An 83,862-nucleotide genomic window follows, 5' to 3' on the forward strand; every position below is an offset into this window, starting at 1 on the left:
CATTCTTTGATTATACAAAAATATCCGTTGCCAGTAATCAAATTCATTTGATTACCAACAACAGATATTTTAGAACCTTAATTGTGTCATTCAGTTAATCGTGACGACGGTGCGTCAACCACCAGCCGCCCGTCAGGCCTAAGAGCGTCACTAGGCTAACGAGTACGCCGGCGTTTAACAGCGGTGGCCAGTACGACAGGGTCACCGTGCTCTTGCCCTTAGGGAGCTTAAGCGCGGTAAACATGCCGACGGTCTTATAAGTCTTCACCGTTTTGCCATTGACGGTTGCGCGCCAACCCGTGGAGTATGGAATGGACGTGTTGAGCACTTGGCCGGACTTCTTCGTGGTAATCGTGCCACTGAAGTAGCGACTGCTGTGCTTCGTCAGGTGCCATGGCTGGGTCTTTAACTGGCTAACAGCTTGCTGGAAGGTCGCCGTCTTCAGTTGGTACAACGTGAAGTTGTCCAGCCACAGGGAGCCCTTCTTCAGTTGGATCGTCAGTGTCTGCTTATGACCCTTGGCATTGGCGGCAGCACTCACCATAATCGTATTCCGGTAGGTCTTGTACTGATCCAACGTCTTACCGTTCAAGATGAAGGTGGCGTTGTCGGAGTTGACCGTTGAACCAAACGTCAAGTAGTAGGCATCGTTCGTTTGCGGCGTGAAGGTCAGGGTGATCTTCGCGGGCTTCAACAGGTCCTTTCGTTGCAAGACGGCACCGGTAATCTTAGATTGCTGGGCAATGTTTTGGAACGTGACCTGGTCAAAGTTCTGCGCCGTGTAGAGCTTCTTGTCCGCTGAATTTCCGGTCAAAGCAGCCAGCCAATTTGCCTGGTATTGAGCGGGATCAGCAGTTTTGTCTTTCAACGTGAGTATTTGCTTGCTAGCGGCGTAACCCATTGGCAGGGCATAGGGATTCTTATAAGTCGTTGCCCATTGGTCTTGCCCGACTTTCTGGTAGTCGGCTAGGTCGGCCTTATTGCTGGACGCCGGTAACATGCTACTGCCACTGAGCGCACCAGCGAGCTGTTTCTGCTGGAAGTAGTATTTCATGTTTAGCAGGGAGTCGGTTACCAGGGTCCCGTTGCTGTATTCCACGAAGCCATCACCGTCAGGACTCCCAATGTTGCCGTAGAAGGTGGGTGTCGCCTTGGGCAGGACGGAGGAGAAGACACCGCCACCGTTGAAACCGGTTTGGAAGGCATCCCCCTTAGTCCGCAGGAACGTCTTACCAATACGGTAGAAACCTGTATCCTTCTTCTGCACACGGTTGACCAGGCGTTGAAGCTCATTGGTGTAGTTGCCGTATTCGCCCTGAGAGACGTAGCTAATGTTGTTTAACGACATGAAGGCGTTGGCAGACACCTCGGTAATCCCGATGACGAAGAAGGCCAACGGATAAATCCAGTGGTGTTTGATTGGGAGCGTCGTTAACGCCAAAGCCAAAATGACGAAGAACAATCCCAGCAAGACTTGGTTCATCTGTAAAAATTTAAACGTTTTGAGGTTGAGCGCCACGTATGCCGTTCCAACCGCCATGATGAGGGTAACCACGGCGATGGCCAACCAGCCAGGCTCGAAATCAAGCGTCAACGTTTGTGCGGCCAACCAGATCAGCCAGAAACTGACGATGAAGGAGAACCGGTAAGGATACCACACGGGAAATTGACCCGCGTGCCACAACAGATCGAGTGGCTGAACGCAGAGTGAAAGTGCCAGAAATAACGTCACGAGACCCGCTGTAATACGACTTCGCAGTTTGATGCGGTGGTCAGCGAAGAAGAACAGGCTCCCCAACAAGGCAATCGCCCCGATGAACAGGTTGGCTGTCCCACTAGGCATTTGATCGAAGTTGAAGGACCCCATGAAGAATTTGGCAATCATTTTTGGCGGGTAGAACTCAAATTTCCATTTAAAGGTGGTGACGGTGTACTGTGCCTTACTCTGGGACAATGACCACCAGGTGGGGAGCAGAACAAACGCTGCCAACAGGCCACTGACAGCTGAGGTTAATCCGAATTTAAGGGTTTGCCCCCAGAAGTGTCGCCAGGTGGTAAACCGGTCGACCGCCAACCAAATGAACCCCAAAATCAAGAACAAGCAGATCATGTAGGCCATATAGTAGTTGACGACGAGCATGATGGTTAGCCAGACGACGTACGTGCGCCATTTGCCGGTATGCATCATGAGGTAGAGACCGTAGAAAATCAATGGCAACAGGTAGGCGGCATCTAACCACATCACGTTCAATTGGTTCGCAATCGACCACCCCATTAAGGCGTAAGCAGTGGCAAAGGTCACCGTCAACATCCCGCGTTGCTTGGTCGTCTTCTCGAGTAACCAGCCAAACGTCAGACCAGCCAGACCGTATTTGAAAACGGTCAGCAGGAAAACGCCGGTGGTGAGGGTGGTGCCCGGACACAGGAGCAGGAGCCAATTCAGCGGGCTCAGCAGATAGTAGGACCAGGTCCCCAGCATTTCGCCCCCTAAGCCGTTGGCGAAGGAGTAGAAGATGCTACTAGGATCGTGCAGGAGGGCCCGTCTAAGGTATGCGAAGAAGTCGATGTACTGTTGTCCCAAATCGACCGTTAACAGGCTACTCGAGCCAAATGGTGCCATCTGACGGTAGATGAAGTACGCCGTCATTAACAGGAAAGGCGTTAGAAACGCCCCTAAAAGTGTGGATTGACGTCGGGAAAGGGACCAACGCCGTTTTTTGTCTTGCAAGGAAGCCACCTCAATCTTTCAAAAATTTAAAATAATTTCAGAGTGCGTTGTTCGTGAGTTGTGCACGAGGCTGGGACAAAAACCCAGAAGCTCGTTAAAGATGAACTAATTCTTATCATACTATACTGGCGCGAGAGTGGGTGTCGTTTATCCTATTTTAATGGAGAATTCAGAATTCACTTAAAATACTCTGGTGAATCGCAGAAATAATTGGGTTCAGGACAGAAATCCCCCCACAATTTATTTATTTTTGTTAAAATGGGGGACAGGTCACTTTGAGAAGAATCACAGTATGCTAGAATACCAGTTGAGCGTCATTCTATCCGACTTCTAGAATAGCATAGTTTCGTTAAATTTCGGAAGTGGGATAGTGACCGGCAACGAAGTTTGGTAAAATAGTAGCTGTACAATAAGGAGCAGAACTGTTGTGAAGAATTTTTATAATCGCGTTAGCAACCGAAATCAACGGTCTAGTGGCGGTCCCGTGAAGTCCGAGATCCCGTTTCGGTTGAACTTTCTTTTCATTATTGTTGCCCTGCTATTTGCGGCGCTGATTGGTCAGTTAGCGTATTTGCAGGTAATTTATGGGTCACAATTTAAGGCCGAGGTCAATTCGACCGACACCACGATTGAAACCACCAACGTTCAACGGGGGATGGTTTATGACTCCAACGGTAAGGTGTTGGTTGGCAACAAGGCGCACCAAGCGATTTCGTATACCAAAGGTGTGAGCGTGCTCTCATCCAGCATGTACGACATCGCCAATAAGTTGGGGAATTACCTGACCGTCTCCACTAGCGCCTTGACCCCACGTCAGGCCATCGACTACTATTTAACGGATACGAATCGGTTGGCTGCCGTGGAAAAGAAACTTTCTGGGACCAGTGGCATGTCCACCACCCAGAAATACAACAAGGCGTTGTCTTACCTTGAAAATGACTCCTCGTTTAAGCTGACGAAAAAGCAGAAAAACGCGGCAGAAATTTTTGCCAAAATGAGTGGTGCCTACTCACTGTCAACCACCTACATCAAGGATTCCGGTGTCTCCAGCAAGGAAATTGCGGAAATCGGTGAACATTTATCCGAAATGCCTGGGGTTCAGGTGGGAACGAGTTGGTCACGGAACTATCCGAACGGGTCGTCAATCAAGTCGATCATTGGGACGGTTTCCTCTGAAAAGACGGGGTTACCTAGTGACAAGGTCAACGAGTTGCTTGCCCAAGGGTATTCCCGGAATGATAGTGTGGGTCAGTCATATTTGGAACAAGAATATGAATCCGTTCTTCGCGGAACCAAGTCTGAAAAGCAGGTTGAGGTTTCTGGGTCGACGGTGACTAAGGAAGTCAAGAAGTACGGTGGTTCTAAGGGGGATAACCTCCAACTGACCATCAATTCAACCTTCCAGAAGCAACTGCAAACGCTGGTTCATTCCGCTGAATCCGGTGCTGGTGGTGACTCGACCGGGACCTATGCCGTCGTCATGAACCCCAATACCGGGGGCATCATTGGGATGGCCGGTGTCGACCGAAATCCATCAACTGGCAAGATCACCACGAACGCGCTGGGAACCATGAACAGCGACATCGTTATGGGGTCCGTTGTTAAGGGTGCCATGGTTTCAGGGGCACTGATGGATGGTGCTATTACCACATCGAACAACACCTTGACCGATAAACCAATCACAGTTGGTGGGGTCAAGAAGGCTTCCTGGTTTAACAAATCTGGGGGTCAAGACATTGCCGTTAATGCGTCCGGCGCGCTGGAAGTTTCCTCTAACTCCTACATGATGCAATTAGCTATGAAGGAAGCTGGTTTTAACTACACGTCTGGTGCTGCTTTGACCATGAACACGAGTATCTTTGCCAAGGAACGGGGTTACTTCAACCAATTTGGGTTGGGTGTTTCTACCGGGATTGACCTCCCTGGCGAAAGTACTGGTTTGCAAGGTTCCAGCAGTTACGCTCACATTGGGAATGCGTTAGACTTGTCATTCGGGAACTACGATGCCTACACGGTCTTGCAAGTCGCCCAATACATGTCCACGATTGCCAACGGTGGGACGCGGATTGCGCCGCACGTGGTGAGTGCCATTCGGGGAACTTCTTCGGACGGGTCACTGGGAGCCGTTAAGGATACCGTGACGCCGAAGGTTCTGAACCGAATCGACATGACCGCTGCCCAGAAGAAACTAGTCACTGAAGGTTTGTATGATGTGGTTCACGGGAGTAACACTTACAAGACCGGTGGCGAGCTTTCCTCGATTAAACCAGAGATCTCTGCTAAGACTGGGACAGCCCAAACGTACTACAAGGGGACTGAAACGGTCACGTTGAGTTTAGCTTCTTACGCGCCTTCAACGAACCCACAAGTGGTTGTGGCGTTAGCGATGCCTAACCTGGGTGTCAACGCTGAAGATAACAACATGAAGCTGGCTAAACAGATCTATTCGGCTTATTGGAAGACGGTACAATCAACGTCAACCATTAAGTAGTCGCCAGCCGTGAAAAAAGTTTCAAAAGGCAGGTAACGGGAACAAAGCGCGCGGTAGGGGCGATTTTTCAGCTGTTAAGTATTTTTGCTTAACATATTTGGGATTATCACTGGTAATTGACGCCGATTAATGGTAATATATTACGAGTTAAGGGCTCTAGCCTGTAATTCTAAACAAGTTGGGAGGTTACCCACAATGCGTGTACACATCACTTTAGAATGTACGGAATGCCACGAACGCAACTACTTATCCAGCAAGAACCGGCGTAATAACCCGGACCGGGTTGAATTTAAGAAGTACTGCCCTCGGGACCGGAAAGTAACTTTGCATCGTGAAACTAAGTAAGGGGTACGGGCGAGAGTCCGCACCTTTTTTTGTTGAAAAATAATTCAAAAGGGGTAAACCAATGTTGGCCAAAGCAGAGATTCGGCAACAAACGATTCAGGCCTTAACGGCAATGCCGGCTGATCAGCGCCAAAGCGCATCGACGGATTTGTATCGGCAACTACTGGCGTTACCGGCGTGGCAGTCTGCTAAAACGGTGGCGACCACCATCAGCAGTGGCTTTGAACTGGCAACACAGCCGATTATTGCGGCTGCCCGCGCTGCTGGCAAGACGATTGCGGTGCCGGCGACGTTGCCGCAACGGCAGATGGCTTTTCACGTCGTGGATGACCAAACGACCTTTGTGACTAGTTCGTTTGGCTTGCAGGAACCGGTCAACGGTGCCATTATCGAACCAGCTACGTTTGATTTGCTGATTGTGCCCGGGCTGAAGTTTGCCACGACACGTGAGCGGCTAGGCTTTGGTGGCGGTTATTATGACCGTTTTTTACCCCAGACAACTGGTTTTAAGGTGGCCTTGGCTTTGCCAGCACAACAAGTTACGCGGCCAACCTGGCCAGTTGATGACTTCGATGTCTTATTGGACGCTGTTTTGGCGGCGCCCGTCCAGTAGAAAGGAAGCCTTGCGGTGACGAATTTTAAATACCGGTTACGCCGACTGGACCAGACGCCTTACATGACAATTGGTTTGATCGTCATTAACGCGTTGGTCTTTGGGGCCATGACGTTAGCCGGGGGCAGTACCAGTGTGAACGTCCTGATTACCTTTGGGGCCAAGCTCAACACCTTGATTCAACAGGGGGAATGGTGGCGGCTGTTCACGCCGATGTTTCTGCACATTGGGTTCACCCATATCTTAATGAACATGATCACCCTGTACTTCGTGGGGATGCAGATTGAGGCCGCTTTTGGCCACACCCGCTTCCTGTTGATGTACCTGATTGCTGGGGTTGGTGGGAACGTTGCGTCGTTCTGTTTCTCTGACAGCCTGTCGGCGGGTGCTAGCACGGCTATTTTCGGGTTGTTTGGGGCTTTCCTGATGCTGGGAGAATCCTTCTGGCAAAATCAGGTGATCCGACAGCTTGCCCGGACGTTCTTAGCGTTTGTCGTCATGAACATTGCGTTTGACCTGTTCACGCCAGGCATTGATTTGGCTGGCCATATTGGTGGACTTGCGGCCGGCTTCCTGGTAGCGTATACATTGGGTGTTCCCAGAATTGGTAAGGTTAGCACCTTTAAGCGAATTGTAGCAACCATCGTCTTAATTGTTGGATTGGTCTGGCTGTATTTGCACGGTATGGCACAGTAATTATCGAAAAGTCTCGTGCAATTTCATGGAGGTTGTGGCACAATGAAAACGTTATATGATGTTCAGCAGCTACTTAAAAAATTTGGTATTTATGTGTACGTCGGTAAGCGGCTTTGGGATATCGAGGTTATGGCTTTGGAATTGGACCACCTCCGCCGAGCACGGGTGGTGGACGACCCAACCTTTGTCCAGGCCAAGATTGTTCTCACGCATGAGCACCGTTTAGAGGAACAACGAGCAAAAATCAATCACCAATCCATTGGAGGGATTTAGCGTTATGGCACGGAATTTAATTGGAATCGATTTAGGTGGGACGACCACAAAAATGGCTTTTCTCTCACTCGCAGGGGAAATCCTGACAAAGTGGAGCATTCCAACTGATATCTCTGATGAGGGGAGCCACATCGTTCCGAACATCATTGATTCAATCAGCCAACATATTATTAACTCAGAATTCAGTAAAACCGATTTTCTCGGTATTGGGATGGGAACGCCAGGTTCTGTCGATATTGAAAATGGGACCGTTATTGGTGCCTTCAACCTGAACTGGAAGAAGCGGCAACAAGTGCGCGACCAGATTCAAGATGCCTTAGGCCTGCAATTCATCCTCGATAATGATGCCAATGTGGCTTCATTGGGTGAATACTGGAAGGGTGCCGGCGAAAAGGACAGCGATGTCGTCTTCGTTACCCTGGGAACAGGTGTCGGCGGTGGGGTTATCGCTGGTGGCCACCTCTTGCACGGTGTTAACGGCGGGGCCGGTGAACTCGGTCACGTGACAGTTCAACCAAATGGCTACCTGTGTACTTGTGGCAAGCGCGGTTGCTTGGAACAATACGCTTCCGCAACCGGCGTGGTCCACGTGGCCGCTGACATGGCCAAGGACTTCATGGGCACGTCTCGTTTAAAGGAAATGGAAGACAACCAAGAGAGCGTCACGTCCAAGATGATCTTCTACTTGGCTGACAACGGTGACATTTTAGCCAACCAAGTTGTTGACCGGGTAACCTTCTACTTGGGCTTGGCCTTGGCCAACGTCGCAAACATTTTGAATCCAGCCAACATCATTATTGGTGGTGGGGTTTCCAACGCTGGTAACACGTTGTTACAACCAACGACGCGGTATTTCCAAGAAAATGCCTTTCCAGCTGTTCGAGACTCAACGAAGTTACGCTTAGCCCAATTGGGGAACGATGCCGGTGTGATCGGTGCCGCTTCATTGGCTTTGCGGTTCCAAAAGAGCAACTAGAACAAGCGGTTTAGGAAGGACGATTTAGTTTGGTAATTGCAGCAATTTCAGGAATGATGGTCTACACCATCATTTTGTTAGTCTTAATCATTGGCTGGGCAGGCTGGCAAATGATCACCATCGTGCGCCGGAACCAAGTGGCCACCGTCATTGACGAGGACAAGTTCCAGGACGGTATGCGCAAGGCCCAGGTCATTGACCTGCGGGAAAAGAAGGACTTTGATGCTGGCCATATTTTAGGGGCCCGCAACATCCCTTACTCCACGTTCAAGGCTTATCATACCGGTATCCGGGCTGACTTACCCGTCTACCTGTACGATCAAGGTAAGGCGTTAAGCACCCGGGCTGCTTTGCTGTTGGGCAAAGAGGGCTATAAGGATATTTCTATCCTGAAGACGGGATATGCCCGTTGGCAAGGCAAGACTAAGAAAACCAATTAATACAGAAAAGCGTGTCGCAAATTTTTGCGACACGCTTTTTAAAATTCTAGCCTGAATGGTTCAAAGTGAATGTCCTGTGTTTAACCGTGATGAGCAGCGTGGCTCTTGCGATTAGCCAATTTCCGGTTTTCTTCAAACCGTGATTCTTGATCCTCAATTGGTTGAACGACCTTTTTCTTGAAGGAAAAGACTGCGCCGGCAACGGCACTAGCAGTGGCCACAACGCCAAATAAGAACCCTTTTGTGAAGTGCTTCATAGCATTCGACTCCCATCATTTAAGATTTTAAGTTATCCGCTTCCATTATGCTTGTTTTCCCAACGAATTGCTAGTGATTTACACGCAGCCAAGATTGAAAATGACAAAGTACTTGGGGAAGTCCAGCTGACAATGATTGTCAATGCTAAATTGGTTGAAAAGTGCGCCAGAGATTCCGGCGCCTATGGGGACCGCCTGCGGCCTGAGAAGCGGTCCTCCGGCTCGGTTTGAAGCCTGACCAAGAGCGTCAGTCTTCAAACGCGTCCCACGCTGTAAGCTGGTTCCCAGCTAACACCGTTGTCACAGCTACCTCCATCTCTGGCCTCCTCCGGTTAGGGAGTTCTTCAATATGACATTGATGCGATCATCGCTGGACCGGCGACGTTTGCTCACCACAATTGGCCAAAGTCTATGTAGGCGTGAGTGAGCCAAATTTAGGCTCAGCCGTGGAATTTCCCAAGTGAATTATCTTGGGAAATGGCGACTTTGAAACGCGGGTTGGGCGGTTCAAAGCGAGCAGGTAGACCGTTTCTCAGGCTACCCGCGTCCTACCCACAGCGTTCCGGCCTAAATTTGGCGAACGGTAAGCCGGCAGGTTTAGACAGTGTTACAGCAATTTTGAGTCGGCAGTCCCACTAGGCTGAGAGCATTGAAGGACGGTAGCAACGTTGAAATCGATTAACAATTTAGGATGAAACCGTCACATTCTGTGGTACCCTTACAAGTAGAATTAATGCGAAGGGAATGGGGATAGTGTTTAAGAGACAACCCACACAAGTTATTGCGCACCGGGGGAGTAAGGGTACCCGGCCGGAAAATACGTTGTTGGCGTTTCAAGCCGCGTTGGATGCTGGCGCGGATGGCATCGAAACGGACGTCCAGTTTTCCAGTGACCATCAGTTAGTGATTATGCACGATGAAAAAGTTGATCGGACCACGAATGGTACAGGGCTGGTTCAGGACCACAGCTTGGCCGAGCTCAAACGGTTAGATGCTGGGAGTTACTTCGGCAGTGAATTCGCTGGGACCAAGATTCCGACGTTGGATGAGGTGATTCAACTATTGATCCACGATAAGTTCACGGGCGTCTTTAATCTGGAATTGAAGACGAATAAGATTCATTACGACGGCATTGAACAGGCGCTGGCTGATTACTTTACCCAACAGCCGGTGCCATTTCGCCTGGTCTTTTCAAGCTTTCGGGCGCAATCGATCATTACCCTTCGTAGCTTATATCCGCAAGCCGAATACGCGAAACTATTTAAAACAGCTGGGCGGCAAGCTAGACGGATGCAGCGTGCCCACCAGGTGGGTGTCTTGCATCCCGACATTCGTTGGGTCAAGGCGCACCGATTCTGGTTACCGCACGTGCAATTGCGCCCCTGGACCGTTAATAGTCCGGCTGACATGGCGTACTGCTTGCGACACCACTTTGCCGGGTTGATTACCGATTATCCCGCACGTGCTGTGGCGTTACGGGCCAAGGTTCAGGGAGGTAAATTGTGATGGCTAAAGTATTAGCAATTGTGGGTCCCACGGCGGTCGGTAAAACGTCACTGGCTATTCGACTCGCCCAAGAATTCAACGGTGAAATCATTTCCGGGGATTCGATGCAGGTGTATCGGCACCTGAATATTGGTACGGCAAAGGCCACCCCGGCAGAGCAGGCCGCGGCGACGCATCATCTGATTGACGTGCGAGACGTTGACCAGCAATTTACCGTGGCGCAGTTTGTCAGGGCGGCGCAACAGCTGATCCAAGAAATTACGGATCGGGGCCATTTGCCAATAATCGCCGGGGGCACGGGTTTTTACTTACAAGCCTTATTTGACGGCTTGAAATTAGGAGCGGATGCGCCGGGTGATCCGACGATCCGTGAGGCCTTGCGCACGGAGGCACAAGAGAAGGGCGCTCAAGCTCTCTGGCAACGCCTACAGACGCTTGATCCGGTGGCGGCAGGGAAGATACCGCCAACGAACGTGCGACGAACTGTGCGGGCACTAGAGGTGATTCAGGTTACGGGCCAATTATTTTCGCACCAGGCCAACGGCGGTCCGCAGTATGACGAACTTTATGTAGCGTTAAATACCGACCGGCCGCTGCTCTATAGCCGCATCAATCAGCGGGTTGAGTTGATGATGCAGGCAGGCCTGCTCGACGAGGTTCGCTGGCTGGCGGTGCAAGGGGGCACGGCGTTACCGCCCGCGACGGGGATTGGGTATCGTGAACTGCTGCCGGTTCTGGATCAGCCGAAAAAGATTCCAGCGGCCGTTGATCTGATCAAGCAGGATTCGCGCCACTATGCCAAACGACAACTCACTTGGTTTCGCAATCAGACCGCGGCGACTTGGTATGATTTGGTCCAACATCCTGACTCCTATGACCAAATTAGGGGCCAAATTATAAATTGGTTAAGGGGTTAGTTCTTGCGATTAATTAAAGAATGAACGTTTTTTGCCGTACATGTCACATTTTCTGACATAAGCCCTTGACGCGCGCTTTCAGCGTGGTATGATAGCATCATAGTTGAAGGGGGCCAGTAGTGATGAAGGAAAAAGAGTTACGGCGTTCCTTGGCAGTTTTGCCAATTGGTACGGTCATGAAATTAACCAGCTTAACGGCACGCCAGATTCGCTACTATGAGGCCCAGCAGTTGGTCTTTCCTGAACGCAATGAAGGTAATCGGCGGATGTATTCGTTGAATGACGTCGACCGGTTGCTGGAGATTAAAGACTACCTGGCTGATGGGGTCAACGTGGCAGGCATCAAAGCCATTTATGATCAGCAGCATCAGGCAGCCCAGGCAAGGGAAACGGCCCAGCAACAACCCTTAACGGATGAAGACGTGCGGCGAATCTTGCAGGATGAATTTATTCGCCAGGGTGGGTTGGGTCACCCGGCACCAGGGATGTCTCAGCAACGACCCCTTTAGACCACGGTAATGGATTTAAAAAATTAGCAGGGAGCGATTTTTAATGGCAAAACCGGAATATTCCAAAGATGATATTCGTCAGATGGCGAAGGACGAAAACGTTAAGTTCTTGCGGTTAATGTTCACCGATTTATTTGGTACAATCAAAAACGTTGAGGTACCAATCAGTCAACTCGGTAAGTTGCTCGATAACAAGTTAATGTTTGATGGCTCTTCAATCGATGGCTTCGTCCGGATTGAAGAAAGTGACATGTACCTGTACCCCGACCTATCCACTTGGATGATTTTCCCTTGGAGCACGGAACGGGGCAAGATTGCGCGGGTCATTTGTGAAGTCTATACGACCGACGGCGAACCCTTCGAGGGCGATCCGCGGAACAACTTGATTCGTGTGCTTGGTGACATGCGTAAAGCTGGTTTCACGGACTTTAACATTGGACCAGAACCCGAATTCTTCCTGTTCAAGATGGATGAAAACGGCAAGCCAACCACTGAGTTGAACGATAAGGGGAGCTACTTTGACATGGCACCCATGGATCTTGGCGAAAACTGTCGCCGGGAAATTGTTTTGACACTTGAGGAGATGGGCTTTGATGTTGAAGCCGCTCACCATGAAGTGGCACCGGGTCAACATGAAATTGACTTCAAGTACGCGGATGCCTTAACGGCCGCTGATAACATTCAAACGTTTAAGCTGGTTGTGAAGACGGTTGCCCGGAAGTATGGGCTGTACGCGACGTTCATGCCAAAACCTCTGGCTGGTATCAACGGTTCGGGGATGCATTTGAACATGTCCTTGTTCCACGACAAAGGGAACGCCTTCTTTGATAAGGACGGCAAGATGGAATTGTCCGAGGATGCTTTCCACTTCTTGGGCGGTCTCTTGAAGCATGCCCGGAGCTTTACCGCTATCTGCAACCCAATCGTGAACAGTTACAAGCGTTTAGTTCCTGGTTACGAAGCCCCTGTATACGTGGCTTGGTCTGGTTCTAACCGGTCACCCTTGATCCGAGTGCCAAATTCTCGTGGCCTGTCCACCCGTTTGGAATTACGGAGTGTTGACCCTGCAGCTAACCCATACCTGGCCATTGCCGCCGTATTGGAAGCTGGCTTAGATGGGTTGCGTAATGGCTTGGCCCCACGTGAAGCCATCGACCGGAACATCTACCGGATGGATGCCGAAGAACGCCAAGAAAATCACATTACCAACCTGCCTGACACGTTGCACAACGCCTTGAAGGATTTGGCAGCGGATGACGTGATGCGTAACGCGATGGGCCATCACTTGTATCAAAGTTTCATTGAAGCTAAAAACTTGGAGTACAATTCCTACCGGACGCAAGTTTCTGAATGGGAACGCGATCAGTACCTGGAACTGTACTAATACTAAAAAATAAATTGTGTCGCAAGGAAAGCTCAGGCCGTTACGGGTCTTGAGCTTTTTTATTGTCATCTGTGATTGCCCCCTAATGATGATTGGTTTTCATTAGCGGTTTCCAAACTTTACGCACAGTAAAAAGTACCGGCAAATTTTGCAGAGCAAGAAAAAATTAATGGTTTTCCCATAAAACTTCGGGCAAACTGCTTTTTTCTGTGCCGATTTTTGGTAACATGAACGTATAACCAAATGTTTTCGGCGAGTGCTAGGGAACATCAGAATGAGGGATAAATTCATGGAAAATCAAGAACAACAAGCTAGTGCAGCCGACACCTTAACACAGGCGATTGCCAGCAAGCTCGATTACTTAAGCACGTTGCAGGCGGCGGTTCAGCACGGTGATGACCGAAATGTTTACGAATTATTGGACCAAGTGCGTTACTATCAAGAAGTTAAGAAGACTCGTGCGACCCGGACGGTGAACCATTTAGCCGAATTGGTCGACAATATTCATCCCCAAATCAGTCACTATTTGAGCGACAATTTGATCGATTACTTAGGTCACATCTACCCATTTTTCTATTACGAAGAATACACGACTGGTTTATTCCACATTTACTTTGGTAACTGGTGGGATCGGCGGTTGTTCGGTGACTTAGACGTTATCAACGTGAAGTTTGAATTTGACCAGAAGGAATATCAGAAGTTAAAGGATTCCTTTGCGTTGGAGGCACATGGTCAACGGTTGAACACGGCACAGATTGAATCTATTTCTGGGCAGAGTGAACAGCTACAAAGCTTGGTCGACGCCCAAACGACGCGGGATAACCAAAAGGCAGATCTGCGGGAACAGCTCAAAGAGAACAGTTCTAAGAGCAGCATGCCTTGGGACTCTGGCAAGTTAAAGGACGAACGACAAGACATTATCGATGAATTGACGAAGCTGGCGGACGAGGACGAGAAGGCCCTGAACGCGCATAAAGCCATCAAGGAAAACGATGATAAGATTCTTGTGTTGTCTAAAGAGGACACCATTTTAAACTACGAAAAGCAAAGTATTCGCGACGCGTTTGATGATTTCGAACACTTCGAGGCCCATAACACCAGTCTTTACGCAGATTACTTGAACAGCCTCTTAGGCAAGAGTGAGGGCGAGGTGACAGTTGATGATTAATGAAAATGATCCATCGACGTTGACCACCAGCGGTCGCTTATTAAATTACAACGAAGCCATTAAGGATGGCCTGGAAACGGGATTGCGCTTCACCAAATTGATGGAACAGTTGATCAAAACGACTGATCCCGATCAATTGGTGGCGGCCGCGACGGAATTGGCCGACTTTACGTTGGATTCCGATTACGTGACCTTCCCCCATCAATACAGCAATGCGGATTACTACCTGCTGTTCATGTCCCGGATGCTAGAACTGCATGATCAGGGAAAAAATGTGATCTTGCAGTCGCGGGATCACCACGAAGAATTGACGCAACAGTTAACACCGCTGGGCGACCGGGGAACTTTTAATTTCCGCGTGGAAACGTCTGAAAATGGCGGCGTTTACTACCGCGAACGGGCCACGGGCCAATCCCTGTTCTACTTGAACCTGGAACGGAAGATGTTCCGTTTCAACAGTCACGCACTGACCCAGCTCTTCATCATTGATTTGCATGACACGGTTCCGGCTGAGACGGTCAAAACGTCCGTTCAAATTCTCGTCGACTTTGCCCGCTATCTGAAAGAAGATTACGGTTATTCCGTGGACTTCAACATTTTGGATGCCGCTAACCGGCAGAACTATACGGTTCGTTCGTCAGACCTGCCAGCAGGGATTGTCGATCGCCTGTTTGTGATGGCGGCGAAGGAAGATTACATGCTGACCAACGGCGTCAACGGTAACGGGGCCGAGATTGCGCTCGAGCATGGCGTAGTGGTTGATATTTTCAATAACCAACTCGAGGGCCAGCCGGAATGGGTCTTGACCGTCCACGATGACGAGCAGAAGATTTCCTGGTTCGACGTTCTCTTGAAGTACCCATTCATGCGTGATTGGTACCTAGAAAACCTGACGGATCTAGAAATTTCATCTGATCCTTTGATTTTCGGTTAGGAGGCCAGCGCGACGTGTTAGAACTTGCAAAATTGGTACAACAATCGATTGCGTTAGACGAACAGATTACGCGTGACCGTGATATTGAAATGACCCGCAAGTCTCAAATTGAAAATGCTTACGTGGCATTAGACGTTGAGTTAGCGGAAGTTGCCAACACCTCGGAATGGTTCAAAGTTTGGAAGACACACCGGGGGAAGGCTGATGATGGCCAGACGCCGGCTGAGACGCTGTTAACGGAATATACGGATGCCATGGATTTCTTCTTCCTGGTTGCGGCTAAGAAGACCTGGACGCATCTGATTATGTTGACGAAAGAGGATCTCACGACACTGGAGAATAGCCGCCCTGCTAAGGATCAAGATCAACAATACTTGATTCTGAAGCGGATGGTCTTTAACAGTCATTTTGCACACCGGCAGGAAGACTTCCGGCATGCTTGGCGCTTGTTCTTGAAGTGGGGATTCGTTGATTTTGGCTTTAGTCAGGATCAGATTCAACAAGCTTACGAGGCAAAACGTCAGGTGAACCTCGACCGCCAAGCTAACGATTATTAGTAGATTTATGAAAAGCTAGTTCTTAATCGGACTAGCTTTTTGACCAAGGGAAGGGAGCGAGACGTTATCAGTCAGACAGACCCACGCGTTGTTCGGACGAATGAACGGCTGCGTCAAGCATTAAGCACGTTGTTGCAGCAGCAATCCTTGAAGCAGATCTCTGTCCAGAAATTGACGCAAACGGCGCAGATTACCCGGGGAACCTTTTACTTGCATTATAAGGATAAAGTGGATTTCCTAGAGCAGACGGAACAGCAAGTAATTGATGAATGGTTTGCGGCAGCTAAGACGACGCTGGCACCAGAAGGGGAGCCCACAACTGGGTTTGCCTTAGGACCAGCTTTACGTTACGTGGACACCCATCACAGCATCTTACTGGTCTTGTTGCACCCACAATTCACGCAATTTCAACCGCGGCTCTTACAACGATTCGAACGGGAGTTGGCTGGCTATGCGCAACACCTGCCAACGCCCAGCAATGCGCAACCTCCTTGGGATGTGCAGACGGCTTTTTTGGCGACGGCGTTTACCGGGTTGGTTCATCATTGGCTCAATGATAATCGCCGTTACCGCCCAGAATATTTAGGGCAATCTTTTTGCCAATTACTAAAGCCAGAAGCCACGCCAGTCGCGGCCTGGTTCGCACCGATTGGCATCGACATGCCGGCTGTGACAGAAAAAGCTTGACGCAGCAAATCCTATCAAGTATAATTTTCATGTTGTATTTGTGGACTTCCACAGCTGCAACCGCTCGGGACGAGTCATTAAGTTTTCCGCTTGCGGAGCACTTGTTTTCGGCGAGTCTAAGTCTAACTATTTAAGGAGGTGCACACACATGTACGCAATTATCGTAACTGGCGGCAAGCAGTACAAGGTCGAAGCAGGCCAAGCTGTTTACGTCGAAAAGTTGAACGTTGAAGCTGGTGAAAAGGTTACTTTTGACCAAGTTGTCTTTGTCGGCGGCGACACGCCTAAGATCGGGACACCAACTGTTGCTGGTGCAACCGTAACTGGGACTGTTGAAAAGCAGGGCCTGGAAAAGAAGGTTGTTACTTTCAAGTATAAGGCCAAAAAGGGTACTCATACGAAGAAGGGTCACCGTCAGCCATACACTAAGGTTGTCGTTGACGCAATCAACGCTTAAGCCTAAAGATTAAAGAGAGGCGATCTCGATGATTCACGCGACGTTCCATCATGGAACTAACCGAATCGATTCATTCCAAATCACTGGCCACGCTGACTCAGGTGAGTATGGTCAAGACATTGTTTGTGCTGCGGTATCGGTGCTTGCGATTACGACGGTCAATGCTCTACAACGAATCGCTGAGATTCCAATAGAGGTTGAGAATCGTGATCAGGAGGGTGGTTATCTGGAAGTCCACCTTCCACCAAAGCTGGAAGCAACGGCCGAATTAAAGGGACAAACGCTCCTCCAGAGTTTTGCGGATGGGTTAAGAGATGTCGCCACAAATTACGCGGATTATATTCAATTCGCTGAAACCAAAGATTGAAACGCGGAGGTGAAACTTATGCTGATGAACATGAACTTACAATTCTTCTCTCACCATAAAGGTGGTGGGTCTACTGCTAACGGTCGTGACTCTGCTGGTCGTCGTCTTGGGACGAAGGCTGCTGATGGCTCTACTGTTACCGGTGGTTCTATCCTTTACCGTCAACGTGGGACACACATCTACCCTGGCTTGAACGTAGGCCGCGGTGGTGACGATACTTTGTTTGCCAAGGTTGCTGGCGTCGTTAAATTCGAACGTCTTGGCCGTGACAAGCGTCAAGTATCCGTATACCCAGTTGCAGAAGAAGCAGCTAAATAACACGAGGTTTTCCTCGTAACGACTGAAGAGCTTGAGGCGAGACCAATTTCGCTTTGAGTTCTTCTTTTTTCTGCCATCCATCAAGGAGGTTGGGGTTATGACGACTAGAATCGAACGGTTACAAGCCAAATTTTCAGCGTTAAGTATTGATAGTTTTTTGGTTTCGTCTCCCAGTAATCAGCGTTATCTGGTTGGGACCAGTGTCGAGCCCGGAGACGGGTATCTGCTGGTGACTGAACAGGGCGCGGTGTTCGTAACGGATGCCCGGTACGAGGCCGAATTGGCCACAACGATGCCGGACGTGCCCAAAACCATCACCCGTGACTACCTGCAGGCTGTTGACGATGCCTTAGAGGCCGCTGGAGCGACGGTACTGGGAATCGAGGATAGTTTAACCTTAGCCGAGTTTGAATGGTTAGACGAGCATTTAATGACGGACATCGTTCCGCTGGCAAATGTCGTCGACGGACTCCGCCAAATCAAGGAGCCGGCCGAACTGGCAGCCATCAAACGGGCCACTGCACTGACGAGTGAGGGAGTCCTTGCCTTGCTAGAGCAGTTGCGGCCCGGGATGACTGAACGTCAGGCTGCTCAATGGTTGGAACGCTGGATGCAAGATCACGGGTCAACCGGTCCGAGTTTTGGAACGATTGTGGCCAGTGGCGTCCGGTCTGCTTGGCCCCACGGACAGGCGAGTGACAAGGTGTTGGCTAACGGCGAACTGGTCACGATTGATTGTGGCTTTTACGTTGATGGCTACACCTCTGACCTGACGCGGACCGTGGCCTTGGGTGATCCTGGTCAGGACTTAACGGCGGCCTACCATGCTGTCCAGACCGCCCAAGAGAAAATCATGGCGGCGGTTCGTCCCGGCGTTACGGGGGACGAACTGGATCGCACCGGTCGGCAGTATTTGACCGACCAGGGATACGGCGCTGCCTTTATTCACGGCACCGGCCATGGCATTGGTCTGGATATTCACGAAGGTCCCAATATTGGCCGCGGTTGGCCGGATGTGATGACGGCGAATGAAGTCATCACGGTTGAACCGGGCGTTTATTTTACGGGCAAGGGTGGTATCCGGATTGAGGATGATTTGTTAGTCACCCCAACGGGTCATGACACCTTAACTAGTGTGCCGCGGAATTTAATTATTCTGTAAGTGACACACCTATCTTGCTTTTTATGGGTAAGAATTGATATTATAAAGAGGACATATTTTAGGAGGCTGACACATTATGGCAATTTCTACTGCTGATTTTAAAAACGGTTTAACGATCGAAGTCGATCACGCAATCTGGCGCATCATTGAGTTCCAACACGTTAAGCCTGGTAAGGGTGGCGCTTTCGTTCGTTCAAAGCTTAAGAATTTACGGACGGGTGCCGTTCAAGAAAAGACTTTCCGTGCCGGTGCTAAGATGGAACAAGCTGACATCCAAACGCGTTCAATGCAATACCTGTACGAAGATGGCTCTAACCGGGTCTTCATGGATACGGATAACTTTGAACAAATCGAAGTGCCTGACGAACAAATCAAGGCCCAATTGAACTACTTACAAGAAAACATGAATGTTGACTTGGTTCAATACGGTTCCGAAGTTTTGGGTGTTGAAGTGCCTAACACCGTTGTTTTGGAAGTTAAGGCTACTGAACCTGGTATTAAAGGGAACACCGCTTCTGGTGGTTCCAAGCCTGCTACCATGAACACTGGCTTAGTCGTTCAAGTGCCATTCTTCGTTAACGAAGGCGACAAGCTCTCCATCAACACCACTGACGGTACGTACATTTCCCGTGCCTAAGTTTTCACACACGTTTAATCAGTAAGGGAGGGTCAACGAATGGCGGAAGATACTAATATTATTTTAGAATCAAAGGAACCCGCTTTGGGCAAAATCGAAGTGGCACCGCAAGTCCTCGAAATTATCGTCGGTATTGCGGCTAGTCAAACCGAAGGCGTCGCACGGATGCGGGGTTCTTTAGCAAATAGCGTCACGGAACTGTTGGGTCGTAAAGAACAACACGGTAAGGGCGTTAAGCTGGTCTTTGATGGCGATGAATTAGCTGTTGACGTTTACGTTTACTTGGATTACGGGGTAGCGGTGCCAAAGGTTGCCTTGGCCATTCAAGATAACGTGAAGCAACAATTGTTGTTCATGACAGACCTTGACTTGCGTGAAGTTAACGTTCACGTGGAAGGCGTCATTCCCGAAAAGACGGCGCAACAGGTTGATCCAGATAACCTGTTTAACCAGAGCGATGAAGGAGACAGTGACCAATAGTGACACTTACACGACATCAAATTCGGGAACGGGCGTTTCAAATGCTTTTTGCCTTGAACGCCAATCCCGATGCCGATCATGATGCGTTGTACCAACGTGTCTTGACGGATGACCCGGACCAAACCGTTCCCGTGCCTGACTACCTCCAGCAATTGGTAACTGGCGTCTTAGCAAACCAAGCTGACTTGGATGCGAAGATTGACCAATACCTGAGCACTGGTTGGCAGCTCAAGCGGATTGCCAAGACAGACTTGGTAATCATGCGGATCGCCTTTTATGAAATTGACTACGTGGAAGAAGTGCCGAACCGAGTAGCCGTCAACGAAGCCTTGGAATTAGCCAAGAACTTTAGTGACGACCAGTCTCGGCGGTTTATCAACGGTGTGCTTGCACATACGTTGGACGAACCTTTGGATTCACAATCTTAGTCACAAACTGACTGACTGCTACTTTAGCGGTTGGTCTTTTTTGTTTTAGTGATGATTACTGTAGAACCCTTAATAGGTGAAACCAGCCACCTGCGGCTGCCAGAGTTTCCGGCTGCTGTGGGGACCGCCTGCGGCCTGAAAAGCGCTCCTCCGGCTCGGTTTGAAGCCTGTCAAAATTCGCCAGTCTCCAAACGCGTCCCACGGCGTAACCTGAGAAAAACGCTCAGCTAACGTCGTCGACACAGCTGCCTGCATCTCTGTCCTCCTCCGGTTATGATTGGTTTTCACCATGACATGTGACCATCGCTGGACTGGCAACGTGTGTCCATATTTGTTGGACACCGTCTATGTAGGCGTGAGTGAGCCAATGGGTTTAGACAACGTTGCTGCTATTTCTGGGGTACGCGCGCTGAAACTTTCACCAGGTAAACATCAGCGCGTGACGACCAATTGCGCAACGAGTAGTCAATCTTTTTAACGGGTAGCTCACGGGTCATTTTGCACAGCGATGCAGTCCCGTTTTCAGGTCAACTATGCTAAAATGGAAGTTAACTTGAAATTTACGGGAGGAAGTACTTCATGACGACCATTATCGACGGCAAACAACTGGCGAAGGACCTCAACGCGCAAACTAAGAACCGGGTGGCAGAGCTTACCCAACGCGGTGTGGTTCCTGGCCTGGTAGTGATTATTGTGGGCGAAGACCCCGCCAGTGCCATTTACGTTCGGAACAAGCATAAAAAGGCCGGTCAACTCGGCATTAACTCCGTGGTTCGACGACTTCCCGCAACGATTTCACAAACGGAACTCTTACAAATTGTGCAAGAATATAACGAAGATCCTAAGATTCATGGTATTTTGGTGCAATCACCGTTACCGGCTGGACTGGATGAACAGGCGGTTGTTGCTAAAATTGATCCAGCTAAAGACGTGGATGGGTTCCACCCGTTAAACGTGGGACGTTTATTTGCGAACTTACCAGGTAACTATCCCGTTTCCTGCACACCACGGGGAATCATGACCATGTTAGAGTCCCTGCACACGCATTTACGCGGGAAACAGGCGGTTGTGGTGGGACGGAGCATGATTGTCGGTCGGCCAATGGCTGCGATGCTGTTGAATGCCGATATGACCGTTAGTACGGCACACGTCTATACCAAAGACTTGAGCGACCTAACCTGCACGGCGGACGTCTTGGTCGTCGCTACCGGAGTAACGCACCTTATCAAGGAGACCGACGTGAAGCCGGGCGCCATTGTGATTGACGTTGGGATGGATCGTGACGAAAACGGTAAGCTGACCGGGGATGTTGATTTTGACGGCGTGGTTAAACGTGCCGGTGCGATCACCCCAGTGCCTGGTGGCGTGGGTCCCATGACGATTGCGACATTAATGCAACAGACAGTTGACCTTTGCGAGTGGAGTGAGGAACTTGGCACAAACTGATTATTTAACGGTCACAGCGTTGACCCAATATTTAAAACGAAAATTCGACGTGGACCCGTATCTAGGAAAAGTTTACCTGACCGGTGAAATTTCTAATTTTCGGTTACGGCCACATGCTCACCAATACTTTAGCCTGAAGGACGATAACGCAAAAATTAGCGCGATTATGTTCAAATCGGCCTTTGAGAAGCTGAAGTTTACCCCGGAGACGGGGATGAAGGTTCTGGTCACCGGCCGGATTTCACTTTACGAACCCACGGGGAGTTACCAAATCTACGTGGAACGGATGGAGCCGGATGGCGTTGGGCAGTTGTATCAAGCCTATGAACAATTAAAGAAAAAATTAGCCGATGAAGGCCTATTTACGGCGCCTAAGCGGCCATTACCTCGCTTTCCCAAACGGATTGCGGTGGTAACCAGTCCGAGTGGTGCCGTGATTCGCGATATCATTACGACCACGCGGCGCCGTTTTCCCATTGCCCAAATCGTGTTATTCCCAGCGGTGGTTCAGGGGGATGCGGCGGCTGCTGACATTGTGCGCCAGATTCAACGGGCGAACGCCAATGGATCCTTTGATACCCTGATTATCGGTCGGGGCGGGGGCTCAATTGAAGACCTGTGGCCATTCAACGAAGAAATTGTGGCCCGGGCTATTGCGGCCAGTGAGCTGCCAATTATTTCATCAGTCGGTCACGAAACGGATACCACGATTGCGGATCTGGTGGCCGACGTCCGGGCAGCGACACCAACTGCCGCAGCAGAATTGGCCGTGCCGGTCCTCAGCGATGAACTGGTCAAGCTGGGACAGCAGCGGACGCGGTTGAATAACGCCATGAGTAATCGGATTAATTTTCAACAGGAACGCTTAAACAAGTTGATGACGGCGTACGTGTTCCGTCAACCACAGCGGTTGTACGAGACCTACGTCGAACGTTTGGACCGGGCCCAACAAGGCTTGACTCGCAACATGCAGACGCAGGTGCAACAACGACGCCAGCGTTTTGCCTTGGCCCAACAGGGGCTGCTGAGTCAGTCACCATTGGAACGGGTGCACAGAGACCAACTAACGGTCAGTCAAACGGCGGCACGGCTAAATCTTGAAGCCAAGCGATACTTGGAAACCCAACAAAAGCAGGTTGCCCAGCTAATCAACGGACTGGATTATTTGAGTCCCCTCAAGATTATGGGACGCGGTTACAGTTACGTGACCCAAAATGATCACGTCGTTCGTAGCGTGAGTGACTTGAAGCCTGCCCTCGCGACGATTCATTTAAGTGATGGGACAGCTGAAGCAGAAATCAAAACCATTAAACCAGCATCGGAGGACAAACATGAGTGATGAAAAACAACCAACCTTTGAAGAGAATTTAACGACATTAGAAACGATTGTTTCCCAGTTGGAACAGGGCGATATTCCTTTGGAACAGGCATTGGATCAATTTCAAAAGGGCGTTGCATTGAGTAAGAGTCTGCAATCAACTCTACAGGACGCTGAAAAGACGTTGACGACCATGATGAACGATTCCGACCAAGAGGTAGCCTTTGAAACGCCACAAGGGGGCAACGGTGATGCCGATTGATGAACGGCTTCAACAATTTGAAACAACATGGGTTCCGCGGCTAAATGCACCATTATCCGCGGCAATTGCGACGGACAGTGGGGATGAGCGTTTGGCGGATGCCATGCGTTATTCGGTATTAGCTGGCGGGAAGCGACTTCGCCCCCTTTTGACGGTCGCAACGATGACAACAGTCGGTGCAACCTTTGATGACGACCGTGATTGGCGACCGGTCATGGCCTTGGAGCTACTGCATACCTACTCGTTGATTCATGATGATTTACCTGCGATGGATAACGATGCACTGCGCCGAGGAGAACCCACGAATCACATGAAGTTTGGGGCGGGCATGGCGACGCTTGCCGGTGACGGCCTGTTAACGCTGGCCTTTCAATGGCTGACAGCGACGGACTTACCGGCCACAACTCAGGTGGCATTGACCCAGGCACTAGCCATCGCCGCTGGGCCAAGTGGGATGGTGGCTGGACAGGCCAAGGACGTGCAAAATGAACACGTTGATTTGCCAATGGCCAAGCTGCGGGTCCTGCACCGCGAAAAAACCGGGGCACTGCTCCACTACGCCGTGCAGGCCGGCTTGATTTTAGGCCACGCACCGGAAGAAGACTGGCAACCGTACTTAGCATTTGCGGATGCCTTTGGCTTAGCTTTCCAAATTTACGATGATATTTTAGATGTGGTCAGCACACCGGCTGAATTGGGAAAGGCAACGCAAAAAGATGCGGGTGAAGCCAAGAACACCTATCCTGGCAAATTAGGCTTGGAAGGTGCCAATCAGGCGCTGATTGCGACGATTCAGAGTGGTCAGGCGGCGCTGGCACAAGTGCCGGCGTCAACGGATACGGCGTTATTGGCCGCATTCTTCAGTTACTTTGATACGAAACGGGTGAACTAAGTGAAAAAGAAACGGGTTGCTGATTTATTAGTTGAACAGGGGCTGTACACGTCTTTGGACGATGCTAAGCGAGCCGTCATGGCTGGTGAAATTCTGGGAAAGAATGAAGAACGGTTGGATAAACCGGGTTCGCTGATTCCGGCAGATACGGAACTTCATTTAAAGGGCCATCCGCTACCTTACGTGTCACGGGGCGGGTTTAAACTGGCCAAAGCGCTGAAGTCCTTTGACATTGACGTTACTGATCGAGTCGTCCTCGACATTGGCTCCTCCACGGGCGGCTTCACGGACGTTATGCTCCAAAATGGCGCCCAGTTAAGCTATGCCTTGGATGTCGGCAGTAACCAACTGGTTTGGAAGCTACGGCAGGATCCACGAGTAATCGTGATGGAGCACACCAACTTTCGGTACAGTAAGTTAAGTGACTTCACCAAGGGTCAGCCAACGTTTGCATCAATCGACGTGTCCTTCATTTCATTAAAGATGATTTTACCGCCGCTGAAAGGAATTTTAGCGACCGAAGGGGATGTGGTTGCCCTAATCAAACCCCAGTTTGAAGCGGATAGAGATGACGTTGGCGACCACGGTATTGTCCGTGACCGCGGCGTACACACCCGCGTGGTGCAAATGATTATTGATTTTGCCGTGGCCACGGGTTACAGTGTGCTGGGCCTGGATTTTTCACCCATTCGGGGTGGCGAAGGCAACATTGAATTTCTGGTTCACTTACAGTCTGTTGATAAACATGCAGTTTGTGCAAATACTGTATCGGTTGAACAAACGATTAATGCTGCTTATGAGAGCCTACAACAATAGATTATGAGAAATTTATGAGAATTTGCTTTCCAAATACTTAGGTCTGGTATATGATAAGATTATGCATTTTTATCACATAAGGGGGGCTAGGTATGAAGAAGCAGGAACGCCAGCAATTACTCAAGCGATTACTGACATCACGAGAAATTGAACGGCAAGAAGATTTCGTCCGATTATTAGATGAGGATGGGATTCACGTGACCCAGGCAACCATTTCACGGGATATCAAAGAGATGCAACTGGTGAAATTACCGGCCGAGTCCGGTGGTTACCGCTACAGTCTGCCTGTCCAAAAGAAAATTGACACGCAGAAGAAGTTGCAACGGACGTTACAAAACGCCTACATATCCTTCGCTGTGCAGGACCAATTCACCATTTTGAAGGTCCTACCGGGAAACGGTCCAGTGATTGCGTCACTTTTGGATCAGATGCGCTATGAATTTGTCTTTGGCACGGTTGGTGACGACAGTGCCGTCTTAACCGTTTGTGTTTCGCATCAGGGTGCTTTACAATTGGAAAAGACGATTGACCGCATGATTGCGGATTAGAAACGACGGACCACGACTGACGACCAGCAAGAGCTGACGAGCAGCAGTGGTCTTTTCTTTAGGAGGCCACAACGTGTTACAAGAGCTGTCAATTAAAAATTTTGCTATCATCGACCAGTTAGACGTCGCTTTTAAGAACGGCATGACGGTCTTAACCGGTGAGACTGGGGCCGGTAAATCAATTATTATTGATGCCGTTGGTCTCTTAGCTGGTGGCCGGGGATCGGCTAATTTCGTGCGGACCGGAACGGATAAGGCCGTCATTCAAGGAAGCTTTGTCTTTCCCACGGGCGGCACCACGTATCAGGTGTTGGATGAACTCGGAATTGACCACGATGATGGCAGCGTCATTTTACAACGCGAAATCCACCAAAATGGGCGGAATACCTGTCGCGTCAACGGGATGTTGGTGAACACCAACACCCTCAAGCGAATTGGGGAAACGGCCGTTGACATTCACGGTCAAAATGAGCATCAAGAGTTGATGCAACCGGAAAAACACTTGGGGATGCTGGATGAATTTGCCGGCAGTCCCGTTGCCAAGTTGCGCCAGCGTTATCAGGCTGTTTATCAGCAGTACACCCAATTACAAGCAACCTTAGAAAATAAGCGGGCCAATGAAAAAGAGTGGGCCCAACATTTAGACATGTTAAAGTTTCAGGTCAAGGAAATCGAGTCCGCACAACTCCAACCGGGTGAAGAAGACGACTTGGTGGCTGAACGTGACCGCTTGGACAATTTCCAACGCATTAACGATGCGCTCCAGTTGGTACAAATCACGCTAACGGGTGAGGACACGGCACCTGGCGCTAATGATCAAATTAGTGGCGCCATGCAGGCCATGCAAGGGATTGCGGACTTTGATCCGGCGTTTAAACAAATCGCTGCTAGTCTAGAATCCGCGTATTATGCGTTGAGCGATGCCGTGGGCGACGTTTCGTCTCAGTTGGACTTACTTGAATGGGATGAGGGTCGTTTAGATGAAATTGAACGGCGACTCGACGTAATTAACCAGTTGAAGCGCAAATACGGTGATTCTGAGGGACAAGTCTTGAAGTATTTTGACAAGATTGCCGCAGAACTCAAGCAGATGCAGTCAACGGATGAAACGGCCGACGACTTGGAAACCCAAGTGGCTACCCAGCGGACGACGCTACTGAAGCTGGGCGAGCAACTCAGTAAAGCTCGTAAGCAATCTGCCGAAAAATTGGAAACCGCTATTCACGGCGAGCTGGCGGATCTTTACATGGATAAAACGGTGTTCGCTGTACATTTCACCCGGTCGAAGAACCAGCCCGTTCTCAGTACGGGGCTGGATCACGTGGAATTTTATCTCCGCACGAATCCGGGAGAAGCCATGCGGCCACTTGCGAAGATTGCGTCCGGTGGGGAACTTTCCCGAATCATGCTGGCTTTGAAGACTATTTTCTCTGAGTCGCAAGGGATTACCTCGATTATTTTTGATGAAGTGGACACCGGGGTCAGTGGTCGGGTGGCGCAAGCAATCGCTGAGAAGATCAGCGGGATTGCCCGGGCCTCACAAGTGCTGTGTATTACCCATTTGCCCCAAGTGGCCGCGATGGCCGATCACCATTATTTCATTGCCAAAGAAATCAAGGGTGATCGGACGGAAACCCAGCTGACCCGTTTGAGTGAGCAGGACCGGGTGAGTGAAATTGCCCGGATGTCTGCCGGGACGCAGGTCACGAAGCTGGCGTTGGAACACGCGAGTGAATTGTTGGGCTTGGCCGACGAGGTTAAAGAAAAACACACGAAAAAGAAAAAGTAACTTTAAAATGCGGTGACCCGAAAGTAAGCGGGTCACCGTATTGTTTTGCATTTAAATTAGTTTAAGCTGTCGATAAGTTTTGACTTAATATATTTCCCACTTTGCGCTATACTTAGGTCAGTAAAGTAACAAACTGAACGAGGTGTGGGATATGTTTAAGCGAATTGGGATAGTTGGGTTAAGTCTGGTTGCGATGGTTTTGATTCTACTAGGATTTCAAAGTCAGGCGCAAGCCAGCAGTATCGATAGTAGTGTGTCAGGGTTGGGTGCCCCTAGTAAGATTGAGGAAGAAACTGGGGATAATACTTATACCGAAGTGACCGATAAGACCGCGCCACTCCTCTCCGGGCAGAATTATAAATTGACCTACAGTTGGACAGTGGCGGATGGGACGAGCATTAGTGACGGAGATACCGCTACGGTGACGTTGCCGGACTCGGCTGGTCATGGAAGAGTCGGCTTTTCGGTGACCACCGGAGATCAGACGGCGACTAAGGTCGGTGACTTCTTGTTGGCGGCTGGTGACGGCCATACGGGAACGATTACGTTTAACGACGCCTTGGCCAATGCCAATACGTATCATCAGGGATCGCTGACTTTTAACGTAACGGGGACCAGTGGTGAGGCGACTTCCGGTGGTAATGACTACGTGGTTGCGAAAAACGGCTGGATTCAAACCAATGATTACGACTCGGCAGGAATTCCGACACAAGCCGTTTGGCAGATTGTGTTTAATCCGGATGCCAAGGATATGGGGACGGTAACCCTCACTGATACATTGGGTGCCTATCAATCATACGTTGCTGACTCGCTAGTGGCGACTGATGAAACAACTGGTGAAAAGGTGACCCCAACGGTTGTCGTCAGCGGGTCTAAAGTGACCATCACCTTCACCAATGTCACGCATAAAATTTCGTTGTATTATTATGCGAAGGTGGATACCACTGCTTTTAGCGGGCAGACTACGGGCTACCTCAGCAACAACGTCGATTTGGCCGCGGATGACGGTGAAACGGGCAGTGCTGGCACGGGTTCGGGATCTGGCTCAACACCGGGAACGCCAACCACGACCGCTGAAGCATACAAAAACGTGCAATGGGGTGGTACTGCGACCATGGGCGGTGACTACATTGGCAGTGTGACGCTGACCAAGACGGCGGCCGATAAGACGACGACCTTGGCAGGTGCCGAATATACCTTGCAGAAGCTCGATCCAGATACCGGTATGTACGAAGATATTCAAGAGAACCTGACCACGACTTCCGCTGGGACGATTAGTGATTATGGCCTGGTAGCTGGCGATTATCAGTTTATCGAGACCAAGGCACCGGCTGGGTATCAACTGAATAAGAAGCCCGTTGCCTTTACCATCAGTTCGAGCAACGCTACCAGTCATCAGACGGTGACACAGGCGGATACGCAGGGCGCAGTCACGTTAACCAAGACCGATGCTGCGTCTAAAGACAAGTTAGCGAATGCGCAGTATGAACTCGCTTATGGGGATGGCTGGGGGACCGACCATGCCGCTGGTGCGCCCGTTTCGGATGCTGTTTACACAACCGGTGACGATGGCACATTTACGGTCACTGGATTAGCGCCAGGCAACTATGAATTCATTGAGGAACAGGCGCCGGATGGGTACATTTTGGATCAAACGCCGGTGACGTTTACGATTGGCGACACTGAAACGGCTGAGAACGTCTCAGTTGGACAGACTGATGTCTTCGGATCCGAGTCGAGTAGCTCCTCTAGTACCACGACTTCTAGCTTAACGTCATCGAGCACAAGTTCGTCAGAACCAAGTAGTGAACCGAGTTCAGAAACAACCAGTTCAAGTTCATCAGAGCCAAGCAGTGAACCGAGTTCTGAATCGACCAGTTCAAGTTCGTCAGAACCAAGTAGTGAACCCAGTAGTGAACCCAGTAGTGAACCCAGCTCTGAAACAACTAGCTCTAGTTCGTCTTCTTCAGAGACAAGCAGTGAACCAAGTTCCGAAATAACTAGTTCGAGTCCATCGATTAGCAGTAGCAGTTCTACGCCGATAGACAGTAGCTCGCAATCTGACTCAAGTAGTTCTCAGTCGACGAGTTCTAGTAGTTCAGGAAAGCCGTCGAATTCGGTTAGTACCAGTTCCAGCTCATCCAGCAGTCATTCCAGTTCAAGCAGTAGTGACAGCCTGAGCTCAGGGAGCGATGGCGACCGGGTGAATACGTCTAGTGACTCTAGTTCCACAATCAGCAAGGGAACTACAGTCACGACGACACCAAGTCAATCTTCCTCGACCAGTGGTACGGCGACTGTAAGTTCAGGCGCGCCGGCAACGGTTAGTGAGAAAAATACGATTTTGCCACAGACCAATGAAGGCCGTGGCGTCCTGGCCATGGTGGTTGGCTTAGTCTTACTGGGAATTGGCGCGAGTGTTTGGCAATGGCGTCGTTCACGGGAAAATTAAATTGATATGAGTTTTGGAATCCAGTGATGCGTAGGTGATCACTGGATTTTTTTGGCAACGTTTCGAAGACTATTTACTTTAAGAAGTGATTTAGCCGCTTCACATATTTTGTACGACTTTATTCGTTCACTTGCGTTATACTTATTTACAGAAGAAAGTAATTGAAGGTATGGGGTGTTTCTAATGTGGAAAAAGATTGGGTTGTGGATTTTAGGGGTATTCTTATTACTGATGGGCAGTTGGGGTATGCCGCAAACTGCCCTTGCCGACGCTATTCCAGCTGACGCGATAACCGGGCTTGATAGTCCTAGTGCCATTTATCTAGTTACGCAAGCTAGTTCAGATGACTTAGGAGAAAAGGTGGACACTGATGATCCACAGAACTATCAATTTAAATCTGGCCAATCTTATAATATTGTCTATGATTGGCAAGTGGCACCGGGAACTGACATTAGCCAGGGGAAAACCATTAGTTTTACCTTACCCAGTAACATTTCATCTGAGCCATTAGGATTTAATTTGTATCGGAATAATGATCATTCAACGAATCCAATTGGTAGCTTATATAAAGCGGCTAATTCAGACACCGCCACGATTACGTTTACCGATGAGCTGAAGGGTGACACGTCATTTGCAAATGGAAAATTGGTTATTCAGGCCAAGGGGAGCGTTAGCGACGCAGGTACCGGAACCGGTGGTAGCAGTGCAATTATTAGTAAGGGTGGTTGGTTCAGTAGTAATGATTCAGACTGGGAGAAGCATGAGGGGACACTGTACCCCAAAATTGCAATCTGGGACGCTATTTTTAACTCGGATGCTAAAAATATGGGTGATGTCAGTGTGGTTGACGACTTGGGACCGTACTTAAGCTATGTTCTGGGATCGTTTTCGGCGACGAATGAAACAACTGGCGACAAAATTCCAGTGAGCGATTACACCTTGGATGCACCCAGTGGTAGTTCGGAATTTAAAATTCTATTCAAAAACGTAACCGGAAAAGTGCATTTGTCATACACGACGACGGTTGATTATCAGCAAATGATTTCTGACAAATTAGTCGGCGGTTATTTAAGCAACTATATTCGCTTGTCTGCTGAAGATGGAGAAAGTGGGGGTGCGGGGTCTGTTCCGGGTTCAGGTTCAGACACTGGAACGCCGACAGTAGTGGGCAATTCCCACAAAGATCAGCCTTGGGGTGCAAGTGGGACTGGTACTCTGGATGGTAGTAATATCTTAGGAAATGCCGTTTTAACCAAGGTAGGTACCAATAATCTAACTCAAGGTTTAGCCGGAGCTGTTTATAATTTGCAAAAGAAAGATTCATCCGGAGAATTTAGCAATGTCCAACAGAATCTCTCAACAGATTCTAATGGTCAAATTGTGAATTCAAGTTTACCGGCCGGCGTCTATCGTTATCAAGAAATTCAAGCTCCAATTGGGTTTCGGTTAGCGACAGGGTATGCAGCCTATTCGACAGAATTTGAAGTTACGGCGACGGATGACACCAGTACTGCACATCAAGTGACGCAGAGTGATGTTCCCTTTAAAGTTACGCTGACCAAGCAAGATGAAAAAACTGGAAAATTATTGCCAGGTGCTAGTTATAAACTTTTTCTGAGTACTGATCTGACTAAACCAGTGAATACCTTAACCTATAAAACCGATGAGAATGGTCAACTAATTGTCAGTCCAATCGCAAAGGGCAGCTACGACTTCATCGAGCAAACGCCACCAGCTGGATATAAACTTGATCAAACGCCAATCCCATTTACGATTAGTGAGATGCCGGCAATTGAGCCCAATGAGGGCCCTGATGCGGCCGTTTCCCAGGAAGACGAAAGCAGCGTAACGCCAACGCCTACGCCAGGGGGCAATAATGGGTCTTCCAGTTCATCAAGCTCTAGCTCGTCTAGTTCCAGTTCCTCCAGCTCAACCTCGGGTGCCAATCCTGGGACGCCGACGAAGACGTCTAAGTCATCCGTATCTAGTACAACGCGGAGCAGTCACGGAGATAAGGTGGGTTCAACACCGATTACACCTGCATCATCTTCAAACCGTGGCGGTGGTGCGGGAACCATCACAGCTAACCAGACTTCGGCCAAGCAACACCATACCCCAGCCAATACGCTTTTACCTAAGACCAGCGAGGCCAAGTCCCTCTTCGCCGCAATTGTGGGCTTATTAGTAATTGGTGGGAGTCTCAGCGTTTGGCAGTACCGTCGGACACGGCAACACTAAAATTAATTCAAAACGACCACGGTAGAAAAATCTATCGTGGTCGTTTGCTTACTTACTTCACGCGTTGAACCGAACGTAAGAGCCCGGGCGTCACAATGCTGGTAAGTTGTTTATTTTGTTTTAGGATGAGGTGACCAGCCGAGTCTTCTTTCAACTGGCCAATCACGGTGGCAGGAGCAACATCGGGAACTGCCTTGAATTGTAGCCGGACTAAGTAATGGCGGGTCAATGCCTGCTGTAGGAATAAGTCTACTTGAAATGCTGGCATTTGGGCGTAGACGACCTGGCCGTTAATGACGGGTAAGGGACTGAAGAGTTCTTGCGATAGATTGGCTACCCGATCAGACAGGGTAACACGAGTTGCGATTGAATTTTGCATGCTGATCACCTCGAACGTTTGTTTGTATTTTTATTATACGAACGTTTGTTTGGAATTGCAAGCTTTTTTGTTCGCTACTTTTTCAATCGCCGAAGATTTCAGGACGAATTCCTTACTGTACGCGCATTGATTCTCACCAATCTTTTTTCAGTGACACCATGTTTACAGTACGTGGTGTGGCCAATGTTTGTCCAGCACAATTGGGCCATTCCTGCTTTCAAAAAACGTTGGCAGCTTAACCAGCACGAAATAACAGCTTTTTAACAGAAATCGTGGCGATATGCAGTAATTATCCCTGAATAGTGGTAATATAGTATCCTATAGATTAATATAGTTCACGCCAATCAATTCTGGCGACAAGCGGGTCGGTAACCCCTGGTTGATGACTGGAGGTTACGGTCCCATAATTAAATTTGTGATGAAGGGATTTTTAAACGATGGCTAAACGTGGAATGCTCATTGTGCTCTCAGGTCCTTCCGGAGTTGGTAAGGGAACGGTTCGTAAGGCGTTATTTGAAACCGGTGCGACCGACTTTTCGTACTCAATTTCGATGACCACCCGGAAACCGCGGGAAGGCGAAGTGAATGGTGTCGACTATTACTTCGTTTCCAAAGAAGAGTTTGAAGAAAATATTCGTAACGGAGAAATGTTGGAGTATGCCAAGTATGTTGACAACTACTACGGTACCCCGTTAAAATATGTTAATGAGACCCTGGATGAGGGTAAGGATGTTTTCTTGGAGATCGAAGTCAATGGGGCAATGCAGGTTCGCGCCAATTGTCCTGATGCTGTCTTTGTCTTCTTGACGCCACCTGATTTGATGGAGTTGAAGCATCGCCTGATTGGGCGGGGCACTGACGCCATGGATGTCATTAACAAACGTATCAAGAAGGCCGTGGGTGAAATCCGAATGATGCGTAACTATGATTACGCGGTGGTCAATGACGAGGTTAATAACGCCGTCGACCGCATTCAGATGATCATCCGCAGTGAACGTTTACGGGTAACCCGGGTGATGCCGGATTACGAACAAATGATTGGAGACGAATAAAAAATGTTACTCTATCCCTCAGTTGATGATTTATTAGCACAAGTTGATTCACGTTATTCCTTGATTATGTTGGCTAGCAAACGGGCCCACGAGCTGGACGCCGGCGCTAAGCCACTTCTGACCGACTACAAGTCGCCTAAGACGATTGGTCGCGCACTGGAAGAAATCGCTGCCGGTGCTTTAATGATTGATCCGGACGAAAAGGATCTGGACGCCTAACTTTGGCAGTTCAGGAAAGACCAGGTTGCCGTTGGGTAATCTGGCTTTTTTTATCAAGATTGGAGGGAATGCAATGTTTGAAGACAAACACATCACGTTAACGGTCAGTGGGAGTGTGGCTGCGTACAAGGCGGCTTTGCTCGCTCGTGATTTACAACGCGCCGGTGCCGAGGTTCGCGTTGCCTTAACGGCTGGCGCTGCGCAGTTCGTGACCGCTGAGACGTTTGCCGCCCTGACCAAGGCTCCCGTGTTAACGGATGAGACTTGGTGGCGGGCTAATGGGCAAATTGACCACATTGAATTAGCCGACTGGACTGATCTTGCAATTGCAGCGCCGGCGTCTGCCAACCTGATGGCACAGCTGGCAAACGGCCTCGCAGATGACGCCGCCAGTGCGACCTGGCTGGCCACCGCTGCACCAAAAGTGGTGGTCCCCGCAATGAACACCCACATGTGGCAAGCCCCAGCAACTCAGCGTAACCGCCAGCAACTAGTCAGCGATGGCGTTCACGTCTTGACGCCGGCGACTGGCCAACTGGCCGAAGGGTACGCCGGCCAGGGACGTTTTCTCGAGCCTGCTGAAATTGTTGCGCAAATCGGCCAACTAGGTCTGTTCGTGCCCCAAACGCTGGCCGGTAAGCACGTAATCGTGACAGCTGGGGGGACCCGTGAACGCCTAGATCCCGTGCGTTTTCTCACAAATGATTCTTCTGGTAAAATGGGGTATGCGGTCGCGACTGCTGCCCGCCAAGCCGGGGCGGACGTGACGCTAATTACGGCGCCTACCAAATTGTCGAGTCCTGCTGGCGTGACGGTTGTGCCAATTGAAAGCACCACCGACCTGGCACAGGCCGTTTTAAGTCGTTTTCCCCAGGCCGACGCGTTAGTTATGGCCGCTGCTGTGGCTGATTTTCAACCAGAAGTGGTCGCTGATCAAAAAATTAAGAAAACAACCGATAATGATGAATTTATTTTGAAACTTAAAAAGACACCGGATATTTTAAAAGAGGTTGCCACAATTAAGCGACCCAAGCAAGTGACGGTCGGCTTTGCCGCTGAGACGCAAAATTTGCTGGTCAATGGCGCCAAGAAGCTCCACGATAAGTCCTTAGACCTACTAGCGGCAAACGACGTCTCTCGTAGCGATATTGGCTTTAACGGGGATGACAATCAGGTCACCTTCATCATGGCCGATGGCGTGACGGATCAGACGCCTAAAACCAGTAAAACGTTGATTGCCCAGGCCTTAATTGACCGGGTAGCCCAGTTATTAGCCACAAAGTGAGGTGACAAACCATGGCCCAAATTGGCCAAATTATTGTTGATGTGCCAACCATGCAGACGAACGAACCTTATTCCTATGCCATTCCAGTCGAGTTAGAAAATCAAGTTCAGGTGGGGATGCGGGTCACAGTGCCATTTGGCCGCGGTCACCGCGTTGTGTCGGGGGTTGTGGTTGGTCTGAGCGACGTGACGACCTATGATGGCAAACTCAAGCCCATCCAGTCCGTCCTCGATCTTGCCCCCGTTTTAAACGATGAACTCCAACAGTTGGCGGCATGGTTGGCCGACACGACCTATGCGTTTCGCATCACGTGCATTCAAACCATGCTACCAAACCTGCTCAAGGCCCAGACTGAACGGCAAATTCAGCCAACGGAAGCACTAACGGATCAGGAAATGGCGATCTACTTTCCAGAAGGGGCGCCTCGTGCTTTTGACGCCAGCAAGCTGGATGACACGACCTTAGCCGGGCTCCTGCGCCTGCAACGCGCTGGTAAGGTTGAGGTTACGTATCAAGTCACCAGCAAGGCCGCTGCCAAGACGACAACCGGGATCAAACCCGCGTTGCCCGTTGCTAAGTTGCAAGAAATTCAGGTGGAAGTTGCCCAGCGTGCGCCGAAGCAGGCCGACTTATTAGCTTACCTGCAGACGATGACGCCCGATAAACTGGTTGCCCAGAGTCAGGTCAGCCATGCCGCGGATGTCAGTACGGCGGTGATCTCGACCGCAGCCGAGAAGGGATGGCTCACGAAACAGTCTCTCGAAGTCTATCGCGATCCGTTCCATCAACCGGTCAAGCCAACGCAACCGCTCCAGTTAAATCCGGAGCAGCAAACGGCCGTAACCGCCATTACCCAGGCCGTCGACGCGCAGAAGACTGAGAATTTTTTAGTCGAAGGCGTGACGGGGAGTGGGAAGACGGAGGTCTACCTGCAAAGCATTGCCATTGCGCTGCAACAGGGGCGCACGGCTTTGATGCTGGTCCCTGAAATTGCACTGACGCCTCAGATGGTTAACCGCGTTAAAGGCCGGTTTGGCCAACGGGTGGCTGTTCTGCACAGTGGCCTGTCTAAGGGCGAGCAGTACGATGAGTGGCGTCGAATCGATCGCGGTGAAGCCACCGTGGTCGTCGGTGCCCGTTCGGCCGTCTTTGCGCCCGTTAAGAACTTGGGCATCATCATTATGGATGAGGAACATGAAAGTAGTTATAAGCAGGATGAAAATCCTCGTTACCATGCGCGCGACGTGGCTATTTGGCGGGGACAGTACAACGATTGTCCCGTTGTTTTGGGTAGTGCAACGCCATCGCTGGAGACGCGTGCCCGGGCGGCCAAAGGGGTGTATACCCGCTTAGTTCTGACTAAGCGGGTGAACGACCATCCGCTACCAACTGTCCACATTGTTGATATGCGAGAAGAGGTCAAACAGCGAGCGGATGGCGACTTCTCGGAGCCCTTACTGACGGCCATCCAAGCACGTCTCGACCGGCAGGAACAGATGGTCTTGATGCTGAACCGGCGGGGATACTCGTCCTTCGTGATGTGTCGTGACTGTGGGTTCGTTTTAAAGTGTCCCAACTGTGATATTTCACTGACACTCCACATGGATACCCACACCATGAAGTGCCACTACTGCGGGCATGAGGAAGCCATTCCGCATGTTTGCCCCAACTGTCATAGCCGGAAAATCCGCTACTACGGTACGGGGACTCAAAAGGTTGAAACGGCGCTGCAAAAGGAATTTCCAACGGCTCGTATTTTACGGATGGATGTTGATTCGACTCGGCGGAAGGGTGCGCATGAAAAAATCTTACGGCAGTTCGGCCAGCACCAAGCCGACATTCTCCTGGGTACGCAGATGATTGCCAAGGGGTTGGACTTTCCTAACGTGACGCTAGTTGGCGTTTTGAACGCTGATACTGCCCTGGGACTGCCTGATTTTCGGGCCAGTGAACGGACCTTTCAGCTGTTGACGCAGGTCAGCGGTCGTGCTGGACGGGCAGAAAAGCCGGGGGAAGTCTTTATCCAGACGTTCAACCCGGATCATTATGCCATCGAACTGGCTCAGCAACAAGATTACGAGCGCTTCTTCGTCACCGAAATGCATATGCGCCATCAGGGCAATTACCCGCCGTACTATTTTGCCGTCCAATTGACTGCTAGTCACGAGGACGAGGCGACTGCGGCCAAAGCCATGTATCAGATTGTTGGCGCCCTGAAAAAAGGTCTGAGTCCGGATGCAATTATTCTCGGGCCTACGCCCAAGGCGATTGCGCGGGTCAAGCGGAAGTATTATTATCAAGTTGTGATTAAATACAAGCGGGAGCCGCAATTGAAGCCAGTTCTGGAACAGATTCGGCAGGCGGCACAAATTCCCGCACGCCACGGACTGGCAGTAACCATTGATTCGGAACCGATGAACTTTATGTAGATTTCCAATTAGCTGAAGCCGACCACCTGTGGCTGCCAGAGATTCCGGCTGCTATGGGGACCGCCTGCGGCCTGAGGGGCGGTCCTCCGGCTCGGTTTGGAGACTGACAAGTACCGTCAGTCCCCAAACGCGTCCCACGCTGCAAACTGAGAAAATCGCTCAGTTAACGCCGTCGACACAGCTGCCTCCATCTCTGACCTCCTCCGGTTACGATTGTTTTTTCACCATGACATTGGTATGCGCATCGCTGGATTGACGGCGTTCGTTCGCGATAATTGACCACAGTCTATGTAGGCGTGAGTGAGCCAAATTTAGGCTCAGCCGTGGGATTTGGTCCGCCCATTTTACATTGTCGAAACGTGTGGCAGATGGCAGCTGACTCCGCTTAACACTGATAACCAAACAATCCAAGCCCAGGATTATTCGGTTATCACCGTTAATGCTCGCCAGCTAACCGCCTCTGCCACACTCTTGCCACAGCGTTCCGGCCTGAATTTTGCGAACGGTAAGCCGGCAGGTTTAGACAGTATTGCCGCTATCCCTGTTATACTGAGAACAGAAGTATTCGTGAAAGTCTCTTTTCCAAGCCTAAGTTTAATTGATGTTAAAAATAGAAAGTATGGTGCATTGCATGACTTCAGTAATTTTCATGGGCACGCCGCAATTCTCGGCGCCCATCCTCAGTAGTTTAATTAAGACTGGCTATGACGTCTTAGCCGTCGTGACCCAACCCGACCGGCGCGTAGGTCGCAAGCACGTGTTGACGGCTTCACCAGTCAAGCAGGTGGCCGTTGAAAATGGGATCGAAGTCCTCCAACCACAAAAGATTTCCGGGAGCGATGAAATGGCCCGGGCCATTGAGTTGGCGCCTGATCTGATTGTGACGGCGGCATTTGGCCAATTTTTACCAACCAAACTGCTCAAGGCAGCCAAGGTTGCGGCGGTCAACGTTCACGCGTCCTTACTTCCTAAATATCGGGGTGGGGCGCCGGTTCATTATGCCATCATGAATGGTGATAAGGAAACAGGGGTCTCCATCATGTTCATGGAAAAGAAGATGGATGCCGGAGCCGTGCTTGCGCAACAAGCTATGCCGATTACGGATCAAGACGATGTCGGCAGTATGTTTGATAAGCTGAGTATTTTGGGTCGAGATCTTTTGTTAGACACGTTGCCCAAGCTGTTGGCCGGTGAGATTACGCCGGTTCCACAAGACGAAGACCAAGTGAGCTTCTCGCCCACGATTAAATCGGATGAGGAACGGATTGATTTGAGCTTGAGTGCCCATCTAATTGATTGCAAGGTCCGGGCCTTACGCCCAGCACCCATTGCCCACATTTATTTAAACGGCGTACGGACCAAGCTCTGGCAGGTCACGGTGCTTGACGAGACGACTGACTTGAAGCCAGGTTCTTTGGTGAGTCATGACAAGCACCACTTGGCGATTGCCACGGGTGAACACGGGGTCTTGGCCCTAAACGAGATTCAACCGGCCGGGAAGCCCAAATTAAGTATTACGGACTTCTTGAACGGGACTAGCGACGCACTGACAATTGGCGAACAGGTGGCTGAATAATGACAAAAAATAATACTCCCCGAGCTTTAGCGGTTGAAGCCTTAACCCGCGTATCTAATGGGGCCTACTCAAATTTACAACTGGAACAAACTTTAGAAAATAACAACCTCAGCGACGTTGATCGCCGGTTTGTGACCAACTTGGTTTATGGGACCATCCAACATCAATTAACGTTGGAATACTACTTGGAAGGCTTTATCAAGCCGAACCAAAAGGTCTTGCCTTGGGTCAAAATGACCCTGTTGGTTGCGTTATATCAGGAATTATATTTGGACCGGGTACCGAAGCGGGCCATCTTTAACGAAGCTATTCAATTGGCTAAGGACCGGGGCCACGAAGGCATTCGGCGCTTCGTCACGGGTGTTTTGCACGCCATCGATCGGCAAGGTTTGCCCGATATCAGTAAAATTGAAGACCCGACACAACGGTTGAGCCTGCAGTATTCCGTACCCGAATGGTTGGTAACGGCGATTCAAAAACAAGTTGGCGACGACAAGGCCGTCAGCATTTTAGAGACCATCAACCAGCCAGCTGCGCAATCCGTACGGGTGAACAAGGCCATCGCGACGACGGAAGAGGTTGAACAATCCCTCGTCGCCCAAGGTTACACGGTCACGCCCAGCGTGGTCGCTGCGGATGCCTTTCGTTTGGATGACAAGGCCGCTAATCAGAGCAACGTCTTTGAAACTGGCGAGTTGACGATCCAAGATGAGAGTGCCATGTTGCCCGTGGAAGCCTTAGAAGTCCGGCCTGGCGATCAGGTGTTGGATGCTTGTGCGGCGCCTGGTGGGAAGACCACGCAGATTGCGGCGCTCCTAGACGCCCACTCTGGCGGGAAGGTCACGGCCTTGGATTTACATCCTAAGAAAGTCGCATTGATCGAGAAAAATGCGGCTCGGATGCACGTTGCTGACCGGGTAGACGCTGTGGCGTTGGACGCCCGGAACATTGACGACCGGTTCCCCAACAAGCAATTTGACCGGGTCTTGGTCGATGCGCCCTGTTCTGGTCTGGGACTTATTCGCCGGAAACCAGAAATTCGTTACGAAAAGACACCACAAGATATCCAACAACTGCAAAAGGTTCAACTGGGAATTTTGGACGTCGTCAGTCAAAAGTTAAAGCCAAATGGGATTTTGGTCTACAGTACCTGCACCATTTTGGACACGGAAAATGCGGACGTTGCGGCAAAATTCTTAGCTGCTCATCCCGAATTCGAGTCCATGCGGGTAGAGACAAAATTAAACGTGAAGGGCGAGCGGACCACGGATACCTTGAACATCTATCCGGACGATTTCGACTCAGACGGCTTCTTCGTCAGCGCCTTTCGGAAGAAAAAGTAGAGGTGACTGGTCATGGAAGTGGCATACCGCACGTCAATTGGAAAACAACGCAATGATAATGAAGACTATGTAGACGTCTTCACGAATCAGGCCGGGAAACATCTGGCTATTATTGCTGACGGCATCGGCGGCCACCAGGGAGGCGACGTTGCCAGTGCAATGGCCGTTTCGCACCTGGGCCATGAGTTTGAACAGACAACGCTTGCCACCCCCGAGGCGGCACAAAAATGGATTGCCACAGAAATTACCGCGGAAAATCAATCCATCATTGACAAGTCGAATCAATTTGCTGATTTAAACGGGATGGGCACCACTTTGGTGGCGGCACTCTACTTTACTGAAGAAGTGATCATTGCCAATATTGGGGACTCGCGGGCCTATTTAATGCGTGACGGTGAGTTGCGTCAATTGACCGAAGACCATTCATTGGTCAACGAGTTGGTTAAGCGTGGCGAAATCAGTCGGCAGGCAGCCCGGCATCATCCCCAGAAGAACGTGATCATCCGGTCACTCGGTATTTCTGACGATGCGCGGTTTGACCTGAACACGTACCCGTTGGTCTTGGGCGATCAGTTGCTGATGTGTACGGATGGCTTGACGAACATGGTCGATGACCAACAGATTCAAACCGTTCTGACCAGTGAACAGACGCCGAAGGAAAAATGTGACCAACTGATTGACATGGCCAACGCAGCTGGTGGCCTGGACAACATTACGGTGTTACTCCTCGCAAATGGGTCACGGGAGGTGGCGGACTAATGCGGACAGGTTATACGCTTAGCGGTCGGTACCGCATCGTCCGCGCGTTGGGCGAAGGTGGCATGGCCAACGTTTATTTAGCACATGATTTGATTCTCGACCGGGATGTGTCAGTGAAACTGTTGCGGCTTGACTTGCGGGATGATCCCAGTACCATCCGGCGTTTTCAACGGGAAGCGTTAGCGGCAACGGAACTGGTCAATCCCAACATCGTCCAAGTCTATGACGTGGGCGAGGAAAATGGCATGCAGTATCTGGTCATGGAGTACGTCGAAGGGACCGACCTGAAGGCGTACATCAAAGATCATTTTCCAATTGCCTATCAAGAAGTTATTCAAATCATGGAGCAGATCCTCAGTGCGGTCGAGACGGCCCACGAGCACAACATCATTCACCGGGATCTGAAGCCCCAAAATATTCTAATTGACCAGAATCGCGTTGCAAAAATTACTGACTTTGGGATTGCAGTCGCTCTCTCGGAGCACAGTTTGACACAAACCAATACGGTGCTGGGATCTGTGCACTATCTGTCGCCAGAACAGGCGCGGGGGGGCATGGCAACCAAGAAGTCCGACATCTATTCGTTGGGGATCATTCTCTATGAATTGCTCACGGGAACGGTGCCCTTTGAAGGTGAAACGGCGGTTTCCATTGCGCTAAAGCACTTCCAGTCTGAGATTCCGTCGGTGAGAGAGATTGATCCGCGAATCCCGCAAGCGCTGGAAAATGTGGTGCTTCAGGCAACGTCTAAACGGCCCGAAGACCGCTACGAAAGCGCTGCTAGTATGGCGGATGATTTAAAAACGTCGCTGTCACCGAAACGGGCGGGTGAGGTTAAATTCACGCCCGAACAGGATGACAACGGCGAGACCAAGGTATTGCCTCTGAGTGCGTTGAGTTCCGCGGCACCCGTTTCGGCTGAGGCAGCTACCCAGTCGGATTCGGCACCAGAAACCGCAGCGGACACGGCCATCAAGACCAAGGCGACTGGTAAAAAGGGCCGCAAGAAAACGCGGCACCCGCGGCGTCGAAAATTTCTTTTGGCCGGATTAGTTGTGTTGTTGTTAGTAGCCGGTATCCTGATTGGCATGGCACTTTTCCGGCCGCACATGACCAGCGTGCCGAGCGTTGCGGGTCGTACGGAGGCCGTGGCAAAATCACGTTTAACGGATGCCTATTTAACCGTGGGTGAGGTTCACAAGACGTCCAGCTCTAAAGTAAAGGTTCATCGCGCCGTGCGGACGGAGCCGCGTTCTGGTACGCAGTTGAAACGTAATACTGTTGTTGATCTTTGGATCAGTACTGGACCTAAACGCTACAAGTTGGCGAATTATCAGGGTGATGCTTACGCGAGCACTGCCGCCAAGTTGGAGGCCCTCGGGTTTACCGTTCATCGTGAATCGGTCCACTCAACCAGCGTGCCAGCGGGTAAAATCATGCAACAGAGCGTGCTTGCTGGGAAGAACGTGGTGCCGTCCCGGACGGACATTACGTTTACCGTGTCGACGGGTTCGGCAACCGTGACGTTGGCGGATCTGACGAACAAGACGAAGGCCCAGGCCCAAAGATATGCGACTGATCACAACCTAAATTTGGCGTATGACTATGCTTATTCTAGTGATGTGTCTAAGGGTCGGGTCATTAAGCAGTCGCCAGGTGAAGGTGCCATTGTGCAAGAGGGAGACGAGGTCACACTGACCCTGTCTCGTGGAACAGAGAGTGAAAGCAGCTCGAGCGTGGATCAGTTTAGTGTGAACGTCAAGATTCCATTTGACGATGGCAGTAGTGATAGCGAGAGCAGTTCTGACGATGCGGATAGCAGCAGTAGCAGTAGTAGCTCGGCGTCGTCGAATCTGGTTCAGATTTATTTGAAGGATCAGGACCACTCACTGAGTAGCATCTATAAACAAATGACAATTACTGCCGACACCAACGTGACGTTACCGTTTACAGTGGCGTCCGGTAAGGCCGGTGCGTATAAGGTGGTCCGTGATGGCCACGTGATTGCTTCGGATAGTCACGTTACCAAGGACTAAGTTTTTATGAACCGTATTATGGAAGAGACCTCAGAGCCGGCCGTGGAAGCTGGTTGTGAGGCCTTTTTTTTCGATGGGGATGAAAGTCAAAGACGTTTCGTAAGGTGTGCTGGTCCCTTAACAAGGCGTCATTTTAATCCGATGATTGCTAGAATAATTGAGTGGCGTCTATGTACGCGTGAGTTTGCCAAATTTAGGCTCAGCCGTGGGATTTTCTAAGTGGTTTTCATAGAGATGGCGACTTTGAAACGTGGCCTGGGTGGTTCAAAGCGAGCTGGCAGACCGTTTCTCAGGCTGCCGGTGGCCTATCCACAGTGTTTCAGCCTAAGTTTGGCGAACGGTAAGCCGGTGGGACGCCACCTAAAATTGACTTAACACAATCTGCCCTAAAACTAGTGCCCAACGCCAAATTAGTGTAAACTGGAAAGAAAGAGTTTAAAGGAGGTGCTGCATGTCAGAAGGACAGATTCGCCAGTCGCTCAGTGGCTTTTATGATATCTACAGTGACGGTAAAACGTACCGAACGCGTGCGCGGGGGAATTTTCGTAAACGCAAGATTACGCCTTTAGTGGGCGACCGGGTGACCTTTGAAAGTACATCGCCCAAAGAGGGCTACGTGCTGGAAATTTTGCCGCGGGACAATGAATTGACGCGGCCACCCGTTGCCAACGTGGATCAGGGTGTCGTGGTCACCGCTGTGGCGTCCCCTGAGTTTTCGACCGGCCTACTGGACCGCCAATTAATCGCGCTGGAAGTTAGTGATATTACTCCCGTGATTTATTTCACGAAGACCGATTTAATTGACGATGCGCGTTATCGGGAATTTGAAAAACTGGCCGCTGGCTACCGGCAGATTGGTTATTCGGTCTGCTTGACCCGTGAGCCGTTTGCGGAAATTGGACTTGATCAGTTGAAACAAGAGCTTGCCGGCAAAGAAACGGTGATTATGGGCCAGACGGGGGCGGGTAAATCCACCCTGTTAAATCATATTTCACCCGACCTGGCCTTAGCCACCGGTGAGATTTCAACGGCGCTCAATCGGGGAAAACATACCACGCGAAAGGTTAGTCTGATGCCGATTGCTGGCGGGTTAGTCGCTGATACGCCCGGGTTTTCATCCTACGAAACCTTGACGATTGATTATCGCGACCTGTGCCACTACTTCCCTGAATTCTTGAATGTAGCCCAGAATTGTCGGTTCCGGGGTTGTGTGCACGTCAATGAGCCGGGCTGTGCTGTCAAGGATGGCTTAGCTAACGGCGACTTCATGCAGAGTCGGTACGACAATTATCTTCAATTACTAACGTTGTTAAAGAATCAAAAACCAATTTATAACAAGAAGAAATGAGGAAGAGATTTTATGATTAAAGTAGCCCCATCAATTTTAAGTGCAGATTACGTGAACTTACAACCCGATATCGAAATGGTCGACAAGGCCGGCGCTGAAGTCTTACACATCGACATCATGGACGGCAACTTTGTTCCGGCATTGTCTTACGGTCCCGGTTGGGTTAAAGCAATTCGGCCAATTACCAAGATGGTTTTGGACGTGCACATGATGGTTCAAAACCCAGAACGTTACGTCGAAGACTTTGCCAAGGCTGGTGCTGACATCATCGGTGTGCACGTTGAAGCAACGCCACACATTCACCGGGCCTTACAAATGATTCAAAACGCCGGTGTGACCCCAGAAGTTGTCATCAACCCCGGGACTCCCGTTGCCATGATCGAACCCGTCTTAGACATGGTTGGCCAAGTGCTGGTCATGACGGTCAACCCTGGTTTTGGTGGTCAGAAGTTCTTACACAGCACGGTCGCCAAGATTGCTGAACTGGATGCCATCAAGAAGGCCAAGGGCTACGACTTTGATATCGAAGTCGATGGTGGTGTCAACAATGAAACCGTTATTGAATGCGCCAACGCCGGTGCAACGGTTGCTGTAGCTGGTTCATACGTCTTTAATGCCGCTGACCCAGTTGCCCAAATTCAAGCCCTGAAGGACGCAACTAAATAATGCCCCGGGGCGGAACGTTTAATTTATTGGTGGGGGGACCCAAGGCTAATTGGCCGGCGGACCTCACTGAGACAATTGTTGGCCCCTGGATTGGCGTTGATCGGGGGACTTTACGGTTGATCGAACACAACGTGCAACCAGTGGCCGCCATTGGGGATTTCGATTCCTTGGCAGCCCCGGAATTGCAACGGGTTCGGCGCAATGTGAAAGACATTCGCCAATCACAACCCGAAAAAGATTTTACAGATACCCAGATGGCGGTTTCCGTGGCCTTTAGTGACTACGGTGCTGATCAGGTGGACATTTATGGTGCCACGGGTGGTCGGTTAGACCACTTTTTGGCGAACCTCTTTATCGTGTTGGAGCCACAGTACAAACGGTATGCCAGTCGTATTCGCTTGATTGACAAGCAAAATACGATTACGTACTATTTACCAGGGCACTACACGCTGAAGAAGGAACCGGACAAGAATTATCTGGCCTTCGTACCACTGACGCCCATCGATCATCTGAGTTTGATTGATGAGAAATATACGCTCCATGACGAACCAATTCCGTACCCGATTTCCTTTGCTAGCAACGAATTTGTTGGCGACACGGGCGAGTTTCAGTTCGACACGGGCGTGCTCTGTGTGATTCAAAGCTGTGACACGTACGAGGCGCGGCATGAGTAGCGTTCCGTGCACTAACTCATAAATATACCAATAGGCCTAACCCTGCAAGCTTGCTGGGGTAGGCCTATTTTGTGCTAAAAAACTGGCAGTCTGGCAACGTTGTTTAAAGCTGCCGGCTTACCGTTCGCCAAATTTAGGTCGGAACGCTGTGGGGAGGACGGCCCAAGCCAAAGAGCGGTCTTGGAGCTCGCTTTGAACCGCCCACCCCGCGTTTCAAAGTCGCCATTTTCCAAGAAGACGACATGGAAAATCCCACGGCTGAGCCTAAATTTGGCTCACTCACGCCTACATAGACGATGACCAATTATTCTGGACAAATGTCGCCAGTCCAGCGATTGTCAGATCAATATCATGTTGAAGTACCAACTTTAACCGGAGGAGGACAGAGATGGAGGCAGCTGTGTCGACGGTGTTAGCTGAGATTTCTCAGCTTACAGCGTGGGACGAGTTTGGAGACTGACGGTTTTTGTCAGGCTTCAAACCGAGCCGGAGGACCGTTCCTCAGACCGCAGGCGTTCCCCACAGCAGACGGAATCTCTGGCAGCCGCAGGTGGCAATTTTTAATTAATCTTGTGGCTTATATCTCTGGTTAGCTGGGGCGTTCAACTGTATCTCAAATTAATTATGGGATAGGGGCGGCCGTCACTGTCAGTGGCCGACCGTGAGACGATTTCAAATCCCTCATGCCGGTAAAAGGCTAGTGCACCGGGATTCTGAGCGTTGACCGTGACTGCTTGAATGTGATCTGTGGTTAGCAACTGTTGCACAATGTCATGACCGTATCCGCAGCGAAAATAAGTGGGGTCCAGAAATAGCATCACCAAGTCGTTATCTGCCGTGCCGGAGAAGCCAACAAGGGTATCGCCTACTTGCCACTTCAGGAGCTTTACCTGCGCAAAATAGCCGGGGAGCGCCTGCTCGATGGCGGCGTGGTCGGTGGCGGTTAGGAAATGATGGGTGGCCCTGACGGAACGGTCCCAGAGCGCTACTAGGTGGGGATAGTCTGTGCTGGTCGCAATTTGTGGGTTGAGCATAGGGGAATGACCTCCTCGTCGTTGAATGGGTGTGTAAGGGGCGTAAAATCTTAAATCCGGTAAAGTTGCCAATTGTCTGGTAAACTATTCTTATAGAAGAGATTGTCCTTGCAGTTAACCAGTAAGTGGCTAGATACGAAAAAATTTAGGAAAATAAAAAAGCACCAACCAGCGAATGCTGATCCGTGCTTTCAAGATTACCGTGTCTAAAACTAGACGCGAGTGACCTTACCTGATTTCAGAGTCCGGGTAGAAATCCAGACCTTCTTCGGCTTACCGTCCACTAAGATGCGAACCTTTTGTAAGTTCGGCTTCCAAGAGCGACGACTGGAGTTCAAGGCGTGGGAACGCTTGTTACCGAAGCGTGTCCGCTTGCCGTTGATAAAATCTTTTGCCATGGCGTAAACCCTCCTTTATGGATTCATTACTTTTAAAAAGCAGTGCTTTTTACTCACCTGAATAATTTACCATACAATTTTGTGGAAAGCAATGTTTTCTTTCAAGGAAATTTACTTGACACTTATTTACCGTAAGGACACGCATTTCGGAGTTCCTATTTCTATTTTTGCGTTGGTTGTGGTAAGATTAATTTCTGTTAAAGATTCTATATCCAGACAAGGAGGCTATTTCCATGGCCGTAAAGATTAAAACGCAGTACGGAACAATTGATATTACCAATGAAGTGATTGCGACCGTTGTTGGGGGTGCCGCGACTGATAACTATGGTGTCGTGGGCATGGCAAGTAAGAATCAGATTCGTGACAACGTTAACGATATCTTACGGCGGGAGAATTATGCCCGCGGAGTCGTCGTTCGCCAAGAAGAGAACGGCGTTGCCATTGACGTTTACGTGATTGCCAGCTACGGAACCAAGATTTCCGAAGTCTCACGCAGCGTCCAATCTAAAGTTAAATATAACCTAGAAACAATGCTGGGGGTTACCGCAAACTCAGTGAACGTGATTGTACAAGGGGTGCGGGTGTTGGCTGATTAGCCAATCGTACTGAAATCAAGGAGGAAACTTAGTTGAAAGTAACAGAAATTACTAATCTTGAGTTTGGTAAGATGGTCCAAGCCGCCTCGCAAAAGCTAAACCAAAACGCTGATTTTATTAATTCATTAAATGTCTTCCCGGTTCCTGATGGGGATACGGGGACTAACATGAGCCTGTCACTGCAAAGTGGGGCCAAGTACGAACGCGATGCTGACAGCACGGCGGTCGGCACCTTAGCCACGGCTTTAGCTAAGGGCTTATTGATGGGCGCACGGGGCAACTCCGGCGTAATCCTGTCACAAATTTTCCGGGGCTTTTCCAAGAAAATTGCGGATAACGAAACGCTGACAGCCCAAGATTTAGCGGATGGCTTCGCAGCCGGCGCAGAAACCGCCTATAAGGCCGTTATGAAGCCGACGGAAGGAACTATCCTCACCGTTGTCCGCGAAGGCGCTCAGGCCGGCTTAAACACGGCTAAGGAGTCCGATGACGTTTTAGCTGTCATGGACGCTATTTTTGAGGCCGCCAAGGATGCTTTGGCTACGACGCCAGACCTTTTGCCTGTTTTGAAGCAGGTGGGGGTTGTGGATTCTGGTGGTCAAGGGCTGACCTTTGTGTTGGAAGCCTTTAACGACTCATTGAATGGCCGCGTTGCCGAAGAGGGCGACTACAAGCCAGACGATGCCGAAATGGACGAAATGATCGACGCCGCCCATCACCAGAGTGTGCAAGGTAAGTTGGATCCTGACAGCATTAAGTACGGTTACTGTACCGAAATTATGGTGCGAATCGGTCGCGGGAAACAAGTTGACCACGACTTTGATTACGATACCTTCTACAAGTACCTGGCCGATTTAGGGGATTCCCTGTTGGTAGTTAACGATGAAGAAATCGTGAAAGTTCACGTCCACACGGAACATCCAGGCAAGGTTATCGCCTGGGGCCAAGAATTTGGTGATTTAGCCAAGGTCAAGGTTGATAACATGCGGATGCAACAAGAAACCATCATGGAACACGACGAAGAGGCCGGCGTGGCACCCGTTGCCACCGAGGAAGAACCTGCTGATACGGCAATCATTGCGATTGCTGCAGGTGAAGGCCTCGGAACGCTCTTTAAGAGCCTCGGCGTCACCCACGTGGTGAATGGTGGTCAGACCATGAATCCAAGCACCCAGGACATCGTGGACGCCATCAATCAGAGCCAAGCGAAGCGAGCAATCGTCTTGCCGAACAACAAGAATATTTTCTTAGCCGCTGAGCAAGCCGCTAAGGTTGCTGATATTCCGGCAGTAATCGTGCATTCAAAGACCGTTTCACAAGGCATGACGGCCATGCTCGGGTACAATCCAGATGCTGAATTGGACGAAAACCAAGAGGCCATGGAAGATAATTTGAGCGCCGTGAAGAGTGGTCAAGTGACCCACGCCATTCGCGATACCCAACTTGATGGTTTTGACATCAAGGAAGGGAACTTCATGGGCATCGTCGACGGGACCATCAAAGTGACCGATGCCGATTTGCTAGAGACGGCCGTAGACACCGTGAAAGCAATGCTCGATGATGATAGTGAAATTATTACGATTATTTATGGCGCCGACACGACGGCTGAAGTTGCCGATGACTTGCAACAACAGATCGAAGCGCTGGACGATGATTTAGAAACAGAAGTTCATGAAGGGGACCAACCGGTTTACCCATTCTTGATTTCGGTTGAATAACTGGCAAACGAAAAAAGATTGGGCTAACCGTCCAGTCTTTTTTTCGCTATCTCTAGCGACGGGAGGGAAATAAATGACAAGTTTAAGCGACAGTGTGGCTGCGCTAGCGGGCGTTGGTCCCAAGCGGGTTCAGGCACTCAAAGGATTAGAGATTGAAAATATTAATGATCTATTGACCTACTTTCCCTTCCGTTACGAAGATTTGCAGGCGAAAGATCCTGAAGAACTGACGGATCAGGCCAAGGTCACGTTGAAGGGGACTGTTGCTGGTGCGCCCGTTCTGACCCGTTTTGGGCGGAAAAAGAATCGGTTAAATTTTCGCTTGTTATTGGATGAACACACCGTGATTCCGGTCACCTTCTTCAACCAGCCTTGGTTGAAGGATAAGTTGGAAGTTGGCAACGAGATTGTGGTTTACGGCCGGTTTGATGCCAAGCGGCAGAGCCTGGCGGGTATGAAGATCTTGGCTAGTGCCGACAGTGGCATGGGCTCCATCTATCCGGCCAACAAGGAAATTCGCCAGGCAACGATTCAGAAATTGGTCGAGGCGGCGTTTGAGATTTACGAGCCGGTGATTGTGGACTTGATTCCGGAACCTCTACGTGAACAATACCGGCTATTGCACCGGAAAGAAATGCTCCATGACATGCATTTCCCGGCCGACGCGAACGCCGCACAGGCTGCCCGCCGCACGGCCAAGTTCGAGGAATTTTATTTATTTGAATTACGCTTACAGATTGTTCGGCAACAGGACCACACGTTGCACGGCCAGGCCTTTCATTACGATTTGGCTAAGTTGAAGGCCTTTATTGATTCGCTACCTTACGAGTTGACCCACGCACAGAAAAAAGTGGTCAACGAAATTTGTTTTGATTTAAAACGGCCCATTCACATGAATCGGCTCCTCCAAGGGGATGTCGGGAGTGGGAAAACGGTGGTGGCCGCCATCGCCATGTATGCGACGATTACCGCCGGAGCACAGGCCGCGTTGATGGCGCCGACCGAAATCTTGGCTGAGCAACACGCCAATAATTTTGCCAAACTGTTTGCGGACTTCCCGGTCAACGTCGCATTACTGACCGGTGCCACCAAGCCGGCCGCACGGAAGACACTGTTGCCCCAAATCAAGAGCGGCGGTGTTGACCTGTTAATCGGAACCCATGCCCTGATTCAGCCGGAAGTGGCCTATCACCATCTCGGATTAGCCGTGATTGATGAGCAACACCGGTTCGGGGTCAATCAACGTCAAGCGTTACGAGAAAAGGGCCAACAGCCCGACGTGTTAGCTATGACGGCCACCCCGATTCCCCGCACGCTGGCGATTACAGCTTACGGTGAAATGGATGTTTCGGTGATCAACGAGCTACCAGCGGGCCGGCAACCGATTAAGACCAGTTGGATTCGCAGTAATCAAGTGGACGCCACGTTGCGCCAGGTGATGGCCGAGCTCAGCACGGGCTCTCAGGCCTACGTGGTGACGCCGTTGATTGAAGAGTCTGAGGCCGTCGATATGAAAAATGCCGAGGCCATTTACGCCCGGTTCAAGGAGCAATTTGAACCGAAGTACAAGGTCGGTCTCCTGCATGGTCGCATGAAGGATGAAGAAAAGAACGCCATCATGGCCGCCTTTAAGGCCAACGAATTTCAAGTGCTGGTGGCGACGACCGTGATTGAGGTGGGGGTCGACGTCCCCAATGCCACCCTCATGTTGATCTACGATGCCGACCACTTTGGTCTCGCCCAACTGCATCAATTGCGGGGCCGAGTCGGCCGGGGGACGCGGGCTTCGGCGTGCATTTTGATTGCCGATCCGAAAAATCAATTGGCCGTGGAACGCATGACCACGATGACCAGTACGAATGACGGCTTCGTGTTGTCACAAAAAGACTTGGAATTGCGGGGCCCGGGTGATATTCTGGGAAGAAAGCAGTCCGGGGTTCCCGACTTCAAAGTGGGTGACCCGGTCGCTGACCTCAATATTTTGAGTGCTGCACAACAAGCGGCTAAAGAAACGGTGGCTTCGCCAAACTGGGCGGATAAGGATACTAACTTAGCGTTGGCGGCCTTCCTGAGCACTACTGCGCACCAGAATACCACCATGGATTAACGGAGACTAAATTTGATTGAACGAGGAGATTACTCATGAAAATTGCTGTAGATGCAATGGGTGGTGACTATGCACCCGCTGAAATCGTCAAGGGCATTGAACTCGCTCGGGACGCTTATCCGGACATTGAATTCTTGTTGTATGGCCAGGAAGAAAAGGTGCAACCACTCCTCCAAGACACCACGCGCATCACCCTGGTGCCCGCACCAGAAGTGATTGCAATGGAAGACGAACCCGTTCGCGCTGTGCGCCGGAAAAAGAATTCCAGCATCGTGTTGGCCGCTACAGCCGTCCGCGAGGGGGAGGCCGATGCTTTCTTCTCCGCTGGGAACACCGGTGCCGTCCTGGCCGCTGGCCTACTCATCGTGGGTCGGATCAAGGGTATCGACCGTCCCGGGTTAACCACGACGCTGCCCGTTTTGCAGAAGCCGGACCAATCCAGCTTTGTGATGCTGGATGTGGGGGCCAATGCCGATACCAAACCATTTAACGTGGTCCAGTACGCCATCATGGGCCAGTACTACGCCCAATCCGTGATGCACGTTGAAAAGCCCCGCGTCGGTCTGCTAAATAACGGGACCGAAGCTGACAAGGGTGACAAGAATCACCGGGCGATTCACGAAGCCCTGTCTGCCATGGACGAAATTAATTTCGTCGGCAACGTGGAATCTCGTGAATTATTAAACGGTGCGGCCGACGTTGTGGTGACCGATGGCTTCACGGGTAACGCGACGTTAAAAGCTATCGAAGGCACGGCCCTGTCCATGCTGAAGCTCATCAAGGGTGAGATCATGGGCGGCGGCTTAGGCGGTAAGATTGGCGCTAGCATGTTGCGCCCGGTCTTTCGTAACGTCCAGAGTGCCATGGATTACTCCCAATACGGGGGGGCGGTTCTCCTGGGGTTGAAGGCGCCCGTCGTTAAGACCCACGGCTCAACTAAGGCACCAACCGTTAAGAATACGATTGGCCAAATCCACGAGTTATTAGCCAGCAAGAGTGCGGATCAGTTAGTCACGTACTTTGCCGAACACGCTGAAGAAATGAGTGCACTGAAGGATTCTCTGAAGTAGCTGCTTATAATAGGGAATTGGCTAGACAAGGACCGGCAAAACGGTTAGACTACTATTTGAATACTGTGAGCGAGGGATTATTAATGACAAAAGCAGAAATTTATGACAAAATTGCCGACATTATCGCCGACCGATTTGAAACCGACCGGGATGCCATCAACGAACAACTAAACTTCAAGCAGGACCTAGACGCTGACTCCATTGATTTTGTGGAGTTTGTCTTGGAACTGGAAGATACGTTTGGCGCTGAGATTTCGGATGAAGATGCTGAAAAGCTAAACACGATTGGTGAAGTGGTCGACTATATCGACGCCCACCAGAGTCAACAAGATAAGTAAATTGAGCGAGTCCGGGCCGCGGGTTAAGTCGTCCCGGGCTTTTTCAATCTAACAGAAAATTTTGCTTGATTTTCAGTGAAAAGGGCTCGTTTCAGGTATAATAGTTATTGTGAGTACATTATTGTGATGGCCTGATGAGGTTCAGTGTGCCGGAAGCACGACCACGGTTTTGCCCCCATCAAGTGACTGGCGTGACTATTTAGACTGGTAGCCTAGATAATTTAAGAAATGAGGGAATTAGCGCGTGATTGCAGGATTAAATCAAGAATTGGCTGATAATTTTGATATTCATTTTAAAGATCAATCGTTACTGGACGAAGCATTTACCCAGGCCTCGTACGTCAACGAACATCCCAACCAGGGATTGAAATTTTACGAACGGATTGAATTTTTAGGTGACGCGGTGATGCAGTTGGTTGTCTCGAACTACATTTTCCGGCGTTACCCCAAGATGCCGCAAGGGCGGTTAACCCGGCTGCGGGCAGCGATGGTCAATGAACAAAGTTTTGCTAGTTTTGCCCGTGAATGTCACTTTGACCAGTACATTCGTTTGGGTAAGGGTGAGGAAAAGGCGCAGGCACGGCAACGGGACTCCCTGTTGTGTGACATTTTTGAGTCCTTTATCGGGGCACTGTATATGGACCAAGGTTTGGATAAGGTTGTGCCGTTCGTTACTACGGTGGTCTTCCCTAAGCTAGACGAGGGGCGCTTTGACGAGTTCTTCGATCACAAGACGGAGCTTCAAGAACTGGTTCAGCAAAATGGACCGGTGAATATTGACTACCGGCTACTGGATGAAGAGGGACCGGATAATGATCGGGCCTTCAAAGTCGCCGTTTACGTCAACGATAAGTTACTGGGCGAGGGCAACGGCCACTCGAAGAAGCATGCGGAACAAAATGCGGCGCGTCATGCGCTGGAGAATCTGAAAGTAGAGTAAGGATGACTAACGATGCGGTTAAAGACATTAGAGATTAGTGGGTTCAAATCCTTTGCGGATAAAACCCGAATTGACTTTTTGCCGGGAATGACTGGCATCGTCGGCCCTAATGGGAGCGGTAAGAGTAACATTTCTGAAGCCGTCCGGTGGGTCTTGGGGGAGCAATCTGCTAAAAGTTTACGGGGAAGTAAGATGCCCGACGTTATTTTTGCGGGCTCAGCTGACCGGCACCCGTTGAATCGGGCGGCCGTGTCCATTACGTTGGACAACAGCGACCATTATTTAAAAAGTGATTACACGGAGCTCACCATCAGTCGGATCCTCTATCGGTCTGGCGATTCGGATTACCAACTGAACGGGCAGAGCTGTCGGTTGAAGGACATCACGGAACTCTTGATGGACTCGGGGATGGGACAAGACTCCTTCTCCATCATCTCTCAAGGGCGCGTTGAGGCCATTTTCAACAGCAAGCCGGAGGATCGCCGCAACATCATTGAAGAGGTTGCTGGCGTTTATAAATACCGGAAGCACAAGGAAAAGGCCCAGCGTGAACTGGACGACACGATGACGTATTTACACCGGGTGGAGGACATCATTGCCGAGCTTGAAGGCCGCGTACAGCCGCTGGAAGAGCAGAGTAACTTGGCGCAAGACTATTTGGATCAGCAGCAGAAATTTGCGCTGCTGGACCGCACCCAGTTGGTACGCCAACTCCATACGGAATCTGCCCAGAAGCAGAGTGCCGATGCCCTGGTAACCGAGAAACAGGACCAAGTCACCACCCATCAAGCGGCGGAGAAGACACAGACCGAGACCGTGAATACGCTGAAACAGCGACAGTCAAAGTTGCTAGCCGCCAAGGATGATCTTCAGGCCAAACTGGTTGCGGCGACGCAATTGGTTGAGCAGAGCCAAGGCCGGGTGAACCTTTCTGGTGAGCAACAAAAGCATCAGAATGAGCAACGGCAACGTTTAGCGGAGCAACTGGCCACCTTGAAACAAGAATTGACGACCAATCAGGACGCGTTAAGCAAGGCTGAGGCGTCGGTTCAAGAGTTGACGGGTGCCATGAAAACGGCCAATCAAGAAGCGAAGGAACTGACCCAGGCCACGGATCCCAAGGTGATTGCGGGACTCCGAAAAGACTTGGAAAATTTCCGAACGACTTATTTTGACCAGAAACAAGATGTGGCTAATTGGCGGAATCAGCGTCAATACCTCCAGCAGAATCAAGAACGCCTACAACAACAGGGTCAACGGGTAGCCAAACAGCTGACCGAATTGCAAGAGCACGCAAAAGCGGCCCAAGTGGCCGTTAGTACGTTAAGCACGCAAGCGACCACCCAGAAGTCGGCGCTCAACGTTGCTGAGCAGTCCTTGGATGCTGAGGCGGGGCAATACCAACAGCATCAGAAACAGTACCAAACCCTGCAACACAACTGGCAGGCGGCACTCGAAGTCTACCAACGCGCACAAACCAAAGTCGCCAATCAACAGGCTTCGTCGGCCGAGTATGGCGGCTTCTATCAGGGTGTGCGGGCAATCCTAAAACAACGGGAACATTTTCGCGGGTTATTAGGCGCAGTGTCTGAGCTTTTACAGGTTCCAGACCACTACACCAGTGCCGTGGAATACGCCTTGGGTGGGCAACTGCAACAGGTCGTCGTGGATGATGAAACGACGGCGAAAGCGGCGGTTGGCTACCTGCGTGAGCACAAGGCTGGCCGGGCCACTTTTCTGCCCCTAAGCACCGTTCGTGGTCGGCAGATCGATCACAGTACGTTGCAGCTACTGCACAGTATGACGGGATTCCTGGGTGTCGGGAGCGACCTGATCACAATCGATGAATCAGCCGCGAACATCCTGGCCTACCTCCTGGGGACGACGATTTTTGCCGCCAACCTGGATACGGCTGTTGCCATCAGTCAACGCATCCATCACCGGTACCGCGTGGTCAGCCTAGCTGGCGACGTGGTGAGTGCCAGTGGGGCGATTACTGGGGGCCAAACGCGGCAGAGTCACAGCAGTGTTCTGCGGCAACAACAGGAGTTGCAAGAATTACAGAAAAATATTTCACAAATGCAGCAGTCCCTGGCTGAACAAGAAGCGAAAATCAAGGCCCAGCGCGCGGCACTAACGACGAGTGAACAGCGAAGCCAAGACCTGCAAAGCACCATTAATGAGCTCCAGCCAAAGTGTCGGCAATTAGACGACCAACTGGCTGGTGCCCAGACCACTTTGGAACAGGCCAATCGGCAGGTCAAAGCGGCGGAGTTGGAAATTCAACAGGCTCAAGACAGTGATGCGGATGATCAGGGCAGTCAGTTGGCCGCCCAGATTACCACCGGTGAACAACAGGTCACAGCCACGGAACAGACCATTGCGAACATGCAAAAGAAAATTTCCATGGTCACGGCTGAACAATCACAGAAGCAAGCGGCATTGACCGCTAAGCAGACATGGTTGGCGGGCGCTAAAGAACGCCATCAACAGCAACGGGAGGCCGTTAAAGCGCTCCAGGCGGACATTACGGCGGCCCAAGAACAAATTGCGACGGTGACGACGAATCTGGAACATCTGACGCAACAAGAAACCTTGACGCCAGCCGATGCCAAGGCCCAATTGACCCAGGCAAAACACGACCGGGAGACAATCGAGAGGGCGTTGGCTCAGGCGAACGACGAGCTGACCACCGTTAACGATGAGTTGGAAGCCGCCGAGACTGCTAACCAGCGGACCAGTGGGCTCCTCCAGCTGGCCAACGATGACTTGCAAGCCGCTCAGGTGAAGCAAACGCGGTTAGCGGCCCTAATCGACCAACAACAGAATCAGTTGTCTGAAAAGTACCATTTGAGTTTGGCAGCGGCGGAACAGGACGTCAGTGACTTACCGGCTGATGAATTGGCCGTTCAGTTGAAACTTTTGAAGCGGGGACTGGATGAGATTGGTTCCGTCAACCTAAACGCCATTGATGAGTACAAAGAGGTCAAGGAACGTTATGACTTTTTGACTCAGCAACGTGACGATCTGGTGACGGCCAAGGAACAGCTGACCACCACCATGACCGAACTGGATGGCCAGGTGAAACGCCGGTTTAAGGCCAGCTTCGATCAAATTGCTGAGAAGTTTACGGCGACGTTTAAGCAGATGTTTGGCGGTGGCAAGGCGGAACTGGTCTTGACGGATCCGGATAATCTGCTGACAACTGGGGTTGATATCATGGCCCAGCCACCTGGCAAGAAGTTCCAGAACATGGGACTGCTTTCCGGTGGGGAACGTGCGCTGACAGCAATTACGCTATTATTTGCGATTTTACAAGTACAACCCGTGCCATTTTGTATTCTGGATGAGGTGGAGGCAGCGCTCGATCCGGCCAACGTGACCCGATTTGCCCGCTACATTCACCAGTTCCAGGATCAGACACAATTTATCGTTATCACCCACCGTAAGGAAACCATGGTGCAAGCCGACATCCTTTACGGGGTAACGATGCAGGACTCCGGCGTCTCTAAAATGGTCGCCGTAGACCTTGACCAAGAAACCACTCAGGAAGGGAAGCAATCCTAATGGGATTATTTGATATTTTTCGTCGGCGAGCCAAGCCAGAACCAAAGAGTGAGGCCCCGGCCAGTAGCGAAGCGGCCGTTGCGTCCTCTGAAGCTGCTGCACCGGTTAGCGCGGCAACGACGCCAGAATCAGTAGCGTCTGCTGCGCCAGTAGCCAGTGAGGCTACTGAGAGCACGGCAACCAGTGCCGCGGATGATAGCGTTGAAACTGACGCCAGTTCGGCTGCGGAGGTTACCCCTGCCGCAGAAACGACGGCTGAGCCGGTGACGGATAACTCAGCTGCGCCAGAGTCGACGGAACCCGTAACACCAGTGCCAGCAGAATCAGTGGCCCCTGAAGAAGCGGTTCCAGCAGATTCTGCTGCCGCCGAGTCGGTGGTCACCAGTGCTGCAGAGAGCGAAGTAGCACAGGCTTCGACCGAGGCTGAACCGGAAGCAACTACGGTTGAAGCAGAAGCCTCACAGGCAACTACGCCGGTTGAAACGTCACCAGAACAGGCTGACGGTGCCGAATCCGTGACACCAGCTGCAGAGGTTACGAAGGACACCAGTGAGCCAGCTGCTACAACAGCGGCAGATACCACCGAACCAGCACCACAGACCGATGAGCAGCTCTACGACAAAGGGTTAGAGAAGACCCGGACGACCTTTGGCCAACGTTTGAACGCTTTGCTGGCTAACTTCCGGCACGTGGATGAAAGTTTCTTTGATGATCTTGAAGAAACCTTGATTGGCGCCGACGTCGGCTTTGACATGGCCGTGAAACTCAGTGAGGAGTTGCGCGACGAGGTCAAGCTGCAGAACGCCAAGAAGTCGTCGGACGTGCAAGAAGTCGTGGTTGAAAAGCTGGTTGAAATTTATGATGCGGCCGGCAACAACGAAAGCACGGCCATCAACATGGCACCCACGGGCCCAACGGTGATTCTCTTCGTTGGGGTCAACGGTGTCGGTAAGACGACGACCATCGGGAAAATGGCCAACCGCTACCACCAGGCAGGTAAGAAAGTTCTGTTGGCAGCGGCTGACACGTTCCGGGCCGGTGCCACCGAACAACTCAACGTTTGGGCTGAACGGGCCGACGTGGACATTGTGAAGGGCAAACCGCAATCCGATCCGGCAGCCGTGGTGTTTGATGCCGTCAAGAAGGCCAAGGATGAAGACTATGACATTCTCTTCGTCGACACCGCTGGCCGGCTGCAGAACAAGGTCAACTTGATGAACGAATTGGAAAAGATGAAGCGGATCATTACCCGTGAAATCCCCGATGCACCACACGAAGTTCTCTTGGTTCTGGATGCCACGACCGGGCAAAATGCCTTGACCCAAGCCAAGCTGTTTAAGGAATCAACTGCCGTGACGGGCATCGTCTTGACAAAGCTAGACGGAACCGCTCGTGGGGGGATTGTGTTGGCCATCCGCAATGAGCTCCACGTGCCCGTGAAGTTTATCGGGCTGGGTGAACAAATCTCTGATTTACGACCATTCGATCCAAACGAATTCGTCTACGGTCTGTTTAAGGGCTTGATTGACGTGAAAGCATTGGATAAGAAAGCTTAGACCAAAAACGACCCAACCGCGATGCTTGCGGCAGGGTCGTTTTCATTTATAATCTTTGAGATCCTTTGTCAATCAGTGCTCCAAGTGGGGTGTTTGAAGAATGGTGACTTTGAACCGCGTTTCGTGTACTTCAAAGCGAGACCCAAGACCGTTTGGGGGCTTGTACCGTCCTGCCCGCAGCGTCTTAACTTAAAATTTATGACCGGCAAGCCGGACAACAAACACCGTTTCGCCCAGAATCAGCGAAAAAAATTGACGAAACCGCTAAAAATCGGTATTCTGGTAGAGTGTGACACGAACTGGAGGACCAAGCATGGAGATTGAAAAAAATTACCGAATTAATTCCTTATTTGCGTTCTACCAGCCGCTGCTGACCGCAAAGCAAAACAATTATATGCAGCTATACTATGGCGATGATTATTCTTTGGGCGAAATCGCCGAGGAGTTTAACGTCAGTCGGCAAGCGGTTTACGATAATCTGCGACGGACGGAAAAGATCCTCGAAGATTATGAGGCCAAGTTGCATCTCTACCAAGAATTCACGGCGCGCAACGAACAGGCTGACGAGATTCAGTCGTACGTGGCAACCAATTACCCGCACGATGCCAAATTAAACCGGCTAGTGGCGGGACTCGAAAATCTAGAAGAACAATGAAAGTTAGGTGGCAAAACGAATGGCGTTTGAAGGATTAACTGATCGATTACAAAACGCAATGCGAAAACTCCGGGGTAAGGGGAAAGTCTCCGAAAGTGACCTCCGAGAAACGATGCGGGAAATCCGTCTGGCCTTGCTTGAGGCCGACGTTAACTTTACCGTGGTCAAGGACTTTGTGAAGAAGGTTCGCGACCGGGCAATGGGGGCTGACGTCCTCGAAGGCTTGAATCCGGCACAACAAATCGTCAAGATCGTTGATGAAGAGCTGACCAAGACCATGGGGGAAGAAGCCGTTCCCCTGAACAAGTCCGATAAGATTCCAACGATCATCATGATGGTTGGGCTACAAGGGGCCGGGAAGACGACCACTGCCGGGAAACTGGCGTTGAAGTTAAAAAATGAAGAAAATGCCCGCCCCTTAATGATTGCAGGAGACGTTTACCGGCCAGCCGCCATTGACCAATTGGTTCAAGTGGCTGCCGGCATTGACGTGCCCGTCTTTGAAATGGGAACCGATGTGGATCCCGTGGAAATTGTTCGCCAAGGGTTAGCCCAAGCGGAAAAGGACCACAACGATTACGTCATCATTGATACGGCTGGTCGTTTACAAATCGATGAACAGCTGATGGATGAATTGGCCAACATCAAGGACCTCGCCCACCCGGACGAAATCCTGTTGACGGTCGATGCCATGACTGGGCAAAATGCCGTGGCCACTGCCGAAGGATTTAACGGCAAGCTCGACGTGACCGGGGTTGTTTTAACCAAGTTAGACGGCGATACCCGTGGTGGGGCCGCACTGTCGATTCGCGCCGTGACTGGGAAGCCAATCAAGTTCATTGGGCAAGGCGAAAAGATGACCGACTTGGACGTCTTCCATCCAGATCGAATGGCGTCACGGATTTTGGGCATGGGCGACATGCTCTCCCTGATCGAAAAGACCCAGAAGGAATACGACGAGAAGCAAGCTCAAGAGTTGACCGAAAAGATCCAGGAGAATTCGTTTGACTTCAACGACTTCCTCGACCAGATCGAGCAGATTCAAAAGATGGGGCCGATGGATGAATTGATGAAAATGATTCCGGGGATGGCCAACAATCCGGCGATGAAGAACGCGCAGGTGGATCCCAAGGATATGAATCACCTGAAGGCCGTCGTATACTCCATGACGCCTCAGGAACGGACCAACCCGGATGTTTTGAACCCTTCACGGCGACGACGCATCGCTGCTGGTGCTGGGCGGCCAATTCATGAAGTGAACCGCATGATCAAGCAGTTCAACCAAATGAAGAAAATGATGAACCAAGTGTCGAAGGGAAACATGTCCGGCATGGAACAACTCATGGGCAACTCAGGAATGGGTGGCGGCATGGGCGGTGGTGTCAGTGGCCGGATGCAAAAGATGGCCATGAACCGAATGACCCGCCAGATGAAGAAGAATAAGAAGAAACGATTGAAGCGGAAGAAGCGCAAGTAAGCGGAGAGTGAGACAAAAGGCGGTTAGCTGGTGAGCATTAAGGCTGATAGCCGGATAATCCTGGGCTTGGATTATTTGGCTATCAGTTTTAAGCGGAGCCGGCTGCCTTTTGGCGCACGTTTCGACAATATAGCTTTGGAGATACAATGCGAGTCTGGGTTTTTGTCCCAGACGGTTTAACTGGGGGCCCTCGGAATGGTTAACATTCGGGGAGCCCTTTTTCTGATTCCGCGATGCCGCGTCAAAAAGGTCGAGGCTAAATGCAAGTGAATGTGTGCGCTCCATGGTAAGTCCTAATTTGTAGACGAATAAGCGGCATAGGCGACCATCTCCTGCGGCTAACGAGACCAGTCCAGGCAATTTGGCAGTCACCGTGAAATGTCTAGCAGGTCCATGCTAGTCAGAAAATATTCAAGGAATCTTCACTAATGCTGTTAACTTTTTAGTACCTTTTGGGTAGACGGCGAGCAAACATTCCGGTATACTATCCCTAAAGCAACCATAAGGGAGTAACTAGCAGAACGTTTCTGCGACAATACCCGTCAGCAAGATTTCTTTGGCAACGTCGACCGACTAGTGGCCAATCCGGGATTGTCTTAAATAGTGAGACTTATGTGTGTTCACAAATTTATTTTGTGTGCACGCGTAAGTCTCTTTTTTTACCCCTTGGAACGGGAAAAGATGGCTTGCGAGCACACCTCAGGAGGAACCCATTAATGGCCAAAGTACCGTTTTATCAGGAAACTGCCGCAACGTTGTATCAAAATTTAAATACCAGTGAACAGGGGCTCAGTTCAGCGACGGCGCAGGAACGTTTGGCAGCGAACGGGCACAACGTCTTGAACCAGCAGAAGACGACGTCGCTGTTACAAAAGTTCATCGCTCAGTTCAAGGATTTCATGATTATCGTGTTACTGGTCGCTGCGTTGATTGCCGGGCTGACTGGAGAAGTCGTCGATGCCGTCATCATTTTGATTGTGGTCGTGTTAAACGCCATCTTCGGGGTCTTTCAAGAAGCTAAAGCTGAAGAAGCCATTAACGCGTTAAAGGAAATGTCTGCGCCCAACGCCACAATCCGGCGGGACGGCCAGGTCATGACCGTTAAGAGTGACGAGCTGGTCGTGGGAGATATTGTGTTGCTGGAAGCCGGCGACATCATCCCCGCCGACCTCCGGTTACTGGACGTCGCCTCACTAAAGGTTGAGGAATCCGCGTTAACCGGTGAATCGGTCCCCGTGGAAAAGGCGGATGCCATTTTATCCGGGGCAGACTTGCCAATTGGTGACCGCCACAACATGGCGTTTATGAACTCTAACGTGACCTATGGCCGGGCGACCGGGGTGGTAGTCGCGACGGGGATGCAGACGGAAGTTGGTCGGATCGCTGGCATGATTGAAGCCGCCGACGAAACGACCACGCCCCTGCAGGCCAATCTGACGCAACTCGGGAAGTCGTTGACCATTTTGATTCTGGTGATTGCGGCCATCGTTTTCGCCATGGGAATGTGGCGACAGGCGGAAAGCCTGATTGACATGCTACTGACGGCCATCTCGTTAGCCGTTGCGGCCATTCCAGAAGGTTTACCCGCCATCGTGACGATCACCTTGGCATTGGGAACCCAACGGATGGCGAAGCGGCATGCCATTGTCCGCAAGCTGCCCGCCGTGGAAACTTTGGGAAGTACCGACATTATCGCCTCGGATAAGACCGGGACGCTGACGCAAAATAAAATGACGGTTGAAAAGGTGTATGAGGATTTACACTTAGCCGATGCCCACACACGCGACTTTGACCGTGAAGACCGCTTGGCACAAGTCATGATTCTCAGCAACGACACGAAAATCACGACCGATGGCCTGGCCGGTGACCCCACGGAAACGGCGTTGGTGCAATATCAAATGGACCGTAAGTATCCGGTGGATGACGTCCTGGCTGCCATGCCGCGAGTCGCGGAAATTCCGTTTGATTCCGAACGAAAGCTGATGTCGACGGTTCATCCCCTGGCGGATGGCCACTTTCTGATTGCCGTGAAGGGTGCGCCCGATGAATTGCTGAAGCGGGTGACGCGTTTGGCCAAGGACGGGAACGTCACCCCGCTGACCGAGGCTGACCGGCAACACATCTTAGAAACCAACCATGATTTGGCAACGCAAGCACTCCGGGTGTTGGCGTTTGCCTACCGCATCACGGATCAGGTGCCGACTGACCTGACCAGTGAAAATGTTGAAAATGACTTGATTCTGGCCGGCATGGTGGGGATGATTGACCCCGAACGGCCGGAAGTGGCACAAGCCGTCGCAGATGCCAAGGCCGCTGGGATACGGCCAATGATGATTACGGGTGATCACCGGGATACGGCCGCTGCGATTGCGGTTCGGCTGGGCATCATCGATCAGGGCGAGACGGCTGCGGTGATTACCGGTGCCGAGCTCGATGCCATGGACGACGCGACATTTGCGAAGAAAGTTAGCGATTACGCCGTGTATGCGCGAGTTGCGCCTGAGCATAAGGTGCGGATCGTGAACGCCTGGCAGAAACGCGGGAAAGTTGTGGCGATGACGGGGGATGGGGTCAACGATGCTCCCGCCCTGAAGGCCGCCGATATCGGTATCGGGATGGGAATTACCGGGACCGAGGTGTCCAAGGGTGCCAGTGATATGGTGCTGGCCGACGACAACTTCTCGACGATTGTGGTTGCCGTGGAAGAGGGGCGGAAGGTCTTTGCCAACATTCAAAAGGCCATCCAGTACCTGTTGTCCGCGAACCTAGGTGAAGTCTTGACCCTGTTCATGATGACCATGTTGGGCTGGCAAATTTTGGCGCCGGTTCACATTCTCTGGATCAACCTGGTGACCGACACCCTGCCAGCCATCGCGCTGGGGGTTGAACCCATGGAACGCAACATCATGAAACAGCCGCCACGGGGGCGGAAGTCCAACTTCTTCTCCGGCGGAGTCCTGGGTGGGATTCTTTACCAAGGCCTGTTAGAAGGGGGAATCACCCTGTTCGTTTACTGGCTGGCCTTAACTTATCCGGTCCACGCATCGACCAGCCTGATTCACGCCGATGCCTTGACCATGGCGTTTGCCACCCTAGGCTTGATTCAGTTGTTCCACGCCTTTAACTCCAAATCGATTCACGGTTCCATCTTCACGGTCGGCCTGTTTAAGAACAAATTCTTCAACTGGGCCATTGTGATTGCCTTCGCCTTACTGGCCATGACCATCCTGGTGCCGGGCTTGAATAGCATGTTCCACGTCGCCCACCTGGACGGCTTCCAATGGGCCATCGTCTTGAGTGCTTCACTGATGATGATCGTGATTGTGGAAATTGTTAAGTTCTTCCAGCGCCGCGTGGTAAAATAAGGATTACGCACAGGTAGGGGTAACGAATCGTGATCCGGGTGCTAGCAAATTGCCCCGGTTCTGACCGGACTACTGCGGCATTTCCGTCAGCGGAGTCCTAAACCCAACGCCCGTGCTCGTGGGCTAAAATGTAAGTAAACTTAAAACCGCCCACTCGATGATTTTCGGGTGGGCTTTGTTGTGAAATTGACATGTAGAAAGGGGTCGCACACTCATGGCATTAACCTATCCGGACTGTCTGCAAGCCACGCAGGTGGTCTTAGCCAGTGGCGCAGTGCCCACCATTGTGGGTGAGGCTGGTATTGGGAAATCGGCGTTGGTAGCTGAATTGGCCCGCCAACGGCACGCAAAATTATTCACGACCGTGGTCAGTTTAGTTGAAAAGGGGGATCTGGTCATCCCGGTGCCGCCCTTAACCGCGGATTCCTTCGTGCAAACGGCCAAGTATGGGTCGTTAGCCGATGTGCAGTTTGGGTATTCCCACACGCTGGTGGCCATGATTCGCCAGGCGGAGGCGCACCCGGAACAAGAGATTATTTGGTTTTTAGACGAATTTAATCGGGGGACCCAGGCCGTCCAGAGTGAGCTGATGAACCTGGTGCTCCAACGGCAAATTAACACGCTGACCTTGCCAGAACAGGTGCATCTCATTTTGGCAGAGAATCCGGACGCCACCATGGCGGGCTTCGAGCAGAGTCACTACGGGGTGACCCCTGGGGATGCGGCGATTGCCGACAGAACAACGCGGCTGATTCTCCAAGCGGACGTCACGTCCTGGCTAAGTTGGGCGACGACCGTGGTGGCGGGCCAACCGCGCATTTCACCACTGGTCACTGGTTACCTGCGGGAAAATCCGGCCGACCTCCACGTGGTTGTGGCGGACAATGCGGTCGATGACGACTTACAGCCGACACCCCGGGCTTGGGAACGCGTGTCCCGGGCCTTGCGGGAATTAGATGACCAGCAGTTATTTGGGCAAACGGCGGTCGTGACGGCCATTATGCAGGGGAACCTGGGCGTCACGGTCGGCACGGCTTTTGCCAGCTATCTGGTGACCCAGCGCCCGGGATTGACGGTGGCGCAGGCGTTTACCAGTCCCACGGCCATCGCCACCTTTCAGACGGTGAGTGCCGCGCAGCAGCAGACCATTTTGCAAAATTGCCTGGCCAGTGCGGACTGGCCCCTAACGCGTGACGCCAATGCCGCGCGCTTCGCCGATTTGCTAGTGAGTTGTCCACCTGATGGCCAGTTTGCGATAGCCCAACAGATGGCGGATACCGTCGATTTATTTGAGAAATTGGCCGCTGCACAGGAGACAAGTACTGGCGTTGCCAAGCTATACGACATGTTGACGGCGATTGGCAAACGCAGCCGTGAAATCGAGGTGTAGGCCATGACCAGTCTGACCCAAGATTTGCGACGCTTGCGGCAGGCGACGTCGGCGGATCAGTCGCAGGCCACGCAAACGGTGTATCGTAATGCCGTTTTGTATTTGCTACAGAATGACCCGTTCTATGGGCAGGTGCTGAGTCGGCTGACGGTCATCGTCAAACCTGTTCGATCGGCGCTGAGCTTATCGCCAACGGCTCGGGAGTGGCAATTAGTGTTGAGCCCTGGGGCCCTGGCGCACACGGATTGGAAGGGACTGCAGCTTTTGGCGATGCTCCGGCACACCGTGTTACACCTGTTGTGGAACCATCCCCGGCGCTATGCAGCTGAACAACAGACGCCTGCCCAGGCGGGATTGGTTCGCTGGGCAACCGATGCGGCCGTGAACGATTACCTCACTGATTTACCACGGAACAGCGTGACGAGTCAAAAATTAGCCGCGGCGATGGGGGAGCCGGTCCTTCCGCGCCAAGATTCAGCGATTTATCTCCGGCAATTACGCCACTGGCAAGCGCAGCAGGAAGCGACCGGGCACCACTTGCAATTGGGCGGACCGACCGGCGACGCTGCTGAAATTGCGCAGGATGGCCACGATGGCTGGCAGCGGGCCGCTGACCAGGATGCCGAGACACGCGAACAGTGGCGTTCTCAGCTCTTCCAAGCCGCAGACGCTACATTATCCGCCAAACAACGCGGAACGTTACCAGGCAGCATTCAGGCGGCGTTGACACCCATGGTAGCCCAGCGGCCGCTGGATTGGCGCGCGCTGTTGAAACGGGGCTTGGGACAGGTGCCGGCGGGTCGACAAGCCGCCTATGGTCGATTTAACCGTCGCCAACCGGTGCGGATGGATCTGCCGGGTGAAATCGTCCAGACCTGGCGTAAGGTAGCGGTCTTCGTCGACGAGTCGGGTTCCATGGGCAATCGGGAGATTAGCTACCTGTTGGGGCAAATGGCCACGTTATTGGCACTTTATCCCGCTCAGGTGACCGTTTATCCATTTGATACGGTCGTTGACCCGACGGCGAGTTTTCCACTGGAGAGGCGCCCCCACGTGCTAAAACGGACTGGCGGGGGTGGCACCCGGTTTCAGGCGGTGTTCGACGCTTTGCCCAGGCTACTGGCAGGTAGTCCGAATCAAGTCGTGGTGATCTTAACCGATGGCTACGGGGAGGCACAGGTGCACACCACGTTGCCAGCCACCGTGATTTGGCTCCTGACGAGTCCCATCGCACAATTTTCGGTTGAACAGGCGCCAGGAACCGTGGTTAGTTTGACCACTGACCCACAGTGGCAGGCGCTAAGGAGGTCAGAATTATGAGGTTAACGGCACCAGAATTGCGATCCTTAATCAAGCAGGATGCGGCTTACCGTAATGCGCAGGCGATTTTGACCGGTGAGTGGGCCACCCGGGCGGCGGAAAACCCGTTGTTTCAAGCGCCAATCACGATTGCGGATTTAAAATTTGCTCGTGACCTGCAGGCGGCTGGTGTTGCGGACACCCACTTGGATTTTGATGATTATGCGGCCGTTCAGACCTGGATTGCGACCAATCGTCCCAGCCTGAGCGAAAATGACATCGCCTGGTTACTAAGGAATTTCGATTAATTTCAAGGTGTAAAGAAAAAACCCTTTACATCATATCCAGAAACTGGTATATTATTACACGTTGAAAGAAATACAGGAGGTGTCTACATGTCAGTTAAGATTCGTTTAAAGCGAATGGGTTCTAAGAAGCGCCCATTCTACCGGATTGTGGTTGCCGATTCACGGAGCCCTCGTGACGGTCGTTTCATCGAACAAGTTGGAACGTACAATCCAGTTACCCAACCCGCTTCAATCACGTTGAAGGAAGAATCTATCATGAACTGGTTGAACAATGGTGCTCAACCTTCAGATACGGTTAAGACTTTACTCTCCAACGCTGGTATCATGAAGCAATATCACGAAGCTAAGTACACTAAAAAGTAGTGATTAGCAATGACCGATTTTAAGGCATTAATTCTAGCAATTGTTAGCCCACTTGTGGAGCATCCCGATGATTTGGTGATTACACCAGTTGAGACGGAGCGCTTCTATGAGTATCGGTTGGCCGTGCACCCCGATGACATCGGACGGGTAATCGGTAAACAAGGCCGCGTGGCGCAGGCAATCCGTACGATTGTTTATAGCGTTCGCGTTCAAGGCAATAAGCGGGTGCGGCTCATCATTGATGACCGCCCAGCTAAAGAACTCGAGTGAGGCGGCAACGTTTCCTCGAGTTTTTTGTTACCCTAAATTTGACCAAAAATTGGGATGACCCCCAAACAAACTGAACGCTTAATAAGGAGGCAGACAAGATGGCATATTATACGGTAGGAACCATTGTGAACACACACGGGATTAAGGGTGAGGTCCGCGTCATCGCGACGACGGATTTCCCGGAAAGCCGCTTTGCGGTTGGATCCACGCTCTATGCGTTTCAAAAGGACCAAACCAAGCCGATTACCCTGACGGTAGCGACGATGCGGAAGCACAAGAATTTTTATCTCTTGGGTTTTGAAGGTAAGCCGTCAATCAATGACGTGGAAATTTACAAGCAGAGCACGTTAAAGGTCACGGACAACGAGTTAGAAACCAGCGACCTACAGCCCGGCGAGTACTACTATCACCAAATCGTTGGCTTGACCGTTGTGACCGAAGACGGTGAAGAGCTCGGTGAAATCAAAGAAATTCTTTCACCCGGTGCCAACGACGTGTGGGTGGTTGCGCGCCCAGGTCAAGACGACCTGTTGTTGCCCAAGATTGACGACGTCGTTAAAAAGGTTGATTTGGCTGCCGGTCAGGTCGTCGTTGAATTGATGGAGGGACTCGAGTAATGCGGATCGATGTGTTAAGTCTATTTCCGGATATGTTTTCCGGGCCCATGCATGATTCCATCGTGGGTAAGGCGATTCAAAATGGGCACTTGACCATGCCCGTCACCAATTTTCGGGATTACTCGACCAATAAACACGGCAACGTTGATGATTACCCGTTTGGTGGGGGCGCGGGGATGTTACTGCAACCGCAACCCATCTTTGATGCGTTAAAAGCGACCGAAGAACAGGCTGCCGCTGAGGGCCTGCCTAAGGGTCGGGTCATCTTGCTTGATCCCGCTGGCGTGACGTTTAATCAACACGTTGCCGAGGAGTTTGCTCACGAGGAACATTTAACCTTCCTGTGCGGCCACTATGAGGGCTATGACGAACGGATTCGGACGCTGGTGACGGATGAGGTTTCCCTCGGAGACTTTGTCCTCACGGGTGGCGAGTTGGCTTCCATGGTGATGATTGATGCGACGGTGCGCTTGTTACCAGGCGTGCTGGGTAATTCGGAATCGGCCCCTGGGGATTCATTCTCCTCGGGGTTGCTGGAATATCCACAGTACACGCGGCCGGCGGAATTCCGGGGGATGAAGGTGCCCGACGTGTTGATCAGTGGTAATCACGGTAAGATTGACGAGTGGCGGCAAAAAGAAGCCCTCCGGCGGACTTATCAACGACGCCCAGACATGATCGATCACCGTAAGCTGACCGCCCAACAGAAACATTTGTTGGCGGACGTCCGGATTGAAGAGGAAGAACGCCAAGCGAAAAAGTAGGGAGTCAAGAAAATTCCCTTTACAGGCATTTCGAGATATGATACACTTACTTCTGGCTGTTTAGCCACATAAACAATATTCCGCTGTCGAAACCGAGAATGAATGTTGGCGAAAGGATAGAATATATTATGCGCCAAAACAATTTAATTGCTAAGATCAACCAAGAACAATTACGGGACGATGTTCCAGACTTCCGTGCCGGAGACACTGTTCGGGTTCACGCCCGGATCGTCGAAGGTACCCGCGAACGTATCCAATTGTTCGAAGGTGTTGTAATCAAGCGTAAGGGTGCTGGCATCCAAGCAACTTACACGGTACGTAAGATCAGTAACGGTGTCGGTGTTGAACGGATTTTCCCATTAAACTCCCCACGTGTTGCTAAGATTGACGTTATTCGTCAAGGTCGTGTACGTCGTGCTAAGCTCTACTACCTCCGTGAACTTAACGGTAAGGCAGCGCGGATTCCAGAACGCCGTCGCAACTAGGGACAGCTTTAAACCAATCACTTCGGTGGTTGGTTTTTTGTTTGGGGAAAATTAAGCGAAATTGGCCTTTAATCGGGAAAGTAAACATGATATATTTAAATTAGAATAGTTCACATCAAATTATCATTTTAAGCAAACTAACGGAAAACTGGAGGAAAATAGGAGATGAAAAGAAGCCGGTGGGTTTACCGCTATCTGGGAGCGCTGAGTCGAGGATTCCTCATCATGGTGCTGTTGCTGACTTGGGATATCAGAATGACAAAGACCGGCTGGTACATACCAGTGACGATTTTTACCACCTGGATCTTTCTCAGCTGGCTAGTGTGCTATCCTGGCCTGCGTCAGAGATATCGGAGTCTGTATAGTAGAAATGGTGAGCGTTTTGAAACCTACAAGCACCGGGCGTTGGCGATGCATCATCAGGATATTAGTGACAATCACGTCAAGCACCGGTGGACAACAAACGGGGTGGTTGCTAATCCTTGGGAGTACACGACGGGCACAACCCAGAGTACGGATGGCATTCTCAATCCAGTTTTGGTTTTCTGTGAACATCTGTGGGCGACATTTCTGTTGATCCTCTTTGGGCCACTGCTGGTGGGGTACTTGGCCGTGATTAAACTCGTGCGCTGGGGGTGGCGGCGGCTGGCCAAGCGATGAGTGGCATGCAAAAGGGGGCTTCGTCGTGAAGTACAAAACGACGAGGCCCCTTTTAGACTATGATCAGCAAAACCTACCAGGTCAGCATGACCACAAAGATGATAGTAAATGCCAGTTGCAGAATTAAGATGGTGTACGTTTCTGGTTCACGATACAGGTGATTCAGAATCATGCCACTCAGGGTGATACAGGCGGAAATGGCAAAAATAATGGCTAAGATGCCGCCGAGCGGATACATGACGCGGGCAGGTGCCTTCACGATCAAAGCTACCGCCACAATTAGAAAGGCGTAAAAATCCCCCATACCAAGTCGAAATAGGCCGCTGAGACTAGGCCGTAAGATGTGATTCATGTTCCCCGCTTCTTTCCCTGATAAGCTGATGGTCGCTTCCTACTCCTAGAAGTGTTGCTGCCATCGGCTAATGTTAAATTTAGATGAGAATTATCATCTATAGACCGAGTATACTACAAAGGGTTAACTTTTCAAAGGGGGGGCGGAATTTCTGCTAAAAACTTTTCTGCGGACCGTTGTCACCGACTACGAAATCTCTTGAACCGGTACCCGCGAAAAGCTGGCCAACGCAATCAGCGTACAAATCGCGCCAATCAAATAGACGCCACCGACGCCAAATTGTGCGGAGAGAATCCCCCCAAGCATCATTCCTACCGGCAAAGCCAGATTGGTGCCGGCCATCATGGCGCCGTTGACCCGACCCAAAATGTTAGCGGGCGTCGTGGATTGAATCAGGGTGAAGACGGCCACATTGATGGTCCCGGCGCCAAGGCCAATGAGAAGCCGCATGGTAAATGTCATCCAGATGGTCGGTACAACGACCATGCCAATAACGGCGAGACTGACTAATCCTAATGAAAGAATCATCTTTTGTTTTAACCGTAGCTTGAGGATGGCTGCAACCACGTTACCCAGAATGACGCCAGCCATCAGGGCAATCTGCATGACGCCGTAGACGAAGCTGGTGCTGTGCAGATTTTCGCGGACCCAGACCACATTTAGGCTCATGATGGGTCCGAGAGCCAGGTTGATGACGAGGGCCAACCCAATGATGGCCCGGAGCATCGGCGTACGTTTGATATACGCGATGCCCGCATACCAGTGATCAGTGGCGTCTGAGGTCGGCGTCGCTAGGGCTTCCCGGTAACGGTGATGAACCAGGGAAATGCAGATGAAGGAGACGCCAAAAGTCACGGCGTTGACCCACATGAAGTCCGCTAGCGAGAGCCAGGCAATCAGCGTACTCCCAACCAGCATCCCAATCATTTGGGCGGCCATTGAGAGCCCCTGGTTCAGGCCGTTAGCTTTGGCCAAGTGGTCCCGCGTGACAATCTGAGGAATCAGGGTATCCTCGGCGGGGGCGAAAAAGGTGCCGACAAACCGCGTGGCGAAAAGAATCAGGATGAAGGGCAGGAGCGTAATGGTGTGTTGCCCCAGGAAAAGACCAGCAATAATCATAATGGCCAACTGCAAGAGATCCACCAGGCGCATGAGCTGGGTCTTCACGTGGCGGTCGGCGACAAAACCGGTGACCAGGTTCATCAACACCAGCAGATTGAAAGCGCCTGAAATCATGCCGACGAGCAAGGAACTGCGCGTTAGGCTGTACAGGTACCAATCGATGGCGATATCGAAAAGATTGTTGCCGAAACTAGACACGGTCTCGCCCGTTAGAAAAATTTAGAAAAGTCGGCTCATGTTGGTCCCTCCCTAGATCAGATAAATGGTACTCATGTGGGGTCAATTATAGTGAGCGGTAACCAAATGGGCGGGGCTGGATGCTTGGTTAGTTTAGTTGTTTATGGGGGCTGCTATCTAGAAAAAATCCGTGGCATGACTTAGGAAAACCTAAGAGGTGCCGCGGATTTTCGAAATTATGCTGACGTTGCTGGTGGTAACTGATAATCAACGCTTCACAGACTTGATGCGTAAAATCAGCACCCCACCAATCAGCGAGAAGATAAAGGAAACAATGAAGATACCAGAGTAGCCGAAGATCGCGATGACGGCCGCTGCAACGACCGGCGCGATGGCTTGGGTCACGGTATTCCCCAGATTGTAGACGCCCAAGAAGAAGGCCACGCGGTCTGGATCCGGAATCACTTCCAGGTTCAACAGGTTATCCAGCGAATTCCACATGCCCATCCCAATGCCGGCAGCGAAGGCGTAGGTGATGATGCCAAAGGTGTCGCGGAAGAAGAATAGCAGTAGTGCTGCCAGTGCCAGGAACAGCGTTGAAAAGCCGACGGGCAGCTTCAGAATTTTAAATTTGTCGGAAATAGGTCCCGCGACAAATCCCATTAAAACGCCAAAAATTAACATGATCAGGTTGATCAACTGAATTGAAGACTGCGTTTGACTCCCGCGGTGTAGGAAGTCCGTCATGATGTAGAGAATGTAGCCGGTGATGGCAAAGTTACCCACGCCCTGAAAGAGTTTTGCGATTAGGGCCATGTAGTAGTCACGACCCACCGACCAACTGGGAAAGATGGACGCGGCGTCCTTCAACGTCAGCTTAGGTTTAGCAGCCTTTTCGGTGACCTCTTCATCCAGGTTTGAAGGCTCGTGCACGATGAATGCAGCGATGCTGACGCCGATGAAGGTGATGATCCCAAAGATGATGAAGCCTAGCCGGTATTGGCTCAAGAAGAGCGCACCAATGACGTTAAAGCCGTTGTTTCCCAGGGCCATCCCCAAGCCACCATAAGCGGAAGAGGCGGTTCCCCGGCCTTCCTTGGGGGCGAAGTCAATCCACGCAACCATGGGCGCCACGATAAAGTTCAGGGCGGCTTGACCCACCATCCAGGTTGTCAGGAGCACCGGAATATTGGGCGAAAATGACGCGGCAATCATGGCGAGCATGAAGATAAAGGCACCGCCAATCAGCCAGGGCGCGCGTTTTCCCCACCGCGATGTGGTTTTATCCGAGAGGGCGCCGGCAATCATGTTGGAAAGGGCAGCCACAATCATGCCGCAGGTGGAGAAGAGTGCGACGAGTTCGACCTTGTGAGCCGCATTAAAGTGCTGAATCAGTGCGGGTAAAAAGAGACTATTCATAACAATGTAGGGGCCTAACCAACTGGCGGGGCCAATAATTAAACCGGGAACTAAGCGTTTGAGTGAGATGGTCGTCTTGTTCATAATTTTTCCTCTTTCTTAGTGGTTGCGAACCGTATAGGCACTGAAGTCGGCGTACGACTTTAGTTGGTGGGCATCGACGGCGCCGATAAAATTGAAGAGCCCCGTAAAGCCGCCAATTTCTCCTGGGGCACCGTTGACACCCTCGTCGGACAGGTAGCGCACGTCGTAAGAATCGCCTAAGGGTTGCCAAGTGTCCGTCGCGGCTAGTCGGTAGGCAATTTGGGCGTACCCGTTTTGGTAGCGAATCCGTAAGTCGGCAGCGTCAGCGGGGATGGTGACGGTTGTGCAGGTATTAGTGAGACGCTCGGCCAGTTTCGCCTGGAGGACCCGAAGGACAGTGCGGTCCTCGGTATCGGCGAGGCCGAGATAAGCGTACAACCAGTTATTTGAATCGTAATATAGGCCGAGACCGGCAGTTTCCGAGTAATGGTCCGGATGAAAGGCGAGTTGTGTCTGAACGGTATAATCCAGGGAAGTCGCCCGGGTGGCCATGATAGCCGGGTTCACTTGAGAGAAGAAAGAATTGTGACCGTGAATGCGGAGATGACCGGGATTCTCGGTGGTGTTTACCCAGGCTGAATCCTGCGGACGGTACGGCGTCATGAATTGCGCGCTGTAAGTGGGCTGACTGAAATCTTCAGTGATATCCTGGTTCGCCGAATTCTGAGTGACCGACTGGCCGGTCATACCGGCAACGGTCATTTTTGCCAGGTTACTCCCGTCTGCCATTTCCAGCCAGCCTGCCTTGGTCCAGTGCATCTTTTGGAGTGCGGTTTCACGACCCAAGGGATTCAACGGTTGTCCAGGAAGTGGGCGAGACATGAGGTGCGCGACGTACCATTCATCGGTTTGCGTGTGAACGAGCGATCCGTGGCCAGCCTTTTGCATCAGAGCGCGGGGATTGTACCGCTCGAAGTGGCCGGCATCGGGATCTCCCAGGGAGAAAAGGTGTTGTGGGGAAGACGTGATGATGGGTTCGCCGGTAGGATTGGGCGTGTACGGGCCGAAAATTTTCTCTGAGCGGCCGATTTCAATGTCGTGGGCATAACCGGTACCGCCCGCGGCAATCAGTAAATAGTAAAAGCCATCGTGTTTATAAATCTGCGGCGCTTCGGCACAGCCCCGGGTAGTGAAACCCGTGGTGACACGGTGCCACTCGCCGATGATGCCCCCCTGGGTCAGGTCGACTTCGGCGATTACGATGTGACCGGGGGCCTGGTAGCCGGGGCGGGTTTCCCATTCGAGAATGGCCGCGTAGTGTTTACCGTTTTCGTGGAAGAGTGCCGGGTCAAAACCGATTGATGTCAGATAGATGGGCTTTGACCAGGGACCAGTAATCCGATCGGCGGACATGGCAAATGAATCCGAGTTAAACTCCCGACCGGCCATGTTTTGCATGTGCGAGTAGGCGAGCCAGAATTTTTGCGTTTGGGAATCATAGGACAGATGGGGCGCCCAGATGCCGGCGGGCGTGTTGGTGCCGCGCAGATCGACCTCGTTAGCCGTTAGCGCGTGACTGATCAAGTCCCAGTTGGCCAAATCGGTTGAATGAAAGATTTGGACGGCCGGGTTCCAGTGAAAGGTAGATGTGGCAATGTAATAATCTGCACCTACGCGAATGATTGACGGGTCGGGCGCCATGCCGGGGATAATTGGATTTTGAATGGTAGACATTTTTTTCACGCTCCGTTTAGTATGATATGATTAGAGGCGAACCTGCTAGCAGCCGTGATTAGGACTAGTTGGTTTCACCGACTAAGTGATGTTCATAGAATACCGTGTAAGCGGATTCAATTCAATGACTTGCGCCGAAGTCGTCAGATTGTGAATCTAAAGAAGTCGTGAAAGTAATCTTTTTTTAATTAAGGAGCGAGATAAATGCCAAATGATCATCATGAAAACGTCGTGAGTAATTTACGGATTGGCGTGCGCTTTTGGGAGTCAACCGTGGAAACGGCCGGCTACGTCCCGTTTCATTGGCACAGTAGTATCGAGTTGGTGTGTGTGCTGACGGGGCAGCTCGTCTTCCAAATTAACGGGCGGGCACACGTGATTCGACCGGGAAACTTTGTGGTCGTTCCCTCGGGGGTGATTCACGATGTGACCAATACGGCCAACCACGCCCTGGTATTGCAGGTGCCACTGACGTTTATGGCGGCTTACTTTAATCATCCGGAGACAATGAATTTTTCGACCACGGGTTTGACCGATACGGAAGCTTATCGTCAAGTCGTTGCCAAGTTCCGTGAGTTGAACCAGGTTAACCGGGAGCAAGGCGTCAGTGCCCAGCTGGATAGTGGCATTTTAGTGCTGACGATTTTGAAATTACTGGTTGAAAATTTTGTGCGGCTGGATCAGCCACTGACGGAAAATGCGAGTAATATCAAATCGCTCCTGATTTACGTGAACGAACATTATCGCGACAAGCTCAGTGTGAAATTGTTGGCTGAAACGTTTGGCTATAATGCCAGTTACCTCTCACGACTGTTCAAACGGCAGACGGGCGTGACTCTGGGGCAATATGTCTACATGATTCGTTTAAACAATCTCTACCAGGACCTCATCAATACGGCGGTTCCCGTGAACGAGCTGTTTGCGCGCCATGGCTTAACGAATCGACGGACCGCCCGCGAACAGTTCCGGCGGATGTTTGGCCAGTTGCCCAAGCAGATCCGGCTAGCTCACGAGAAACGGTAGTCTGATTTGATGCGTTTGTCAGGTGGGTCCAGGCGGTCGACGAGAGAAGTCGATTGACTGGACCTTTTTTTAGCAGTCGCTGATGACCACTTATCCTGCAGATCCTGCCACTTACCCCGAAACCCGTGACGGCTGGGCAGATTCAGCGTAGTCTCGCAGTCATAGGAGATGAGCGAGATGTTGTTAGAAGCGAAGCAGTTGACCAAGACTTATGGAAATCACGTGGTGGTCAACGGATTAAATTTGCAAATTAAGCAGGGGAGTTTTACGGCGTTACTAGGACCCAACGGTGCGGGAAAATCGACCACCATGAATATGCTGATTGGCTTACTGACGCCAACGGCTGGAAAGGTGACCTATCAGGCCCAAACCAAGGTGGGCGTTGTTTTTCAAAGTAGCGTTTTAGATGGCGCGTTAACGGTCCAGGAAAATCTTCAGATTCGGGCGAAACAGTACCATCACGTTCCGCGTAACAAAGTAGCGGTGGTGAGCCAACAATTGGGATTGACGGAATTTTTGAAGCAACACTACGGGACGCTGTCAGGAGGCCAGAAACGCCGGGTGGACATTGCCCGAGCCCTGCTAAATGATCCGGATATTTTATTTTTAGATGAACCCACGACCGGGCTAGATATTCAGACGCGAACGGCAATTTGGACGCTCCTGCGGCATTTACAGGCTGAGCGTCAGTTGACCGTCGTCTTGACGACCCACTATCTAGACGAAGCCGATTCGGCGGATTGCGTTTACATCGTGGATCACGGTCACCTGGTTGCATCCGGCACCGCAACAGAGATCAAAGCGACGTACGCTGCGGATGTGCTCCGTTTACAGGCTCAGGACGCCGCGCAGTTGCGTGCGAAAATTAGGTTGGAACCGGTTGCCGCTACCCAAAATCAGCTGACGTTTCAGGTGCCCACGGCTCAAGCTGCGCTGGAGATTTTGTTAGCGAATCGGGCAATGATTACGGACTTTGAGTTTCGACCGGGAACAATGGATGACGCCTTCTTAGCGTTGACGGGAAAGGGGATGCGTTAAAATGTTAGCAATGATCAAGCGTAACCTACTGTTGTATTTTCGAAACTGGAGTGGCGTGTTCTTTTCTTTGATGGGCGCACTCATCTCATTCGTGTTGTATATTGTGTTCTTAAAACAAAACATGCTGGCGAGTTGGGCGCACGTACCACACGCCACGACCTTGTTAGATACTTGGCTGATTGGGGGAACGTTGGCGATTACAGCCATCACGACAACGTTAAGCAGTTTGGCCCAACAGACGATTGACCGGGAACGACACGTCGACCAGGACCTCCAGTTAACGGATGCGGGACCGCAACGTTTGCAAATGAGCTATCTCGCCAGTGCGGCGCTGATTGGGGTCCTCATGCAAGTCGCGATGTTCGCCATTATGCTGGGCTATTTCCACGTAACCGATAAGCTGACCGTGACCTGGGGGCAGATAATCAACGTTTGTTCGCTGATGATTAGCAGCTCGTTGCTGGCGACGGTTGTCAACGCACTCATTATCCAACACGTTCATTCGGTGACTAATCTAAGTAAACTGGGAAGTATCGTTGGGACGGCCGCAGGATTCTTGGTAGGCACCTACGTTCCGATTGGGACACTGCCAACCTTTGCCCAATTGCTGGTAAAGGTGACACCTGGAAGCTATGTGGCGGCGTTGTACCGCCAATATTTAATGGATGATCACCTGACGACTATTTTTAAGGGCAATCCAGGTGGCAGAAGTCATTTTGAAAAATTCATGGGGATCCGCCTGAAATGGTCGACACTGTTGAGTCAAGGCACGACTTACCATATAATAGGAGTAATCTTTATCTGTGCGCTGGCCGCGGTACTGATGCCGCTTTGGTTGAAGGGGTGGCAGCACCGGCGACTCGTGCGTGAACGGTAAATAAAACGGGGGGATTGGCGTGCATCAACGATTTGAACAGCATTCGGAAATTCCGTCAACGGATCCGTTGGTGATTATCCAAGCGGCTGATCAGGCTGGTCAGGTGACCGCCTTGCAGGATTATCTGGATCATTTTCAGGTGCGGCAACCGGGAATTATTCCCATTAAAACGCCAGACCGATTAGTGATGGTGAAGACCACCACCATTATTTTAGCTGAGGTGCAAGCGGCGACACTCATGGTCTATACAGTGGATGGAGTCGTGGAGACCCGGGAGACACTGCGCCATTTGGTGGAACGATTAGGGAGCCCTGACTTTGTCCAGGTATCGAAGCACAGCGTTTTGAACTTAGATCACTTGTTATCGCTGGAGGATAGTTTTTCGGGCAATATGACGGCGGCGCTCACGAATCAGCTCAAGACGGCCGTCAGTCGAAAATACGTAAAGCTGTTGATGCAGCGATTAGGAATCTAGGAGGTGATCAGGGTGAATAAGGGGTTGCGTTACGCCATGCGTGGCACGGGCTATGGGGCCGTTGCCTATCTGGTCATGATGGCGATTAAACCGAGTTACGCCGCGACGAGTTTATCAGCGATTGTGAGTTTGCTAGTCATGAGTGCCGCGATTGGTTTAATCAGTATGATTTTTGACTCGGAATGGTTAAACTTTCTCGCCGCGTTAAGTCTTCACTTTGTGGGAACATTGCTTTTAGTGGTAGGTCGACAGGTGTATGTGGACGGGGAGCAGTTCCCAATCGTTGGCTTTCTAGTGGCGTACATCTTGATTTACGTAGTGGTTTGGGCCGTGGTAGCATTGAATCAACATTTGCGAGTGACCGAGATCAACCGGGCAATTGTGAAAAGAAATAAAAATAAAGCTTGACGAATGTCGGATAAGCAGGTATAGTAGCTATTAGAGTTTAAGAGATGCTAATAAGAACGATTCAGAGAGATTGATTGGCAAGCCGGAGTTTCTTAGATTTTAAAATTACCCGCCCATTCGTAAGGAATGGCGGGTAATTTTTTTGGCCATTTTTGGTTCGGTTACTAGCCAATCGAATTTCGCCTAGGTGACTGCGTGACTTAGGGGTGCTATAGTCAATGCAAAGATTGGGGGCGCTGAGAGATGCGGCATACGTTGATTAGATGGGGCTTTGAATTTGGTGCCAGTGTACTGGTTGCCACCGCGCTAATTTCGGTGATGATCTCGGCGGCGTTTGCGTATATGCACATGGCAAATTTGGTGACGGATAATTTGAATGTGTTGGGCCTGAGTTTTTACCGTATTACAACGGTTGCTGGCAAGCTGAGTGGTCGAACGGTGCCATTAGGGATGAATCTGGTTTTCCTAGGTGGGATTGCTCTTTTCTTTGGATTATTAGAAGGACGTCATCGATTGACGCGACGTTAGACAGCGATGAAAGCGACTCACAATCATGTGGGACGCTTATTTTGATACCGACTAAAAATCGTCATAGACCTTCTCATGGAACAGCGTGGTCAACATTGTTTCGTACTGGGTCGCCATTAATTCCTCGCCATTCTTGGCGGCGCGTGCACTGAGAATGGCTAATAAGTGATAATCATTCGCTAACATGAAGTGTGAGTTGTGGTCGCCCGCGTAGGCGATGCCTTGACTGAGGTAGGTTGCCGCCGTAGACAGATTACCTAATTTTTCAGTCGCGTAGGCCGCTAAATAGAAGAGCACGTTTAAATTTTCTTCGTAGGGGGTCTCGTCCAAATAGGCCAGGGCGGCTTGAATGGCCGTGATGGTCGTTTGGGTCTTCCCTTCATGGGCGGCGACGAGCGCTAATGACCCGTAACATAATCGGGTGAGCGCCGTGGGTCGCTTGGTACCGGCGCTGGCTAATGCCAGGCGAAAATTTTGTTGGGCAACGGTTAAACTGCCCAATTGAAAATCGGTGACACCTAGATAATAGTAATAGGCTTGCGTCTGATCGGCGGTGTCGATGGCGGAGAGGACGGCTTCGGAATTCAAATAGATCCGCAGCTCATGGTAGCGATGCTGATTACAGAGTTCGCTAACTTGGGTGTTAAACCGGCTCCGGGAACTGACCGCAAAGTCTTGTGCCAGGCTAATTTGACTCAGGCTGATGTGAAGCCGCTGACAGAGTTGAATCAACAATTCTGCGTTTGGCGTGTATTGGCCATTTTCAACGGCTGACAACATCGACTGCGCGCAGATGTCCTGTGCGACAGCGCGTTGTGACAGATGTTGCGCCAGTCTTGCTTCTTTGAGCGTGATTCCTAATGAATTTGCCATCTTGCATTCCTCCCCAATCCGTTAAGCTTGATAATACCAGATTAGTTAAGCGTTCGCCTAGAACTATCGTTTTACCCGCCAATTCGGTTAGTCAGTTACTCAATTGCGGTCGAATCTTTGGTCTTTGCGGTCAACATCGCTATCATGGGTGGCGGAATCAAAGGGAGGTCGGTAGCCATGAAAGCCACGACGCGGACGTTATCCGGGTTAGGAATGGTGATTACCCTCGGCATTGTATACGGGGACATTGGAACCTCGCCCCTTTACGTGATGAATGCCATCATCGATGCGGCGGGCGGTCAGGAACGGGGAGCGGCCACACCCATCATGTTGGGCAGTATATCCTTAATTTTTTGGACGTTAATGCTGATTACCACGGTGAAATATATTTTACTGGCCATGCAGGCGGATAACCGGGACGAGGGTGGCATCTTTGCCCTCTACGCGTTAGTCCGAACTCATGCGAAATGGTTGATTGTTCCGGCATTGATTGGTGGCGCGGCGCTGCTGGCTGACGGGACACTAACGCCAGCCGTGACCGTGACCTCGGCGATTGAAGGACTCAAAGGACAGACAATTGGTCCGCTTCATTTTGGCACTGGCCAGGGGTGGGTCTTACTGGTGGTGACTGGTATTTTACTGGGCCTATTTCTGGTGCAACGTTTTGGAACGGAAATGATTGGCTGGTCGTTTGGACCGTTGATGCTGATTTGGTTTACGTTCATTGGCGCGGTTGGGGCCGTAAATTTGCTGGCGGTTCCGGGGATGCTACGGGCCTTGTCACCGGTATACGCGGTTCAATTTCTCTTCAGTCCCAGCAATCGCCAAGGTATCTTTATTCTAGGTAGTATTTTCCTGGCGACGACTGGGGCGGAGGCACTTTATTCGGATATGGGGCAAGTGGGCAAACGAAATATTTATGGTACCTGGCCGTTTGTGTACGCGATGTTGATGCTGAGTTATCTGGGTCAAGGCGCGTGGGTGATTCGTCATGGCGCCACGTTGGCCGCAGCGCACCCTGTGAATCCGTTTTACGCAATGGTGCCGGCTCACTGGCGGATTTTCGCGATTGTCATTGCCACGATTGCGGCAATCATTGCCTCACAGGCCTTGATCACGGGGTCTTACACGCTGGTACACGAAGCCATTGGGCTGAAATTATTGCCGCGGTTGCGGATAAAATTTCCAGGCAACGTCAAGAGTCAGCTGTATGTCGGGGCTGTGAACTGGTTGTTATGTGGCGTCACGTTGGCAATCGTCTGGTACTTTCAAACGTCCAGCCACATGGAAGCGGCCTACGGATTGGCCATCACGATTACGATGTTAATGACAACGCTCTTGTTGCACGCCTTTCTGCTTAAACGGGGTCATCGCGTTTTGGCGCAGGTATACGTGATCAGCTTTGGCTTGTTGGAAGGGTTATTTCTTGTTGCAAGCTTGGCAAAATTCGTTCACGGCGGGTACGTGACCCTACTGTTGACGTTGGCGATTCTGACAATTATGGTCTTCTGGCACGCTGGTAATCTGCGGCGGGATGCGCATTTGGCAGAGAAGGATGACGTGTCACTGTTGGACTTTGTGCCACAACTGACCGCGCTGAGTCGGGATGATCAGGTGCCACCGTTTGCTGCGAACTTGGTGTACATCGGCCACGTGGGTCGCGATTACGCAGTCAAACGGGCAACGGTGTATTCCATTTTGGACCAGCAGCCGAAGCGGGCTAAGGTTTATTGGTTCGTGACGGTCAATGAGACTGACACGCCGTATGAGTGTGCATATACGGTTAAACAGTTAGGGTCACGTAGTGTGATGGATGTGCAGCTGTACCTGGGATTCAAGAAGCCACAGCGGTTAAACGTCTATCTGCGACAAATTGTGAATGACTTGTTGAATGAGGGAATGTTGGATGACCAGACACCACGGTATTCCAGCATTCCCGGTCGGCGTGTAGGTAATTTTAAATTTGTCATGCTAAACCAACAGTTTCAAGACTTGGGTGCCCAGAGTGATCTGCCAGCGCTGGACCGCTTGTTAATTGGCGGTCGCCTGTTGCTCCAGCGGATTTCGTTGTCACCGCAGCGCTGGTATGGGTTGGAATTCAGCGATGTGGTTGAGGAGAAGGTACCACTGTTTATTGGACAGCAGCCGGATCGGACTTTGCGGCGGAAGTGAGTGGGTTTGGTGAAGGTTTGTGTTGCTGAATGGGTCGTCTCGATTTGAGGCGGCTTTTTTCTTGTTGGCGACTTTTTTTCATTGTGGACCACCGATTTCTGAGGTATGCTTGAGAAGCAAGTTAAAGGAAAACGGCATTTTTTGAAAAACAGGATGCCGGTGTGACGGCGTTTCTTTAGTGTATTCCCCACAGGTGTGGGGGTGATCCTCGATTCGTGGTAGCCTAGATGATCCTTATGCTGTATTCCCCACAGGTGTGGGGGTGATCCCATTTGGCGGTCCATTTCTGGCATCTTTTCGTCGTATTCCCCACAGGTGTGGGGGTGATCCTATTGTCAGCCAAAGTGATGGCCGTCGTTATCCGTATTCCCCACAGGTGTGGGGGTGATCCCGATTTGTGGCGAGCAGTCCATGCTGGTCATAAGTATTCCCCACAGGTGTGGGGGTGATTCCGCTGTCAAGGGTGTGGCCACTTCGGTGTGGAAGTATTCCCCACAGGTGTGGGGGTGATCCTGCCATTACTTCGCCTCCCCAGACGTAGTGCTAGTATTCCCCACAGGTGTGGGGGTGATCCTACGCTAAGCATCACTCACAAAAGAATGGTGCTGTATTCCCCACAGGTGTGGGGGTGATCCTACGCCAAAGAACATGCTGACGTGGTATGAGCAGTATTCCCCACAGGTGTGGGGGTGATCCTGGCCTGAAGGACTATTCGGTTAAGCCCGGTACGTATTCCCCACAGGTGTGGGGGTGATTCCGCTGTCAAGGGTGTGGCCACTTCGGTGTGGAAGTATTCCCCACAGGTG

The 83,862-nt window shown here is 51.1% G+C and carries 79 protein-coding genes, 1 CRISPR repeat array and 1 other annotated feature; of the genes, 69 read left to right on the plus strand and 10 right to left on the minus strand.

Going from position 1 to position 83,862, the window contains the following annotated elements; translation table 11 throughout:
* Positions 1-94: 94 nt before the first annotated feature.
* A complete protein-coding gene (locus EKM99_RS08535) occupies positions 95-2,728 on the minus strand; it encodes a YfhO family protein (RefSeq protein WP_125582818.1) in 2,634 nt (877 codons plus the stop codon).
* A 427-nt stretch (positions 2,729-3,155) separates the two neighbouring features.
* Between EKM99_RS08535 and EKM99_RS08540 the strand changes: the two genes are divergently transcribed.
* The 7 genes from EKM99_RS08540 to EKM99_RS08570 all read left to right on the plus strand — a co-directional run bounded on the left by EKM99_RS08540 (position 3,156) and on the right by EKM99_RS08570 (position 8,562).
* Positions 3,156-5,219, plus strand: a complete 2,064-nt coding sequence (locus EKM99_RS08540; protein ID WP_125582820.1) for a peptidoglycan D,D-transpeptidase FtsI family protein — start codon at positions 3,156-3,158, stop codon at positions 5,217-5,219.
* Between the two features lie 195 nt (positions 5,220-5,414).
* Complete coding sequence (gene rpmG, locus EKM99_RS08545; protein WP_011667723.1) at positions 5,415-5,564, plus strand: 50S ribosomal protein L33; 150 nt, start codon at positions 5,415-5,417, stop codon at positions 5,562-5,564.
* 61 nt (positions 5,565-5,625) lie between these two features.
* Complete coding sequence (locus EKM99_RS08550; RefSeq protein WP_125582822.1) at positions 5,626-6,177, plus strand: 5-formyltetrahydrofolate cyclo-ligase; 552 nt, start codon at positions 5,626-5,628, stop codon at positions 6,175-6,177.
* Between the two features lie 15 nt (positions 6,178-6,192).
* A complete protein-coding gene (locus tag EKM99_RS08555) occupies positions 6,193-6,873 on the plus strand; it encodes a rhomboid family intramembrane serine protease (RefSeq protein WP_125582824.1) in 681 nt (226 codons plus the stop codon).
* A 42-nt stretch (positions 6,874-6,915) separates the two neighbouring features.
* Complete coding sequence (locus EKM99_RS08560; protein WP_125582826.1) at positions 6,916-7,146, plus strand: YqgQ family protein; 231 nt, start codon at positions 6,916-6,918, stop codon at positions 7,144-7,146.
* A 4-nt stretch (positions 7,147-7,150) separates the two neighbouring features.
* Positions 7,151-8,122 carry an ROK family glucokinase gene (locus EKM99_RS08565; RefSeq protein WP_125582828.1) on the plus strand — a complete coding sequence of 324 codons (972 nt, stop codon included), beginning with the start codon at positions 7,151-7,153 and terminating at the stop codon, positions 8,120-8,122.
* Between the two features lie 29 nt (positions 8,123-8,151).
* Positions 8,152-8,562, plus strand: coding sequence for a rhodanese-like domain-containing protein (locus tag EKM99_RS08570; protein ID WP_125582831.1), 411 nt, complete (start codon positions 8,152-8,154; stop codon positions 8,560-8,562).
* A gap of 80 nt (positions 8,563-8,642) precedes the next feature.
* Here EKM99_RS08570 and EKM99_RS08575 read toward each other — a convergent pair whose 3' ends face one another.
* Positions 8,643-8,819 carry a DUF3042 family protein gene (locus EKM99_RS08575; protein WP_125582833.1) on the minus strand — a complete coding sequence of 59 codons (177 nt, stop codon included), beginning with the start codon at positions 8,817-8,819 and terminating at the stop codon, positions 8,643-8,645.
* 753 nt (positions 8,820-9,572) lie between these two features.
* Here EKM99_RS08575 and EKM99_RS08580 point away from each other — a divergent pair.
* From EKM99_RS08580 to EKM99_RS15810, 24 genes are all read left to right on the plus strand, one after another.
* Entirely contained in the window at positions 9,573-10,325 is a 753-nt protein-coding gene (locus EKM99_RS08580; RefSeq protein WP_225419824.1) for a glycerophosphodiester phosphodiesterase, read from the plus strand.
* Positions 10,325-11,242: a tRNA (adenosine(37)-N6)-dimethylallyltransferase MiaA gene (miaA, locus tag EKM99_RS08585; protein ID WP_125582837.1), complete on the plus strand. Its 918-nt coding sequence runs from the start codon at positions 10,325-10,327 to the stop codon at positions 11,240-11,242. Before EKM99_RS08580 ends, miaA begins: the two co-directional genes overlap by 1 nt.
* A gap of 122 nt (positions 11,243-11,364) precedes the next feature.
* The gene (locus EKM99_RS08590; RefSeq protein ID WP_125582839.1) at positions 11,365-11,751 is read left to right on the plus strand and encodes a MerR family transcriptional regulator; all 387 of its coding nucleotides are present in this window, start codon (positions 11,365-11,367) and stop codon (positions 11,749-11,751) included.
* Positions 11,752-11,794: 43 nt separating this feature from the next.
* The gene (gene glnA / locus EKM99_RS08595) at positions 11,795-13,135 is read left to right on the plus strand and encodes a type I glutamate--ammonia ligase (RefSeq protein ID WP_125582841.1); all 1,341 of its coding nucleotides are present in this window, start codon (positions 11,795-11,797) and stop codon (positions 13,133-13,135) included.
* A gap of 289 nt (positions 13,136-13,424) precedes the next feature.
* Positions 13,425-14,303, plus strand: a complete 879-nt coding sequence (locus tag EKM99_RS08600; protein WP_125582843.1) for an exonuclease SbcC — start codon at positions 13,425-13,427, stop codon at positions 14,301-14,303.
* Entirely contained in the window at positions 14,296-15,237 is a 942-nt protein-coding gene (locus EKM99_RS08605; RefSeq protein WP_125582845.1) for a hypothetical protein, read from the plus strand. Before EKM99_RS08600 ends, EKM99_RS08605 begins: the two co-directional genes overlap by 8 nt.
* Before the next feature lie 14 nt (positions 15,238-15,251).
* Positions 15,252-15,794 carry a dUTPase gene (locus EKM99_RS08610; RefSeq protein WP_125582847.1) on the plus strand — a complete coding sequence of 181 codons (543 nt, stop codon included), beginning with the start codon at positions 15,252-15,254 and terminating at the stop codon, positions 15,792-15,794.
* Positions 15,795-15,833: 39 nt separating this feature from the next.
* The gene (locus EKM99_RS08615; RefSeq protein ID WP_225419825.1) at positions 15,834-16,481 is read left to right on the plus strand and encodes a TetR/AcrR family transcriptional regulator; all 648 of its coding nucleotides are present in this window, start codon (positions 15,834-15,836) and stop codon (positions 16,479-16,481) included.
* 48 nt (positions 16,482-16,529) lie between these two features.
* Positions 16,530-16,609: a sequence feature (ribosomal protein L21 leader region), on the plus strand.
* 20 nt (positions 16,610-16,629) lie between these two features.
* Positions 16,630-16,938 carry a 50S ribosomal protein L21 gene (rplU, locus tag EKM99_RS08620; RefSeq protein WP_125582849.1) on the plus strand — a complete coding sequence of 103 codons (309 nt, stop codon included), beginning with the start codon at positions 16,630-16,632 and terminating at the stop codon, positions 16,936-16,938.
* Between the two features lie 28 nt (positions 16,939-16,966).
* Positions 16,967-17,305 (plus strand): ribosomal-processing cysteine protease Prp, encoded by a 339-nt coding sequence (locus EKM99_RS08625; protein ID WP_125582851.1) that lies wholly within the window; start codon positions 16,967-16,969, stop codon positions 17,303-17,305.
* Between the two features lie 24 nt (positions 17,306-17,329).
* Positions 17,330-17,623: a 50S ribosomal protein L27 gene (rpmA, locus tag EKM99_RS08630; RefSeq protein ID WP_269801535.1), complete on the plus strand. Its 294-nt coding sequence runs from the start codon at positions 17,330-17,332 to the stop codon at positions 17,621-17,623.
* Positions 17,624-17,720: 97 nt separating this feature from the next.
* The gene (locus EKM99_RS08635; protein ID WP_125582853.1) at positions 17,721-18,785 is read left to right on the plus strand and encodes a M24 family metallopeptidase; all 1,065 of its coding nucleotides are present in this window, start codon (positions 17,721-17,723) and stop codon (positions 18,783-18,785) included.
* A gap of 76 nt (positions 18,786-18,861) precedes the next feature.
* Positions 18,862-19,422: an elongation factor P gene (gene efp, locus EKM99_RS08640; protein ID WP_125582855.1), complete on the plus strand. Its 561-nt coding sequence runs from the start codon at positions 18,862-18,864 to the stop codon at positions 19,420-19,422.
* 39 nt (positions 19,423-19,461) lie between these two features.
* Complete coding sequence (locus tag EKM99_RS08645; RefSeq protein ID WP_125582857.1) at positions 19,462-19,902, plus strand: Asp23/Gls24 family envelope stress response protein; 441 nt, start codon at positions 19,462-19,464, stop codon at positions 19,900-19,902.
* Positions 19,902-20,330: a transcription antitermination factor NusB gene (gene nusB / locus EKM99_RS08650; protein ID WP_125582859.1), complete on the plus strand. Its 429-nt coding sequence runs from the start codon at positions 19,902-19,904 to the stop codon at positions 20,328-20,330. The genes EKM99_RS08645 and nusB overlap by 1 nt, the downstream gene beginning before the upstream one ends.
* 579 nt (positions 20,331-20,909) lie before the next feature.
* Positions 20,910-21,776 carry a bifunctional 5,10-methylenetetrahydrofolate dehydrogenase/5,10-methenyltetrahydrofolate cyclohydrolase gene (locus EKM99_RS08655; protein WP_125582861.1) on the plus strand — a complete coding sequence of 289 codons (867 nt, stop codon included), beginning with the start codon at positions 20,910-20,912 and terminating at the stop codon, positions 21,774-21,776.
* Complete coding sequence (gene xseA / locus EKM99_RS08660; RefSeq protein ID WP_125582863.1) at positions 21,763-23,115, plus strand: exodeoxyribonuclease VII large subunit; 1,353 nt, start codon at positions 21,763-21,765, stop codon at positions 23,113-23,115. The genes EKM99_RS08655 and xseA overlap by 14 nt, the downstream gene beginning before the upstream one ends.
* Positions 23,108-23,356 (plus strand): exodeoxyribonuclease VII small subunit, encoded by a 249-nt coding sequence (locus EKM99_RS08665; protein ID WP_125582865.1) that lies wholly within the window; start codon positions 23,108-23,110, stop codon positions 23,354-23,356. Before xseA ends, EKM99_RS08665 begins: the two co-directional genes overlap by 8 nt.
* Positions 23,346-24,248 carry a polyprenyl synthetase family protein gene (locus EKM99_RS08670; protein WP_125582867.1) on the plus strand — a complete coding sequence of 301 codons (903 nt, stop codon included), beginning with the start codon at positions 23,346-23,348 and terminating at the stop codon, positions 24,246-24,248. The genes EKM99_RS08665 and EKM99_RS08670 overlap by 11 nt, the downstream gene beginning before the upstream one ends.
* Positions 24,249-25,064, plus strand: a complete 816-nt coding sequence (locus tag EKM99_RS08675; protein WP_125582869.1) for a TlyA family RNA methyltransferase — start codon at positions 24,249-24,251, stop codon at positions 25,062-25,064.
* A gap of 92 nt (positions 25,065-25,156) precedes the next feature.
* Positions 25,157-25,612 carry an arginine repressor gene (locus EKM99_RS08680; protein WP_125582871.1) on the plus strand — a complete coding sequence of 152 codons (456 nt, stop codon included), beginning with the start codon at positions 25,157-25,159 and terminating at the stop codon, positions 25,610-25,612.
* Between the two features lie 73 nt (positions 25,613-25,685).
* A complete protein-coding gene (gene recN / locus EKM99_RS08685; protein WP_125582873.1) occupies positions 25,686-27,401 on the plus strand; it encodes a DNA repair protein RecN in 1,716 nt (571 codons plus the stop codon).
* A 151-nt stretch (positions 27,402-27,552) separates the two neighbouring features.
* Positions 27,553-29,853, plus strand: coding sequence for an MSCRAMM family protein (locus tag EKM99_RS08690; protein ID WP_125582875.1), 2,301 nt, complete (start codon positions 27,553-27,555; stop codon positions 29,851-29,853).
* Positions 29,854-30,036: 183 nt separating this feature from the next.
* On the plus strand, positions 30,037-32,091 hold the full coding sequence (locus EKM99_RS15810; protein ID WP_164511568.1) for an MSCRAMM family protein: 2,055 nt from the start codon (positions 30,037-30,039) through the stop codon (positions 32,089-32,091).
* Positions 32,092-32,143: 52 nt separating this feature from the next.
* On the opposite strand, the gene EKM99_RS08705 is transcribed toward EKM99_RS15810, so the two are convergent.
* Positions 32,144-32,470 (minus strand): hypothetical protein, encoded by a 327-nt coding sequence (locus tag EKM99_RS08705; RefSeq protein ID WP_125582881.1) that lies wholly within the window; start codon positions 32,468-32,470, stop codon positions 32,144-32,146.
* Between the two features lie 437 nt (positions 32,471-32,907).
* On the opposite strand from EKM99_RS08705, the gene gmk reads away from it, so the two are divergent.
* The 11 genes from gmk to EKM99_RS08760 all read left to right on the plus strand — a co-directional run bounded on the left by gmk (position 32,908) and on the right by EKM99_RS08760 (position 45,857).
* Complete coding sequence (gene gmk, locus EKM99_RS08710) at positions 32,908-33,522, plus strand: guanylate kinase (protein WP_125582882.1); 615 nt, start codon at positions 32,908-32,910, stop codon at positions 33,520-33,522.
* 3 nt (positions 33,523-33,525) lie between these two features.
* On the plus strand, positions 33,526-33,741 hold the full coding sequence (rpoZ, locus tag EKM99_RS08715; RefSeq protein WP_061776946.1) for a DNA-directed RNA polymerase subunit omega: 216 nt from the start codon (positions 33,526-33,528) through the stop codon (positions 33,739-33,741).
* A 73-nt stretch (positions 33,742-33,814) separates the two neighbouring features.
* Positions 33,815-35,026: a bifunctional phosphopantothenoylcysteine decarboxylase/phosphopantothenate--cysteine ligase CoaBC gene (gene coaBC, locus EKM99_RS08720; protein WP_125582884.1), complete on the plus strand. Its 1,212-nt coding sequence runs from the start codon at positions 33,815-33,817 to the stop codon at positions 35,024-35,026.
* Between the two features lie 11 nt (positions 35,027-35,037).
* Positions 35,038-37,455, plus strand: a complete 2,418-nt coding sequence (gene priA, locus EKM99_RS08725) for a primosomal protein N' (protein ID WP_125582886.1) — start codon at positions 35,038-35,040, stop codon at positions 37,453-37,455.
* 631 nt (positions 37,456-38,086) lie between these two features.
* Positions 38,087-39,031: a methionyl-tRNA formyltransferase gene (gene fmt, locus EKM99_RS08730; protein WP_125582888.1), complete on the plus strand. Its 945-nt coding sequence runs from the start codon at positions 38,087-38,089 to the stop codon at positions 39,029-39,031.
* Positions 39,031-40,374 (plus strand): 16S rRNA (cytosine(967)-C(5))-methyltransferase RsmB, encoded by a 1,344-nt coding sequence (gene rsmB / locus EKM99_RS08735; RefSeq protein WP_125582890.1) that lies wholly within the window; start codon positions 39,031-39,033, stop codon positions 40,372-40,374. The genes fmt and rsmB overlap by 1 nt, the downstream gene beginning before the upstream one ends.
* Before the next feature lie 12 nt (positions 40,375-40,386).
* Complete coding sequence (locus EKM99_RS08740; protein ID WP_125582892.1) at positions 40,387-41,133, plus strand: Stp1/IreP family PP2C-type Ser/Thr phosphatase; 747 nt, start codon at positions 40,387-40,389, stop codon at positions 41,131-41,133.
* On the plus strand, positions 41,133-43,169 hold the full coding sequence (gene pknB / locus EKM99_RS08745) for a Stk1 family PASTA domain-containing Ser/Thr kinase (protein ID WP_125582894.1): 2,037 nt from the start codon (positions 41,133-41,135) through the stop codon (positions 43,167-43,169). The genes EKM99_RS08740 and pknB overlap by 1 nt, the downstream gene beginning before the upstream one ends.
* 451 nt (positions 43,170-43,620) lie before the next feature.
* Positions 43,621-44,517 carry a ribosome small subunit-dependent GTPase A gene (gene rsgA / locus EKM99_RS08750; RefSeq protein WP_125582895.1) on the plus strand — a complete coding sequence of 299 codons (897 nt, stop codon included), beginning with the start codon at positions 43,621-43,623 and terminating at the stop codon, positions 44,515-44,517.
* Between the two features lie 12 nt (positions 44,518-44,529).
* Positions 44,530-45,183 (plus strand): ribulose-phosphate 3-epimerase, encoded by a 654-nt coding sequence (rpe, locus tag EKM99_RS08755; RefSeq protein ID WP_125582897.1) that lies wholly within the window; start codon positions 44,530-44,532, stop codon positions 45,181-45,183.
* Complete coding sequence (locus EKM99_RS08760) at positions 45,183-45,857, plus strand: thiamine diphosphokinase (RefSeq protein ID WP_125582899.1); 675 nt, start codon at positions 45,183-45,185, stop codon at positions 45,855-45,857. Before rpe ends, EKM99_RS08760 begins: the two co-directional genes overlap by 1 nt.
* Before the next feature lie 602 nt (positions 45,858-46,459).
* Here the strand turns inward: EKM99_RS08760 and EKM99_RS08765 are convergent.
* Together EKM99_RS08765 and rpmB are read right to left on the minus strand one after the other, a co-directional pair.
* Positions 46,460-46,891: a GNAT family N-acetyltransferase gene (locus EKM99_RS08765; RefSeq protein ID WP_125582901.1), complete on the minus strand. Its 432-nt coding sequence runs from the start codon at positions 46,889-46,891 to the stop codon at positions 46,460-46,462.
* A gap of 212 nt (positions 46,892-47,103) precedes the next feature.
* Entirely contained in the window at positions 47,104-47,289 is a 186-nt protein-coding gene (rpmB, locus tag EKM99_RS08770) for a 50S ribosomal protein L28 (RefSeq protein ID WP_125582903.1), read from the minus strand.
* A gap of 233 nt (positions 47,290-47,522) precedes the next feature.
* Between rpmB and EKM99_RS08775 the strand changes: the two genes are divergently transcribed.
* The 20 genes from EKM99_RS08775 (at position 47,523) to EKM99_RS08870 (ending at position 70,834) form a co-directional block, all read left to right on the plus strand.
* Positions 47,523-47,885 carry an Asp23/Gls24 family envelope stress response protein gene (locus EKM99_RS08775; RefSeq protein WP_061776403.1) on the plus strand — a complete coding sequence of 121 codons (363 nt, stop codon included), beginning with the start codon at positions 47,523-47,525 and terminating at the stop codon, positions 47,883-47,885.
* Between the two features lie 32 nt (positions 47,886-47,917).
* The gene (locus EKM99_RS08780) at positions 47,918-49,603 is read left to right on the plus strand and encodes a DAK2 domain-containing protein (protein ID WP_125582905.1); all 1,686 of its coding nucleotides are present in this window, start codon (positions 47,918-47,920) and stop codon (positions 49,601-49,603) included.
* A 73-nt stretch (positions 49,604-49,676) separates the two neighbouring features.
* A complete protein-coding gene (recG, locus tag EKM99_RS08785) occupies positions 49,677-51,710 on the plus strand; it encodes an ATP-dependent DNA helicase RecG (protein WP_125582907.1) in 2,034 nt (677 codons plus the stop codon).
* Positions 51,711-51,745: 35 nt separating this feature from the next.
* Complete coding sequence (plsX, locus tag EKM99_RS08790; RefSeq protein WP_125582909.1) at positions 51,746-52,780, plus strand: phosphate acyltransferase PlsX; 1,035 nt, start codon at positions 51,746-51,748, stop codon at positions 52,778-52,780.
* 83 nt (positions 52,781-52,863) lie between these two features.
* Entirely contained in the window at positions 52,864-53,118 is a 255-nt protein-coding gene (acpP, locus tag EKM99_RS08795) for an acyl carrier protein (RefSeq protein ID WP_125582911.1), read from the plus strand.
* 244 nt (positions 53,119-53,362) lie between these two features.
* The gene (rnc, locus tag EKM99_RS08800) at positions 53,363-54,058 is read left to right on the plus strand and encodes a ribonuclease III (RefSeq protein WP_125582913.1); all 696 of its coding nucleotides are present in this window, start codon (positions 53,363-53,365) and stop codon (positions 54,056-54,058) included.
* 12 nt (positions 54,059-54,070) lie between these two features.
* On the plus strand, positions 54,071-57,625 hold the full coding sequence (gene smc / locus EKM99_RS08805; protein WP_125582915.1) for a chromosome segregation protein SMC: 3,555 nt from the start codon (positions 54,071-54,073) through the stop codon (positions 57,623-57,625).
* Complete coding sequence (gene ftsY / locus EKM99_RS08810; protein ID WP_125582917.1) at positions 57,625-59,181, plus strand: signal recognition particle-docking protein FtsY; 1,557 nt, start codon at positions 57,625-57,627, stop codon at positions 59,179-59,181. Before smc ends, ftsY begins: the two co-directional genes overlap by 1 nt.
* Before the next feature lie 313 nt (positions 59,182-59,494).
* Positions 59,495-59,836, plus strand: coding sequence for a putative DNA-binding protein (locus tag EKM99_RS08815; RefSeq protein ID WP_125582919.1), 342 nt, complete (start codon positions 59,495-59,497; stop codon positions 59,834-59,836).
* 19 nt (positions 59,837-59,855) lie between these two features.
* The gene (gene ffh / locus EKM99_RS08820; protein ID WP_125582921.1) at positions 59,856-61,313 is read left to right on the plus strand and encodes a signal recognition particle protein; all 1,458 of its coding nucleotides are present in this window, start codon (positions 59,856-59,858) and stop codon (positions 61,311-61,313) included.
* A gap of 716 nt (positions 61,314-62,029) precedes the next feature.
* On the plus strand, positions 62,030-64,678 hold the full coding sequence (locus EKM99_RS08825; protein WP_125582923.1) for a cation-translocating P-type ATPase: 2,649 nt from the start codon (positions 62,030-62,032) through the stop codon (positions 64,676-64,678).
* A 214-nt stretch (positions 64,679-64,892) separates the two neighbouring features.
* Complete coding sequence (locus EKM99_RS08830) at positions 64,893-66,068, plus strand: ATP-binding protein (RefSeq protein WP_125582925.1); 1,176 nt, start codon at positions 64,893-64,895, stop codon at positions 66,066-66,068.
* A gap of 3 nt (positions 66,069-66,071) precedes the next feature.
* Complete coding sequence (locus EKM99_RS08835; protein ID WP_125582927.1) at positions 66,072-67,388, plus strand: vWA domain-containing protein; 1,317 nt, start codon at positions 66,072-66,074, stop codon at positions 67,386-67,388.
* On the plus strand, positions 67,385-67,675 hold the full coding sequence (locus EKM99_RS08840) for a hypothetical protein (protein WP_225419826.1): 291 nt from the start codon (positions 67,385-67,387) through the stop codon (positions 67,673-67,675). Before EKM99_RS08835 ends, EKM99_RS08840 begins: the two co-directional genes overlap by 4 nt.
* 87 nt (positions 67,676-67,762) lie before the next feature.
* Positions 67,763-68,038 (plus strand): 30S ribosomal protein S16, encoded by a 276-nt coding sequence (rpsP, locus tag EKM99_RS08845; protein WP_020088982.1) that lies wholly within the window; start codon positions 67,763-67,765, stop codon positions 68,036-68,038.
* Positions 68,039-68,047: 9 nt separating this feature from the next.
* The gene (locus EKM99_RS08850; protein ID WP_125582929.1) at positions 68,048-68,308 is read left to right on the plus strand and encodes a KH domain-containing protein; all 261 of its coding nucleotides are present in this window, start codon (positions 68,048-68,050) and stop codon (positions 68,306-68,308) included.
* A gap of 98 nt (positions 68,309-68,406) precedes the next feature.
* Positions 68,407-68,925, plus strand: coding sequence for a ribosome maturation factor RimM (rimM, locus tag EKM99_RS08855; protein ID WP_125582931.1), 519 nt, complete (start codon positions 68,407-68,409; stop codon positions 68,923-68,925).
* On the plus strand, positions 68,925-69,689 hold the full coding sequence (gene trmD / locus EKM99_RS08860) for a tRNA (guanosine(37)-N1)-methyltransferase TrmD (protein ID WP_125582933.1): 765 nt from the start codon (positions 68,925-68,927) through the stop codon (positions 69,687-69,689). Before rimM ends, trmD begins: the two co-directional genes overlap by 1 nt.
* A 128-nt stretch (positions 69,690-69,817) precedes the next feature.
* On the plus strand, positions 69,818-70,174 hold the full coding sequence (gene rplS / locus EKM99_RS08865) for a 50S ribosomal protein L19 (protein ID WP_125582935.1): 357 nt from the start codon (positions 69,818-69,820) through the stop codon (positions 70,172-70,174).
* A gap of 165 nt (positions 70,175-70,339) precedes the next feature.
* Complete coding sequence (locus EKM99_RS08870) at positions 70,340-70,834, plus strand: hypothetical protein (protein ID WP_125582937.1); 495 nt, start codon at positions 70,340-70,342, stop codon at positions 70,832-70,834.
* 73 nt (positions 70,835-70,907) lie between these two features.
* On the opposite strand, the gene EKM99_RS08875 is transcribed toward EKM99_RS08870, so the two are convergent.
* The 4 genes from EKM99_RS08875 to EKM99_RS08890 all read right to left on the minus strand — a co-directional run bounded on the left by EKM99_RS08875 (position 70,908) and on the right by EKM99_RS08890 (position 75,662).
* Positions 70,908-71,186, minus strand: a complete 279-nt coding sequence (locus tag EKM99_RS08875) for a hypothetical protein (RefSeq protein ID WP_125582939.1) — start codon at positions 71,184-71,186, stop codon at positions 70,908-70,910.
* A 186-nt stretch (positions 71,187-71,372) separates the two neighbouring features.
* Positions 71,373-72,506 carry an MFS transporter gene (locus tag EKM99_RS08880; protein ID WP_164511569.1) on the minus strand — a complete coding sequence of 378 codons (1,134 nt, stop codon included), beginning with the start codon at positions 72,504-72,506 and terminating at the stop codon, positions 71,373-71,375.
* A gap of 246 nt (positions 72,507-72,752) precedes the next feature.
* Positions 72,753-73,988: an MFS transporter gene (locus tag EKM99_RS08885; RefSeq protein WP_125582943.1), complete on the minus strand. Its 1,236-nt coding sequence runs from the start codon at positions 73,986-73,988 to the stop codon at positions 72,753-72,755.
* A gap of 15 nt (positions 73,989-74,003) precedes the next feature.
* A complete protein-coding gene (locus EKM99_RS08890; protein ID WP_125582945.1) occupies positions 74,004-75,662 on the minus strand; it encodes a family 43 glycosylhydrolase in 1,659 nt (552 codons plus the stop codon).
* A 204-nt stretch (positions 75,663-75,866) separates the two neighbouring features.
* Between EKM99_RS08890 and EKM99_RS08895 the strand changes: the two genes are divergently transcribed.
* From EKM99_RS08895 to EKM99_RS08920, 6 genes are all read left to right on the plus strand, one after another.
* Complete coding sequence (locus EKM99_RS08895; RefSeq protein WP_125582947.1) at positions 75,867-76,685, plus strand: helix-turn-helix transcriptional regulator; 819 nt, start codon at positions 75,867-75,869, stop codon at positions 76,683-76,685.
* 177 nt (positions 76,686-76,862) lie between these two features.
* Positions 76,863-77,723, plus strand: coding sequence for an ABC transporter ATP-binding protein (locus EKM99_RS08900; RefSeq protein WP_125582949.1), 861 nt, complete (start codon positions 76,863-76,865; stop codon positions 77,721-77,723).
* A 1-nt stretch (position 77,724) separates the two neighbouring features.
* Positions 77,725-78,600 carry an ABC transporter permease gene (locus tag EKM99_RS08905; RefSeq protein WP_125582951.1) on the plus strand — a complete coding sequence of 292 codons (876 nt, stop codon included), beginning with the start codon at positions 77,725-77,727 and terminating at the stop codon, positions 78,598-78,600.
* Between the two features lie 19 nt (positions 78,601-78,619).
* Positions 78,620-79,075 carry a LytTR family DNA-binding domain-containing protein gene (locus EKM99_RS08910; protein WP_125582953.1) on the plus strand — a complete coding sequence of 152 codons (456 nt, stop codon included), beginning with the start codon at positions 78,620-78,622 and terminating at the stop codon, positions 79,073-79,075.
* Positions 79,076-79,087: 12 nt separating this feature from the next.
* Positions 79,088-79,483 carry a DUF3021 domain-containing protein gene (locus EKM99_RS08915; protein ID WP_125582955.1) on the plus strand — a complete coding sequence of 132 codons (396 nt, stop codon included), beginning with the start codon at positions 79,088-79,090 and terminating at the stop codon, positions 79,481-79,483.
* A 243-nt stretch (positions 79,484-79,726) separates the two neighbouring features.
* Positions 79,727-80,011: an LlsX family protein gene (locus tag EKM99_RS08920; protein ID WP_125582957.1), complete on the plus strand. Its 285-nt coding sequence runs from the start codon at positions 79,727-79,729 to the stop codon at positions 80,009-80,011.
* Between the two features lie 51 nt (positions 80,012-80,062).
* Here EKM99_RS08920 and EKM99_RS08925 read toward each other — a convergent pair whose 3' ends face one another.
* Complete coding sequence (locus tag EKM99_RS08925) at positions 80,063-80,884, minus strand: helix-turn-helix transcriptional regulator (protein WP_125582959.1); 822 nt, start codon at positions 80,882-80,884, stop codon at positions 80,063-80,065.
* Positions 80,885-81,061: 177 nt separating this feature from the next.
* On the opposite strand from EKM99_RS08925, the gene EKM99_RS08930 reads away from it, so the two are divergent.
* On the plus strand, positions 81,062-83,056 hold the full coding sequence (locus tag EKM99_RS08930; RefSeq protein ID WP_125582961.1) for a KUP/HAK/KT family potassium transporter: 1,995 nt from the start codon (positions 81,062-81,064) through the stop codon (positions 83,054-83,056).
* Between the two features lie 180 nt (positions 83,057-83,236).
* Positions 83,237-83,811: a CRISPR direct-repeat array (repeat unit 26 nt; unit sequence GTATTCCCCACAGGTGTGGGGGTGAT).
* The last annotated feature ends 51 nt before the right edge of the window (positions 83,812-83,862 follow it).

Source organism: Levilactobacillus cerevisiae (assembly GCF_003946245.1).
GTDB lineage: Bacteria > Bacillota > Bacilli > Lactobacillales > Lactobacillaceae > Levilactobacillus > Levilactobacillus cerevisiae.

What these genes read in the sequence shown, in the direction of transcription:
- rpmG (WP_011667723.1), top strand. Translation starts at nt 5,415, where the DNA reads ATGCGTGTACACATCACTTTAGAATGTACGGAATGCCACGAACGCAAC.
- EKM99_RS08550 (WP_125582822.1), top strand. Translation starts at nt 5,626, where the DNA reads ATGTTGGCCAAAGCAGAGATTCGGCAACAAACGATTCAGGCCTTAACG.
- EKM99_RS08560 (WP_125582826.1), top strand. Translation starts at nt 6,916, where the DNA reads ATGAAAACGTTATATGATGTTCAGCAGCTACTTAAAAAATTTGGTATT.
- EKM99_RS08565 (WP_125582828.1), top strand. Translation starts at nt 7,151, where the DNA reads ATGGCACGGAATTTAATTGGAATCGATTTAGGTGGGACGACCACAAAA.
- EKM99_RS08575 (WP_125582833.1), bottom strand. Translation starts at nt 8,819, where the DNA reads ATGAAGCACTTCACAAAAGGGTTCTTATTTGGCGTTGTGGCCACTGCT.
- miaA (WP_125582837.1), top strand. Translation starts at nt 10,325, where the DNA reads ATGGCTAAAGTATTAGCAATTGTGGGTCCCACGGCGGTCGGTAAAACG.
- EKM99_RS08590 (WP_125582839.1), top strand. Translation starts at nt 11,365, where the DNA reads ATGAAGGAAAAAGAGTTACGGCGTTCCTTGGCAGTTTTGCCAATTGGT.
- glnA (WP_125582841.1), top strand. Translation starts at nt 11,795, where the DNA reads ATGGCAAAACCGGAATATTCCAAAGATGATATTCGTCAGATGGCGAAG.
- EKM99_RS08600 (WP_125582843.1), top strand. Translation starts at nt 13,425, where the DNA reads ATGGAAAATCAAGAACAACAAGCTAGTGCAGCCGACACCTTAACACAG.
- EKM99_RS08605 (WP_125582845.1), top strand. Translation starts at nt 14,296, where the DNA reads ATGATTAATGAAAATGATCCATCGACGTTGACCACCAGCGGTCGCTTA.
- rplU (WP_125582849.1), top strand. Translation starts at nt 16,630, where the DNA reads ATGTACGCAATTATCGTAACTGGCGGCAAGCAGTACAAGGTCGAAGCA.
- EKM99_RS08625 (WP_125582851.1), top strand. Translation starts at nt 16,967, where the DNA reads ATGATTCACGCGACGTTCCATCATGGAACTAACCGAATCGATTCATTC.
- rpmA (WP_269801535.1), top strand. Translation starts at nt 17,330, where the DNA reads ATGAACATGAACTTACAATTCTTCTCTCACCATAAAGGTGGTGGGTCT.
- EKM99_RS08635 (WP_125582853.1), top strand. Translation starts at nt 17,721, where the DNA reads ATGACGACTAGAATCGAACGGTTACAAGCCAAATTTTCAGCGTTAAGT.
- efp (WP_125582855.1), top strand. Translation starts at nt 18,862, where the DNA reads ATGGCAATTTCTACTGCTGATTTTAAAAACGGTTTAACGATCGAAGTC.
- EKM99_RS08645 (WP_125582857.1), top strand. Translation starts at nt 19,462, where the DNA reads ATGGCGGAAGATACTAATATTATTTTAGAATCAAAGGAACCCGCTTTG.
- EKM99_RS08655 (WP_125582861.1), top strand. Translation starts at nt 20,910, where the DNA reads ATGACGACCATTATCGACGGCAAACAACTGGCGAAGGACCTCAACGCG.
- EKM99_RS08665 (WP_125582865.1), top strand. Translation starts at nt 23,108, where the DNA reads ATGAGTGATGAAAAACAACCAACCTTTGAAGAGAATTTAACGACATTA.
- EKM99_RS08670 (WP_125582867.1), top strand. Translation starts at nt 23,346, where the DNA reads ATGCCGATTGATGAACGGCTTCAACAATTTGAAACAACATGGGTTCCG.
- EKM99_RS08680 (WP_125582871.1), top strand. Translation starts at nt 25,157, where the DNA reads ATGAAGAAGCAGGAACGCCAGCAATTACTCAAGCGATTACTGACATCA.
- EKM99_RS08690 (WP_125582875.1), top strand. Translation starts at nt 27,553, where the DNA reads ATGTTTAAGCGAATTGGGATAGTTGGGTTAAGTCTGGTTGCGATGGTT.
- EKM99_RS15810 (WP_164511568.1), top strand. Translation starts at nt 30,037, where the DNA reads ATGTGGAAAAAGATTGGGTTGTGGATTTTAGGGGTATTCTTATTACTG.
- EKM99_RS08705 (WP_125582881.1), bottom strand. Translation starts at nt 32,470, where the DNA reads ATGCAAAATTCAATCGCAACTCGTGTTACCCTGTCTGATCGGGTAGCC.
- gmk (WP_125582882.1), top strand. Translation starts at nt 32,908, where the DNA reads ATGGCTAAACGTGGAATGCTCATTGTGCTCTCAGGTCCTTCCGGAGTT.
- rpoZ (WP_061776946.1), top strand. Translation starts at nt 33,526, where the DNA reads ATGTTACTCTATCCCTCAGTTGATGATTTATTAGCACAAGTTGATTCA.
- coaBC (WP_125582884.1), top strand. Translation starts at nt 33,815, where the DNA reads ATGTTTGAAGACAAACACATCACGTTAACGGTCAGTGGGAGTGTGGCT.
- priA (WP_125582886.1), top strand. Translation starts at nt 35,038, where the DNA reads ATGGCCCAAATTGGCCAAATTATTGTTGATGTGCCAACCATGCAGACG.
- fmt (WP_125582888.1), top strand. Translation starts at nt 38,087, where the DNA reads ATGACTTCAGTAATTTTCATGGGCACGCCGCAATTCTCGGCGCCCATC.
- rsmB (WP_125582890.1), top strand. Translation starts at nt 39,031, where the DNA reads ATGACAAAAAATAATACTCCCCGAGCTTTAGCGGTTGAAGCCTTAACC.
- EKM99_RS08740 (WP_125582892.1), top strand. Translation starts at nt 40,387, where the DNA reads ATGGAAGTGGCATACCGCACGTCAATTGGAAAACAACGCAATGATAAT.
- pknB (WP_125582894.1), top strand. Translation starts at nt 41,133, where the DNA reads ATGCGGACAGGTTATACGCTTAGCGGTCGGTACCGCATCGTCCGCGCG.
- rsgA (WP_125582895.1), top strand. Translation starts at nt 43,621, where the DNA reads ATGTCAGAAGGACAGATTCGCCAGTCGCTCAGTGGCTTTTATGATATC.
- rpe (WP_125582897.1), top strand. Translation starts at nt 44,530, where the DNA reads ATGATTAAAGTAGCCCCATCAATTTTAAGTGCAGATTACGTGAACTTA.
- EKM99_RS08760 (WP_125582899.1), top strand. Translation starts at nt 45,183, where the DNA reads ATGCCCCGGGGCGGAACGTTTAATTTATTGGTGGGGGGACCCAAGGCT.
- EKM99_RS08765 (WP_125582901.1), bottom strand. Translation starts at nt 46,891, where the DNA reads ATGCTCAACCCACAAATTGCGACCAGCACAGACTATCCCCACCTAGTA.
- rpmB (WP_125582903.1), bottom strand. Translation starts at nt 47,289, where the DNA reads ATGGCAAAAGATTTTATCAACGGCAAGCGGACACGCTTCGGTAACAAG.
- EKM99_RS08775 (WP_061776403.1), top strand. Translation starts at nt 47,523, where the DNA reads ATGGCCGTAAAGATTAAAACGCAGTACGGAACAATTGATATTACCAAT.
- recG (WP_125582907.1), top strand. Translation starts at nt 49,677, where the DNA reads ATGACAAGTTTAAGCGACAGTGTGGCTGCGCTAGCGGGCGTTGGTCCC.
- plsX (WP_125582909.1), top strand. Translation starts at nt 51,746, where the DNA reads ATGAAAATTGCTGTAGATGCAATGGGTGGTGACTATGCACCCGCTGAA.
- acpP (WP_125582911.1), top strand. Translation starts at nt 52,864, where the DNA reads ATGACAAAAGCAGAAATTTATGACAAAATTGCCGACATTATCGCCGAC.
- smc (WP_125582915.1), top strand. Translation starts at nt 54,071, where the DNA reads ATGCGGTTAAAGACATTAGAGATTAGTGGGTTCAAATCCTTTGCGGAT.
- ftsY (WP_125582917.1), top strand. Translation starts at nt 57,625, where the DNA reads ATGGGATTATTTGATATTTTTCGTCGGCGAGCCAAGCCAGAACCAAAG.
- EKM99_RS08815 (WP_125582919.1), top strand. Translation starts at nt 59,495, where the DNA reads ATGGAGATTGAAAAAAATTACCGAATTAATTCCTTATTTGCGTTCTAC.
- ffh (WP_125582921.1), top strand. Translation starts at nt 59,856, where the DNA reads ATGGCGTTTGAAGGATTAACTGATCGATTACAAAACGCAATGCGAAAA.
- EKM99_RS08825 (WP_125582923.1), top strand. Translation starts at nt 62,030, where the DNA reads ATGGCCAAAGTACCGTTTTATCAGGAAACTGCCGCAACGTTGTATCAA.
- EKM99_RS08830 (WP_125582925.1), top strand. Translation starts at nt 64,893, where the DNA reads ATGGCATTAACCTATCCGGACTGTCTGCAAGCCACGCAGGTGGTCTTA.
- EKM99_RS08835 (WP_125582927.1), top strand. Translation starts at nt 66,072, where the DNA reads ATGACCAGTCTGACCCAAGATTTGCGACGCTTGCGGCAGGCGACGTCG.
- EKM99_RS08840 (WP_225419826.1), top strand. Translation starts at nt 67,385, where the DNA reads ATGAGGTTAACGGCACCAGAATTGCGATCCTTAATCAAGCAGGATGCG.
- rpsP (WP_020088982.1), top strand. Translation starts at nt 67,763, where the DNA reads ATGTCAGTTAAGATTCGTTTAAAGCGAATGGGTTCTAAGAAGCGCCCA.
- EKM99_RS08850 (WP_125582929.1), top strand. Translation starts at nt 68,048, where the DNA reads ATGACCGATTTTAAGGCATTAATTCTAGCAATTGTTAGCCCACTTGTG.
- rimM (WP_125582931.1), top strand. Translation starts at nt 68,407, where the DNA reads ATGGCATATTATACGGTAGGAACCATTGTGAACACACACGGGATTAAG.
- trmD (WP_125582933.1), top strand. Translation starts at nt 68,925, where the DNA reads ATGCGGATCGATGTGTTAAGTCTATTTCCGGATATGTTTTCCGGGCCC.
- rplS (WP_125582935.1), top strand. Translation starts at nt 69,818, where the DNA reads ATGCGCCAAAACAATTTAATTGCTAAGATCAACCAAGAACAATTACGG.
- EKM99_RS08870 (WP_125582937.1), top strand. Translation starts at nt 70,340, where the DNA reads ATGAAAAGAAGCCGGTGGGTTTACCGCTATCTGGGAGCGCTGAGTCGA.
- EKM99_RS08875 (WP_125582939.1), bottom strand. Translation starts at nt 71,186, where the DNA reads ATGAATCACATCTTACGGCCTAGTCTCAGCGGCCTATTTCGACTTGGT.
- EKM99_RS08885 (WP_125582943.1), bottom strand. Translation starts at nt 73,988, where the DNA reads ATGAACAAGACGACCATCTCACTCAAACGCTTAGTTCCCGGTTTAATT.
- EKM99_RS08890 (WP_125582945.1), bottom strand. Translation starts at nt 75,662, where the DNA reads ATGTCTACCATTCAAAATCCAATTATCCCCGGCATGGCGCCCGACCCG.
- EKM99_RS08895 (WP_125582947.1), top strand. Translation starts at nt 75,867, where the DNA reads ATGCCAAATGATCATCATGAAAACGTCGTGAGTAATTTACGGATTGGC.
- EKM99_RS08900 (WP_125582949.1), top strand. Translation starts at nt 76,863, where the DNA reads ATGTTGTTAGAAGCGAAGCAGTTGACCAAGACTTATGGAAATCACGTG.
- EKM99_RS08905 (WP_125582951.1), top strand. Translation starts at nt 77,725, where the DNA reads ATGTTAGCAATGATCAAGCGTAACCTACTGTTGTATTTTCGAAACTGG.
- EKM99_RS08920 (WP_125582957.1), top strand. Translation starts at nt 79,727, where the DNA reads ATGCGGCATACGTTGATTAGATGGGGCTTTGAATTTGGTGCCAGTGTA.
- EKM99_RS08925 (WP_125582959.1), bottom strand. Translation starts at nt 80,884, where the DNA reads ATGGCAAATTCATTAGGAATCACGCTCAAAGAAGCAAGACTGGCGCAA.
- EKM99_RS08930 (WP_125582961.1), top strand. Translation starts at nt 81,062, where the DNA reads ATGAAAGCCACGACGCGGACGTTATCCGGGTTAGGAATGGTGATTACC.